Source organism: Labrys sp. KB_33_2 (assembly GCF_052114505.1).
Classification (GTDB): domain Bacteria; phylum Pseudomonadota; class Alphaproteobacteria; order Rhizobiales; family Labraceae; genus Labrys.
Genome location: NZ_JBFREW010000017.1, coordinates 1 through 114,698, shown reverse-complemented (window position 1 = coordinate 114,698; position 114,698 = coordinate 1). Strand labels below are relative to the sequence as shown.

The following is a 114,698-nucleotide window of genomic DNA, read 5'->3' as shown; positions in this document are numbered from 1 at the left end:
GACTTGTGCTGCAAAGGCAACTCGAATGACAAAGGCCACATTGCGGCGAATCGCAACTCTGGTCGGCTCAAGCCCCGTGGCACATAGGAGAACAATCCCGACCGGAACGTTGGGAGCTATCCCATGCCAATGCTCCACATCCCGATAGCTAGTAAGCATCAAGTCCGCATCGCCAACTGCGAGGCAATGCGCCAAACAATCGCGGAAAAGAGTATTCCCATCGATAATGGCAACACTGGTTTTAGGGTGGTTTTTCGACACAGAATCCAAGCTCTGATCCTGGGACGAGCCGGAAGCCGAATTGCCCTCGTCTCGGATTTCTGGCGAAGATACTGTTTTATTGAAATGTTTATCTATCATCGGCGACGTATTCATGGCCTCAGTCTCCGTCGGACTTCTCGTGAATGCCCAGCTCGAACGCTCACACGGGCTAGCAATCACAGCAGGCGACCTACCGGTCCTGCTATCCTATGCGTCAGCCTTTACGAGGCGGTAGGTTCGGAAACTACTCAAATCCGCGCCTCCAAGCCGGCCCTATGCTTTGACGAATTCAGGGCCGGGCGCCCCCTGGAAGGGCTTGCGAATACATGCCTTTTACCTTGCTTCCTGGACGCAATATCAACGCAGGTGCGTCATTTGAATGCGAAGGGAGCTTTCCCGGCGCGCGGGCCTTCTCAGCAGGATCCGCGATTGATCATATCTGGGATTTCTCCAAAGCTGGGCACTTCGTAGCCTTGCCTACTGTTTCTCCAGCCTGGCCTGCGACGCGCGATTATTCCGCCACGACGTGCCAAATGCCGCCCTTACCGTCCCCGGCTTTATCACCCGCTTTCTTGTCTTCCTTATAGAAATACAATGGCTTGCCGTCATACGACCATTGCATTTGGCCGTCCTTGCGCTTGGCCAAGGTCCAACCCTTCGTCATCTTCTCGCCCGTTTTACCCAAATAGGGCGGCCAGTTCTTGGCACAATCGTCATAACAGCTCGAGACTCCTGCCTTGTCTTTATCAAAGACATAGAGCGTCATGTCATTTTTGGCCTTGAGCATGCCCGCGTGAGCGGCAGGTACGAGTAGGCCCAGTGCAGCGCACAAGGCGGCAGCGCCCGTCAGATGGATCTTCATGACGATAATCCCATGCACCGCGTTGCCCGCGGTGTGAAGGCGTGCAGGTGCCCATTTCTTCTTCGACGGCACGAGCCTGCAATTATCCAGCGTATGTCGCCGGCAGGAGCAATTACAGGCTCGGAATCTACTCAGGCCGGCGTCCAAGCGGTCATTGCGACAACCGGCGTCGCCACCAGGATTTCGTGATAACATGACGCGCCACCGGATTTGTGGAGGACCTCGCGAAAGCAAAAGCGCCATGCCGACACATGACCTACCCCGGGACCAGCGGGCAGTTCGCCAATCCAGGCAGCGCTCGCTGCCAAAGCGAGGTCCTCCGAGCGGGAACGACGATTTTTTGGTTGTCGGGATCGGTGCCTCGGCCGGCGGGCTGGATGCTGCAGCCGGTCTCATGAAGGCCCTGCCTGCGAATAATGGCATGGCCTTCATCCTGATACAGCATCTCGATCCCACGCATCACAGCATGATGGCGGATCTGCTGGCGGGCCACACCTCCATGGTCGTCGGACAGGCTGAGGAGGGCATGCGGCTTCACCCCGATCACCTCTATGTCATTCCGCCCGGCACCTACCTCTCGGTCGCCAACGGCGCTCTTCGCCTTTCGGAACCCCAGGCCCGCCACGGCGCGCGCCTGCCCTTCGACTTTCTGCTGCATTCCCTGGCAGAGGGATATGGCGATCGCGCCGTCTGCGTGATCCTGTCGGGAACCGGAGCCGACGGCAGCGTCGGGCTGAAGGCCGTGAAGCACGAGGGCGGTCTCGTCATCGCCCAGGATCCGAATGAGGCCGGTTATGACGGTATGCCGCGCAATGCAATCCTGACAGATTCGGTGGACCTCGTGCTCCCTGTTGCCGAGATGCCCGACGCGCTGGCCCGATATGATCAGCGGATGGCCCTTCCAGGCACAAAAAGCAATTTGGGCCTGGAAGGCTCACCCAAAAAGGGGCTATCCCAAATCCTCGAACTTCTTCGCACCAGGACCGCCCACGATTTCAGGCTCTACAAATCGGGAACGCTGCAGCGCCGGATCGAACGGCGCATGGCAATGGCTGCGATCGAGCCCGAAGGCATGGAGCGCTATCTCGATCTGCTGAACAACGATGCGGGCGAACTGGATCTGCTTGCCAAGGATCTTCTCATCAACGTCACCAGCTTCTTTCGCGACCGACAAGTATTCGATTTTCTGGCTAAGAAGATCATTCCGAACCTCGTCCGCAACCATCCACCCGATCGGCCGCTACGCATCTGGATCGCCGGCTGCAGCAGCGGCGAGGAGACTTATTCCCTGGCGATGCTCTTTCGCGAAGAAATCGCGGCTGCAACGCCCAATCTTAAATTGCAGGTCTTCGCCTCCGACGTAGACCCGGACGCCGTCGCGAGCGCACGCGAAGGCCTTTACCCAACGACGATCGAGACGGATGTTTCACCGAAACGGCTGGCGCGCTTTTTTGTGAAGGAAGAGCAGGGCTACAGGGTTTTGCCCGAGTTGCGCGCAATGGTGGTCTTCACGGTGCAGGATGTTCTAGCCGATCCCCCCTTCTCCCGCCTCGACCTGGTCTCATGCCGCAATCTTCTGATCTATTTGCTTCCGGAAGCGCAGGAAAAAGTCATCGCGCTCTTCCATTTCGCGCTGCGGGAGGGCGGGTTTCTCCTTCTCGGCAATTCGGAGACCATGCTCAACGCCGCCGATCGTTTCGAGATGATCTCCAAGCCCGAGCGCATCTATCGCCGTATCGGTCGCACTCGGGCGGGAGGCCTCGACTTTGCGCTGAACGCCGGCGACGGCTTGCGGGTACCGGCCCGCACGGGGCAAAACAGCGCGCCCTCTAGACAAGCCGCCCTTGCCGAACTTTGCCGGCGGATGGTGCTGGAGACCTACGCGCCTGCGGCCATCCTGATCAACCGGGAGCATGAGTGCCTCTATTATCTGGGGCAGACCGATCGCTATCTTCATGTGCCGGCGGGGTCCCCCACACGCGACCTGCTGGCCATGGCCCGGCAGAACATACGCATCAAACTTCGATCGGCCATCCAGCGCGCCAGCCAGGAGAATGTACGGACTGTCGTCGCCGGTGTCCGTTCGAACCGCGACGACGGGGGATCGTTCCGTATCGTCGTGCAACCCGTTCAGAGCGGGGGCGAGGATCTCTTGCTGATCTGCTTTATCGACGAACCGGCTTCTGCCCGAAGGCAAAGGCGCGGGAATGCGTCCCATGACGCGCCTCGGATCGCCGAACTCGAAGAAGAACTGGAAGCGACCAGGACTGAGCTGAGCTCCGCCATCCGCAATCTGGAGACTTCGAGCGAGGAACAAAGGATCATCAACGAGGAAGCCCTCTCCGTTAACGAGGAATACCAGTCGACCAACGAGGAGCTGGTAACGTCTAAGGAAGAACTGCAGTCGCTCAACGAGGAACTGACCGCCCTCAACAGCCAGCTCCAGGAAACACTGGAACGTCAGCGCACGACCTACAACGATTTACAGAATGTCCTCTACAGCACCGATGTCGCGACGCTCTTTCTCGACACCAATCTCAACATCCGTTTCTTCACGCCGGCAACCAAAGCGCTCTTCAGTGTCATTCCGACCGATGTCGGTCGACCGCTCGCCGATTTGAGTTCGCTCGCCGCCGATGGTGCGCTTCTTGCGGATGCGCGAACGGTGCTGGACACTCTTCATCCCATCGAGCGGGAAATCAAAGCACGCAACGGTAGCTGGTACCTTCGGCGTATCTTGCCCTATCGCACCCAGGACAACGGTGTCGAGGGCGTCGTCATTACCTTTGCCGACATTACTGAACGCAGGCACGTGACGGACGCGCTGGAAACGGCCAGGCGGGAGGCACAGCGCGCCAATATCGCCAAATCGCGCTTTCTCGCTGCTGCAAGCCATGACCTCCGCCAACCTCTTCAGGCGCTCAGCCTGATGAGGAGCATTCTGGAAAAAAGCATCAGGGAGGACAGGAAGGAAGAAGCGTTGGTGCTGGCCGCGCGGCTCGATGATACGACCATTGCGATGTCGGGCATGCTGAATTCCCTACTCGACATCAATCAGCTCGAAGCAGGCACTGTTCATGCCGAGAAGGCGAGTTTTCGGGTCGCCGATCTGCTTGAGCGCTTGAAGGACGAATTCACCTATCATGCGCAGGCACAAAACCTCGTCCTACGTGTCATTCCCTGTGGCCTTGCCGTCTATAGTGACCCGCGTCTGCTCGAGCAGATGATCCGCAACCTGCTGTCAAACGCCTTGAAATATACCAGGCGTGGCAGAGTGCTGCTCGGCTGCCGCCGTCGCCAGGACAAGCTAAGCATCGAGATCTGGGATACCGGCGTCGGAATTCCCGACGAAGAACTGCAGGCAATATTCGACGAATACCATCAGCTCGACAATGCCGCACGCGAGCGCAGCCGCGGTCTGGGGCTCGGCCTGTCTGTCGTTCGACATCTGGGTGAGTTGCTCGATCACCGGGTGCATGTCCGCTCGCGTCCGGGCAAAGGCTCCGTCTTTGCCGTGGACGTCGTGCTCCAGGCAAGGCCGGTGGCGGTGCCGGTTCAAGACCGGCAGTCACCCCCGGCCGAAGGCAAGGTCGTGGCTTCCCCTTGCACGGGCACCATTCTGATCATCGAAGACGATCCAGAGCTACGCGATCTCCTGGGCCTTCTTCTCGCGGGTGAAGATCATCAAACGGCAATGGCGGCGGACGGGCTCGATGCCCTCGGATTGATCGCACGAGGAAGGGTTCGACCAGACCTCATCCTAGCGGATTACAACCTGCCAAATGATCTGGATGGGCTCGGGGTTACGGCGAAACTACGGGCCCAGCTTCATCGGAATATCCCGGCCATTATCCTGACCGGTGATATATCGACAGCAACACTGCGCGATATTGCCAGCCATGATTGCTTCCAGCTCAATAAACCAGTGCGGCCAAAGGAACTGGTACAAACCATCCAGCACCTTCTTCATGCATCGCAGGTGTCGATACCTAGACCTTCGCAGCCCCGCGACAACACTCAGGCTGGCAGAACTGCTGGTCCGGTCATCTTTGTCGTCGATGACGACAGCTATATCCGCGACGCAATCTGCAAGATGTTTGATGAAGATGGATATATCGTAGAGGCATTCGCGACGTGCGAGGCGTTTCTGGAGGTTTACCTTCCGGGCCGCGAAGCCTGCCTTCTGGTCGATGCATATCTACCCGGCATGAGCGGGCTCGAATTGTTACGACATCTGACTCACCAAATCCATCGGTTGCCGACCATCATGATCACCGGCAACAGCGATGTGCGCATGGCCGTTCAGGCCATGAAGGCAGGTGCCCTGGATTTCATTGAAAAGCCCTTCGGTCACGGCGAGTTGGTCGCCAGTGTCAAACGGGCCCTTGAGCGGTCGCGCGATGCCAGCACCTTGTCCGCATGGCGGGAAGCCGCTGCAGCTATTATCGCCACACTGACCAGACGGCAGCGACAGATCATGAACTTGGTTCTCTCCGGCCACCCCAGCAAGAATATTGCGGTAGACCTTGGAATCAGTCAGCGGACGGTCGAAAATCATCGTGCCTCGATCATGAGGAAGACGGGCTCGAAATCGCTTCCGGCGCTGGCCCGGTTGGCGCTAGCGGCGGCGTCCATCGACTCGTAACGAGCCTGTCCGTCGGCCTATTTGTGGTGTGGAGCCGACCTCTTTGAGCGTCCCCTTTTTCAGATTTGGGCTTTCCTGTGAAGGTACGTCCACGTTCCCCGCACTTTCACGTACGTGTTGCTGATCCGCGCTCCCCTTCGGCTCGTCCATGTGCCACTTGCCGGTCAAGCTCGTTTGCGCCGGTTGAAGCGTTTCAGAAGCAACGGCGAGGAGTGAACGACCCAGTGATGGATCGTCCGGTGATCGACGCCGATGCCGCGTTCCGCCACCATCTCTTACAAGTCGCACAGGCGCAGTCCGTAAGCCAGGTTGCAGCGCTCGCAAAGCAGGAGAAGCGAGCGGTCGAGATGGCGGCCTTTGAATACAAAACGCCCTCCATCGGACGCATAGCGCTCTCATGTTGCACATCGCCGACCGAGACGTTTGCAACACCACCCTTGAAGGGCGGTGGCGGCAGTCTTGCTCGCTACCTCCCACCGGTCGGCGCTCAGTTCAGATATTCGACCTTCAGATGCTGGATCGTGCCATTGAAGGCGAAGGGCTTGCGATCGAAATACGCAAGCGAGACCGGGGAATAGCTGTCTCGGCCGACGTCAAAGGCATCATTGGCAGTAAAGGTACCCGCTGCCGAGCGTGGGACATGGCCCTTGCTGACTTCTTTGCCGTCAACGCGGATGACGATGTCGAGAGGCTCGGGGCGAGCGCCACTGGCCTTGCGCGTTGTTTCGACCTCAATCTTAACCCTCCCGGTCGGCAGCGGGGCTGACGTCTCCAGCCGGGTCCGTTCGATCTCGAACAGATTGTACTCGTAGTAGAGCTTCCCGTCCTCGACCCACAGGGCGATACCGCCCGAGACGGCCCCAAGTGCGTAAAGCACGCCCTTCGAGTCGGGCTGCAAATCCGCATCGATGGTGACGAGGTTGCTGCGCGATCCGAGCTTCGGCGCGGTGAACTCGGGAACGCCAACGACTTCCTGCGTATAGTTGAACGTCTTGGCGGGATTGGATGGCTGGTCTTCCGGATGGAAGATCGCGGACCATAGCGCACCGCCCACCGGATAGACCTTATTATCTTTCGCGCTTACCTCGAAAGCCTTCTTCAGCTCGTCGAGTTTGCCGGGATTGGCGGCGGCGACGTCCTTGGCCTGCGAGAAGTCCTTCTTGAGATCATAGAGTTCCCAGACATCGTTCTTCGGCGACCATTTCATGATCGAGGGATCGACGCCCGCTTGCCAGGGCACCCTCGGCCCGAATGCCGACGCGATCCATCCGTCCTTGTAGTAGGCGCGACTGCCCATGACCTCGAAATACTGCTCCTTCTTGTGGTCCGATGCCGTCGGGGACATAAAGGAATAGACCATGCTGGTGCCGTCGAGCTGATCTTGGCTGACTCCATCGACGAGCTTCGGCGGTGTGATGTGCAAGATCTCGTAGATCGTCGGCACGATATCGTTGACGTGATGGAATTGCGGACGCGGCGTCTTGTCCGCCTTGATCCTGCTTGGCCACGACACCGCGAGCGGCGTACGCGTTCCACCAAAATGCGCGGCAATCAGCTTTGTCGACTGATATGGCGTGGAGCCAGCCCAAGCCCAGCCGGCATGGTACATGTTGTCCACCTTGGGTGACCCGAGCACGTCCAGCCCGCCGAGTTCGTTCATGGTGCGAATATGATCCTTGATCTCGGACGGAATGCCGTTCTGCGCCAGGAACTCGCTGATCGTGCCGTTCTGGCCTTCCGCACTCGAGCCGTTATCGCCCCAGATGTAGAAGACGAGCGTGTTGTCGCGGATGCCGAGCTCGTCCAGAGCATCGATCAACCGGCCGGCCTGCGCATCGGCATGTTCGGTGTATCCGGCGAACACTTCCATGAGCCGGCGCTGGAACGGCTTTTCGTCCTCGGGAATGTCGGCCCATGCGGCAAGCGTCTTCGGCCGCGGCGTCAGTTCGGTGTCTTTCGGGATCCAGCCGAGTTCTTTCTGTCGGGCGAAGACGCGCTCGCGCGTGACGTCCCAGCCTTCGTCGAACTTGCCCTTATATTTGTCCGCCCATTCCTTGAAGATGTGATGCGGACCATGGGAGGCGCCGGGGGCCCAATACATGAAGAAGGGCCGATCCGGCGTCAGCGCGTGGACCTGCTTCATCCAGGAGACGGCCTTGTCGGTCATGTCTTCGGTGAAGTGATATTCTGTCTTCGCTTCGGACGGATTCACCCGGACCGTGTTTTCGACGACCGCAGGCTCCCATTGCGAGGATTCTCCAGCAAGGAAACCGTAGAAGTAGTCGAAGCCGATCCCCTGGCCGGCGGGCCAATTCGTATAGGGGCCGACGGCCGTTGTCTCGTTGGCCGGCGTGTTGTGCCACTTTCCGAAGGCGCTCGTCGCGTAGCCGTAATAGCCGAGGACCTTCGCCGCAGTCGCGGATGTGCGCGGGATCCGGCCGGAATAGCCGTCCCAGTCGTTCGCCAGTTCGGTGATCTGGCCGGAGCCGACGCGATGGTGATTGCGCCCGGTCAGCAGGGCCGCGCGGGTGGGTGAGCACATCGCAGCATTATGGAAGCGGTTATAGGTGACCCCGTCCCCGGCGACGCGGCTCAATGTAGGCGTATTGATCACGCCGCCGAACGTGCTCGGCAATGCTGGACCGACGTCGTCGAGCATAATCACGACGATGTTGGGCGCATTGGCGGGAAGATGCGACTTCGCCGGCAGGGGGCTGTAGGTCGATTCCGCGATCGTTGGCCCGGCCTTGCTCCCCGAGGGCGTTGACGGAAACGGCAGCGATTCCTGGGCCATCACGGGCGATCCCAACATCAGGAGCGTCGTGCCTGCGCCCAACCAGCGCGCTCTGAATTTTTGACTAGGAGGCCGTTTCATTCAATTCTCCGTTCCGGACAACACATCTGAACCCGACATGGCTTGTCGATGTATCGATCGCCTCGGCATGTCGGGCTGCCGGTCGATAGCGGCGGCAGTAGTTCGGAGCGCACAGGTGCGATCCGCCCTTCAAAACCTTCCGCGGGATTTTTATGTGGGGGAGACACGGATCATAGCTGGCGGACTCGAGCCCTCCGCGAGGGTTTCTGGGTATGCAGCAAGCTTTCGTCGCGTCCGCCTCGTGCTTTGGGGCGAACCAATCGGACGTCCACTCCCAGACGTTTCCAATCATGTCGTAGAGACCGTACTCGTTGGGCGGAAAGGCCCTTATGGGCGACGTGCGGGAGTATCCGTCGAGATTGCGATTGACCGTCGGAAACGATCCTTGCCAGGTATTGGCCATATGCCGACCATCGGGTGTCAGTTGCGAGCCCCAGGCATATTCGGCCTGTTCGAGACCCCCTCTGGCGGCAAATTCCCACTCTGCTTCCGTGGGGAGATCCTTGCCCTTCCATCGGGCATAGGCCACTGCGTCGTGGTGGGTAACGTGGACAACGGGATGATCATCCAGCCCCGCAATGCTGCTGTGCGGTCCATAGGGTTGGCGCCAGTTGGCGCCCTTCAGGAAAGACCACCATTGCGACCAGTCACGGAGATCGACGCGCCCGGCCGGCTCCAGGAAGACGAGCGACCCCGCATACAGCAGCTCCGGCAAGATGCCGGGATAGTCCCGAGGGTCGGGCGCGAATTCGGCAAATGTGCGATGCCCAGTCGCGACTACGAACTCGGCAAACTGTGCGTTGGTGACAGGGGTCTCATCGATGAAGAAGTCCTCGACGCTGACACGATGAGCCGGCTTCTCTTCGGGGTAGTGATGATCCGAGCCCATCCAGAAGATTCCGGCTCTCACGAAGATCATGCCATCGTGCGCATGCTCCGATGACACGTCCCCGTGAACCGCCTCTGCCTGCATAGCCAGCCTTCCCGTCACTCTGCATCCCGATCGCTCTCATGAGGCGCCAGACGCCGAAGCGCGACGCCGGCGCGAGGACAGACACCGGCTGCTCGGCGGGCTCCCGCAGATCGGAGGCCGGACCGCCCCGCACACGCAAGCCGACATCAAGCCGACATCAAGCCGATGGCGAGATCGCACGCCGTTGCGAGCATTTCGTGCATAGGTAGGCCGCCCGTCTTGCCATATCGCGCCAATCGCGTCCCGCTATGCTCCGTCGACGAACGCGACCGGGTCGATCCTGCTCGGCCTTGTAGCGGCAATCGCCTGCGGTACTTTCGTAGGCTTCGTCAACGGTTTCGTCATTGCGAAATTCCACATCAATGCGCTCATCACGACACTGGCCACGATGCAGATCGTGCGTGGCCCTGCCCTGATTGCTTCCGACAGGCGCGCCGTCGGCATCAGCTGTCGGTGACTAATACAGGCAGGATCGACCTGCCGTTCGACATCGGCTTTCATCCCTTCTTTCCGCTGACACCGCAGACAACCCTTCTTGCACCGGCCACCGCATGGTGGACGGAACGAGATGCACATCTACCCGGCTCCAGAGGCGCCCTTGTCAGCGACGTCGATTTCTCTACCGCACGCCGACTGCCCGATCGCCGGCTGAACAATTGCTTCGAAGGTTGGAATGGCAGCGCACGCATCGTATGGCCCGAGCGTCAACTCGGCGTCGATATCGCCGCCGATAGCATGCTCGATCGCTACATGCTCTTTGCGCCCAACGGCAAGCGCGACTTCTTCTGCCTGGAGCCGATGAGCCACAGTCCCAATGCGCTGAAGCATTTCGAGACCGAGCCGATGGGATTGGCGTTGAGAACAGATCGGCCCGGTCAATGCACTGATCAACAATGCCGGGGTCAATGTATTCTCCACGCCGCTCGATGCGAGCGAGGAGCAATGGGCACTTAACTTTGACGTCAACGTCAAGGGAGCTTGGAACTGCAGCAAGGCGGTATTGCCGGGGATGATCGCAAGCGGCGGCGGGGCAATCCTTAACATCGCGTCGACCCATGGCTTCACCATCATTCCGCACACCTTCCCCTATCCTGTCGCCAAGCACGCTCTACTTGGACTGACAAAGTCGCTGGCGCTCGAATATGCGGCGCAGGGTGTTCGTGTGAATGCACGGCCCCAGGCTATGTCGAAACACAGAAGGCCATCGACTACTGGAATGGTTTTCCCGATCCCGCCTCAGCGCGTGCCAATACGATGGCGCTCCATCCCAGCGGCCGCATCGCCTCGGCACGCGAGATAGCACTTGCCGCAGTGTTCATGATTTCCGACGAGTGCCCGTTCATGAACGCGGCGTGCCTCGTCGTCGACGGCGGGCTCAGCCAATTGCAGCACCCGGCCTGAACTTCACAGAGGAACGCTCAAGACCAAGAGACGATTCGTTCACGCCATCCTGGGCGATTGACCGGAAGGCGTCGACCATGCTGCCGCGGTGGCGATCCGAGCCGATGGTCGACGGCATGGGACCAACGCCGCGCTGGCGACCAGAATTGAAATTCGCGTTGAAGGTCTCGCCGGCGTTCCAGACCGCGGCGAGGCTCCAGTCTCTCGGCACCGTATTTCACCAACTATCGCGACACACAATGAAAGCGTGAGACTTACTTCGCCGTGACGGCTGATGCGACGTGCGCAAACTCACGCGCAATGCCCCAAAAAGCTCGAATGGCCTTTGCCTCGCTTCGCTCGCTCAGGCAGACCAGCGCTTCTTCCATCAGCATCGGAGGGCCGGAGATCGGGATCCTCGTAAGCCGGCTATCATTGCCGAACTCGGCTTGAGAGACAAAGCCGAGGCCGGCGCCCGAGGCCACGATCTCGCGAACCGCTTCCCGCCCCTCTGCCTCGATTGCATATTTTAGCTTTATGCCGGCATCAGCCGCCCCATCCTCCAGGCGCTTGCGTGTCTTGGAGCCGCGCTCGCGGATGACAAGCGGCAACGCGGCCAGATCGGCAAGGGAAAGTCTCTTGCGCCCGCCAAGGTCGAAGTCGGTTGCAGCGAAAGCGACGATCGGCGTAGCGTGGAGCGTGATGATCTCGAAGTCGCGACCCGCCGGGGCCTCCCCCACAACACCGATATCCGCATCATAATTGAACAGGCTTTTGATAACCGTTTCCGTATTGCCGGCACGGACGGTGACATGAACCCCCTGATAGCGGCGGCGGAACTCGCCCATGATGTGCAGCACGTGGTGGGCAGCGTCGGCGACGATGCGCAGCGAACCGGTCCGGAGCGAACGGGACTCCGACAGGAGTTCGAGCGCCTGGTTCTCCATTTCGAACATGCGCCGGGTGATGGTTAGAAGTCGCTCTCCCGCCTCCGTCAGTACGACCTGCTTGCGCTGGCGATTGAACAGGAGCGTGTCGTATTCCTCCTCCAGCTTGCGAACCTGGTCGGAGATCGCCGGTTGGGTCAGCAGCAATTCGCTGGCCGCCCGGGAAAAACCGCCCGAAATCGCCACATAATGAAAGGCACGAAGCTGAACATAGCGCATTGACGATCATCCCCAGGGCACGCCGTGTTCGACATATAATCACAGCTTATACACGGATACAAAATAACGATTTTTAGAATAGATTATGCCGGTCCTATATGGTCGCCACCAAACGGCACCAGACGAGGATTGGCCCATGCACGATAGTGCGTCGACGCAAGCTTTTGCCCCTCCCCTGCTCGGAGAGCCCTATCTTCTGACACCGGGCCCGTTGACCACCGCCGCCGAGGTAAAGCAGGCGATGCTGCGCGACTGGGGCTCCTGGGATGCCGATTTTCGCGCCATGACCGTCGAGCTTCGGCAAGGCCTGCTTGCGCTGACCGGAGACAGCAAGTGCGATTATGATTGCGTGCCCATGCAGGGCTCGGGATCGTTCTGCGTCGAGGCGATGCTGGGATCCTTCGTCCCCAAGGACGGCAAGGTTCTCGTCCTCGCCAATGGCGCCTATGGTCTGCGGGCCGCCGAGACCATGCGCTATATCGGCCGCGCCTACACCCTCATCGACAAGGGCGACTACCTGCCCCCGCGTGGCGACGAGGTCGCGGCCGCGCTCGATGCGGATCCGGCAATCACTCATGTCCTCGCCATCCATTGCGAAACCAGCTCCGGCATCCTCAACCCGGTGGCCGAGATCGCCGCGGCCGTGGAGAACAAGGGACGCAAGCTCCTCATCGATTCCATGAGCGCCTTCGGCGCCATCCGGCTCGACGTCAACGAGATCGCCTTCGAGGCCATGGTGTCTTCCGCCAACAAATGCATCGAGGGCGTGCCGGGCTTCGGCTTCGTGATTGCCCGCAAGGACGCGCTGAAGGCAGCACAAGGCAACAGCCATTCGCTCAGCCTCGACGTCCATGCACAATGGGCCACGATGGAAAAGATCGGGCAGTGGCGCTACACCCCGCCCACGCATGTGGTGGCGGCCTTCCTCCAGGCCCTGCGCATGCATGCCGCCGAAGGCGGCGTGGCAGGGAGGGGCGCGCGCTATACCCGCAATCGCGATGTGATGGTGGCGGGAATGCGCGAGCTCGGCTTCGAGACGCTGCTGTCCGACACCTGGCTCTCGCCCATCATCGTGACCTTCTTCTGCCCGGCCGATCCGAGCTTCGTTTTCAGCCGCTTCTACGAACAGATGAAACAAAAGGGGTTCATCATCTATCCCGGCAAGCTGACGGTGGTCGACTCCTTCCGCGTCGGCTGCATCGGACGGATGGACGAGCATGTCATGCGCAACGTGGTCGAAGCCGCCCGCCAGTCTCTTGCCGAGATGAAGGTCGTTTCCGCCGCCCCGCCCGCCGACGCCATTGCCGAACGCGCAAAGCTCGCCGCCTGAGGCGGCCCGTATTGAAGGATCGATCCTCGATGAACCAATTGTCCCCCGTCTCGGTCTCCGCCAACGAGCGCAATTATGCCTGGCCGCGCGTGCCGGCGATCGCCATCTGTCTCGACGGCTGCGAGCCTGATTATCTCGACGAAGCCATCAAGGCCGGCCTGATGCCGGCCCTCGAACGCATCCTGCAGAAGGGAACGGCCAGCACCGCGCACAGCGTCATTCCCAGCTTCACCAACCCCAACAATCTGTCGATCGTCACCGGGCGCCCGCCCGCCGTACACGGTATCTGCGGCAACTACCTCTACAACCCCAAAACGGGCGAGGAGGTGATGATGAACGATCCCAAATTCCTGCGCGCGCCGACGGTGTTCAAGGCGTTCTACGATGCAGGAGCCAAGGTCGCCATCGTCACCGCCAAGGACAAGCTGCGCGCCCTCCTGGGCCATGGCCTGTCCTATGATGACGGGCGCGCCGTCTGCTTCTCGTCGGAAAAGGCCAACACCACCACCAAGGCCGCCAATGGCATCGATGACGCATCCAAATGGCTGGGGCGTCCGATGCCGGAGGTCTATTCGGCGGAACTGTCCGAATTCGTGTTCGCCGCCGGCGTCAAGCTGCTGCGCGAATTCCGACCCGACATCATGTATCTGACGACGACGGACTACATTCAGCACAAATATGCCCCCGGCGTGTCCCAGGCGAACGCCTTCTACGCCATGTTCGACAAATATCTCGCCGAGCTCGATGCTCTGGGCGCCGCCATCGTGATCACGGCCGATCACGGCATGAAGCCAAAGCATCATGCGGACGGTTCCCCCAACGTGGTCTATGTCCAGGACCTGCTGGATGAATGGCTCGGCAAGGATGCTGCCCGCGTCATCCTGCCGATCACCGACCCCTATGTCGTGCACCATGGCGCGCTGGGCTCGTTTGCCACGGCCTATCTGCCCAAGGGCGCCGACCGCCAGTCCATCATCGCGAGGCTGCGCGATATCGAGGACATGACGCTGGTTCTCGGACGCGAAGAGGGATGCCGGCGCTTCGAACTGCCTGAAGACCGCATCGGCGACATCGTCATGGTCTCGGGTGAGAACAAGACGATCGGCACGTCCGAGCATCGGCACGACCTTGCCGCACTCGACGAGCCGCTGCGCTCGCATGGCGGTCTTACCGAGCAGGCCGTGCCCTTCATCGTGAACCGCCCCCTGCCCGACTTGCCGCAAGCGCCGGCGTTGCGCAATTTCGACGCCTTCTACTACGCCACCCTGGCAGCGGCTCAGCCAAAATGAACACGCCCGAGAAAACCATCAAGGTCCGCCATGAACCGATGCGGATCGCCGGCAGACTGGTCGAGGCCGAGGCGACCGTCGAGGTCCGCTATCCCTATACCGATACGGTGATCGGCATCGTGCCGGCAGGGCGGGCCGAACATGCCCGACAGGCCTTCGAGATCGCCGCCGGCTATCAGTCCAAGCTCTCGCGCTACGACCGCCAGAAGATCCTGTTGAAGACGGCCGAGTTGCTCAACGCACGCAGGGACGAGATTTCCGATCTGGTCACCAGCGAACTCGGCATCTCCAAGCAGGACTCGCTCTATGAAGTCGGTCGTGCCTTCGACGTCTTCACGCTCGCCGGCCAGATGTGCATTCACGACGATGGCCAGATCTTCTCCTGCGATCTCACCCCTCACGGCAAGCAGAGGCGGATCTTCACCCAGCGCGAGCCCCTCACGGCGATTTCGGCGATCACGCCCTTCAACCATCCGCTCAACATGGTCGCACACAAGGTGGCGCCGGCGATCGCCACCAATAATTGCGTGGTCGTGAAGCCGACGGAACTCACGCCGATGACGGCGCTGATCCTGGCCGACATTCTCTACGAGGCCGGCCTGCCGCCACAGATGCTCTCGGTGGTGACCGGATGGCCTGCGGAGATCGGTGATGAAATGATCACCAATCCCCATATCGATCTGATCACCTTCACCGGCGGCGTGCCCGTCGGCAAGATGATCGCCTACAAGGCCGGCTACAAGCGCCAGGTCCTGGAGCTCGGCGGCAACGACCCTCTGATCATCCTCAACGATCTCGATGACGCCGACCTCGCCAGGGCGGCGGACCTCGCTGTCGCCGGCGCGACCAAGAATTCCGGCCAGCGCTGTACCGCCGTCAAGCGCATCCTCGTGCAGGAAAAGGTTGCCGACCGTTTCGTGCCCCTGGTGCTCGAACGGGCCAAGGCCATCCGCTTCGGTGACCCGTTCGACCCGGCGACCCAACTCGGTACGGTGGTGCATGAGAAGGCGGCTGCCCTGTTCGAAAGGCGCGTCCACATGGCGGCGGAAGCCGGCGCCCAGATCCTCTACGATCCCGGTCGCCAGGGCGCGCTGCTGCCGCCGATCGTCGTCGACAAGGTGCCGCATGAGAGCGAGCTCGTCATGGAGGAAACCTTCGGCCCGATCGTGCCGATCATCCGCGCCCCGGATGACGACGAAGCCCTGATCGCGCTTTCGAACTCGACGGCCTTCGGCCTTTCCTCGGGCGTATGCACCAACGACTTCAGGCGCATGCAGGCCTTCATCACCGGCCTCAGGGTCGGCACCGTCAATATCTGGGAAGTGCCGGGCTATCGCATCGAGATGAGCCCCTTCGGCGGCATCAAGGATTCGGGCAACGGCTACAAGGAAGGCGTCATCGAGGCGATGAAGTCCTTCACGAACGTCAAGACTTTCTCGTTGCCGTGGTAGCGCCTCATGCCTGAGACCTTTGATCTTGCCGTCGTCGGGGCCGGCATTGTCGGCCTTGGCCATGCGCTGGCTGCGGCCCGACGCGGGCTGCGGGTCGTGGTTGTCGATCGCGATAGCGCCGCCAATGGTGCCTCCATTCGCAATTTCGGCTTGGTCGTCGTCAGCGGCCAGACGCCGGGCCTTTCCTATCGGCGCGCGCAGCGCAGCCGCGAGGTCTGGCTTGCATCGGCAGCCGAGGCGAAGATCGACATTCTCCATCGCGGCATGGTGATCGCCGCCCAGCGTCCCGAGGCGCTCGGCGCCATAGAGGCATTCTGCGCCACTCCGGAAGGCGCATCATGCCAGGTCTTGACTGCAGCCGAACTTGCGGAGTGCGAGCCTTCCCTGGCCGGTTCCGCTGCAATCGGCGGCTTTTTCAGCCCGCATGAATTGCGGGTCGAATCCTTCCTCGCTCTGCCCCGCCTCGTCGAGTGGCTCCGGGCGCATCACGGCGTCACCTTCCGCTTCGGCACGGCGGTATGGGGCGTCGAGCCCGGGCGGCTTCTCACCAGCACCGGGGATGTCACGGCCTCACGCATTGCAGTCTGCCCGGGCGATGATCTCGCCACCCTCTTTGGCGAGACGATCGCAGAGCACAGGGTTCGGCGCTGCAAGCTGCAGATGTTGCGCCTCGCCGATCCCGGCTTCAGGCTCAACTCGGCGCTGATGTCCGATCTCAGCCTCCTGCGCTACGGCGCCTTTGCCGCACTGCCGGAAACGGCTGCACTACGCCGACGGCTCGAAAACGAGCGGACAGCCGCCCTGGAGAATGGCGTCCATCTCATTGTCACTCAGTCGGCCGATGGCTCTCTGGTCGTGGGCGATTCACACCATTATGGCGCGACGCCGGATCCCTTCGCCTCCACCGAGGTCGACGGCCTGATCCTGGCAGAATATGCGGCCCTGTTCCGTGCGTCCCCCCCTCGCGTCATCGCCCATTGGGTCGGCACATACGCATCCTCGTCGAAGGACGAGGCACTTCGGCTGGCGCTCGGCGAAGGCTTCAGGCTGGTGATCGTGACCAGCGGCACCGGCGCAAGCACGGGTTTTGCTCTCGGCGAGGAAACGATCGCCGAGCTTTTTGGTGGCTGAAGAGGGGAGCGGGCGCGGCCCGGCTGTGGAGCACCATGAACCTGATCCATACCGAGGGCGAATCCAATACCGCCCAGGCGCGGCGTGACTGGAACGCCAGGCAGCATCACGCCTCCTCGGCCGCACTGCTGCAGCGCGATGCCGATGTCTTCCTGCATCAGAGCCTTTCCAGCCCCTGCGTGTCGACCATCGCCAAGGCCGAAGGCATCTGGATCGAAGACCTCGCCGGCCGGCGTTACATGGATTTCCACGGCAACAGCGTCCACCACATCGGCTATGGGCATCCGCGCCTCAAGGAAGCCATCCGGGCGCAGATGGATACTCTGCCCTTCGCCCCGCGCCGCTTTACCTGCGAGACAGCTGTCGAACTGGCCGAGACGCTGGCAGCGCTCTCGCCGGGCGATCTTGGCAAGGTGCTGTTCACCACGGGTGGCTCGGACGCTATCGAGGTCGCCCTCAAACTGGCGCGCGCGGCGACGGGCCGGTTCAAGACACTGTCCTTCTGGGATGCGTTCCACGGCGCCGGCTTCGGCGCCTCAAGCGTCGGTGGCGAGGCGACGTTCCGCTCCGGCATTGCCGGCCCGCTCCTGCCGGGCAGCGAGCATGTGGCGCCCTGGGCTCCGCATCACTGCCCCTATGGCACGAATTCGCTGGAGGAGTCGGCCCGTGCCTGCGCCAGTATGATCTCCTATGTCCTGGCCCGCGAAGGCGATTTCGCTGCCTTCATCGCCGAACCCATGCGCGCGACCCCGCTGGTACCCGCGCCAGGGTTCTGGAAAAGCGTGCGCGAAGCCTGCGACAGGCACGGCACGCTGCTCATCTTCGATGAAATTCCAACCGGCCTCGGCAAAACAGGCAGGTTCTTCGCCTCCGAGCACGACGGCGTCACGCCCGACATCCTCGTGCTCGGCAAATCGCTGGGCGGCGGCATTCTGCCGATTGCCGCCGTCATTGCCCGCCGCGACCTCGATGTTGCCGGCGACTATGCCATCGGCCACTACACCCATGAAAAGAACCCGGTCACGACACGGGCCGCGCTGACCACGATCGCCATCATCCGCGAGGAGGGCCTGGCCGAGCGCGCCAGCGAGCTGGGCGATCATGCCATGGGCCGCATGAACGAATTGATGGCCCGTTCCGCCCATGTCGGCGACGTGCGGGGCAGAGGACTGATCTTCGGTGTCGAGCTCGTTGAGGACAGGCAAGGGCTTCAGCCTAATCATGCTCTGGCCGAGCGGGTTTATTATCGCTGCCTGGAAAGTGGCCTGTCCTTCAAGATCAGCCAGGGCAATGTACTGACGCTGTCGCCGCCACTGACCATTGCCAAGGACGACCTCGATCGCGCCCTCGCCATCGTCGAGGGCGCGGTCCTGGCGGGTTGAAGGCGCCATGGTGAAAGCTGTCAGGACGGACCGGGAGCTCGAATGCCCCGGCATCGATGCAGGGCTCAGGGCGCATGGCGCCGAGCTCGTCACCCTGCCGGAAGGCATTTCGGAAGGCGATCTATGCGCGGCCGTGGCCGACGCCGACCTGCTGCTGATGTGCTACACGCCGATCACCGCCCGGGTGATCGAGGCAGCGCTCCGACTGAAGGGCATCGTCAAATATGGCGTCGGCATCGATGCGATCGACATCTCGGCGGCCATGGCGCGCGGCATACCCGTCGTCAACATACCCGATTATGCCGAGGAAACGGTCGCCGAAGGCGCCTTCGCCCTGATGATCGCACTCGCCAGGCGCCTGCCGGCCATCAGCCATGCGGTTGCCGAACAAGGTTGGATCTGGCCCGAGCCACGCTGGCTCGGGCGTGACATCGCCGGAGCGACGCTGGGCCTTGTCGGGTGCGGCAAGATCGGTCGTAGCCTCGCCCGCATGGCCGGCGCCGGCTTTCGCGCAAGAGTCCTGGGCTATGATCCCTATCTCGACGCCACGGCCATGCGCGAAGCCGGCATCGAGAAGGTCGAGGCGCTTCACGACCTGTTGGCCGCGAGCGATTTCGTCTCGATTCATAGCGTCCTCACCCAGAGCACGCGGGGCATGATCGGCTCGGCGGAGCTCGCCTGCATGAGGCCGAACGCCGTCCTGATCAATGTGTCGCGCGGCGCGCTGATCGACGAAGCCGCCCTGGTCGATGCCGTCGTCGGAGGGCGCCTGGGCGGTGTTGGCCTGGACACCTATTCGCTCGAACCTCTGCGCAAGGCCGGCCATCCGATGAGCCCGCTCTACAGTCATGACAACGTCATCCTCCTTCCGCATCTTGCTTTTTTCACGGTCGAAGCCATGCAGCGCCTGGAGGCGGACACCTTGGCCCGCTGCAAGGAAATCTTTCAGGGCCGGCCGGTGACGGTTCGTTCCAACGACCCCCGCCTGCGAGCACAGCGCGTCGGCATTCGTTTTGCCTGAAGCGTTTTGCGATCTGGCGGCAATCACAAGGACATGTCGAAACAAGGAGTTGGGGCAGAGAACGCTCCTGATTGAGCATGCTTTGGTCCTTGAACTGCGCAACGCCGACGCCCTAGTTACCCTATAAGCAAAATCGTTCATTTCATAAGATAAATAGATTTTACTTATCGGACGCTTGAAAACACATTTCAGCAAGGCGTTCGGCTCAGGCCACGGCAAAACACAGGCAAAAACAAGAAAGCCGCCAAACGCTCACATCCGTCCCGAGAGGAGAACGTCATGAAATCCAGGTTCGCCCTGATTGCAGCCCTGATGTTAGCCGGCATGGCCGTACCGGCCCATGCCGATGGCGTGGTCACCATCTATAGCGCCGATGGGTTGCACGACGGCACGCCGAGTTGGTTCGGCGATCAGTTCGAGGCCTTCACCAAGGCGACCGGCATCGAGGTCCAGTATGTCGAGGCCGGTTCAAGCGGCGTGGTCGATCGCCTGGCGAAGGAGAAGTCCAACACCCAGGCCGATGTCCTGGTGACACTGCCTCCCTTCATGCAGAAAGCTGCGGCCGACAGTCTCGTCGAAGCCTACAACCCGGCCGGAGCCGACAAGATCGAGGCCCGCGACAAGGATGCCGAGGGACGTTTCTATGCCCTGGTGAACAACTACCCCAACTTCATCTACAACGCCGAGGTCCTCAAGCAGCCCCCGGCGAAATACGAGGATCTCCTCGATCCCAAATTCAAGCAGAAGCTGCAATATTCAACGCCTGGACAGGCCGGTGACGGCACGGCTTTCATGCTGCAGACCTTCCACGCCTTTGGCAGCAAGGAGAAGGGGCTCGACTTTCTCAAAAAGCTCCAGGCCAACAATCTCGGGCCTTCCGCCTCGACCGGCAAGTTAACCGCGCTGGTCAACAAGGGCGAGCTCTATGTCGCCAATGGCGACATGCAGATGAACCTGTCCCAGCAGGCCGACAACCCCAACATCCAGATCTTCGTGCCGGCAGGGCCAGACGGCAAGAAGACGCTATTCGCCCTGCCCTACTACATTGCCCTGGTCAAGGGCGCCCCCAACTCCGAAAATGGCAAGAAACTCATCGACTTCCTGCTTTCCGCCGATGCTCAGAAGCAGGTCAGCGTCGTCGCCAGGGGTCTGCCGGTGCGCAACGACGTCAAACCGGATGACGAGAACTACAAGAAGCTCCACGCCATGCTGCAGGGCGTCGAGATCTGGAGCCCGGATTGGGCGAGCGTGCTTTCCGGGTTGAAGGACAACGTTGCAGCCTACAATTCGGCCATTTCAAGCAATTGAGGGCCTACAGAACCATGGAAAGAGCGCAGCTGAAAAACGGTCCAGGCACCGAAGCCAAGGCTGCCGCTCCTGGCGGCAGCCGCATCGGATTCGAGAACGTCTCGGTTACTTATGGTAACTTGACTGTTCTACATTCCCTCACACTGACGGTGAACCCGGGAGAGATCGTCGCCCTGATCGGCCCCTCGGGCTCGGGCAAGACGACGGCGTTACGCAGTGTTGCCGGATTCGTCCGGCCCTCTTCGGGCCGGATCATGATCGGCGAGCGCAATGTCACGCATCTCGCCCCCTATGACCGCAAGATCGGCATGGTGGTGCAGAATTATGCCTTGTTCCCGCATATGCGCGTCGACGAGAACGTCGCCTTTGGCCTGCGCGCCCATGGCGCCCGCGAAGACGCCATCCGCCAGCGCGTGCCCGAATGCCTGGGGATGGTTGGCATGTCAGCTTATTCGCGGCGCTACCCGCGCGAGCTTTCGGGCGGGCAGCAGCAACGCGTCGCCATTGCTCGCGCCCTGGCTCCCCGACCGCAGGTCCTGTTGCTCGACGAGCCACTTTCGGCCCTCGACGCCCAGATCCGGCGGGCCATGATCGACGAGCTCGCCAAGCTCCATACCAGCCTACCGAACCTGACGGTGCTCTACGTCACGCATGATCAATCCGAAGCCCTCACGCTGGCCAACCACATCGGCATCATGCGGGATGGCAAGTTGCGTGCCTTCGGCACGTCCCAATCCTTGTTCCGCAATCCCCCGAACCGCTTTGCGGCAGAGTTTCTGGGCCGTGCGAACCTGCTTTCGGTCAAGGATCTGCAGCCGACCGAGAACGGGCATGCCCAGGTCCGCTTCGGCAATACCTTTCTTTTCGCTCGCAACCATCACCGTCTTGCCAGCGGCGATGATTGCCTCCTGTGCGTCCGGCCGCATGACTTCCGCTTCACCCGCACGACCTCCGAGCCCAATGCCCTCGAGGCCATCGTACTCAGCGTGCAATGGCAAGGCGATGTCCAGAACATCACCTTCGAAACGGGCGGACATACCGTCCGCATGACGACGACGCCCATGGCCGATCCACCGCAGGCCGGCGAAAGCGTGCGCATCCATTTCGAGCCGGGTGATGTCACTTTGGTTCCGGAGGACCCCGCCCATGGCTGACATTGCGCTCGGCGCGGCCCCAGCGCGGCGCAATTTCGACGGGCTCTGGATCCTGCCGCCACTTATCGTATTGGCCCTGCTCTTCTTCTATCCCCTCGCCCTCATCATTCGCGCCTCGCTCGGGGACGGTCCACCCTCGCTCGCGACGTTCGAGCAGGTCCTCGGCTCCCGCCAGTTCGTCGACGGGCTCTACCACACCATCGTCATCGCCATCTGCTCCACCATAGGCTGCCTGCTGCTTGGGTTTGTCCTGTCGGTGGTGTTCGCCTTCGTGCCCTTTCCCGGCGCCAGACTTGCGGGTCGGCTGATTGATACGGTGATCGCACTGCCGACCTTCCTCGTCACCCTTGCTTTCACCTTCATCTATGGCTCGGCCGGCATTCTCAACGAAACGCTGATGCATGCCTTCGCCTTGCAGCTGCCGCCCATCGACTTTCTCTATTCGCAATGGGGCGTCGTGCTGGCGGAGGTGACTGTTTACACCCCCTTCGTCATGCGCCCGCTTCTCGCCACCTTCTCCCAGATCGACCATGCCCAGATCGAGGTGGCAAGCAGCCTTGGCGCCCGCCCCCTGCGCATCGTACGAAAGGTCATCTTCCCGGCCGCTCTGCCGGCCCTGGTCGCCGGGGGGAGTCTGTGCCTGCTGCTCACCGTCAATGAATTCGGCATCGTGCTGTTCATCGGCGCCAAGGACGTCATCACCCTGCCGCTGCTGATCTACAGCAAGGCGATCCAGGAGTTCGACTATGCGACCGCTTGCGTCATCGCTGTCGTGAACATCGCGCTCTCGCTCGGCCTCTACACGCTCTATCGCATCATCGTCGCTCATTTCGGAGGCAGCAATGCTGGTGTGGTCTAAAGCCGAGCGCGGCGTCCTATGGGCGGCCGTCGTGCCGCTCTTCCTTCTCGTCTACGGCCTGCCGATCGGGGTCATCGTCCTCGCCAGTTTCAGCGGGCAGTGGAACGACATCCTGCCCTCGCACCTGACTACCCAACATTATGCCGATGCCTTTCGCACGGCTTCCTTCGCATCGCTCAAGGCCAGTATCCTCACAGGCATCATCGCCAGCCTGGCGGCTCTCGCCTGCGGCACCTGGGCAGCTCTGGCCCTGCGCCGTTTCAAACCCTTGCCCAAGCGCGTGCTCGACCTTTTTTTCTTCGTGCCGAGCGCGGTTCCCTCTGTCTCCATCGGCCTTGGACTGCTGGTTGCCTTCAGCCAGCCGCCCTTCCCGCTCAACGGCACGAGGCTGATCGTGCTCATCGCGCATTTCATGCTGATTTCGGCCTTCACCTACGGCACCGTCACCGCTGGGCTCGCCCGTCTTCCGATCGACTGCGAGCAAGTTGCCGAGAGCCTGGGCGCCCGCCCCTTCTACCGGCTGCGACGCGTGACACTGCCATTGCTCACCCCCTATCTGATCGCCGCCTTCAGCCTCTCCTTCGCCTTGTCGATGGGGGAACTCGGGGCGACCGTCATGATCTATCCGCCGGGCTGGGTCACCCTGCCCGTCCGCATCTTCTCGCTGTCGGACCGCGGTGCGATCTTTGATGCCGCCACGCTGACGACGATATTGGGTGCCGCGACCCTGATCGTGCTGATCTCCCTGACGCGCATCTCGAGCAAGGTGCTGTCGAGATGACGCCGGACCTTGCCAAGCCATCCCCATCACTGCGCCAGATTGCGGCGTTGCCCCTCCGCATGAAGGACGGGCGCATCGAAACCTGCCTGGTGACGACCCGCAGCACAAAACGGTGGACCCTGCCGAAGGGCTGGCCGATGAAGGGACGCAAGGATGCCCACGCGGCAAGGATCGAAGCAAAGCAGGAAGCCGGCCTGCTCGGCAAGGCCGACAAGAAACCGATCGGCATCTATCCCTACTGGAAACGCCTCGATACGCATTTCGCTCTGGTCGAAACTACCGTCTACCGCCTCGAGGTCAAGGCGACCTTGAAGAAATGGAAGGAGCAGGGCCAGCGCGAGGTGCAATGGATGTCGTTGGAAGAAGCCGCGCTCCTCGTCACCGAACCAGGTCTTGCCGACTTGCTACGAGAACTTACGCATCGAGCCTGTTCATTCGGAACAACACCTTGAAGTCGCCAAGACTGTGATCTGAACGCTTCGAACTAGGGCAATTTTTTGGCTCAGGTCACCGCGGTCCCCATGATGTCGGTGCAATAGGCTCGGACTTATGTAAATGCTAACAATAATGGCAGTTATATTATAAAAAATTTTAATTCCTCAGGTAGCCTGTCCCGCAAAAGCGAGACAAGCCATCAGACCTTTATACAATATTCTATCTTGAATTCTGATAGTAATCGATTTTACCGTCGGGGCCCTTCCTCCAGGTATAAATTGCGTATCCAATCGTGGTAAGATCACCCTTCTTGTTGTAGGCTAGATCTCCACGAACCGTGTGAAAAGTCATGCCCGAATGCATGACTTCCGCCATCTTCTGAGGATCCGTGGATTTAGCCGCTTCGGCTGCCTGCGCGAAGATCTGCACCGCGGCATATGAGAAAAGAGTATAACCTTCAGGCGTGAACCCCATTGCTTTGAATTGACCGACAAGGTCGGCGTTCTGCGGTTCGTTTTCGAATTTTGGCGGGAAGGTCATCTGGGTTCCGATGACCGCATCACCACCAACCGTGGCAAAATCGGAAGACGTGATACCATCGCCTGACAACATGATCGTTTTCATGCCCTGGTCGCGAAGTTGCCTGAGGATAAGCGCTGCCTCGGTGTACAATCCGCCCCAAATCAACAAATCGATCGATTTATTCTTCATTTTGGTGACGATCGACGAATAATCCTTCTCTCCGGCATTCACACCTTCCATCAAGTCGGGCGTAATGCCGCGCTTGGCCAACTGTGCGACGGTATTCTTGGCAATATCCTGGCCATAGGTGGTCTTGTCGTCGACGACAGCTATTTTCTTGCCCTTGAAATGACTGGCGGCAAAATCTGCCCAGACTTGTGCTTGTTGGTCATCTCGGCCGCAGGTTCGAAAGACGTTCCAAAGCTTGCGGTCGGTGACCTTCTCATTGGTCGCCGAGGGCGTGATCAAAATCACCCCATTGTCCGCATATACTTCCGAGGCCGGGATGGTAACCCCGGTGTTGAAATGGCCGACGATCCAAGTGACGCCGTCGCCTACGAATTTATTGGCGACGGAGACGCCTTGCTTGGGATCTGCCTGATCGTCCCCGACCTCCACCTCAATTTTCTGGCCAAGAACTCCACCTTTTGCATTGATGTTCTGGACGGCGAGCTTGACGCCGTTCTTCAATTGGGCGCCGAACGCGGCCTGCGGTCCCGTCATCGGGCCGGCCACCCCGATCTTGATTTGAGCCTGCGCCGATCCTCCCAGAACGAAAGAGGCCGACAACATTACACCCACGAACCATTTCAGCTTCATATATATTCCTCCCCTGCGGTGGTTGTTCTCTTTGTTTTCAAGTTTCAACGACCTATAACAACGACCTTCCTTGGAAGATCGCCGAGAATATTCTCAAGTCTTCATGCGCGCCTCCCCGGCTCATCGTGGATTTCCCAAGCATCAAGACGCTCCACCGTCCGAAGACGCATCGGCCTGTCTTTTGACTTTCGAAAATTATTGACTGTCCGATCAATAATTGAACCGTGCTTTACCGAGACAGACACGGGCGCCAGAAATCATGGGGCCGCTCCAGCGCAATCTTCGAACTGCTAACGCTCCCCTCGATCAAACGTAGCGTCGCCGATGCCACGTTGCCTTAGGACGTTTCTGGCTATTTTTTCCGTTGGCGTTCGTGGAAGCGGTGTATCGGCGATCTCGATATAGCGTGGGACCATATGGCGAGGCGCCAGCGCCCTGAAATGGTCGAGCAGATCGGGCGGCTGCACCATGGATCCGGGCCTACGCAGGGCCACGATCATGATGTCTTCCTCGGTGAGCGCTGACGGAATGCCGAACGCAGCGCTCTCGACGATGTCGGGATGTTTGTCGGCAATGGTCTCGACTTCATAGACCGAGATGTTCTCACCCCGGCGTCGGACCGCCTCGTTGAGGCGGTGCTTGAAATAGAGCCAGCCATCCTCGTCCATGAAGCCGGCATCGCCGGAATGGTACCAGAGGTTGCGAAGCGTCTGCACCGTCTTGGCATCCGCCCGGTAATAGCCGGAAAACATGCTCCAGCTCTTGTTCGGGCGCGATACGATCTCGCCGATCGAACCGGCCGGGAGAGGCTGGTCCTTCTCGTCGACGATTGCCACGTCCCAATCGGGATGGGGACGTCCGCAGGAACCCGCCCTCGTTTCGCCCGCCGTGTCCAGGGTCACGAAACTGGTTTCGGTCTGGCCGTAACCCGTGACGAGGTGCACATCGAAGCGAGCTTCGAATGCTTGCTTGTCCGGGACCATGGGAATGCACTGGCATATTCTCACAGGATTGCTGGCGTCCTGCTCGGACGGTGGGGCACGCTGGAGTATGACAGCCATGGCGCCCAGCAGATTTGTCGCCGTGGCGCCGCTCTTGCGCAGTTGGTCCCAAAATCGTGAGGCGCTGAAGGCTTCGACCAAGGTCGCGCGCGTGCCGTAGATCAGCGGCAGGTAAACGCCGAACATCTGCGCATCGGTGTGAAACAGCGGCAGGGCCGAGAAATAACTGTCGCGGCCCGTATAGCCGAGATTGTGCGCCATGGCGGTGGCCCAGGAATAACAATGATGATGCGACATCAAGGCCCCCTTGGCCGGACCAGTGGTGCCGGATGTGTAGAGGATGGCCATCGGGTCGGAATAGTGGATGTCGGCCACGTTGAAATCCGGCAAAGGCGCGAGGCATTCCTCATAGCCGACGATGCGGTCGATCCGGATACCGGCGGCCCGTGCCTCACTCGCCTCGGCCCCGAGGAGGATCAGCGTGCGAAGATCAGGAAGGCTGTCCTGGATCCTGGCGAGTTCGGCCAGGGCATTGGCGTCCGCAACCAGAACCTCCGCTCCGCAATTATTGAGATTATGGCGGAGCAGATCTCCTTTCAGGCCCGGATTATTCGGCACCTCGATGGCGCCGAGGATCGAAGTCGCGAACCAGATCGCGACGAGTTCGAAGCAATTGGGCAGCAGCATCGCCACGCGATCGGATTTGCCGACACCCAAGCCGCGCAGGCCCCGGGCCAGCCGGCTGGAAATCTGCAGCATGTCCTCGAAGCTGGCGGACCGCCCGCATATCTCGATGAATTGCCGGCTGCCCAGGCGTTCGGCCTGCTTCAACAGGATTCTTGGCAGCACCCGATTGTCGACATCGTCCTCATGCCGGCCTGGAATGGTGAAGGGAGATGAGACCTCAAGCATTGTCATCAATACCGTCAGAACTGTTTTGCGCGTGCCTGCGCTTCTGCCGAGAGGAAGCCGCGCACCGTGGCCCTAGTCTCGAGCGCCATGGCGTCCGCGAGAGAGGAGTGAAAGCCTTCATTGATGGCGTGCTTGATGTCGGACACGGCGCTGGCGGGGCGCTCTGCGATGACCAAGGCCAGTTTCCTTGCTTCGTCGAGCAAGGCGGCCTCCGGAAAAAGCTTCCAGGCGATGCCGACCTCGACAGCCTTCGCGGCGTCATGGCGTTCACCCAGGATCATCAGTTCCTTGGCAATCTGCGGCCCGACCTGCTTTGTCAGGAGCGCCGTCACGCCACCGGTGACGAACAGCCCGTAGCTGACCTCAGGAAAAAACCAACGCGCATTCTCGGCAAACAACCTGAAATCGCAGTTAACCGCCCATTCGAGAGCTCCGCCCACGCACCAGCCATGCACCGCGGCGATGACGATCTTGCTCGATTGCATGATGCGCAGGGTGATGTCCTGGATGGCATCCACCCAGGCCTGCGTGGCCCCGTCGGAGGCGGTTTGCGCATCGAGATCCTTGAGATCGTCGCCGGAGCAGAAAGCTCGCCCTTCGCCGTGCAGAATGATGACGCGGGTGGCTTCATTGGCCTCGGCTCGCGCGAGAGCCTCGGCAAGCTCGTCCACCAGTTGCCGATTCATAGCGTTGAGCCGTTCCGGCCGGTTCAGCCTGATCCAGGTCAAAGGCCCGTCGTCACTGGAAATGACTGTGGTTGTCATGACGTGCTCCTCATACGATCATCGGTTCGGCGTAGGAGCCCCAGACGCCCCGCAAGGCGCCGCAGATCTCGCCGAGCGTCGCTCTCGCCTTCACCAACTCGATGGTCTTGGGCAGAAGATTGATGTCGTCGGACGTTGCCTGCTCGGCGAGTTCCCGCAGCAGATTCTGGACGCGGCTGTTGTCACGGTTTTTCCGCACGGCGTTCAGGCGGTCGATCTGGAGCTGGGTGCAGTGCTCGTCATAGGGGTGGATATCGACCTCGGCCGAGCGGCTTGCCTCGTCGACATGGCGGTTGACGCCGACCGAAATCTTCTCGCCTCTGTCGATCTTCTTGAAGGTGGCATAGGCCGAGTCGGCCAGCTTTTGCTGGAACCACCCCTCTTCGACCAGCTTGATGGCGCCGCCGCGCTCGTCCACTTCGCCCAGCATCTTCCAGATCTCGTTTTCCATGTCCCGCGTCAGACGCTCGACGAAGTAGGAGCCTCCGAGAGGATCGATCACCGATGTCACGTTGATCTCGTCGCGGATGATCTGCTGGGTGCGGATGGCGAGCTTCATCGCCTCTTCGGTCGGGATGGCAAAGGCCTCGTCGAGGCCGTTGGTATGCATGCTCTGGCAACCGCCCAGCACGGCACCGAGTGCCTGGATGGCCGTCCGCATCAGATTATTGTGATGCTCGACCTTGGTAAGGCTCATCGCCGCGGTCTGGACATGCACGCGAAGCCGCATGGATTCGGGCTTCCTGGCCTTGAATCGCTCCGACATGATCTTTGCGTAAACCCGCCGCGCCGCCCGGAACTTGCAGATCTGCTCGAAGAAGTCCTGGTGGCTGATGAAGAAGAAGGACAGCCTGGGCGCGAAATCGTCGATATCCATGCCTGCGCCGGTAACCTCCTCGCAATAGGCGATGGTAAAGGCCATGATGAACGCGATCTCCTGGATCGCATTTCCGCCGACATCGGACAGATGGTAACCGCTGAGGCTGATCGGGTTGAGTTTGGGCGTCGTCCTGGCGCTATGCATGATCAGATCACGCAACAGGCGAACGGCGGGGCGCACCGGATAGATCCATTCCTTCTGGGCGACATATTCCTTCAAGGGATCGGCCTGCAGCGTGCCTGTCAGTTTGCCGAGATCGCAGCCGCGCTGTTCGGCAACGGCAACGAACATCGCATAGATCACCCAGGCCGACGGGTTGATGGTCAGTGAAACCGAGATCTTTTCGAGGTCGATCCCGTCGAAGAGGCGATCGACATCATCGAGCGTATCGATGGCGACGCCTACCCGCCCGACTTCGCCGAACGCCATCGGGTCGTCGGAATCCATGCCAAGCAGGGTCGGCAGGTCGAAATCGGTCGACAGGCCTGTCTGGCCTGTTTGAATCATGTATTTGTAGCGCTGGTTGGTGGCCTCCGGGTTGCCGAAGCCCGCGACCTGCCGGATAGTCCATGGCCGCCCGCGATACATGGTGGCATAGACGCCCCGCGTGAACGGATAGGCTCCCGGGAACCCCAGCTCGCTCGCGGGAATGTCCGCGACGTCGGCGGCTGTATAGACACGCTTCAGCGCAATACCGCATTCGGTTTCATAGGCCGGTTTTTCCTCGGGCCTCATCGTCAAGGCTGCCGCGAGCTGGTTTTCCTCCCATTCGGCTTGCTTTTCCCGAATGGCACCGATCGCCTGTTCCGAGAATAGTTTCATATCGCCCCTACCTCGTTGTCCCAGCCCAGGAGCCGATAGGCGGCCACTGAGGGGTCGGTGTCCCTGTCCACCACGGCCCGCACATGCTTTTCGAGCTCTTCGGCTCCCTGGTTGAATTTGCTTTGGAAAAGATGCCTGGCGGTGGCCAGTATCCGCGCTCTCGACATGACGCGCTGACGCCCGGCCAACTCGCCGCTGTCCCTGAGATGCCGCCAATGCCGGTCGATCACATCCTTCAGATCCTGGACGCGCTCACCCGAAAGCGAGGAGACCGCGAGCACCGGAGGAGGCCAGTGCGCGCTCGTTCCCGTCGGCCCCAAGGCCATCATGCCCTTGAGCGCCGACACCATAGCTGCCGCTTCAGGCTTGTCGGACTTGCTCACCGCATGGATATCGGCGATCTCCAGGATGCCGGCCTTGATCGCCTGAATGTCGTCTCCAAGCCCGGGCGCCGACAGTACCACGATGGTATGGGCGGCCGTCACCACCTCCACCTCGTCCTGCCCCACGCCCACGGTCTCCACGATGATGGGCGAATAGCCGGCGGCATCGAGAATATCGACGGCCTGCAGGGTCGAACGCGCCAGGCCGCCCAGATGGCCGCGTGTTGCCATGCTGCGCACGAAACATTGGAAGGCGCAGGCCGCATCGCTCATCCGCACGCGATCGCCGAGAATGGCGCCGCCCGAAAAGGGGCTGCTCGGATCGACCGCAATCACCCCGACCTTGTGTCCGGCCAAAGCGAAGGCCCGGATAAGGGAAGAGACCAGGGTGGATTTGCCGGCGCCCGGCACGCCGGTAATGCCGACGATATGCGCCCTGCCCGTGTGCCTGTATATTTCGGCCAGGGCGTTCGATGCCTCCGGATAGCCGCCCTCCGCCCGCGAGATCATGCGCGCTATGGCGGGAACGTCGCCGGCGAGGACGCAGGGCACGAGTTCGCTCGAGGCGGTATAGGCCGCACGCTTTGCTGGTCTCGGAGGGGTTGAAATGGTCATAGGCGGCCACGAGCGGCAACCAGGTTGCGGATCGTCGTCACAATCAGATCGGCCCGCGCCTCCTGTGGCACGATCGCGTCGACACCGCTGTCCCATAGGCTGGCATAGTCCTGCTCGGGGATCACCCCGCCGGCGACGACCATGATGTGCTCGGCCTTCTGCTCGCGAAGGCAGCGACCCAGTTCCCGGAACAACGGAACATGGGAACCCGACAGGAGGCTGACACCGATGACATCGACGTCTTCCTGTATCGCGGCGCCGACCACTTCGCCCGGCGATTTGTAGAGGCCGGTATAGACGACCTCCATGCCGGCATCCCGCAGGATGCGGGCGACGATCTTGGCGCCCCGGTCATGCCCGTCCAGCCCGATTTTGGCGACAAGCACCCGGATAGTGTCCGAAGGGCGCGCCACGCTACCGCTATCGGTGTTCGGACCCTGGTCCGTTGGGATTGCCTCGGTCATGGCTGCGTTTCCTTTACTCTGCAGCAATGCCGGGGCGATCCGAGGTCGTGGCGAACACGGCTTCGATGGCGTCTGCAATGATGCCCAGTCCAAGGTCGAGTTCTTCTTCCGAAATCGTCAGAGGTGGCGCGATGCGGAACACGCCGCCCATGCCCGGAAGCTTGACGATGTTCATGCTGAGGCCGCGCCGGAATGCTTCGGCAGCGATCCGCGCGCCAAGCTCATGGTCGGGATCCTTGTTCTGACCGGGCTTCACGATCTCGACCCCCAGCATGAGGCCACGGCCGCGCACGTCTCCGATACAGTCATAGCGCAGCTTGAGTTTCGTCAGGCCGTCGAACAGCCTCGCACCCAGATATCGGGCCCGTTCGACAAGGTTCTCCTCTTCAACCACGTCGAGCACCGCGAGACCGATAGCTGCCGGCAGCGGATCGGACACATGGGTGGTGTAGAAAAGGAAGCCCCTTTCATGTGCTGCCTCTTCGATCTCCGTCGTCGTCATGACGGCCGACAGAGGGAGGCCTGCTCCGATGGTCTTCGATAGGGTGAGGATGTCAGGCGTAACGCCGTCCCTTTGGAAGGCGAACATGTCGCCGGTGCGACCGATACCGGTCTGTGCCTCGTCAAGGATGAGCAACATTCCGCGTTCGCGGCATTTCTGCTTCAGGGCGCTGAGATAGCCCTGCGGCAGCTCCAGCATGCCGCCGCTGGACAGGATCGGTTCGGCGATAAAGGCCGCCAGGCTGCCGGTCGACTGGCTGTCCACCAGATTGAAGGCATCGTCGAGCTCGGTGTGCCAGTCCAGTGAGCCATCGGCGTGCTTGAAGCGTGGGCGGAAGCTGTTGGGCGCGGGTATTGCGAGGGATCCAACCGCCGCAGGTCCATAGCCTCTACGCCCGGCACTGTAGGTCGCCGAGGCGGCGACGCCGGTCATGCCATGCCAGCTCTTCGAGAAGGCGACGATTTCGTGCCTGCCCGTCACCAGCTTGGCCATACGGATGGCGGCCTCGTTCGACTCTGCCCCGGTCGACAGCAACAACACCCTGTCAAGGCCGGGCGCCAGGACGGCGAGGCGTTCGGCCAATTCGACCACTGGACGAGACAGCATGCCGCTGAAGAGGTGCGCGACCGTCTCAACCTGTCGGCTAACCGTCTGGACGATCCGGGGATGCGCGTGGCCGAGCAACGCGCTCATCTGCCCGGACGTGAAATCAAGGATCGGCCTGGCATCGGCGTCGTAGACAAAGGAGCCTTCGGCACGCTCGATGATCGCGGGCTCGAATGTGCCGCCATATCGTATCAGGTGCTTTCCTGCCGACGCCCAGAACGTCTTATCCAAGTTTTTTGACATCTTGCAGCCTCATCAAAGCGCTGGAGCCATGATTACCGGCTGGCGGGATTGCAGTAAATTTGATAGTTGTTGGATTCCGATATCAATGGAATTGATATGCAACCCTCTCTTGACCTTAGGTTGCTGGCGACCTTCATTCGCGCAGCTCATTCGGGAACGCTCAGCGCGACGGCCATCCAGGTTGGTCGCACCCAATCGGCTGTTACGATGCAGATTCAGCGGCTCGAGGAAGCCTTGGGCGGCCAAAGCCTGTTTCACCGGAGCGGCAGCGGCGTTCGTCTCACGGGAAGCGGAGAGCGCTTCCTGGGCTATGCCGAGCGCATTCTCAAACTTCATGACGAAGCCGTCTCGGTGTTCTCGGGTAAGGGCCTGCATGGCTCGATCATCTTCGGCAGCCCGGAAGATTATCTGATCGCCTTCTTTCCGACGCTGCTGAAAAGTTTCGGAGCGATTTATCCCGATGTGGAGATCAAGGTCGTTTCAGCGCCGACGGTCGAGCTGCATCCGCTTTTACGCGCGCGCCAGATCGACCTCGCGCTTGTGTCGATTCCGGATGCGAATGCATCGAAGGACGTGGTGCGTGCGGAACCGCTTGTGTGGGTAGGCAGCAAGCCGACGCTGGAGCTGCATGATTTTGGCGATACGGTGCCGATGGCCTTACCGGCTTCGAACGCCATGGATCATAGGGCCGCATGCGATGCCATGGCCCGCACCGGACTACGCTTTAAAATATCATACGCGAGCAACAGTATTGCAGGCCTGATAGGCGTTGCACGATCGGGGCTCGCAATAAGTGTCATGACTCAAGAAGCCGTGCCTGCAGACCTGTTCATTCTCAAGGCACCTCTTCCGTCCCTGCCCCAGCTAGGCATCTTGATTGCGTTTGCCGAAGAAGAACGGTCGCCCGCGATCGAGGCTTTTGCTGATCACATCCGGCGGGTCCTTCCGTCCCTATAGCTCACGTTTTGGATAACAGTTGAATGCAGTAAGGCGTCATCATTGACCCTCCCTGCGCGAGCCGGCCGTTCTCCGATCGTTCTAACGACCGATCCAGAACCTCGGCGGCGATCCGTGCTTCTTGCAGTCCCTCATGGCTCGAAGATCGCAATCGTCGAATAGGCTGCTCTCAAAGATCCCGTCCAAGCCTCGCCTGTGCCTCCAGACCGAGAATAAGGGTTTCGATCAGGAAGTCGTAGCCCTCTTGGAGCGGAGCGGCATCGCCGCTCTTCCAGCGCATCACGAAAGCTCGATTGTACATTTGCGGCAAATGCCTTGTGATCAGCGGAAAGCGCGTCGCGTCGAGCTCACCCAGGCCCGCGTCGAAGGCCTGGACCCATTGCGAGCCCTCGCTCGCGCCATCGGCAGCGAGTTCCATGGTGATATAGCCTTCCAATGCCCCCACAACGGCGTTGAAGGCGTCGATCAGGCGCTGGCCTTCAAATCCGGCCTGGGTCAAGGCTTTCAGGATGATCTCGACCCAGGGCGCGTTCGGGGCACCGTTCGAGCGGATATGCGGGCCGAGCAGAGGCGCGGCATGCGGATGCTGGTGGACGCGCGCGCGAAAACGCCGGAATAGCAGCCGGATCGTCTCGCGCCAGTCGTCGGGAAGATCTGCCGGCGACATCAGGCTGGCGATCAGCGAGCCGGAGATTTCGGCGAGCAGGTCGGTCTTGTCGCCGCCGACATGCCAATAGAGCGCGGCTGGATAGACATTGAGGCGGCGGGCGAGGGCGCGGACGGAAAATCCCCCCAGCCCGTCCTCGTCGATCAACGCGATGGCGGCCTCGACAATGCGCTCCCGGGTCAGGCCGATGGCGGCAGCCCGGCCCACATGCCGTTTCTTTGCCGGAGGATGTTCGCTCACCGCCACCGCCTCTTGCTGTCAGGCAAGGCCGAGGGCGTGCCCGAGTTCGCGTGCAAATCGTTCATTGTCCCCTGCCGTTCCGATACTCACTCTGAGGAAGTTGGTATAGCCGGCCTCCCGCCATGGTTTGACGATTATGCCCTTCCGAAGCAAGGCGTTAGCCACAGATGCGGCCTCCGTTGCGAGATCAAGGAACAGGAAGTTCGTCTGCGACGGGATGACGCCCACACCCATGACGCGCAGGCGATCGGCCAGGAGGGTGCGATCACGGCGGATCTGCGCGACGGCCCCACGCATCCAACCCTCATCACCGAGGGCGGCGATGGCAGCCACTTGGGCGGCCGCGTTGACGTTGAAGGGTGTTAGGGTTGTGCGCATGCTACGGGCGATGCCGTCATCCGAGGTGATACCGTAACCGACGCGCAGGCCGGCCAGGCCATAAGCCTTGGAAAAGGTACGCAATACGACCCAGGACAGGCCTGCCCGATCGGCCAGCACGCCGAGCCCATCGGGATAATCGGGGTCGATCAGCTCGAAATAGGCCTCATCCAGCACGAACAGGGTTTCAGGCTGCACCGCGTCCAGCAGGCGGTCGAGTTGGGGCCGCGACAGGGCCTTGCCGACCGGATTGGAAGGTGAGGAGATGAAGACGATCTTTGGCCCGCGCGCCAGTTCGCGCACGAGCGCATCGACGTCATAGTCGAAGGCTGCCGTCATCGGCACCTTGGTCACCTGCGCTCCCGCTGCCATCGCCTCGATTTCGTGCAGACCGAAACAGGGGGCGATAGTGAGCACGGCATCGCCCTTGCCGAGATAAGCGCGGCAGAGGGCAGCGATCAACTCTTCCGACCCGTTTCCGCAGACGATCCGGTCGGAGTCAGCGCCGAGTTTCGCCGAAAGCGCCCGCCGCAAGGCGGTGCATGCCGAATCGCTGTAGCGCGACGGCACCAGGGAGCCCAGTGCCGTCGGCACCGCCGGCGAAGTGCCATGGGGATTTTCGTTGCTCGCCAAGGCCGCAATGTCCTGCCGCCCGCTGGCCAGTCGCGCAGCCGCGATCGAGATGCCCGCATTATAGAGGGGAAGCGTTGCGACCTCCTGGCGCGGCCTGAGTGCCTTCTTCTGAACCGAGTGCATGTTCCAACCTCCTGGTGAGGCGCCTTTTGATGGCGCTTTTGCGATGCCTTGTGCACCCGCCGGACGCAGCTGGTGGATCCGCGGGCTCCGCCCCCTGCCTCGACCAGCTTTTGATCAGCGCACAAAAAACATCATTGACATCGCAAAAAGTCTATACATATATTTTATTGTCCACTGAACAAAAACGGCTTCGAGCCCGGGACAGATGGATCGCCGTTGCTGCGTCTGCAACGCCGCACGCAAATGCCAGAGCCTCAGCGCGGATGAACGGCCAAACCGGGCCGGCATGCGGGACTCCGGCAACCAGGGGAGGAGTTCACATGTTTGTGGAAAAGACCGTCTTTCGCCCACGCCGCTGGCTCGTAAATGCGGCCGTTTCAGCGCTGCTCATGACCATGGCGCCCGCCCTGGCGGCGACGCCTGCCAACACGCTGGTCGAGGGTTTCGCCATTGACGAGATGATCACCATGGATCCCGGCGAGGCGTATGAGCTCTCCACCGCCGAGATCAGCGCCAATATCTACGATCTCCTGGTGCGTTTCGACGTGGCCGATCCGTCCAAGGTCAAGGGCGACCTTGCGCAGAACTGGACCGTCTCCGACGACGGATTGACCTATACGTTCAAGCTCAAACCCAATTTGAATTTCGCCTCCGGCAATCCGCTGACAGCCGAGGACGTGGCCTGGTCGTTCGAGCGCATCATCAAGCTGGACAAGAGCCCGGGCTTCATTCTCGGCCAGCTCGGCCTCTCCAGCCAGAATGTTGTCGAGAAGGCGAAGGCCGCGGCGCCCGACATCTTCGTGCTGACGATCGACAAGCCCTATGCGCCGAGCTTCGTGCTGAACTGCCTGGCCTCAACCGTGGCGGCCGTCGTGGACAAGAAACTGGTGCTTGAGCATGTCGTCCCGGTAACGCCCAGCGCGGACTACAAATATGACAATGACTTCGGCAATGACTGGCTGAAGGCGCATACGGCCGGCTCCGGACCGTTCACGTTGCGTGAATGGCGCGCCAACGAAGCCGTCGTCATGGATCGCAACGACAAGTATTGGGGCGACAAGGCCAAGCTCGCCCGCGTCATCTATCGCCATATGAAGGAGAGCTCAGCCCAACGGCTGGCGCTGGAGGCCGGCGATATCGACGTCGCCCGCAATCTTGCGCCCAATGATCTCGATGCCGTGGCCAGGAACGACAAGATTGCTCTCACCAGCGCACCGAAGGCGACGCTCTATTACATCGGCCTCAATCAGAAAAACGAGAAGCTGGCCAAGCCGGAAATACGCCAGGCCTTCAAATATCTGATCGACTACGACGCGATCGGCTTGACCCTGATCAAGGGTATCGGCGGAACCCACCAGACCTTCCTGCCAAAGGGTGTGCTGGGCGAGCTCGACGACAACCCCTTCAGGCTCGACGTTGCCAAGGCAAAGGCGCTCTTGGAGAAGGCCGGCCTGAAGGACGGCTTCTCGGTGACCATGGACGTAACCAGTATCCAGCCGGTGACGGGGATCGCCGAATCCATCCAGCAGACGGCCGGCGAAGCGGGCATCAAGATCGAGATCATCCCCGGCGACGACAAGCAGACGCTCACAAAATACCGTGCCCGCAACCACGACATCTATATCGGCCAATGGGGCCAGGATTATTTCGACCCGAATTCCAACGCCCAGAATTTCGCCACCAACATCGACAATTCGGACGACAGCAAGGACACGACCCTGGCCTGGCGCAATGGCTGGGCCGTGCCGGAACTAGCCAAGGAAGCTGAGGCCGCTCTCCTGGAGAAAGACACCGCCAAACGGGTCGAAATATACCAGCGCCTTCAAAAGCAGGTGCTCGAAACCGGTCCCTTCGCCCTCATCTTCCAGCAGACCGAGGTTGCCGGCGTGCGCACCAACGTCAGGGGCCTCAAGCTCGGGCCGAGCTTCGACACCAATTTCGTCGCCGACATCACAAAGGAATAGAAGGTGGCATCGCCTCTTCTGGGTATCACGCAAACACAGGCGCTGCCGGCCAGCGGGGGTGGCCGCGCTCTCGCGCTCGCCAAATCCGTCGCACGCTTCCTCGTCATCGCCCTTACCACCTATCTCGGCCTGCTGGCGGTGACCTTCTTCATCGGCCGAGTAGTCCCCGTCGACCCCGTGCTGGCGGTGCTAGGCGACCGCGCGCCGGCCAGCGTAATAGAGCGCACGCGGCGCGAAATGGGCCTGGACCTGCCGCTGATCGAGCAGTTCTACATTTATCTCAAGGGCGTGCTTTCCGGCGATTTCGGCCGCTCGGTGCTGACCTCCAATCCTGTCATGGCCGATATCCGCCGCGTCTTCCCAGCGACCATCGAGCTCGCGACCCTCGGCACGCTGATCGGCTCGGTCGTCGGCATTCCACTCGGCGTGCTGGCGGCGGTCAGGCGAGGCAGCCTGACCGACCAGATCGTGCGCGTCGTCGGCCTGGTCGGCTATTCGGTGCCGATCTTCTGGCTGGGCCTGCTGGCGCTGGTGCTGTTCTACGCCAAGCTGCATTGGGTCGCCTTTCCCGGCCGCATTGACATCACCTTTGAATATTCGTTCACGCCCGTCACCGGCTTCTTCCTGCTGGATGCGCTCATGCAGGGTCAATGGGACGTCGTCCATGATGTCCTGCGGCACATCGTGCTGCCGGCTTCGCTGCTGGGCTATTTGTCGCTCGCCTATATCAGCCGCATGACGCGCTCCTTCATGCTAAACGAGCTTTCCCAGGAATATGTCGTGGCCGCGCGCGCCAAAGGCCTTTCGGAACCACGCATCATCTGGGGGCATGCGCTACGCAATGCGGCGGTGCCGCTGGTGACGGTGATCGCGCTCTCCTATGCCGGGTTGCTTGAAGGCTCGGTGCTGACGGAGACCGTGTTCTCCTGGCCGGGCATCGGCTTCTACATCACCAACTCGCTGCAGAACGTGGACATGAATGCGGTGCTGGGCGGTACCGTGGTGATCGGCTCGGTGTTCATCGCCATCAACCTGTTCGCGGACCTGCTCTACCGACTGCTCGATCCGAGGACGAAGACGCCATGAGCGCGGCAGAACGATTGACGATATCCCGTCGCGAATGGCTGCTTACGGAGCGGCCGAGTTCACGCTGGCAAGCCAGGCTTGGCCGTGCCTATGTGACGTGGCAGCGCTTCCGCGCCAACCGGCTGGCGGTGGCCGGGCTTGTCATCATCCTGGCCCTGCTGTTCGTGGCCATCTTCGCCGACCAACTCGCGCCCTATTCGCCGGTGATCGGCGACTTGAAGCATGCGCGCCTCCAGCCCCCCTCCCTCCAGCATTGGTTCGGCACCGACGATCTTGGCCGCGACATCTATTCGCGCCTCGTCTGCGGCTCGCGCCTGACGCTGTTCGTGGTGGTGCTGGTGGCCATCATCGCTGCACCGATCGGGCTCCTGATCGGTACGGTGGCCGGCTATGCCGGCGGCTGGACCGATGCGGTGCTGATGCGCATCACCGACATCTTCCTCGCCTTCCCCCACCTCATCCTGGCGCTAGCTTTCGTCGCCGCCCTCGGCCCCGGCATCGAAAATGCGGTGCTGGCCATCGCCATCACCTCCTGGCCCCCCTATGCCCGCATCGCCAGGGCCGAGACGCTGACGGTGCGCAATTCCGACTACATCAAGGCGGTGCAGCTGATGGGTGCCTCTCCCCTTCGCATCGTACTGCGTCATATCATGCCGCTGTGCACGTCCTCGCTCATCATCCGCGTGACGCTGGACATGGCCGGCATCATCCTCGTCGCCGCCGGCCTCGGTTTCGTCGGGTTGGGTGCGCAGCCGCCCCTGCCGGAATGGGGCGCGATGATCGCCTCCGGCCGTCGCTTCATCCTGGACCAGTGGTGGGTGGCCGCGGCACCGGGCCTTGCCATCCTCGCCGTCAGCCTCGGCTTCAACCTGCTCGGAGACGGGTTGCGCGATGCGCTCGATCCGCGCAGTGCCGACCAATGAACACGGATGCCAACAACATGACGAATACGACGATGACCGCAATGGCCGCGGCGGGCCGCCCTCTGCTCGAGGTTGAGGATCTTCGCATCACCTACCCCACCCGCTCGGGCACGGCCGAGGTGGTGCGCGGCACTTCCTTCTCACTCAGACGTGAGCGGCTTGGCATTGTCGGCGAGTCCGGCTCCGGCAAGTCGCAGACCGGCCGAGCCATCATGGGGCTGACGCCGCAGGCCTGCATCCGTGCGGCAAAGCTCACCTTCGACGGCATCGACCTTCTCGCCGCATCGCCTGCCGAGCGACGGGTCCTGCGCGGCAAGCGCATCGCCATGATCCTGCAGGATCCCAAATACTCGCTCGATCCCGTCATGAGCATCGGCCGGCAGATCGTCGAGACACTGCGGACGCATGAGGCGGTCTCCAGGGCCGAGGCCCGCGAGCGGGCGCTCGACATGCTGGCCGCCGTGCAGATCCGCGACCCCGGACGTGTCTTCGACCTGTATCCGCATGAAGTGTCGGGCGGCATGGGCCAGCGCGCCATGATCGCCATGATGCTGATCGCCAGCCCCGAACTGATGATCGCCGATGAGCCGACCTCGGCGCTCGACGTCACCGTGCAGCTCGACGTGCTCGCCATCCTCGACCGTCTGGTCGCCGAGCGCGGCATGGGCCTGATCTTCATCTCGCACGATCTGCGTCTGGTCTCGTCCTTCTGCGACCGTGTCGTTGTCATGTATGCCGGCAAGGTCGTGGAACAACTGGCGACCTCCGACCTCACCCGCGCCCAGCATCCCTATACGCGCGGCCTCATCGACTGCATGCCCAGGATCGGCGCTGACCGCCACCCCCTGCCTGTATTGGATCGCATGCCGGAGTGGGCCCTATGACGACAGCGCTTTGCGTCGCGGGATTGGAAGTCGTCTTCGACCGTTTCCGCGCCCTCAAGGGCGTGAGTGTGGACGTACAGCCCGGTCAATCCTTCGGCCTGGTCGGCGAATCCGGCTCGGGCAAATCGACCCTGCTGCGCGCCATTGCCGGGCTCGCGCCCGTCGCCGCCGGTACCATAACGGTTGGCGGCAGGCTGCTCGACCATCGCCGCAACAAGGCGTTCTACCGCCAGGTGCAGATGGTGTTCCAGGACCCCTATGGCTCGCTCAACCCGCGCCAGACCGTCGACCGTCTGCTGCAGGAGCCGCTCGCCATCCACGGCATCGGCGAGGGCGAAAGGCGCATCCAGCGTGCGCTGGACGAGGTCGGGCTCGGCAACGGCTTTCGCTTCCGCTATCCGCACCAGCTCTCCGGCGGCCAGCGCCAGCGCGTCGCGATCGCACGCGCCCTCATCCTCGAACCGTCGATCCTGCTGCTCGACGAGCCCACTTCCGCGCTCGATGCCTCCGTCCAGGCGGAAGTGCTGAACCTCCTGGAGAATGTGCGGCGCTGGCGCAAGCTCACCTTCCTGATGGTGAGTCACGATCTCGGCGTGATCCACCACATGTGCGAACGCCTGATGGTGATGCAAAACGGCGAGAGCGTGGAAGAACTCGCCGCTGGGGATCTCGTCGCCGGTCGCGTCAGCCAGCAATACACCGCCAACCTTCTACGCGCCAGCGAGGGCTTCGTGCGCCGACAATCCGATTCTGACTGAACAAGACTTTCGCAGACTAAAACAACGCCAATAAAGACATGGGTGGGAACATGCTTAGACCAGGCTTGGTTCTGGGGACGTTGAGTGCCGTCTTTTTGCAAGGGTCAGATGCGTACGCCGAAAGCCTCTCGGCATGCCGCGACTATGGCGAGGGCTTCTTCCTGCTTCCCGGCACCGATACCTGTCTGCAGATCGCAGGCGAGGTGCGGGCCGACTATCTCTTGCGTGGTGGCACCGCCTTTGCCAGGGACACCGACAGAACCGAGTTCAGGAGCCGGGCGGCCCTCGATTTCGACGCCAGGACGAAGACCGAATGGGGCACGCTGCGCTCCTTCATCACCATCTACGGCTATGGCGGCGCCCAACATGCCAAGGACGGCAGCAGCACCGTTCTCGACACCGCATTCATTCAATTCGCCGGCCTGACCGCGGGCTACGCCCACTCGGTGTTCGGCATGTATGATGACTTCTATTCCAGCACGATGTTCGCCGACTATTTCGGCGAACAGGACGTCGTCAATCTCCTGGCCTACAAGGCGACATTCGGTGACGGGGTGACGGGCACGATCGCGCTCGAACACGGCGAGAACCGGCAGGAAGCCATTCTGCGCTTCGAGGAGACCGATAAGGCCGAGGGCATTGGGCATCAACGCCTGCCCGATCTCGTCGCCAATCTGCGCCTCGACAAGGATTGGGGAGCAGCCATGCTCTCGGCCGCCCTGCATGAAAACCATGCCAGCCGCCAGAGGACGAAATCGACCCTGGGCTATGCCCTCGGTGCTTCGCTCAGCCTCAACGTTCCGGCCACGGCCGGCGGTTATGTCGTCACGGAGGTGACCTATGCCAAGGGCGCCTCGCGCTACACCACGGGCGGCATCGGCATGCTGCGCGACTCCATCGGCGCCGCGCCCGACGCCTATGTCGATGATGACGGGCGCCTGACGAATGTGGCATCCTGGGCGGTCAGCGGCGAGATCGGCATGAATCTGACGCCCAAGCTGACAGGCGCCGTGTTCGGCAGCTATCTCAATGTCGGCCGGACCGCTATCGACACCACCGGCTTTGGCGAATACCGGGCCGGCTGGCTCGGCACCAATCTCAAATATTCGCTGTCCAAAGATGTGCGGTTCAGCGGCGAATTTGCCTGGAGCCGGGAGACAATTCCGGCCTCCCTCGCGGATAACCGGGCCGGCCGCAGCCTCGACAGCTGGCTTGCCGGCATGCGCATCTCCCGCTTCTTCTGACCGGAAACAGCCATGGCCCGCGGCTACGGCGCCGCCGACGCAGCCGTCATCCCGCGAGCCTTGAAGCCTGAATCACTTCCTCAAGTTCCAGCACCCAGACCTAATCAGCGGCAAAGCCGCCAGACAGGAGTATCGACCATGATCTCGACGCGACGTTCATTGCTCAAGATGGGATTGGCCGGGCTTCTCATCCCCCAGGGATATCTTGCCCTGGCCGATGACAAGCCGAACAAGTCATTCGATGCCTGGCGCTTCGATTTCGAAGCAAGCATTCCCGCACGCATGAAGGCCGCCAATGTTTCGGGAGTGGCCGTGGCGATAACCGCCAGGGGTCATTCGACACGCTATAAGGCAGCCTTCGGCTTTGCTGATCTGAAGCAGGACCGCAAGCTTACCGTCGACACGCCCCTCCATCTCGCCTCGGTCAGCAAACTGGTCACCGCCTCGGCCCTGGTCCAGCTGTTCGAGCGCCGCGGCTACAATCTGGACCATGATGTCAACAAGTTCATCGATTTCCCGGTGAGGAACCCTAATCATCCCAATTTGCCGATCACACCGCGCCAACTTCTCACCCACACATCCAGCATCTCGGATGAGGGCTATGAGGATTTCTCCAGCGAGGGAGATCCGACGCAAAGCCTGTCGAGCTTCCTCAAGGATTATCTTGTGGAGGGCGGGCGGGCTTATTCGCCGGACAAGTCGTTCCTCAAAGCCAAGCCTGGCAGGAAATGGGACTATTCCAACATCGCCATCGCCTTGGCCGGCTATGTCGTCGAGCATGTCAGCAAGCGGAGCTTTTTTTCTTATACCGAGGCCAACATCTTCGAACCACTCGGCATTCGCAACGCTCATTGGTATCTGAAGGAATTCAAGCCGGACATGCTGGCCAAGCCTTACAAGTTCGAGAACAATGCCTTCGTCGAACTGCCGCAGGAAGGCTATCCAGACGTCCCCGCCGGCATGCTGCGCTGTTCGGTGGCTGATCTTGCCACCATCCTGCATGCCATGCTCGGTGGAAAAACCGATGGGCACCTGATCTTATCCCCGCGTGCCGTCTCAGCCATGTTGCGCCGCCAGGTCGATCCGAAGATCACACCCTATCAAGGGCTGGGCTGGGTCTCGGAGGAGATCGACGGGCACTCCTTCGTCGGCCATTCCGGCCGTGATACCGGCGCGACGAACATGGTGGCGCTGAGCAAGGATCGCAGCCATGCCGTCGCGGTGCTGATGAACATCGACAAGGCAGACGCGAACGACAAATTCAGGAGTTCCGTGACCGAAGATCTCCTCGCTGGCGCGAAGCTTTCGGGATGAGCTTTTCGCGGGATTCAGGACAGGAATGGATCGGAGGCCAGTTGCCGGGACAGCTTCGCCTTCGAAAGAACTGCGATTCATCGAAACGCCTTTTCTCCGTCGAAGACGCATCAATTTTCGAAGAAATGCATCACACGGATCGATCATGACCCAAAACAATCTCGTCACCGTCTTCGACGGTCATAACGACGCGCTGCTTAATCTCTATCACGCGCCGGAGCCCGATAAGATGCGGATCTTTTCACAAGGCGCACCGGCAGATTGGCATATCGACCTGCCACGCGCCCGCAAAGGCGGCCTTGCCGGTGGTATGTTCGCGATCTTCGCCCCGCCGCAGGAGGAAGGCGCGGCCAAGGCCGGAGCGGCCATCCCGATCCCCAGCAATGACGAGCCCCTACCACCACCCCTGCCGATGGAGGAGGCGCGCATCGCTACCCTCGGCATGGCCTCGATCCTGTTCAGGTTGGAGCGTGCCGGGCTCCTGAGCGTGTGTCGCAACGCAGCGGACATCCGCAACGCCATGTCGCAAGACACCCTCGCCGCCATCTTCCACATCGAGGGTGCTGAAGCGATCGATCCCGATCTTGCCATGCTGGACGTGTTGCACGCCACCGGCCTGCGCTCGCTTGGCCTGGTCTGGAGCCGGCCGAACATCTTCGGCCATGGCGTGCCATTCCGATATCCATCCTCGCCAGATAGCGGCCCGGGCCTTACCGACGCCGGCAAAGCCCTGGTCAAGGCCTGCAATCAGCTGAGGATTATGATCGACTTGTCGCATCTCAACGAAAAGGGCTTCCGCGATGTTGCCGCCCTTAGCGATGCCCCGCTGGTGGCAACCCACTCCAATGCGCATTCCATCTGCCCGCATGCGCGCAACCTCACCGACTGGCAACTCGGCGCCATCCGCGAGACGCATGGCATGGTGGGCCTGAACTACGCCACGAGCTTCCTCAATCCCGGGGGACCAACCGCCGAGGGTGCTGATCTCGAGATGATGCTGCGCCATATCGACACTTTGCTCGACAAGGTGGGCGAGGACGGCGTCGGCCTGGGCTCGGATTTCGACGGAGCGCCCATTCCACCCGAGATCGGCGACGCAGCGGGGCTTCCACGGCTGATCGAAGCCTTCCGCCAGCACGGCTACGGAGAGGAGCTGATCGCGAAGATCGCTTGGAAGAACTGGGTTGGCATATTGGAGCGGACGATTGGCTGAACGCTGAGGCTCAGCACCGGCACCGGTACGTTGCCTAAATTTGAGGGCAGCCAGACAAAACGGGAAGCCATTACGACCTCTGACAGCGAAGCCGTCTGCTGGATCGTTCCCACCGCCGGTTGAAACCAATCCGCATCCGCCAGAGCCAATATCCGAGCAACCCCATCCAGCAGGATCATCGGCGCGTCAAGCGCGGCCATGCTCGGGTTCAAGTCAACCATCTGCGCAGCGACAATCGTGCCCTGTATCGAGATGATTCACATGAAGCGCCAACGACAGGCCAGATATGCCTATAATCCAACACCCGCGCTTTGCGAGCAGTTCGAAATCCTCGCCGCCGCATCGACAGGGCAATCGACTTTTACGTCAATACTTTGAGTTTGCGACAGAACCCTTTTGCACGAGCGATGGTTTCATGAGCGTCCGCACTCAGCTTTAATAAGCCAATCCTGAACAAGCCATTGACCGACTAGATTAGCTCATCTAGCGTTTGAGATCGCCTACGACGATAGTGCTGCTTGAAAGGCAGGTTGCCCCATTTTCGTGCGATGGAGTCTTACACAATAATGACAAGGGATCGACCAGTTCATATTGGGGTATTATTCTCGAAAACGGGTTGGACCGCGGCAACTGAGCGCAGCATGCTGTCCGCCACCAAATTCGCCATTGATGAAATCAATGAAGCCGGGGGAATAAACGGGCGCCCGCTCGTTCCTATCTATGGCGACCCGGAGGGAAAGCCATCAGCATATCAGGATATGGCGCGCGAACTTCTGTCGGAAAGGAAGACAAGTATTATCCTCGGATGCTACACTTCCAGCCAGCGTAAAGCGGTCTTAAGTGTTTTAGACAAAGAACATGGATTGTTGTGCTATCCCGCACAATATGAAGGCTTTGAATATTCAAGAAATATCGTATATTTTGGCGCCGTCCCTAATCAAAATAGCTTTTTCCTGGGATCATATCTTTTAGAAAACTTCACGCCGAGACTATACATCGTCGGATCGGATTATGTGTGGCCTCGTGAGTCCGGGCGGATAATGGCCGATCTTATCAGTTCGTGTGACGGCGAGATCGTTGGCCAACGCTACCTTCGAGAAGAAGCGCCATTTGAAGAATTCGACGCCCTAATCAAGGATATGAAAAACCGCAAACCGGATATCGTATTCAACAATTTCGTCGGCCACTCGAACGTGAAATTCTACAAGGCCTATTCCGACAATGGCCTCGATGCGTATCAGATGCCCGTGGCGAGCTTGACGACCAGTGAAACCGACATCCGGGAGATCGGGGTAGGCGCGGCATCTGGCCATATTACGGCTGCCACATATTTCCAGTCACAAACCAATCTGGCAAATCGATCGTGTCTCGAGCGATATCAGGCCGCGCACGGCGAACCGCCAAATGCGAATATGGGCTGGGAGGCCGCATACACTCAAGCGCATGTGGTCGCGCAGGCAATGCGGCGATGCGATTCAGACAACGTCAATCTCGTGCGTGCGCAAATTCTTGGTACGACCTTCGATGCGCCGCAGGGCGTAATCACGATCGACCCGCTGAATTCTCACGCACATGTCTGGCCAAAGATCGGAGTCGTGCGAGACGATGGGCAGTTCGAGATCGTTGCCGAAACCAGCCACGCCGTCTCCCCGGACCCCTATCGGACCGCTTATTTTCTGGATGACGAGGACGGACCAGTGCAGACCACCGACCTACCGAAAACGCTTCGAGCTGACTCTTTCGGCACTCAGGAGTGATCCAGTGATGCCTGCGGGGCCTCAAGCGCTTGGACAGGCGGGCCGCTCTCGACAAACAGGTGCCGATGGGAGAGTCTGATCATGCGGGGTTCCCATTCTTCCAGTGGCAAGGAGAGGGATCAGATGCTTCTGGTCAAGGACTTGCGATCTTTGCGTGTCCTGCTCGTCCAGCCCAAGAATACCGAGGGCGCGGCTCTCCGGTCCCACCTGATGCGGATCGGCTGTCACGTCGAAGAAATCTGGCCCCCGCCGGGTGCCTTCAAGAACATCGATATCGTTTTCGCGATGTTCGATCAGATCATAGAACATAAACTGACGTTTGAATGGCAGGCTGACGACCCTCCCGCAGTCTTGATCGGGGTTATCGATTATGAAAACCCGCTTGCGATCGACAGATTGCTTCGAATGCAAGCGAATGCTGTCATCGGATTGCCGATCCGACCCTTCGGAATTCTCACCAATCTCCTGGTGACGGTCAATAACTTCCGGCGCGAAAAGCGGCTTTGCGCAAACCTGCAACGCATGCAGGCCAAGCTCGAAACCTGCCGTACCATTGAGCGTGCCAAGCTTGCGATGATGCTTACAAACAGTCGCTCGGAACATGAAGCCTATGGCAGGCTGCGGAACCTGGCGATGAGGCGGCGAACCACGGTGGAGGTCGTTTCCGGCGAGATTTTGAACGCACTCGACTGGTGCGACGAGGACGAACAGGCGAGCCTCAAAGAATGGTGCGATCGTGAATTTCCGTAAGGGATAGGTGGTCATGCAAGGCGAGCTGCACCGAAGGCGCAGCCCGCAATTGTAACTTACGTCACCGAGCTACGTTGAGGGTCGAGCATGACAGGCTCGCAGCGCCCGGCATATGTTCTTGCCTCTGCCCGAGCCGCCAGCAGGAATTCGCGGCGGTCAGATGCACATGCAAGGCAAATCGGCTCATGACGGAATGAGGGGTCGCGATCCATTTCGTGGGCGATATAGGCTTGCGCACAATGACTACAGCGGATCCTCGCGGTCCATGGATCGTCGACTTCGCTCCGCGGGTCGTGAGGCCGGCTCACGATATACCAGTTCGCGCGCGCTATCCCTAGTGACGCCGCATAGATGACGACGGCTATAGCCAGGGTGATCGGCGGTGCCCAGATGCCACCAAAGCTGCCGCCAAACACCAGCAGAAGACAGCCGACGGCCGATGCGACGACCCAGGCTCCAAGTCCGCCCGGATTAACCAGTGGAACTCGACCGGGACGAAACTCAAGCATGTCAGCCCTGATCCCGCGTCGATAGCACCAGCCGATATGGGTAATGGCGACACCGACCCAGGCGACGATGATCACGCCCTGGAACTGGAGCGTCTGCAGAAGGTAGCCGAAGACATTCGTGAGCATCACAAGGAAGATCACGACCGACATGATCGCCACCCACATGGTACGGGGCAATGAAATCTTGAACGCCCGCGCAAAGAAGTTCTGCATATTCGTGGACGAAAGATAGAAGTTGATCGTGTTGATCCTCGTCTGGCTGACCCAGACCAGAAGCACTCCGAATGGCCCCATCAGTGCCACGATGCCGATGATCGCTGAAGTCTCCGACAACGGCCCCACGATCGGAATGGTTTGAGCGATGAAGATCCCGACCGCGCCGTTGATCAGCAATGTGACGACATAGAAGGGAATGCCAAAGCTCGTGCTACCGTTGGCGGCGGCATCCTCCTTGCGGCCGAAGCGGGCCACATCCCATGTCATCATCACGACGACCCACACACCCATATAGACCGTGAAGGCGAACCACCAACCGGGGACACCCATGTCAGCGCTTCTTACCGGAAGATGGGTTAGCCAGTTATTTGAATAACCGTGCGTAACAATTGCCCAAATCACACAGGCGATAAGCCCAACGACATATAAAGGAAGTAGAACCCCGTTGATCCGATCGAGCCAGGTGCGTATGCCACGCATAACCAAGGGGGCGCTATAACAGCAGACGATGAAATACCACAGGCTCATCGGTCCGCCGAAATAGTCCTGGAGAGCGATCGCGACGATCGTGCCCTCGGCAATAGCGTAGTAGGTAATCGTCACGCCAAACAGCAGTGCAGCGAAAGTCGCGCCTACCTGTCCGAAAACCGCTCGGGAAAACAGCGCCACATTCGTTCCGCTTCGTGCCGCAAAGCGAGCGGCGACGTTGCACAGGACCCCATAAACCACAGTCGATAACGCGATACCGATCAGCGTATCGATCGTGCCGACGGACAGGGCAACGGTACTCCCGACGACGACCCAGAACATGGCGCTCATCAGGCCGAACCAAGCCATCGCGAGTGAAAAACGCGAGCTTCGCCAGGTCGGCGGCACGATATGCAAAGAGAAGTCTTCGGCAGCTGCCTGGCGCAAGACTCCAGGTTCGTCCTGATAGATGATATCCGGTTTTGGAATGCTACTGGCTGTATCCATGGTGTCCCCTCCTGTGGTCGCGGTCGTACCAATGTCAGCTGGGCAGCCAGGTTTCAGTGGCCCGTCCGCAGGATGTGAAATGCCAACCGTCTTTTGTCGCAGATGGCTATTTGCCTACACGTGAGAACCGCCTTGAACAGGTTCATGCGCGACTGTGCTCTCGCCCAGGAGGCGAACGGAGGAGAGCCAGCATTATCGAGAATATGCGCATTGCCCTGAACGTGATGGCATTGGCGTTCCTGGCCAATCCATCACCGTTTCCAGCCGCCTCGCCTAGCGGCGCTCGTGGGGAGGCGGTGCGTTCGTGCGCTCCGCCTCCCGTGCCCAGCCACCTTAGGCGGCCCGAGATCTTTGGGTTGCTTCCTTGCCTAGGACTGCCAGCGTCTTGCCCCAGTAGGGCACGGCCCTGCGCTTGAGCATCTGACGAAATTGATTGGTCGTATTGGGCAGGAGCGTGCCATCCCCCCAATCGAGGATAACGCCGTATTGCCGGATACAATCCATCTCGTTGAGCTTTCCGGCGCGATAATCTGCGGCGACCTTCTCTGCATCTTCATCGAGCCAGCCCAGGCGAGCCGCAGCGATGTGCTGGCGCTCCCTCTCTGTTGCCTCGACGTCGACCTCGTACTGAGCCAGATCGCGGTCGATCACCCTGATGACAACGCCGTAGTCAATTCTTGCACGCTCAATACTGACATATTCGTCAGCCACGTCCTCGCGGACAAGCCGCGGGTCGCGTAGCAGAGGATCGCCGACGCCTCCGCCGCCGGCGGATGGACGCGTGAACACGTCATCCAGCTCAATCGGCAGATTCGAGAAGATGGAGCCGAGATAGCGCTCCTTCTCCGTCCCCTTGTTAAGCCACACACCGTGTGGGATCGAGGGCAGACCGCCCCACATACCCCACGTGACAGAGCGCTCGCGATCGCAGCAATAGGACACCACGATGCGCTCACCTTCAAAGACGGAGCCGCCCTTCTCGGCACCGAGTCCCCCTCGGGACTCCCCAGGTCCGGCCGAGTCCTGAACGAAATCGTGGCATTTCGTCAGCACGGGGGCGAGGCGCTCCTGGCCTTCGAGTGGCTGAATGCCATATTGCGCGCCGAACACCGGGGCGGTGGCATTGAAGCCATCACGACCGTTGCGGCCGCCCCAACCGCCTGCCATCCAATCATACCACATGAAATAAGGACGCCCCTTGATCCTGGTGTCACGCCCTCCGACCAGCAGATATTCGAGATTGAAGGCGCAACCCATGGTCCGTTCGGGCAGGATTTCGGCCCAAAGGCCGAACACCGAATTCATGAGCTTTTCGAACGGACCCGAACAGAAGCCGGCGCAAGGGCTCGGCCAATCGGCGTTCACAACGGTTCCCGGCTCTCCCACATTTACGGTTACCGCCCGGTAGAGGCCGGAGTTCAGTGGTAGATCCGGGAACTGATACTTAGTTCCCGCTACGATTCCTGCGAACGAGCCTCCATAGGCCGCATTCAGGAATGTGGAAATCTGCGGATGCGATCCCGACAAATCGTAATGGGCGTGATTGCCATCGATCGTGAACTTGATCTTGATCGGGATCAGGCCCTCCTCGAGCTTGGGATCTTGGTCAATATAGTCTTCAGCGTACCAAGTGCCGTCCGGCAATTCGGCAAGACGCGCGCGCATGAGTACTTCAACATAGTCTTGCACTTCCTGAAACGCGGTCTTGATGGTCTCGGCGCCGTATTTGTCGCAAAGCCGGACGATCTCACGCTCGGCTACGGCGGTCGCCTCGGCCTGCGCCTGCATGTCACCGATGACATCGCCGGGATTGCGCGTATTGGCAGCGATCATGCGGGCCACGTCTTCGAGCCAGACCCCCTTGCTCCAAACCCGCACCGGCGTGATGCGTAGCCCTTCGCCCATGTGGTCGAGCGCATTGATGTTGAAGGACCCGGGTGCCGCCCCCCCCATATCAGCCCAGTGCCCGTTCGCCTGCGAGTATCCGATCAACTCGCCCTTGTAGAACATGGGGCGCAGGATCCGCGTGTCGTTGAAGTGACTGCCGCCCCGGAAGGGGTCGTTGATGATGAAGACGTCGCCCGGGTGGATATCGTCGCCGAACGCCTCGATCACCGCCTTGCACGTATAGTGGAGTGTTCCCACATGCGCGGCGATGTCGCCCGTTCCCTGCATCACCAGGTTACCCTGGGGATCGCTCAACCCCGACGAGAAATCGCGGCAGTAAATCACGAACGAATAGCAGGTTCTCAGCAGCTGCTCGGCCATCTGATCGACGATGTTGACGAAGGCGTTGCGTAGAACTTCGAACGTGATCGGGTCGAGTGTGGTCTTGAATACCGTCTTTCGGTCCGCGGGAAGTGGCGGATGCTGAATGCCTTTGTCGGACAGCCCCGCATATTTGCTCAAGTTGCTCATGCTGTTCTTCCTCTCCATGTTCCTATGCCAGGCGTCGCTTAGGCGGCGTCGAGCTTGATCTGGATATTGAGCCACTCGTCGATATGGGCGACGCAGTCGGGGGGGATGACGGTGGTCGAGTCGAGCTGATCGATGATGGCGGGTCCCTTGATGGTGACACCTGCCGCCAAATGATCACGATCATACAGGTTCGTGGTCATTGCCTGGGGCTGGCCGTGGAACCAGACCTCGCGCGTTCCCTTGGGTGTCGCCTTTGCGCCCTTGTCGATCTTGACTTTCGGGAAGGACGGTTTGGGCGTGACGCCGATCGCGCGAACGGTCAAACGATAGATCTCGACCGGAAAATCCTCACGGCGGAAGTTGTGGGCTTTCTCATATTCACTGTGGAAGATCGCGATCGCTTCTTTCATCGATTTGATCTGGCCGGGAACCGGCACCGCCAGCGAACGCCACTGGCCACGATAGCGCATGTCGACCAGACGCTGGAACGTCATGTCCTTTTCGTCGACACCATCGGTTTCCAGCCGCGCGCGCCCTTCGGCTTCGATCTCCTTGAACGCCGCCTCGATGTCGGCCGGATCGGCCTCGACGGCATCCTTGAAGAACATGCGGGTGACGTCGTGCTGGACATCGACAAGCATGCACCCGACCGCGGAGGTCACGCCAGGGTTTGGCGGAACCACCACCACTGGAATGTTGAGCTCGCGAGCAATATCCACGCCGTGCAAGGGGCCGGCGCCTCCAAAAGCCACCAGTGCGAAATCACGAGGATCGTGGCCCCGGGCAATGGAGATCAGGCGAACTGCATCTGCCATATTGGCATTTGCGACCCGGAGCGTCGCGAGCGAGGCCTCTATCACATTGAGCTCGAGCGGCTCGGCGATCTTTTTCATCACCTCGAGTGCGGCATCGCGATCGAGCTTCATGCTGCCGCCGGCCAACTCGGTGCCGACGCGCCCCAGAATGATATTCGCATCGGTGTTGGTCGGTTCGGTCCCCCCGGCCTTATAGCAGGCGGGACCAGGCACGGAGCCGGCCGATTGTGGGCCGTTGCGCAGCGACCCCGCCTTGTCAAGCCAGGAGAGCGAGCCGCCGCCCGCGCCAATGGTGAGAACCTCGACCGAGGGGAAACAGATCGGGTGGCCCCAATCGACCTCCCATTTGTCGGTCATTCGCAAATGTCCGTCTGCCGCGAGCGAAATATCGGCCGATGTTCCACCCATATCCAGGCCGATTGCATTCTTGTAACCGCACAGGCCGGCGAAATGCCTGCTTGCAATCGCACCCGCCGCGATGCCTGAAGCCGCAAGGCGCGCGGCGTATTTCTCCGCCGTCGCCGGCGTAATCACCCCACCACCCGAATGCAGGAGCAGCACGTCGGCTTCGTAACCGGCTTCGGTCGTTCTGCGATCTATGTCACGCGCATAGGGTCGGATGATCGGCGCCAATATTGTATTGGCGACTGTCGTCGAAAACCGGTCGTCCTCAAAGATCTCTGGGTGAGTTTCGTGCGAAGTCGTGATTGCGACGTCCGGCCCAAGCTCCTCAGCAAGTATTTCGGCCATTCGCAGTTCGTGAGCACCGTTGACATAGGCGTTGATGAAACATATCGCGACCGCGGTCACTTCCCGCTTGCGCAGGATGCGCGCTACTTCGCGAGCCTCGGCCTCGTTGAATGGCTCAATGACCTCGCCGCGATAGTTGATGCGCTCGGTAACGGCGAAACGGTCGCGCCGCCGAACATAGGGTGGGGTGCCTTCCTTATATGCATCCCAGGGGTCTTCTCTGGTACCGCGCCCGATTTCGAGAACGTCTCGAAAGCCCTTGGTCGTCACCATGGCTGCGGGCTTGAAATTGCGTGTTATCAGCGCGTTTGTCGCGATCGTCGTCCCGTGGGTAAACAGTTCCACGTCATGCCAATCAATCCGAGCCGCCGCTGCCCCGTTCATGACAGCATCAATTGGATTGGCCGTGCTCGGCACCTTTGCAACGGTTTGATTGCCGTTGGAGTCAAGAATGAAAACGTCGGTGAATGTTCCTCCGACGTCTATGGCAACTCGAACACGCGATCCCTTGGACGCATAGCCGCTCAGTCTTCCGTCTATATTCATAGGCGGATTCCTCCCGATTTATGTTGGACAGTGTGAGGCGGACAGCACAACTCGCGTCGTGCAGTACGATTGTCTTTTATGTTTGGGGGGATGGTCACGCACAGTACATGTTGCGCAGCGCGCAATGTGCCGTGACCGCGTTCTCTGTTGAACGTAACTGGTAGCATACGCATAAAATACTCAATTCGCCAAACATTTTTTTCATAGGCAATTGGCCAGCGCGTCAGGACTTCCCAACGCGGATATGCTTTCGGCCACGATGGGGAATTGCTTCTAAGAGGCGGTCAATCGGGCGGCAGGCGCGGTTCAGGCGGCTTGTCGCCAGCCGAATGGCAATCTATGTCCGGCAATGAAGCCCTCCGATTTTCGAGGGGCTTGCGATGTTCAGAGGGCGCCATTTCGACCGCTCGGTAATCCTGCTTTGCGAGTGCTGGTACCTGGCTTACGGCCTGAGCCTGCGCGACTTGAAAGAGATGGTGGCGGAACGCGGCATCACCGTCGATCACTCGACGATCCATCGCTGGGCCCTTCACCTCTCGCCGTTGCTTCCGAAACGCTTCAACCGGCGCAAACGAGCCGTGACCGGCAAGTGGCACATGGACGAGCCGAAGGCCAGCGCGGGCCGTTACACCATCGACCACAAGACGATGCCAGCACGCATCGCCTCGCGCGCCTCAAACATCACGCGAGTGGAGTTGTTCCTAAATTATGGCCGCGGGCAGATCTCGCGGTCCGGCATCCTCCGGGAACCGATTTACGCAGAAACTGTTCCTGTGCAGCCTCAAGAGTGGGCAAACAAAAACACCTTTCCAGTAAGGCGGGGAAATGACCGAACGAGACGATGACCACAAGACGAGGGCGGAACGCAGCCCGGCCGGAGAATCCAGCAAGCCTCGAATATTGAGCGTACTAGGACCAGGCTTGATCACAGGCGCCTCCGATGACGACCCAAGCGGTATTGCCACTTATTCGCAGGTAGGCGCGCAATTTGCCTATAGCGCGAGCTGGACACTGATATTTTCTTATCCGCTCATGAGCGCGATCCAAATGATCAGTGCCCGCCTCGGGAGAACCACAGGGCGAGGAATAGCTGGTAACTTGCGTAAGTATTATCCTAACTGGCTGGTCTATTCAGCTATCTTCCTACTGATTGTCGCGAATGTCATCAATATCGGGGCTGATATTGGCGCAATGGGAGACGCCATTAAACTCATCGTAGGCGGCCCCACCCTGATCTATATCATCATCCTCGGCATCGGATGCGCCGTCGCCCAAGTGTTTCTTCAATATAAGCAGTATGTTCGTCTCCTTAAGTGGCTCAGTTTGGCACTGTTGGCGTATGTCGCCACGCTTCTCATCGTGAAGATCGATTGGGCCACGTTAGCGTCCGGTCTTTTCATTCCACATATCGAATTTACCGCTGACTATCTCACCGCGGTCGTGGCGATTTTCGGGACAACCATCAGTCCATACCTTTTCTTCTGGCAAGCCTCACAGGAGGTTGAGGATTTGAAGGAAAAACCCGGGCGCGAGCCACTGAAGGACTGCCCGGAACAAGCAGAAGACGCCGAGCAGCGGATTGAACTGGACACCTTGGTTGGCATGGGCGTCTCAAATTTCATCGCACTGTCCATCATGGTCACGGCGGCAGCAACGCTGAACACTCACCATGTCACCAACATCGAAAGTTCGGCCCAGGCAGCTGAAGCATTGGAGCCTGTAGCGGGGAAGTTTGCCGAACTGTTATTCGTTGTCGGCATTGTCGGAACGGGCCTGCTGGCTGTTCCAGTGCTTGCCGGATCGGCCGCTTATGGCCTCGGCGAAGCCCTGCGTTGGCCCACCGGACTGGCTCGCAAGCCCAAGGACGCGAAAGCGTTCTATGGAACAATAGCTATCGCAACCATGCTTGGCGTAGCCTTGAACTTCACGCCGATTAATCCGATCCAAGCGCTGTTTTGGAGTGCTGTCGTGAATGGAGTCGTAGCGGTCCCCATTATGGTCATCATGATGCTGATGTCGACGAACAAGAAGATCATGGGCGATGAGACCATTGGCGGCTGGTTGATCGGCCTGGGTTGGCTCTCGACGGCAGTTATGGCTCTTTGCGCGATCGGAATGGGCGTATCGGTTTTCCTAGGATAATCATCTGGAACCATGGTCGATACGAGAAACCTGATCATCGCCTGGAACGGCGGCGGGCAACGGGCACATTTTTCGTGTTACCGCTGTTCAAGGCGATGGCATTGAGAAAAATTGAAAGCCTGCCGTAAAGACGCCATCAACGGTGGAAGGTGGCAGCATCTATCGGAACATCGTGGTGGGATTTTCACAAAAGTGCCCGACGCCAATTTTGACATCGGGCAGGTAGGAACGTTTGGAACCTGTCGGACAACGACCTGAGGCTCGGTTGCCAACTGTCTGGCTAAATGGTGCTTAGAGCTGGAAAAAGAAGCTGGACCAGCTCTCATTCATTCGCCTAGGTGGGGACTGGGGAAGCGTCAAATGGCAGGTAAATTGTCGCGAATTCGGCCGCCGACGGTTGCCATATAGGACGCCGACAGACCGCCTATCAGAAGCGCAACAAAAGCCCAAAGCGCGGTATAAACACCGGTCTTGCGCGCGACTTCCGCCGCAGCTTTTGCCTTCTCGGCTGTTTGTGTTGCAGCCTGCTTTGCCGCAGCCATAACACCATCAATCCTCTTTGTGGCATCGGATTGGCTGATGCCGGTCTGGCGCGCGATCAACTGGGCCGCGTAGTCTTTGTCGTCATTGCTCAACTGCCCGGCTGCCAGCGAGCGAGCTGCAATCCGACCGATCTCTGCCTTCGCCCCCGAATCGTTGCTCTGTGCTTGTTGCTGCGGCGATCGGAACAACACGTCCGTGAAGTATGCGTTCCATCCATTGCTCGGCGCTTCGTCAGCCGAGGAAGTCACGGCGCGGGTGGCCGCCGTTACAGCACTCGCTCCCACTTGCACGACACCCTGCCCTGCCCAGGAAAGAACCGTCCCTAACAACAATGCGGAAAACAACGTCCCGATAGCCCACACGAGCATGCCGTGGGCGGTGTCACGAAAAAAGACCTCGTCGGAATGGAGGCCGACCCATTGAGTCCGCAGCCGGCCCGCCAGATAGCCGCCCACCGCATACGAAAACAAAGGAACTGCTACCGACCAGGCGATAGCGAGCATGCCCACAGTCGTTGCTGAAGCACTGCTGTTCTGCCATGGCGAGATAAAGGCAAGGCCTATGCCCGTTCCGATGAGGATGAGTATCAACGAAAACACAGCGGCACTTGCCGCCCCAGCGAAAATCGCAGCCCAGGAAACCGCCGATGCGGACGCCTCGACCCCATCTTCGACGAGTACGCCGGTTTGAGCCATCACCAATCTCCCTAATGATAAAGCAGCGCGATCAAGATAATGATCGGGATCGGCACCCCGAGAAGCCAAAGTAAAATCCCACGGCCCATGACTTTTGCTCCCGTATGTTTGGCGCAAAGCTGCACCTGCGATTATCAAACTGAAGAAAAAGCTGGTTGTTCCGTTCAGGGCTCGGTGAGGGTGCATGCCATAGCACGGCCTCATATCGTTCCTGATCTCAGCGACACGCCGACACTGATGCAAGCGGCCATCAGGGAGAAGCTAATCTGGACAGAGGAGTCAACAGAAGCGTCTGGCTCTCGGCGTCTGGATCGCTATTCGGACCGCGGAAACACCGAATGGACCCGCTCAAGCATGATTGCGTTACAGAACAGCATGCACCTCCAAGACAGCCCGCCGGTGTAGGACACCGGCAACTCATTTTTGCAGCCACGGCGCAATTCGCCCCTGACTTGCTTGATCTCATGTAAAATAAACGCTTCAAGCGTATCGAGGCCGTAACCGAGTGCTCGAACTTGCGCTGATATGCTAGGACGGCGTTGCTTGCATGGCGAAGCTATCCCCCGCCCAGATCCGTGCGCTGGCTGCCCTGAAGGCGGGCATAGAAGTCAGGATGACTCCAGGAGGCGTGCCGATTGGTCCCATGCCCGAAGGAGTTCGATCGCAACGAACCTTTTGGCGCCTGCGCATTCTGGGATTCGTAGCTATCAAGCCCCGCCCGGCGGCCAATTATTGGGAGATCACGGAAGCCGGCGAAGCCGCGATACAGGAGATCGAGAAACTACAAAATTGATGTTGGCAGGTGCGATGGTAAGCCGAGCCGGTAATCCCGCCAATAATCATGTTTAGATCAACGCAAGGTACTCTCGCATTCTGTCTAGCTACTAGGGATGCGACGCCGCGTCCGCTCTAGTGATTAAGCTGGGTTGCCATCTTTCCCATTTCGAAGTCGGACATAAAAGTCCCTTTCGGCAAGCAAGCAATCCCGGTCACGGCCGACACTTGCTACTGCGACATCAATCCCATCCTTCCAGTACCGCAATAGAGCATTGCGTTTTTGGAGATCTCCCTCGATCGTTACCGCGTCCCATTCCCTGGCGTGGCCGATATAACGGAACGAGAGATCAAAAAATTTGCTCCAGAAGAAAGGCACCAATCTCAATGGCTGCTGGCTCCCCAACATATTGACCGCAGCCGTCTGTCCCTGTCTTTGGGCGACGACCCAATGTTCCGTTCGGATCCTCTCTTCCTTGATCCGGTATGGCCAACTGACGATATCGCCAGCAGCATAGATATTCTGAGCGGACGTGCGCAAATACTCGTCGACCACCACACCTTGGTCGATCGTTATGCCAGCGGAGCGCGCGAGCCCGATTCTCGGAGTGACACCGATACCCACGAGCATGAAGTCGGCTTCCAGGCTATCCCCCTTGTCGAGCGTTATCCAATTCCCCTCGATCCTGGCTGGCTTGCATCCGAAATGGAACTCGACGCCCTTCGCCGAGAGTGTTTGGATTATAAGATCCGACAACGCACGGCCCAGCAGCTTTTCCATTGGATGGAATTGAGGCACCACGACCGCCACGGAAATTCCTCGGCTCGTCAGGGAAGCGGCCGCTTCAAGCCCAATGAAGCTGCCACCGATGATGACCGCGCGTCGGGCATGAGACACGGCAGCGAGAATGCGGCGACAATCGGCGAGAGTTCGAAGCGTAAAGACGTTTGAGCCGGCTCCACCCGGTATGTCGAGGCGCTTGGGTCGAGAGCCGGTCGCCAATAGCAGCTTGTCATAGATCTGTGTTCGTCCCTGGCTGAAGCGAAGCAAATTATCGGCAGGCTCAATCGCCTCGACTTCGACGTCGAGTTCAAGATCGACACCGAGCTTCTCAAATGCGTTCTTGGCGATCTCGAGACGATCATCGCCGAAATGCCCGTCGAGATAATCCTTGGTCAGCAGCGTGCGGTCATAAGGTGCTCGGCTATCGGCCGAGTACATGAGGATCCGGCCAGGCCAGCCGTCTGCACGCAATGCATGCGCCGCGGCAAAACCCGCGGCCCCGCCGCCAATAATAGCAAAGGCGCCCTGATCGGGATTCCGAGACTGCGATGCGACACCCCGAGGTTCGGCTGCCGGCATTTGCTTGGTGACCCTCACCGTGCCGTCTCGCACGTCCACGTCATAGCGCTCCAGGGGATTGAAGGCAGGTGCCGCAAGGGCTCTTCCGCTCTTGAGTTCGAAACACGCGTGATGCCAGGGACAGCGCACATGGGCCCCGTCAACCAAACCGTCCTGCAAGGGACCACCGAGGTGGCTGCACAGGGAGCTGAAGGCGTCGACAGAGGATTTCCGCTTGAGCACATAGACAGGAGCATCGCCGACCCTACCGAAGAAGGGTTGCCCTTCTTCGAGAGACGACAAAGGCAATCCGTTTGACAGATCAACCAACGCCCGGTTGTGCGGCATGTGCTTCGTCCGTTGTTATTCCATCGCAATTCCCGAGCCCATGACGGCTCAAACCATAGCCGGTAACCTTTGTTCCGGTACCCGCCCGGTAGAAGGCGAGTTTGAAGGGTGATGCTTCAGCCACGCCCGGCTTTCGGCTGGAACGATTTCGTGCCGCCACGTGTTGGACTCCGAGAACAGCGGCGAGGAACAATAAAAATGCGGGCGAGTGCGGCCACGAAACTGCCTAGTGAAACTGGTCGCAGCGAGGGGCATGGTTCATGGGCTGATCGTCTTGCCGGCTTCACCAGGCTTTGTGAAGAACGAGCCGCGGAAGCGGATGAAACCTGCCATCTCGATCCGGCAGTAACGAGAGCCTTGCATGAAATGGGCATCTTGGCGGAGCCGCTTCCAGAAAACCGGGACGGAGGCGGGCTTCTCGGGGCGCCGCACTGGCCCCGGCTGCATGAGGCCCTTCGCTCGCTGGGAGCGGCCGATCTTTCAATTGGACGGCTGTTTGAAGGCCATTGCAACGCGATCGATCTCCTTCAGCGTTACGGCACCTCCGCGCAAATGGATAGTCTGGCCTCATCGGTAAGGCGCGGTGCCATGACAGGCGTGTGGGGCGCGGATGGAAAAGATCCCCTCTGCATCGAGCGCAGCAAGGGGGGCTGGATATTGCGGGGTGGAAAGATCCTCGCTTCCGGGGCCGATTTTCTTTCGAGGCCTTTGGTCACGGCGAACAGCGAAGCGGGTCAACGCATCGTTCTTCTGGAACTCCAGGGCGAAGAGGCTCGCGTAGACCTGTCAAGATGGACCCCGCAAGGGATGCGCTCCAGCGCGACCGGATCGATCGACCTGTCTGGGATCACCATCCCCGACGAAAATCTGATCGGCGAGCCAGGCGATTTCATGCGCCAACCGTATTTTTCAGGGGGCTCCTGGCGCTTTTGCGCCGTCCATCTCGGCGCCATCGAAGGGCTTGTCGATCTCTATCTTTCGCAATTGCGGGCACGCCAGCGCGGTGAGGATCCCTATCAGCTTCAGCGCGTTGCCATATGCCTCGCCGCGGCTCGAACCGCGGCCTCGTGGACGAGAGCAGCGGCTCGGCATCTGGCGCTAAGAGCAGACGACGCTCAAGGTTGCGTGGCCCTTTCAAATCTGACGAGAGGCGTGACGGAGCGAGCCGCGCTCGACGTCATGGATACCATACAGCGAGGTATTGGCCTGGCCTCCTTCATGCGCCCTGACCCCATCGAGCGTATATCACGCGATCTTAGAACCTATTTGAGGCAACCGGTTCCCGATCTTGCAATGGCCGATGCGGCACGGTTCGCGTTGACCGCTTCCGTCCCGGTTCATGAACTGTGGAACGCCGATGAGAATTAGCGCCTATCTCGCAAAGGTCGCCAACCTGCCCTATGCTGGCCTCGACAAGCTTGGTGGCGGTGCCGTAACCATTCTGGCCCCTCACCCGGACGACGAGGCTTTGGGCACCGGTGGCCTGATCGCTGCATGCCTTCAAGCGGGCATCGATGTGAATGTTGCCGTCTTGACGGACGGTGCTGGTTCTCATCCAAATTCGCAGCGCTTTCCAAAGGCGCGCTTGATCGAGCTACGACGCCAGGAATGTCGCACGGGTTTGGAAGCCTTAGGTCTTTTGCCGGCAAACATAACTCATTTCGACGTGCCGGACACGTTCGCCCCGACGTCCGGGGCATTGTTCGATCAAGCCGTGCAGCGTCTATCCCAACTGGTCGTCAGGAGTGCTTCGACCAGTCTCTTCGTCAGCTGGGACAAGGACCCCCACTGCGACCATTTGGCAGCAGCAAGGATCGCGGAGGCCGTCGGGCAGGAGCTCCCTCATCTCCTCTTGTGGCATTACCCGATATGGGGCTGGTATCTTCCCAGCTCGATGTCCATGGAACGACCTCCTCCGGAAGGTTTCCGTCTCGATATCTCACCCTGGATCGGCCAAAAGCACCGAGCTATTGCTGCGCACGCGTCACAGATGACGAAGCTGATCGATGATGATCCGGAGGGCTTTACGTTCAGCGCAGAAAAGCTCCGCCGTTTTCTCGAACCGACGGAATATTTTATCCGGAGCCAAACATGAAACATCAGCACACAATCGGCCGCGAGTATTTCGAGGCGCTCTATAGATCGGATTCCGACCCGTGGAACTTTGCGACGAGCGAGTACGAGGATCGGAAATATCAGGCAACCTTGCGGGCGCTCGCCCGAGCCTCCTACCCAAAAGCATTGGAGATCGGCTGTTCAATCGGCGTGTTGACCGCACGCCTGGCTGCTCACTGTGATGCGCTCGATGCTGTCGACATCTCGCCCACTGCCATCGCAAAGGCCAGGATCGCCTGCGCTACCTTGGACAATGTGAACTTTCATATCGCCGCGGCGCCGGACGGGCTGCCTGCAGGTCCCTTCGATCTCATCGTGCTGTCCGAGGTCCTGTATTATCTGGACGTCACGGATCTGTTGTCACTCGCCGCCTGGTGCCGGGCCAACGCAAGCTCCGCAGCCGAGATCGTTCTCTGTCACTGGCTTGGTCCGACGAACTATCCCCTGGGCGGTACGGAAGCGGCCGCGTTATTCCTGGACGCGCTGCAACCTCGCCTCGAATGCCACACGGTCCTCCATCAGGAGATCTATCGCCTCGAGTGGATTAGGCTGGGACCGAAGGAAAGTCAGTAGGATTTCGGCGCGCCTGATCTCCGCTGCCAGCATGGAAGGTCTCAAGGGTTCGCCATAGCGCAGAAAGGTGCTGGCAGCGCTTAACTCCTGCCAGAAGACTTCAAAGCACGATCGACGAAGGGTTGTGAGAAGCCTCCCAATCTCTTCCGACCCCAGTCCCAATGCTGCGAGGACTGCAGACTCTTCCATGAAGCCGATGTTGCTTGACCGGCGCAAATGCCCCTTCAGCCACGCCTTCTTGGTCACCGCGAAAACGGATTCCAGCTCCTGATCACAAGGTGCGTCGGGCTCTGCATGGCGTTGCTTCATGGCGTCAGCCGCCCCACCCACAGCCCGACCGTCTAGCCGGCAGGATGTCGTCACGCAAACATCCATGGAATGACGGACTTTTCCACCCAGGCACTCTACGGCCAGCGCGAGCGCGGCATCTTCGCCGGTCGCCTTAGCTGGCAAACCGCCGATTGCGCGGTACATCTTCAACGTAACGGCCAGACTGGCACCTGAGCTGACCTGGTGATTGGGCCATGGATCATGAGGCCGTGGATCCAACAACGCGAAAATCTCGGCAACGAGCGCGTGATAGTGCTCCTCGAAGAAACCGCGATACTGGAAACTGCGACCGAGCTCTATGAACTCGTGCGGATCCGCGTCGATATAGCCGGCAATGCAATCGGCGCCTTGCGAAAACTCCTGCCAGCTGCTCGCAAGCCACGACGGCGAAACGATGCTGTCTGCATCCGTCGTCAAGATGACGCCGTTATGCAAATCCGCCGTTTCGAGTTGCTCAGCCGCAATGTCCATGGCAGCTTTGCGCGCAAGACCAGCCGAGGACAGTTCCTCGGAACAGGTAACACTGACAACATCGATCCGCACGCCCGTGCCATTGCGTATGTCGGCCGCCCTTGCCGCGGTCGCATCGGTGCAATTATTGGCATAGACAAGCACCTGATAGGCTTCGAAGGGAATGCGCTGGCCCCTCTTGTCTCTTTGGACGGCGAGAGCCGCGAGACAGCGCGAGATCCGTTCCTCCTCGTTGCAAGCGGGGATGGCAATGACCGCAGGACGCATTTCTTCGTGCTGCTGCGGATGACCGGGCAAAGAAGAAAGAAGGGAAACGAGCGCGCTATCCATTGAAATCCAAGGATTAAACAGATAGAAATTATCTGCTATTTCTTGATATTAACTTTCAACAGCCGCAAATGTTCCAAATTATTATCAATATAAATTGAATATTCGATATTAAATATATACCCGGAAACATGAAGAGCAGATGTTAGATCCACCCGCTCTTCCACGTTAACTGTGCTCATTGCAAGAAACGGAACGCTTTAGGCGACCTATCCGCCACGCCGTTTTTTCCCGGGACCAGACTTCAGTCCTGGTGTTCGGGCATTGCCTTGAGCTGGTCTTTCGTCCACGAGGTCACCGCGTGTACCTCGCCATTCTCGTCCCGCATGAAATCGAGGTCAGCGACCCTCACGGCCACGGGCTTGGCACCTATTCCCAGGAAACCGCCGACATCGATCACGACAATGGTGTCCGTGCCTATGCCGTGGACATGGGAGACACTGCCGATATTCTCATCCTCCGGGCCGTAAATCGTCGCGCCTTCCAAATATTCGGGTGTGAGTTCGCTGTCGGCAAGCCTGGTGTGTGTGCTGTGGTCCATACTCGGCCTCCTGTAAGTTTCCACCGCATATAACCGCCGCCTTCGTCGCCTGTTCCCTAATTATTTTCCCGGCCTGGAAGTAACATCTCGGCAACATCGCTCGCGACCGTTCCGAAATTCCCAGCACCGTCTCCCGCTTCACTGGGATCAATCATATGAACGATCGGGAGGTTATTTCTTTAGAGGTCTGCTCATATCCGGAACGTCCTCTCCCAACGCGGTGGCAAGATCAATCTGATGGTCTTGTTCGTCTACGAGGATCTGACGAATCTGTTCGGCAAGGGCAAACTCACCCAAGGCTTCGCACTGGCGAACCCGCTCCCTGTAATTGCGAACTGTCTCATTCTCGTTGTTCAGATCAAATCGCAACAACTCACGGGCGACCTTCGATGTCTGAACCGGCTTCGGCACGACGGTCGGCATCTTGCCGAGATAATCGATTTGTCGGGACAAGATGAGGGCATGCTTTAGCTCATCATGCGCATGGGTCTCCAATTGTTCCGCGATACTCATATACTCGGGACCCTTGATTACCTGCGAGTACACAACGTAGGCAATGATCGCCTGATATTCACGGGAAAGGTCCTCGTTCAGCAATTCGGCAAGACGATCGCGAGAAATCGCCTGCCCGTTGTCTTCCTTCGTAGAACCTGCCATTTTGCTCATCCTATCTGCCTATCTGCGAATCCCGGTGCCAAACTCAAGCCTGGGAATTTTGTTCCTCGATGGATCGCTTCGGAACATCTGGACCAGATCGCTGCCCGGCGCTGGATTGTGAGCGTGTCAGGGCTTTTGTGTGGGCATGATGATTGCACCTTCGATGTACAGGCGGCTTCCTTCCATCGAGGAGCACTGGTGCCGGCTCTCGTCCTTCCGCTGGACGGGTCGGTCTCACCCGATCGACAGGCTCTTGCTCGGTATCTCGATGACGACAGATGCGCCGGCGCCCTTGCCGATCCGCATCTTGCCGCCGGTCACCCCAACGATGGATTTGAGCATGAACGCGCCAAATCCCCGGGCGGGCATGCCATCGAGCCCGTGCGGCATACCAACGCCGTCATCTTCAACCATGAGCCGGCATTGATCAGCCGCTAAGGTCAACCACACGCGTACGTCGCCCACCCGTTCACCCGGATAGGCGTATTTGAAAGCGTTGGTAACGAGTTCGCAGACCAGTAAGCCCAGATGCTTGGCCAACTGGGTTGGCACGGAAACATGGGCGGCAGTGACGATGACCTGCCTGACATTGTCCGGCCTGTTGCCCGCCAGCAATTCGCCGAGCCGGGTCAGAAGCTCACCAAGGTCGACACAATCTTCGGTGGCGCAGCCATGGAGCTGCTCGTGCACCATGGCAATGGTGTAGATTCGGTCCTTGGCGGTGTGGAGCGCGTCGGCGGCCTTCTCATCGATGGTATTGCGAGCCTGGAGCGAGAGCATGCTCGCCACCAATTGCAGGGAGTTACGGATGCGGTGATCGGCCTCTCCGAGCTGGGCTTCACACTGCTCGAGGCGCTGCAAGGCTTGCGCCAGTTTGTGCTCGAGCTGGCGATAGTCGGCCTCACTACGCACGGCCGGGCATGTCCCGCCAAGCTCGATCGGTGCTGGTTTCAACGACATCGCGAGGAGGTCGCCGGAAGCGGAAATGAGATGATGCTCCGCACGCAGCGTTCTGACATTCGCATTCATTTGGCACTCCCGCTTATCGTTATGGAGGGAGGCTCAGCGACCTTCCCCGGCATAAGAGCTTAGGTCGGACAGTGCGTGCGAACCAGATTTCCACGGATCAGATTTGCTGATGCAAATGCATCATCTCGTTGAGCTTCTTCCCTGGCGGTGGCTGGGAAGCCGCCCAAGATCGGGAACCATCGCGTCTGCGCCGGGTTGGGTTCCTAGGAGGTAAACCATGGCCCACACTGCCTTTTCCCGCCCGCTCGTGATCGAGGAGATCGTTATCGCTGACGTCAACCAGGCTGCGGAATATCTGGTGGAAGACTGGCCGATCGAGCACGGCGATCACTACGAGTTAGCCAGGCGGTTCTGCCTCGAAGTGATCGAAGGCAAGCGTGACCCGGAGGATGCGAGGCAAGCTTTCGTACTCGCGGCCGGGGAGGCCGGCATCACCATCGCAACCTGAGTTCGCGAGCCCGAGCATCGCAACAGTGCAATTTGAACGCTGCCGGGTTCCCCATTCGTCCCCATGTGTCCTTAGATATGGGGCTTCGCCTGCAGGTCGGGGAGAGAGTTTCAGGGGCAGCGGTGCGCATCCCCCTTTCAGCATGCAGCCGCGAACAATATCTCTACAATCAAAGCCGAGCAGGCGAGATGGCAACCGGCCGTCGCGCGGACAGCTATCTCGAGGTGCTCTTCAAAGTTTGACGCTTGCTTCACGTGACCACAGGCGCAATTTACGGCAGACCTTCACGAAACCAGCGATTGCCCCCTCATCGCCGAGATATATGAGCCCTTCGTCAGCATCGGCGGCGACGCCCGATCTCAACAAGAGGGTCTCGGCCCCATGGCTGAAGCCGATGAACTTGCAATGCGTAAACGCATCCGCCACAAAATCTCGCGCCGCCGCCTCGCCCGTCAATGCTTCTGCCCCCCCCTCCGACAGCAACAGCACCACAGCGTCGAAAAGGACTGAAGGGCCGCCGTCGATCATATGATGTGCCGGAATGAGCGACCCGTCTTTTGCCTTCACCCCACCCACCTTCGGCGCGATCACCTCCAGAATTGCACCTTCCTTTTCAAGGGCGGCCTGCAGCGTCTTGAGCATCGAAGCGTCCGAGCCATTGCCGACCAGGACGCCAACCTTGCGGCCAGCAAAGCTTGCGGGGCCATTCTGGATGATGCTGAGAGCGGGCGATGATGGAAGATCCCTTCGAGGCGCGACGGCGGCATTCGCAGGTGCGGGTAATTTGCCGATCCCAAGCTTGTCACAGACCGCTACACCAAGCTCTTCATCGATGTTCAATAGATGTGAGACCATACGCTCGCGGATGAGGGGATTTTGGCACTTGCTCAGTTCGAAGGTCAGCGCCATCCCGATGTGCTTTTGCTCGGGAGCGGTTTGACTGATGTAGAACTGCCGCGCCTGGCTGTAATGGTCGGAAAAGCTCTCGGCACGCAGGCGGACCTTCGGCGCATCGATGTCCTCCCGGAAGGAGCGAAAGCCGCGAACGGGATCTTCTCTCGGCCCTTGTCCCCATGAATTCGGCTGATAGTTGGCGCGGCCGACGGGATTGCGCATTGCCATATGCCCATCCTGCTGGAAATGCGCGAAAGGACATTTCGGTGCGTTGATGGGGATGTGGGTAAAGTTCGGGCTTCCAAGCCTCTTCAGCTGCGTATCGAGATAGGAAAAGTTGCGGCCCTGCAGCAGGGGATCATTGGAAAAATCGATCCCAGGCGGCACGTTCTGCGTCATGAATGCAACCTGCTCGGTCTCGGCGAAGAAGTTATCCGGCATCCGATCCAATACCAGACGTCCCACCGGAACGGGTTTGATGACTTCCTCCGGTATGAGCTTGGTCGGATCAAGCACATCGAAGTCGAAACTGTCGGCGAACGCTTGATCGAAAAGCTGCACGCACAGTTCCCATTCAGGGAAATTGCCGGACTGAATTGCATCCCACAGATCGCGACGATGAAAGTCGGGATCGGCGCCATTGATCTTGACCGCCTCGTTCCAGACGACGGACTGCAGGCCGAGTTTTGGCTTCCAGATGAATTTGACGAAAGTGGAACTGTCCTGGACATTGAGGAAGCGGAACGTGTGGACGCCGAACCCTTCCATGAAGCGGAAAGAACGCGGGATCGCCCGATCCGACATGACCCACATGATCATGTGCATGGATTCCGGCGTCAGCGAAATGAAATCCCAGAAATTATCATGCGCCGACTGGGCCTGGGGAAAAGCACGGTCGGGCTCTGGCTTCACCGAATGAATGATATCGGGGAACTTGATGGCGTCCTGGATGAAGAAAACCGGGATGTTGTTGCCGACCAGATCCCAGTTGCCCTCTTTTGTATAGATCTTGACCGCGAAACCGCGCACGTCACGCGCCAGATCGGACGAACCCTTGGAGCCGGCGACCGTCGAGAAGCGCACAAAGGCCGGCGTCTTCTCGCCAGCACGCTGAAACAAATCGGCACGCGTATATTCCGCCAGGGACTTGTAGGTCTCGAAATAGCCATGCGCTCCATAACCTCGAGCATGAACGACACGCTCGGGAATGCGCTCATGATCGAAATGGAAGATCTTCTCCCGGAAATGGAAGTCCTCGAGGAGGGTTGGACCACGCGGTCCGGCTCTGAGGCTGTTCTGGTCATCGGCAACCGGATTGCCCTGCGCCGTCGTAAGCACGGGCGTATCGCCCTCGGCGATCTGATGCAGTTCGCCGCCATTGCCACGCATCAGGGTTTGCTCGTGGATTCTCGCGGTCTTTTCTCGGGTTTTCTTTGCCATCGGGATATCTCCTCCCAGGGTTCGCCCCGACCATTCACGCTGTTTACGCTGCAAGGCCTGCTTGTCGCGCCTGCGCGCCAACATGGCGATCGGGCCGTCGATGTGTTCAAGCGCCAGCATCGCCTCAGGCATCGGTAGGAAAGCCTGGGCGCTATTCCCGCAGCGTTAAACCGTCATGTCAGTAATAGTTTCCGATCGATCAACCGTCTCATGGGATTCTTCCCCCGCGATCGCCGCCCGGCAAGCCCAGCCTCGTCACGATCGAACGGAGAAGCCGGAACCTGGATTCCGGCCCCTCTCGATCAACGATACTATGGACGCTGATCCAACCTCGGATCGAGAGGGTTACCGCTCCACAGCGCGCCGTAATATGCATCAACGGCACGGGGGCGATCGGGGTTGTCCCAGTCCCACTCATCGTCGGATGAATATTTCGGACCACCTTGCAATTGGCTGTCCGTCAAAGCGGTCTGATAGCCGCCGAGCTCGGTGTTGTAGGTCAGTGAGTTCCAAGACAGCGGATAATGCTCGGTACCAATGCCGAGAAAGCCACCGAAGCCCAGCACCGCGTAAGATACCTGAGCAGATTTCTTGTCGATCATGACGCGCTCGATCGAGCCGATTTTCTCCCCGTCCGCGCCATAAACGGCCGTGCCCTCAACCTTGTCGCTGCCAATTAGATTGCCATATTCCGTGCTCTCGATAGCCATGTAGAAATCCTCCTTGTGTGCGCCTTTGACGAAAGGTCGCAATGAAGTTGCGGGGGTCCACCTTCTCCACCTCGTTGTTGCAAGCGAGCAAGCAACGGGGCCGATCTGATCGGACTGCTCTTGGAGACCCACCGAACGATTGGCGATATCATTCGTTCCCGCCACCACTCTTCCGTGGGCACAGTGCCTTCTCGAAACTCCCCGTCAATGGAACCCGGGCCCTGGGCGAGGTTCGAAAGCACCCTTCCCATTTGCGCTGGAGACCCGTATGTCCAGGAGTCAGCCCCCCAAGTCACCGACAACAAACCCTGTCGAGAAGTATCCAAAACCGCCCTTCAAGCGCCAGGTTCAACCCTGGCCGGGGTTGGCTTCGAAAATGAACCCAAGACCGGATCACTGCGAGCAATCTTATCGCGGTTCCGGACGGTTGGCTGGCAGATAAGCCCTTATTACCGGCGGCGACTCCGGAATGGGCCGTGCCACAGCCATCGCCTATGCCATGGAGGGAGGCGGCGTCGCCATCAACTACCATCCCAAAGAAGAAGAAGATGCCAAAGAGGTTATCAAGCTGATCGAGGCCGTAGGCCGCAAAGGGCTCGCCCCGCCCGGCGATCTCATGGACCAAGACTTCTGCCGAAAACTCGTCGAGGACGTCGTGAAGGGGCTCGGTGGCCTCGTGCGGTTTGGCGCAAAGCTGCACCTGCGACTGCCAAACTGAAGAAAAAGCGTGTTATTCCCATCATTGAGCGGCTGTCGGAGGGCGCTTCTCACACTACGACACGACGTTCCAATATTTTCGGCTTAGCAAACACCTATTGCCAATCTGCAGATAATAAACGGGATTGTACAAGTCCCCGGCGTTCATGCAGTTGGTCGCCGGGCATGGCGGACTTCAGAAGTGCCGCCTGGATGGAACGAGCTGCCTGATGAGGGGCAGCCGTGCAGCCGGCTCAAGCGCGACGACCGTCTTTCAGACCAGGCGTCATTTCAAAGCTCTTTAGCAATTGACTCATCTGAAAGCCATACCACGTCCAATATAGAAACGGCTCCTCATTTGAATTTAAAGGTCTGCGTGGCGCTTCATTTCCAGTTGAAAAAATTTTCCTTCCTAATAAATATGCAATTCTCTTTTCAGAAAAGGCCTCTTTAATTTTCATATTATCTACCTTTTGTTTATTATTATTGGCAGACCATATCACAATTAAATAGCGATGTAGCGATTAAATACCATGCAAGAGATGCCGCCCAGAGGGAGTGGCTCCTCCGTCAGAATTCTTGTCGCGAGGTCCTGGGCGGAATGACTTGAGAGAACACGCAGCAATGTCCGCACAACGGGCAGTGCCTGAGATCGGCTGCTGTCGCGAACCTGGGCTGTCGCTGCGTCGCAGTGGGCTGGTCGTCGCTGCCCAATCGCTCACCGTGCATTTCATGCCCTGCCGGTCCTTCCCGACTGTCAAATGATTTCTTCCGCCTGCATAACCCGTGCCCGGCCCCGGCCCCGGCCCCCAATGCTGGCGAACCGAACATCCCATGTCTTTCAAGGAAAACCTCGCCCTCCGAAAGGGCGAGGTCGGTGCCGTCCTGGCTGTTATTTCGCCCAACGGCCCTCATATTTGAACTCCGGGGCGGCCTTGAGTTGGTCCTTGGTCGCGTCCATGGTTGCCGACCACTTCTTGTCGGCCTCGGAATAGTTCACCGATACGCTTTTCGGAGAGACGACGACGTAGTGTGTGCCGATGCCGAGGAAGCCCCCGACAGAAACGACATATCCCGATAGTGCTCCCTCGGAAATCACAAGATCCTTGATCTCGCCGATATTGTCCTTGGCACTATTGGAAATGTTTAAGCCGATGAGGTTGCTGCTCAGGACATCGGTCGGCTTTGCCAGAACAAATGTCTCTGTTGTCGTAGCGGTGGCGGTTTGGGCAAGCGCAGGAATTGCAAACAATGGAAGCATGGCGGCGGCAATAAACATCTTACGCATATATAACTCCTAGTTTTATGCATCTAATGAGAATACATAAACCATTGCATAAGGTAGAAAGTTCCAAATTATTTTCAATTTTATTTGGAGAGGACTCAAATCGGCCGGAAGCCAGCTGGCGCCGCATCGCGTGCCTTCGGCTCGGCGTCAGCCAGGGATCGTTAGGCGCGTTTCGAACGCTTGCCCCTCTGCTCCATCATGAATTCGGCCATCCAGGCTCATGTTTGAATTTCAATGCAACCGCCCCGACGAGAATCCCCGTTGTTACTCACGTCAAAAGCGTGGGCCTGAAATAGGAGAACATTCATCGTTTGGAGAGGGCGAGACCCTTCTCGAGCAGCAACCCGCCCTAATCTGAAAATGTCACGCCAGCTGCAGATCCTGTCTCGGCTTCGAAGCGCACATGTCCATTCTTGGTCTATTTGAGGTTTGGATGTCAGAAGTGGCCTTCCATCACCCGATTTCGTTCAAGCTTGGACACCGTTGGGCTGTCGTCATCTGGTCGGTCTAACAGGCTTTGGATTTCCTTGACAATCGCTGGCCCGAAGGGGGTGAAGATCTCTGCGTAGTGACGCGCTCAGCCTGCTCGAGGGCTTGAACGGCGGGCGAAAAACCAAGGAAGCTCGCTATGCATTCATCGATCATCGATGCGCTGGGTGAGGCAGGGCTGGAGCCAGCGTTCGAATTCGGGTTCATGTCGGCGATGACCGGCAACTCGCGCCAGGGAATATCTACCTAAAAAGCAAAAAACGGGGAGGCACGGTTTGACCTCCTCGCATTCGGATGCTCTCACGGCATTACACGCATATCCGCTTCTTTGCACGCCTCGACGAAAGCCCCGCGAGCTTGGTCTGGCTGGGCAGCGCCTGCCATGACATCGAGGCACGCTCGCTGAGCGTCGATGCAAGCGAGCTTGGCCAGTTCGTAACACTTACTTTCGACAACGGGCCAATACTCGAAAAGATAGGTCGCGGCCTGATCAGCGCCTGCGATCGCAAGAGCTTTCACCTCGACAGGTTGAGAGAAGCTGGCATGTTCCATATCGCACCTCCTGGTAGCCAACACCGGGGAGAGGCGATCGTTCCTGGGAGCGGCTGGGGCTAGAGCATGCCAGCTTCGCGCCTGCGTTCAAAATCCGCTGCATTGAGCATGGCGAGAAGATCACCGGCTTCCTCCACCTCGAAACCTGTGGCTTCGAAGCCGTCGACCATTGCTGGCAAGCCTGTAAACACGTCGAAAAACAGTCCACGTGTCGTCTTCTTCGGCCCGAAGATCGTAGCGTCGTTCCATAATCGGCAACATGGCACGAATGGCGGGAAGGTCTAGTGCCCTAAATCGTATTTCTTTTGTGACCCGCTTGAAACCTAAGGCAGAAGGTGCATGGCTGCCGCAATAATTGCTGCAGCAATGCATAGGGCGAGAAGCATCAAAGCAAAAGACACCTGACGAGCCGCTTCCTTTCTCGAAACACTTATGAATGACACGGTCTTCGCCAGCTTTCGCGCGGGCGGCAAATCAACAGGCATAAGGCCTCGCTAGTGACGGGCTACAAGATTGCAATCCCAGCCGGCCATACCCTAATAAGGACCTTGCTCGCCTTATAGCCTAGGCATTTACCTAGATGTCGCTGAGGCTTCGATATCCACCCGGCGTTGGCTTACCGATACTGGCAGACGCGTTTCCCAAGCAAGTTGCTATAATGGCACCTGCTGCCGCGATGTCGTGGCCTGGTTACGTCCGCGACGACAGCGCCAGCCGCAGCGCCGATAGCTCCGCCAACAATCGCACCGCCGGCAGAACGAGTAGCGACACCACCGATGAGCGCGCCACCCGCGCCGCCGAGAAGCGCGCCCTTGGACATACGCGTATCTCTGGCATTGGCACACGCAGCGACAGACAGCGCTACAACGCACAGTATGATGATATTTTTCATGTCGGTCTTCCGGTCAAGGCATCGAAATGCACATGCGCGGATCATCAATCCGATCCGCTCTGAGACGACTTTATCCCCGAACCGATGCCCGGGAAGAGGATCGGAAACTACTCAGAGCAACCCCGATCCGCGTCGACCAAGGATCCGAGTTCATCTCCCGCCACCTCGATCTCTGGGCCTACCAGAAGGACATCGTGCTCGACTTCTCGCGGCCGGGCAAACCGACCAAAAACTCGTTTATCGAGTCATTCAATGGCAAGTTTCGTGCAGAGTACCTGAACGCCCATTGGTTCCGGACGCTTGACGACGCCCGCCAGAAGATGGAGCAATGGCGTAGGAACTACAGCGAAGTTCGTCCTTATAGCGCCATCGGCACCAAGGTGCCGATGGCGCTGACAAATGGCTCTGGCGCATCCCATCCGCCATGAGCCTCAGCCCGGAAAATCTTCCAGCTGGGCGGTTCAAATTCTGGGAGCACCTCACCTACTCATACGGATCGTCTGTCACATTCTTTCAGAAGATGTTCGGACTCCTCCAGCGAAATACGCAGGCATCAAGGGCAACTGTGGCGGGCCCCATCATATCCCAAATAGGTGCCAGTGGCCCTGTTATACGATCTGAAGCGGGCAGCACAGGAATTTCCGGGCGCTCCATGGTGGTCCATCGCTCTACCCATCAGGGCACCTGCAGCCAACCCCAGAATGCCGGCCCCAACGATGGCGCCGGTATTATCATCTTCGCCGTCGTAATACCCCCCGCCATAGTAGCCCCCTCCTCTCCTGCCATAATAGCCTCGTCCCCCTCGATAATGATGCCCGCCCTGAAGGAACCTCTGACCTCCGCTGTGAAATCCATGACCTCCACCGTGGAACCCATGACCACCGGGCGCATGCCTCAATATGCCGGGATTGCGAGCCTCTGCCGGAGCCGGGCTCATCAAACCGGCGATACCGATGGTCGCGGCGAAAACGCTCGTGAGTATTTTACGCATCACTCAGATCCTTTCATATAAGATAATTATAAAGCCATATTATTACTTATTGATACAGGAATTATTTCTAAGATATACTATACATCACCCTTTATTTCCAAATATCATTAAAAATATTAAATATAATATCCGTATGAATTTAAAATAATATCACAAAAGTACTAAAAATTGAGCTCAATAATACGTTACTTTCTGTATATTTTTCGCCTAAATTTCTGCGAATATTAAGTTATGTTTACTTGGATATCGTCCTGACGGCCCCCTCTCGGATAAGCAGTTGGTCGACACGCCGGGAAGACCCAGGCGCTTGAGCAGTAATGGGAGCCTGGCGAGCCTATTTGGGAACGCGTTGGCTAGCCGCACCTATATCGAGAAATGACATCGGGAATACTACCCAGACGGTCATCGCCTCGCCTATCTGATCCACTCACCCGCCACAGCTTCGGCGGTGTCCTCGATGAGGCATGTACCGCAATGCCCGCGGCGTGGAGGCATGCAGATCCCGGCTTGTCCCTCGACGCTTCGAGACCGCGACTGTCGAGTGTATGTCGTTGGCAAAAACGATTGCAGGATCGGAAATTACCCAGATACGCCTGCCAGCGTGCTTGATCGCAGTTACCTCTGCATTGATGCGGCAGGCCTTCGATCCAAGCGAGAGATTGACGAGGAACCGGCGTTTTCATGAGATCTTCGAGAGCGTGCCGGAATGAATAATTTGCGATTCTACCCGTTGGCTCTTGGTGCTCGGAGGAGGACCGACTCCTCATCGCGGAACCTGAGAGCCCTCGCGCGCTTTAGGTAGATTCCGATTCTGTGATATTCGAGAGTTTACGAGTATACTTACTTTTTTGGAGGTCACCGCTCCATCGCCGATCAAAATACAAATACTTGCTAATTCCTCTCTTGCTTGAAATGCATCTGTATACATTCTTCACGAATATTTTCTCGCCGTCACGGTACGGGATAGCTTCAGCCGATAGTCCCGGTTCCAGGACCCGGCGGGGACGCAAGCCCTCTCCCCATCGTCGCTAGGCTTAATCTATCAGGGCTGGCCTCGATCCGGTTCGTAACCTCGACGAAAGCACAGGTAGATGCTCTCTGCCTCGGATATTTGGTGCCCCTAGTCGCCTTTTTCCAGCCACCCAGCGGTGCTCGCCTTCCCGCTGCCACGTCACGGAGCATCGGCGCGGCGTCCGAAATCCGCAACGGTTTGGAGGAGGAGTGAAATGGATCTCCGCCTTTGCTTGCCGGTTGCGGCCGTCATCGCCACAGTTTCGACGTTCGGATATACGGCTCATATACTTCGAGTATCGGCCACAGACCGAGTCAATCTCAAGGCCGAGAGAACGCATAGTGTCGTCGTAGAAAAGACCGCACAGTCGCGTGAGGTCGCTGCCAAAGTCTTGATGATTGCGACAAGGCCAGCGTCATGCGTGACCTTCAGAAGCGCGGCATTTTCCAATTCGATAATGCGACACACGGCCTGCTCAAGAAAAGAATGCACAGAGACCATCAGGGGAGCGAGCGGAGTTTCACATGGCCAGGACAACCCTTGGATCAAGCCGTTCCGATATTCCCAACGGTAGAGATATGACAGTCACATGCAGCCCCTACTATAGGATGAGAGCTGATGTACAGAGATCTATGAAGAATCTACCTCCCGTTATTTCTATAAATAAAAATACAAGCCGCATCAGTACTGCTCTGGTCTGGCGTGAGATGAATAACTTGACTGTCGAGGATCTCGCTCGCAACGCGGATATCTCAATTGAAGAGGTCGCGAGCATCGAAGGTGGAAGTACTGACGCCCCACTCACCACCTACATCAAGATCGCCAAGGCTCTCAGGATCAACGTGGCTAAACTTCTTGACTTGGACAGGAATTCAAATTCCTGACGCACGCCGATCTTCTTGCTTTTTGAGCTTTTCCCGGCCCTTAGCAAGTGTCCGGCGCAGTCATGTTGACATTCCGATCGGAATTTCCAGCCAGATCAGCAGGTTCTAAGATTCGGGCCCCCCCTGACCCGCAGCACTCCTTCAGCCAGACCATGATCCGTCACTTCGGCATGGCAAGGCGCTGCTCTTCCACGTTAAAAGCCGCATCGACAGGGATGGGGTGCCAGGAAAGAGTTATCTTAAATGAAGACGCTGATCGTAATACGCCTCATGCTAAAGATCATGGTGCAGGACTGAGTGCGATTGTGGGAATAAGCGAACCTACAGAGGTGGCTCTCGAATTTTCTGCTTGCCTGCCGTGTTCTTGGTAATTCGCCAACTTGAAGGGATACGTCCCGTTGAACGCAGGCTATCGCAGTACGGTCCTGAAGCGGTCTGCCGTCTGGGCAGTCGTGGTTGCACTGCCACTCTCGGCTTGCGCCGATCACGCAAACCTGTCGGTGGCCGCCGGCTCAGGCCCCTCCCCACAATTGCCGCCGCAGAAAACCACACTCCTGCCGACACTCAAGATTGCCCCTGCCAGAGGTTGGGCTTCCGGCGCGGCTCCAATCGCTGGCAAGGGAGTGAGCATAACCGCGATTGCCCGGGGGCTGGAGCATCCTCGCTGGCTCTACGTCCTGCCGAATGACGACATCCTCGTCGCCGAGACCAATGCGCCACCAAAACCGGAGGATTCCAAAGGATTGAAGGGATGGGTCACAAAGCTGGTGATGAAGAGGGCCGGTGCCGTCACGCAGAGCGCCAACCGTATCTCGTTGCTGCGCCGGCATCCCGGACGCGAGACCTATGACCGCTTCATTCTCATGGACGGCCTCAACTCGCCTTTTGGCATGGCGCTGCTCGGCGATGGACTCTATGTCGCGGATAGCGATGCGCTGTTGCGGTTTCCGTTTCGGCTCGGACAGACACGCGTCAACGACGCCGGAGTGAAGGTCACGGATTTGCCGGCCGGGTCCATCAACCACCATTGGACCAAGAACGTCGTTTCCAGCGCGGACGGTAGGACACTCTTTGTGGCCGTCGGCTCCAACAGCAATGCCGGCGAGAATGGCATGGCTGCCGAAAGCGGCCGCGCGGCGATCTGGGCCGTCGATCCGAGGACCGGGAGCCATACGATTTTTGCCTCAGGCCTGCGTAATCCGGTCGGGATGGGCATCGAACCCAGGACAGGAGCCCTATGGGCTGCCGTTAACGAGCGCGATGAACTCGGCAGCGACCTGGTGCCCGACTATATGACCCGGGTGCGCCGAGGCGCCTTCTATGGCTGGCCGTATTCCTACTATGGGCATCATGTCGACCCGAGGCCGCAGCCGCCGCGGCCAGACCTGGTTGCCAAGGCCATCCCTCCGGATTACGCGCTGGGACCGCATACAGCGTCACTCGGCCTAGCATTTGGCGAGCATGGCGCCTTCATTGGCCAGCACGGTTCCTGGAACCGCAATCCGCCCAGCGGCTACAAGGTGATCTTCGTTCCCTTCCACAAAGGCAGGCCCTCCGGTCCGTCCAGAGACGTATTGACGGGATTTCGGGATGAACACGGGAACGCCTATGGAAGACCTGTGGGCGTGGCGATCGATGGCAAAGGCGCTCTGCTGGTGGCGGATGATGTCGGAAACACGGTATGGCGTGTATCGCCTGCGTTGCCCACCAATTGATATCCAGGTTGGTTGAGCTGGAGGAAGAGGCTTTGCCGGTGGCGGCGCCTTAACCGGTTAGAGCGGGCAGAGTGGAACGATATTTGAGAGACATGACCGACGGCTCGCGCCGGTTAAGGCGACGCCCCCCATCAGCGCTGCGCGAGTTCAGTGACTAGTTTCGACGGCCAAGCCTTGCAGCTTTCCAGTACGCGAACCCATCCGGGAAATAGCATGGTTGGGTACCCTTTGCCTGCGGAACGGTAACCGCATCCGGTGCCGATATGCATCGTGGGCCTCGGCAATGGGCAATAACCTCGTTGTCGCGCAACAACTCAAAACAAACGCTCTTCCAGCTCTTCGTAAGGCATATTGATGGCGGGGACATTGATATTGGCAGCGGGAATGGATGGAAACAGGGAGGCATCGCAAACACGCAGTCCGTCGAGCCCCTTCACCCGGCCCTGGGCGTCCGTAATGGCCAGGGGGTCCCCGTTCGCGCCCATCCGGCAAGTTCCGCAAGCATGCTTCACACCAGTGACAGCCTCGTCGAGGAAACCATTCAGGGCGACTTCATCGCCGACCATGCGCTCCAGCAGGGTGTCCGTGAGCGGACCGCCCAGATCGAGCAGCATGCCGGCCAGGCCGGTGAGAGCCGTGTTGCGCAGGCTCGGAAAGCCGAAGCGCCGCGCGCGATCGGAAAGGCGCGCCGCCGGGACCCTTGTGCGCGTCCCTTGCTTCTCCAGCGCGCGCAGGACGCCCGCGCCCAGGCGGAAGGCATCGGAAAGTCGCACCCGGTCACGCTCATCGCTCATCATTCGAAAGTCGACATGCATGCCGGGCATGCCCTCGGCCTGTCTCACGAGACCGACCGTACCGCTCGAATAGAATTTGTCGACCCAGAAGAACAGCAACCGGCACGAGGCAGGCGCGAGCGCGCCGGCAGGTGACAGATCAGGCCTGATGAGGAGTGTTCGAGCAGGCTCTTTCCCACCCCCGGCTCGTCGAGAATGGGAGCAAGCCCGAACTCCTTAAGTTGTTCGGCCGATCCCACGCCGCTCTGCTGGCGAACTTCCGCCTCACGAACCGGGCAAGCGAGTCACATGGGAATGCCATCATGAAGCACCGGGCCGTCTTCAAGGCCATCCGATTGCGCGAGCCCGAGGCTGCCCGGCAGGCGATGATATAGCCCGCGATGAGATCACCGAAGCGTTGCGCAAGGCCAAGACCTAGACCCTATAGCATTGGTCAACCGAAGACGTGGGCCGATCCTGCATCGAACCGCAGCCACGCGGCGTCTCCACGCCCCAGGCTGGCAATGGCCTCGTGGCCGAACGGCAACCGCACGGACAATTCGTCACCCCTGCCCGTCCTGGTCACGACGTGAATGTTGTTGCCCAGGAAGGTGATGTCGCTGACCGTGACGGGCAGTCCCCGTTCCTGCTGGGTCTTCGACAGGAACAAGCGCTCCGGACGCAACATGACGGAGGCTTTGCTGCCCGTGGAGGCCAAACCGTGTACCGGCACATCGGACACCGTCATCGAATCGCAGATCGAAATATCGGCGCGGCCTGTGGTGGTCGAAAGCACGTCGCAGGGCAGGAAATTACTGTCGCCTATGAATTCGGCCACGAAGCGCGTCGCCGGATTGGCGTAAAGTTCCGGCCCGGTTCCGATCTGGTCGATCACGCCCTTGGAAAAGACGGCAATGCGATCGGACAGGCGCAGTGCCTCCTCCTGATCGTGTGTCACATAGAGGATCGTTACGCCGGTCTGCTGATGGATGCGCCGGATCTCGTACTGGATTTCCTCGCGAAGCTTCTTGTCGAGCGCAGACAGGGGTTCGTCCATCAGAAGGACCGGCGGATCGTAGGCTAATGCCCTGGCGAGCGCCACGCGCTGCTGCTGGCCGCCCGACATGTTCGCCGGCTTGCGATCCTCATAGCCCTCCAGCCGGACCAGCCGCAGCATCTCCTTGACCTTGGCATCGACCTCGGCCTTGGGCTTGCGCCGGACCTTGAGTGGAAAGGCGATGTTTTCGCCGACGGACAGATGCGGAAACAGGGTGTAGCGCTGAAACACCATGCCGATATTGCGCCGATGAGAAGGGGTGGACAGCAGGGTCGTCCCGTTCAGCCTGATATCGCCAGCCGTCGGGTTGTCGAAGCCGGCAAGAATGTAGAGCGTCGTGCTCTTGCCCGAGCCGGAGGGACCGAGAAAGGTGAGGAATTCGCCCTTCTCGACCTCGAGATTGACGTTCTGAACCGCGACGACCGCTCCGTATTCCTTGCGGATGCCTTGGATTTGCAGGAAGGGCTGCGTCATGATTTCAATCCTTTGCGCACAAGTGCGACAAGCGCCATGAGGACCAGGGTCAACAGGATCAGCAGTGTCGAAGCCGCCGCGACGACCGGTGTCAGATCCTGGCGCAAGGTCGCCCAGACCTTGACCGGCAAGGTCTGCAGAGTGGGGCTCGCCATGAAGATCGCCACCACCACCTCGTCCCACGAGGTCAGGAAGGAGAAGATGGCGGCCGAAAACAGGCCGTGGCTGATCGAAGGCAATGTGATCCTGATCTTCGCCTCGAGCGGCGACGCTCCGCACAGGATGGCCGCGTCCTCAATCGACTTGTCGAAACCCTCGAGCGCACTGCTGATCGAGAGGATGGAGAAGGGCAGCGCGAGCACCAGATGGGAAATCACGAAACCCGTCATGGTGCCGTTCAGCCCGATCTTCAGGAAAAAGGCATAGAGGCCGACGGCCAGCACCACCACCGGCAGGATCATCGGCGTCAGGAACAGGGCCTTCAGCCCTTCGCGGAACCAGAAGCGGCCGCGCACCAGGCCGAAGGAGGTGACGAGTCCCAGCAGAACAGAAAGCACCGTCACGATGGCCGCGATCTTGAAACTGGTCCAGGCCGACTGCAGCCAGCGGGGATCGGCGAACAGATCCGAATACCATTTCAGCGTCCAGCCCGGCGGCGGAAAGATCAGCCATTGCGACGAGCCGAACGACAGGGCCGCGATGAACAGGATCGGCAGGAGCAGGAAAGCAGCCGTCAGGGCGGTGATGGCGAGCAGGACAAATTTCCACCAGCCCAGGCGTTCGAAATTCAGCAGCATGCTAGCGCCCTCCCGGATTCTGGCCGCCGAAGAACCGCAGTTGCACAGCATAAAGCGCGAGCGTGACGACGAGGAGTACCAGCGCCGCTGCCCCGCCCATGCCCCAATTGACCAGCGATTGCACGAACTGGGCGATGAGTTCCGCCAGCATCATGTTGGCCGTACCGCCAAGCAGCGCGGGGGTGACGAAATAGCCGAGCGACATCACGAAGACCATGAGCGCGCCCGCAACCATGCCCGGTAGCGCCAGCGGCAGGAGAACGCGCGTCAGCGATTGCCAGCGCGTGGCGCCGCATAGGGCCGCAGCCTGAAGAATTGCCGGATCGATCTTCCGGATCACGCCGTAGAGCGGCAGTACGATGAAAGGCAGCATGATGTAGACCATGCCGATCGTCACGCCGACGAGATTGTTGACCAGGGCGAGCGGCTTGTCGATAAGGCCAAGGCTCATCAGCAGCTTGTTGATCACGCCGGTGCGCTGCAACAGCACCATCCAGGCATAGGTGCGGGCGAGCAGGTTCGTCCACATCGACAGCAACAGGATCGCAAAGACGAGGGCGGCGAGCTTCTTGGGCATGATTGCCAAGGCCCACGCCACGGGAAAGCCGATGGTGAGCGACACGATCGTCACCACCGCCGACACCAGGAACGTGTTGAGGAAAATCCGCAGATAGGTGGAGGAACCCAGCAGTTCGGCGTAGTTGCCGAAACCGGCTACGGGCTCGAGGACACTGCGCAGCAGCAATAGGGCTACGGGCACGACGAAGAAAAGGGCGACGAAGACAAGGGCCGGCATGATCCAGGCCAAGCCTCGCGGCCGCGCCGGAAGCGAAACGGCCAGCGCCGCGGCGCTGGCTTGTATCTGCTGGGACATGGCCGTCCTTTCCGCATGGAGCTACGTCGGAATATGGGTGCCGTGGAGCAAAACCCGTCCTGTCAATGTTCGAGGTTTCCACCGAACCTCGAACGCCCTGGACAGGAGACAGGTGGGAGGGATCGCCCCTCCCCTCCGGGGCCGATGCGATCTACTTTGCCTGCCAGGCGTACCAGCGCTCGCCGATCGCATCGCGGTTGGTAGCCCAATAGGCCATGTCGGCGTTGATCTGGCTCGCCTTCTGCTGATCCGGAAGTGTCTTGACCGTCTCCGCATCCATGATCTTGGCGGAATCGAGATTGATCGGGGCATACCCCGTCGCAGCAGCCATATCCGCCTGGGCCTGGGCCGAGGTAGCGAAGGCGATGAACTGCATGGCAGCATCCTTGTTCTTCGTGCCCTTGGGCACGACGAGCGAATCCGCTGCCGTGATGTTCTGCTCCCAGGAAGTCTCGACCTTGACGCCGGTCTTCGCCAGAGCCGTCATGCGCCCGTTCCAGACGCTGCCGAACGGCGCTTCCGCGGATGCGATGAGCTGCTGCGATTGCGCACCGCCCGACCACCAGATGATGTCAGCCTTGATGGTATCGAGCTTCTTAAACGCGCGATCGAGGTCCAGCGGGTAGAGCTTGTCCGCGGGCACGCCGTCAGCCAGCAGGGCGGCTTCGATGACGCCCGGCGCCGACCATTTGTAGAAGGTACGCTTGCCGGGAAACTTCGTCGTATCGAACAGATCCGCCCAGGTCTTCGGGCAGGTCGCAACCGCATCGGCATTGCAGCCGATCACGAAGGAATAATAGAAGCTGCCAACCGAATAGTCGGTCACGAAGCGCGGGTCGAGCTTGGACTTGTCGATGACGCCGAAGTCGAGCTTTTCGAGCAAGCCTTTCGGACCGGCCTGCGCAGCGTAGTCACCTTCGACGTCGACCACGTCCCAGGTGACGCTGTTGGCCTCGACCATGGCCTTGATCTTGCCGTAGTCGGTCGGGCCGTCCTGCACGACATTGACCCCGGCCTTGGCCGTGAACTTGTCCGCCCATGCCGCCTTCTGGGCATCCTGGGTGGTTCCACCCCAGCTCGAGAAGACCAGGTCCGCTGCGGCTGCAGGCGAAGCCATGATCAGCAATACCGCACAGGCGGCGACTATCGACGTCGATTTCATGTTCCCACGCTCCGGTTGTCAGGGCTCTTGTCTGGATGCGCCATGGTGACCGGCCACCTTCGAAGGGGAGAAGGCAGCCGGTTTCATGATCTTGTTTTCGGCGATTTCAATGAGGTCGCGGATTTTTGGCAGGAAGGCCTGCCAGCGCGGATCGGCGGCGAGCGAGGCCCGGCGCCGTTCCCGGTCATCGAGGCTCGTATAGGCCCAGATATGCATGATTTCGTTGATCGGCCCGATCTCGGAGAAGAAATAGCCGACCAGATGCCCCAGATGCTCCTTCTGGATCGCGATGCCTTCCTCCTCGACGACCTTGAGGTAAACGGGCACGGCACCGTTCCTGAGCCTGTATGTGCGCACCTCGTAGTACATGGTGTCACCGCATCACGAAGGGATCGGGGATGGGATCGTCGGAGGTTCGGAGCCAGACCGTCTTTGTCCGGGTATAGTCCAGCGCCGCGGCCATGCCGCCTTCGCGGCCATGCCCGGAAAGCCCGAAGCCACCGAAAGGCGCGATCGGCGAAACGGCGCGGTAGGTGTTGACCCAGACGACGCCGGCCCGAATGCCCTTCATCAGGCGATGGGCACGCGTCAGGTTCTGGGTGAACACGCCCGACGCCAGCCCATAGACGGTGTCATTGGCGAGACGCAGGGCTTCCTCTTCGGTCTCGAAGGAGACGATGGAAAGAACCGGCCCGAAGAATTCTTCCGCCAGCGACGGCGAATCCACGCCGTCACAATCAAGAATGGTGGGAGGATAATAGAAGCCCTCCCCTTCGGGCACCCGGCCGCCGGTAACGATCCTGGCACCCATCGCGGACGAGCGCTCGACCAGCGCGTCGATATGCTGGCGCTGGCGCGCCGTGGCGAGGGGCCCGACCTCGGTTGCCATGTCGAGCGGGCTGCCGATGCGCACGGCTTCGGCCTTGCGCTTGAGAAGGGCGACGAAGCGGTCCTTGACGCTTCTCTCGACGATCAGGCGCGAGCCGGCCACGCAGGACTGGCCGGTTGCCGCGAAGATCCCCGCGACCTGGGCATTGGCCGCGCTTTCAAGATCGGCATCGGCAAACACGATGAGGGGCGACTTGCCGCCCAGTTCCAGCGAGGTGGAGGCCAGATTCTCGGCGGAGTTGCGCACGACATGGCGCGCAGTTTCCGGCCCTCCGGTAAAGGCCACATGGGCGATCTTGGGGTGCCGCCCGAGCGTCGCGCCGCAGGAAGGGCCAAAACCGGTGATGATGTTGACGACCCCCGGTGGGAATCCGGCGTCATGCACCAGCCGGGCGAATTCCAGGAGCGGCGCCGGCCCGTCCTCGGAGGCCTTCAGCACCAGGGTGCAGCCGGCGGCGAGCGCCGGGCCGACCTTGACGGCAGATAGGAAGAGCTGGCTGTTCCAGGGCACGACCATGGCGACCACGCCGATCGGTTCACGACGCAGCCAGACCTCCATGTCCGGCTTGTCGATCGGCAGATAGGCCCCCTCTATCTTGTCGGCGATGCCGGCATAATAGCGGTAATACTCCGCGACATAGGCGATCTGGGCGGAGGTCTCGCGGATGATCTTGCCGGTGTCGCGGGTCTCGAGTTCGGCCAGCCTGGGCGCGTTGGCGGCGACGAGATCGGCCAGCTTGTAAAGCAGCTTTCCACGCTGGGTAGCCGTCATCGCCGGCCAGGGGCCTTCGTAAAGCGCCCTGTGTGCGCTCTCGACCGCCCGGTCGACGTCGGCCTCGCGCGCTTCGGGCATATACGCCCACGCGGTGCCCGTTGCCGGGTCGATACTTTCGAAGGAAGCCTCGCCATCGCAAAAGGCCCCGTCGATGTAGAGCTGGAAACGCTGCATCGCCTCAATCCTTGAAGGCAGGCATGACGTCGGCGATGAAACGTTCGAGCGAAGCCTTCTTGCGCTCGAAACTCACGCCGGTATCGATCCAGAACGAATATTCGTCATAGCCCAGCGCCTCGTAGTGCTTGAGGCGGGCGATGATTTCGTCGACCGTGCCGAGCGCCAGATTGGCGCGCATGACTTCGGGCGAGAGCGTGGCGTTCGCCGCGATCTCCTCCTCGCTCAGCCGCTGGATCAGCCCCTGATGGATCGGCCGCTCATTCTTGAACCAGGCGAAGAAGTAGTTGTAGTAGACGCTCAGTTCCCGGGTCGCCTGCGCCACATCGGCCGCGTCCGCGCCGACATAGGTGTGCAGTAGGAGCATGATCTTCGGCCTGGGGACCTCGGGCGCCTTGGCACGGGCCGCCTCGAAGCGTTCCATCAGGCTTTCGATCTCCCGATCGCCGTTCCAGAGCGGGGTGACCTGCACATTGCAACCATTGACGACTGCAAACTCATGGCTGTTGGGGTCACGGGCGGCGACCCAGACCGGTACCGGATCCTGCAATGGTTTGGGCGCGGAGGTGGTGGCCGGGAATTTCCAGAACTCGCCCTCATGGGCATAATCCCCAGCCCAGATACCTCTGACGGCGGGAATGAGTTCGCGCATGCGCTGGCCGGCCTGCCAGGCATCGAGACCGGGCAGCAGGCGTTCATATTCAAAGGAGTAGGCGCCGCGTGCGATGCCGAGGTCCAGACGCCCATCGCTGATCAGGTCCGCCATCGCGGCCTCGCCGGCCAGCTTGATCGGATGCCAGAACGGCGCGATCACCGTGCCGGTGCCGAGGCGGACATGGCTGGTGCGCCGTGCCAGATCGGCAATGGTGACGAAGGGGTTGGGCGCAATGGTGAAATCCATGCCGTGATGCTCGCCGGTCCAGATGGCGTGCATGCCTCCCTTGTCGGCGATTTCACACAGCGCCACGAACTCGTCATAGAGCTGCTTGTGGGTCTGGCCGGCATCCAGACGCTCCATATGGACGAACAGCGAGAACTTCATGGGCGGGCCCCCTTCATGGGAATGGAATGCACCTTGCCGGCCGTCTCGTTCCCGAAATAAACGCCGAAATTGCCGATGGAGCTTTCCAGGGCAAAGCGCGAGAGGATGTCAAAAGTGGCCTGGTCCTTGACCTCGCCTGCCCCGATCGCGTCCGGGCGGACGAACCGTCCTGTCCGTGGCTCGCCCTCGCCGGCAAAGGCACGGTAGACGATGTGCTGGCAGCCCGACGTCTTGTCCTCATAGACCGAATAGAGGAAGCCGATCGTAACGGGCAGCCCTGTCAGGTTCCCGAGATGGTTCGCCAAGACCTCGGTGGGATTGCCATCGCCGCCCAGGCAGGCCGGCAAGATCATCGGCCGGTCGCCGAGCAGCAGCACCTCACCCTCGCGCTCGAGAACGGCGGCGAATTCGATCTTGCCCTCGGCCGCAGCCGATACCGCCCTGGCGGACAGGTTGGGCGTGAAGTAGCCGCCGCGCGCATAGCCCAGGCCGTTCAGGCCGGAATTATCGAAAGCAAGGATTCGCCCGACGAGGATGACATGGTCTCCGGCCTCGACCACCTCGTGCATCGCGCACTCGAACCAGGCCGATACCCCGGACAGGATAGGACAACCATTTTCGCCAACCCGCCAGTCCACTGTCGCAAAGCGATCATCGACCGGCCGTGCGAAGGTGTTGGACACATCCTTTTGCACCTCGGACAGAATATTGATGGCAAAGGAGGCCGCCCGCGTCATCGCCTCGTAATTGCGCGAGCTCCTGGCGAGGCAGACGAGCAAAAGGGGCGGATCGAGCGAGACGGACGTGAAGGAATTGGCCGTGAAGCCAATGGGTTTTGCGCCAGCGTCGTGCGTCGTCACCACGGTCACGCCGGTGGCGAAGGCACCGAAGGCATCCCGCAGTGCCTTGGGGTCGAAGTTTTGCGCGTTCATGCGGGCCTCTCCTCTGCCACCAGCCATTCCGCCAGGAAGGCATTGACCGCATCGGGCGCCGTCAGATTAACCATGTGGCGATGCCCCTCGATGATACGGGCCCATCCCTTCGGGGCGGCGGCAGCCATCGCCCTTGCCATCTCCGGCGTGGAATTGGGATCGCCCGAGGCGGTGAGGAAAAGCGCGGGGCAGGCCACCGAGGGCCAGCAATCGGCATATGCTTCATCTCCGCCGGCAAAGGCGGTGTAGGCGGCCGCATATCCTTCCGGATCGACCTGTTCGAGCCAGGTCCGGGTCAGGTCGCGTGCTTGGCGATTGTTAGGTTCGTCATCGAACCAGCGCGCCAGCGGGCCTTCCTTGTCGATGCCTGCCGCACGGATGGCCTCGGCCCGGGCCAGCACGGCCGCCTTCGCCTGACGATCACGCCGATAGACACCGTTCAGGCAAGCGACACGGGCGATAAGCCTGGGAACGCTGGCAACGGCGCCCCCCGAAATCATCGCACCCATGGAATGGCCGGCGAGGCTGACGCGATTGAGGTTCAGATCGCCGAGAAATCGGCCAAGCCAGGCGACAAAATCCGGGATGGCGCTCCCCGCTGGCAGCCTTTCGCTCTCGCCATGCCCGGGCATGTCCACGGCGATGACACGGTGCGTTTTCGAGAATTGCTCGATCTGGGGGGCCCAGGCTTCAAGACGCATGCCGACGCCATGGATGAGGACCAGCACGTCGCCCTTGCCCGCTTCGAAATAGGCGGCGCCCCTCGAACTCTTCTTGCGCGGGAGTGTCTCGCCCTGCGCCCGACCGATATCGGCGGATGTCGTCGCGGACTCAGTCTGCATGACGGCCCCGCTCGTTCAGACGCCGGCCGGATTGGTGACATCCTGTCCAAGATCCTTCAGATCCTGGTAGCGATCACCGATACGGTGATGGGGGCGCCCGCCAACGGAGGCGCCCAATGCCACGACGATCTCGTCAGCGGCAGGAGCATCCGCGATAGCGGTTTGAATGGTCAGGTAGTGGGAACGTCGCCCCTCATCATTCTTGTCCATCAGCGGGATCATGATGGGAGCATTGGCCGGGCCGCGTGTGTTGCAGAAGGCGAGATAGGATTTGGCACCAACTGCCTGACGATAATGATTGCCGAAGCGCAGCGTATGGATCAGGGCGGAGGCATGCTCAATCTCGCCGTCCAGTCCGACCACGGCGGACTTGCCGTAGCCTTCCACCGCCTCGCCAGAGCCGACCGCGTCAAGGATCATCTTGGTCAGCAATTCACCCAGGACGGGTGCGGCGGCATGGATCTCGGGCTTCAAATCATCGACGAAGCCTCTGCCCGCCCAGGGGTTCTTCACCACGGCCATGGCCGCGAAAAGCTTCAAGGGCGTGGAGGCAGCCCTGCCCCCCTCGATCAGCGTTGTTTCGACATGGAGCAATGTCTTGCGGACCTGAGCAGTCATGGCACGTCCTCACATAATCATGCTATCTTATGGTATACCATATTATCACGTGTCAATGCCTTGCCGGGATGATTTTTTGCGGCTACACCAAGACATGAGCAAGAACGCTGACAATCTCGCCGCCCTCAGAATCGAGAATCCGCCTGCGACATTGCGAGAGATCGCCCTCGACAGGATGCGGCGGGCGATCATCAATGGCCTCTTCGAGCCTGAGGAGCGGCTCGTCGAACGCACGCTGTGCGACCAGCTCGGCGTTTCCCGATCCGTCATTCGCGAGGTCATTCGCCATCTGGAAGCAGAGGGGCTGGTGACGATGCTCCTCAACAAGGGGCCGATCGTGGCACGGCTCGATTGGGACGATGCTCGCCAGATCTATGCCATTCGCGCTGCAGTTGAATCGACGGCCGTTGCCGACTGCGCCCGCCTCGCCGATGCGAACGTGAAGAGGCGGCTAAGGAAGGCACTGGACAATCTCGATCGCACGTCGCGGCAGCGTTCCCCGGCCGCCATCATCGACGCGACGACCGAGTTCTACAAGATCATCTTCGAAGCCGGTGGCCACAAGATCGCCTGGGATATCGTCAGCCGTCTGAACAGCCGCATCTCTAGGTTGCGCGTGATGACGCTTTCGACCGCCAATCGCATGGTCACCGGCCCGGCGCAGATACGCGAGATCTTCGACGCCATCGAGAAGAACGATCCGGACGCCGGAGCCGCGGCCTGTCGACGGCACATTTCGGCCGCTGCGACGATTGCCGAGGTGGTTTTGGGAGATATGCGGCCGAAAGCCTAGTGCTCTGAAGCGGACTACGAAGATGCGCTCGCCGAAGTCGAACGGCTTAGGGGAGCCGAAACCGGCACGCCCGAGGGTGGTCGCCTCGATGTCCTCGCGACTTTGATCGATGTCCAAGAGGCCAAGTATCATCCGATAGACCCGCCGGATGCGATGGAGGCAATCCGTTTCAACATGGAGCAAAGGGTCTCACCCGGAAGGGTCTTGAGCCAATGATCGGGCCGCGCAACCAGGTTGCGGATATCCTGAGCCGCCAGCGCAGCCTTGCGATCGAGATGATCCGGCCGGGCCGGTTCGACAAAGCCGCGTAAGAGGAACTGGCTCTGTTGCAAACTGGAAGCAGAGACGTGGGATTCCAGTTCGTTAACCCCGTATCACGCAGCGAGGATCTCGAATTGATCGGCGAGTGATGGAGCTGCATTATAGGCGTATCTTGCCTGTCGTTTTCGCATCATGTGGATCATCTCAATCCATCCAGGATGTCCGAGGCGTAAGTCGTTGATTTGAAGTCAAGCATGGAATGTACATGGCGTTTGATAGCGCAGGCTGGCTTGGGGGCAGACGAGGCTCACATGGATTACGGCGGGCTATGGCTGGATTGCCTTGGTCGTACCGATCGGCGTGGCGGCACCGGCCTATTTTTCCGGAACTCTCTCGTTCGGCGGCCTGATGGTTACAGTCGGTGCATTCAATCAGGTCCAATCCTCGCTACGCTGGTTTGTTGATAATTTCAGTGTGATCGCAGATTGGCGAGCCACGTTGCTACGGGTTTCGAGTTTTCGACGGGCAGCGGCAGAAGATGACGAGGCAGGCGACGAGAGCGATCGAATCGTCTTGGCGGAAGGAGATTCCGGACACTACCGCCTGGATCGTCTCGCCGTGTTCTTTCCAGGTGGAAGCACGCGACTGCGGGAGGAAAGCGCCAACCTCGAGGCCTGCGAGAGGGTGGCAATTGTCGGAGAGCGACGCAGTGGCAAGACATCGCTTTTTCGGGCCTTGGCCGGACTTTGGCGGTGGGGATCGGGTACGGTAACCCGCCCGCGTGGAGAGGCGATCATGTATATGCCGCGCACCCCTTATCTGCCGCCGGGCAGTTTACGCGAGGTCCTCGCCTACCCCGATCCCATACACCTCTTTGAGACCGACGCTTACGAGACAGCTCTCAAGGAAGTTGGCTTGGCGTCTCTCTTGCCCGCCCTCGACACATCAAAACGTTGGGATCGCGATCTGAATGAAGACGAGCAGCAAGCGGTTGCGTTCGCCCGCCTTGTGCTGCACAGGCCAGCCTGGATCATCATGGACGAAGTGCTGGATTCGGTAACGGGAGAGGCGCATCGACGCTTCCTCCAGATCCTCAACGAGGATCTAAGACATAGTGGTGTCCTCCACATCGGCCGCAGTGAAGGGCACGATCATGTCTTCGGGAAGATCCTCCACCTCATTCTTGCAAGGACACCCGTTGAACCGACGGAGAAGGTGCACACCGCACCAGCATGATTGGCCGAGCACGAACACGTATAGCTCCCGCGAGCATGCCCCTATTTTTCTCCCGTGAACCTTGAAACATCTGCAGTACCGCACTTGAACCCCGTTCCTTTGCGATAGATCAACGTCATCATCCCTGCTCCAATCAAAATAAGAAGACCATCGTGTCCGGGCCGGGCCGCTATAGCGGGCATCAAGAGTATTTTAGTCGGCTGAACAGGATGTCCATAGTCACTCAGGCTGTCGTCCATGACGTTGCCATCCTCAAGACAGGCAGAACCCCAGCAAAGGAGAGGCCATTATGATCGAAGTCATCGTGGACCAATTTACGGCCGACCTGAGGACGTTGGCCTGGTTGATAACGCTTCTCGTCGCAACCAGCCTGACTACCCTTGTCGTCTACAGGATCCTGCGCCGGCGCTGAGCCCTTTTCTCCCGCAACGGAAACCGGTCATGCCATATCCCACGACTGAAGATCTACCGCTCCTGTTGCGTGCGAGGTTGCCCTATCATGCGCAGGAAATCTACCGGGCAGCGTTCAATCACGCATGGGAAAACTATAGCCGGTGCACGCGAGACCGGCGCGAAGGGATGGCCCAACGGGTCGCCTGGGCCGCCGTCAAAACCAGATATTACAAGGATGGCGATCACTGGGTCGAGCACGCATGACCGTCCTCTTCTTTCGAGCGCCTATTTCATGATTGCTCGTACCAAGGCATAGGACAGCATCATGGAAATCGAGACCTGAAAATCTCCCTCCGATTGCCTTCCAAATCAGTTGCCAGTTCTGGTACCGAAACGATCATGCAGCAGCATCCCCAACGTCATTGCTGCCACAAATGGGAAGACTAGCGCTCGCCCCGTCGACAGTGCGGCTACCGCAGGTCCAGGACAAAATCCAGCAACGCCCCATCCCACGCCGAAGATCGTCGCCCCGAGAAGCAGCGGCCTATCGATCTTCGTATTTGTAGAAAGATGGAAGCGATCATCCAGACATGGGCGGGATAAATGGCGCTGAAGGAAGACACCAGGAATCGCAACCATGGCCGCACCGGCGAGGACGAAAACCAGGCTCGGATCCCAATGACCGCTGGCAATATTCAAAAACCCAAGCACGCGGGCAGGATCGATCATTCCCGATATCGAAAGGCCCAAACCAAAAAGGGTGCCGGCCAGAAGCGAGATCGCCAGTCTAGGAATAGCCTGCGCGTTCATTGCACCAGCTCCATCAGGGACGCTGTCAATATACCGGCAGCCAGGAACATGACCGTCGCGGCAAGCGATCGGCGTGAAAAGCGAGCAAGGCCGATAATGCCATGACCGGAAGTACACCCCGATCCCATGCGCGTACCAAAACCGACCAGAAGGCCTGCAAGCATGACCCACGGCCATGATGCAGAAATCGTCATGGCCGGAAGGGAACCGTTCAAGCCTGCGAAGACGAGCGGGCCGAGAACCAGCCCCAGGACAAAGGCGCCGTTGTCAAGAACCCGCTGTCCAGCCAGAAGGCGGCCAACAATCCCACTGATGCCGGCGACCCTCCCATTGGCAATGAGCAGGAGCACGGCTGAAACACCGATCAACAGCCCACCAAACAACGCGTTCCAATAGGCAGTCATGACGTCCTTCCCGGTTGGTCCGGCCGTAAAGCGCCCCGCGAATGCAGGTTCATTCCATTCTCTTTCAAAGCTTCCATGCCGATATGGAGCGAGCGAGCGCAGATGTGCAATGTGGCTGGCGCAAATGCAAGGCGAGGCGGGGAGACTTGGTCAATGAGCCATGAGGACGGGCAAGTCTGCCTTGTCGAGAACATGCTGGGTCAACCCGCCGAGGAAAGCCTGCCGCAAGCGGCTGTGAGTATAGGCGCCCATCACCAGAAGCGTCGCCGCGGCGTGATGGCAGGCTGCCAGGATCCTCTCGCCATCGCTTCCGGTAAAATCAGGCACCAGCGCCGCATTCTCCACGACCACGCCATGCCAGTGCAAATAATCCCCGAGATCCGCGATCCCGGCCTGCCGATCCTGTTCGGAGGGGATGGTAATGATCGAGATTTGCTCCGCCTCATGCAGCAACGAAATGGACTGGCCGACAACACGAGCGCCTTCCAGACTGCCATTCCAGGCGATGACGACATGCCGGAGAAGGTTGTCCGGCAATCGTTCCCCCAGCATCAGCGCCGGCCGCCCCGATGAGAACACCGCCGCATCAAAAGCCGCGGCTTCGAAGGGACCTGCCTTGGCGGGATTGTCGACGATGATGAGATCACTGACTCGGCCGTTTAGCGCCACCAGCGTTTCAACATTGCCCCCTTTCTCATTCCAGGAGGCGAAGGTGGCATCCAGCCTTTGATTGGGCTGCATCGCAACCCGAGCACCGGCGCACCAGCGCTCGAAAGCCTGTTGTCCCGCTGCAGCGAGGGCCTTGGCTTCACAGGAGTCGTTGCATTGCGGCAGGATGCCGGCCGCACCGACCTGAAGGATCGAGGGCACCGCGATCTGCAGGTCGGGCCTGACATAGAGTGCATTGATATGGGCATGGGTGCGCTTGGCCAGCCCCAATGCAGCCTCGAGGCGGCGCTCGGGCCTCACGCCTGGGCCGGTTGGAACCAAAATGCAGCGAAGAGGCACGGCAAATCTCCTTGGGTGATCATCTCCTTCTAAGATCCGGATGGGATGCAGCATTGAGCTGAATCAAATTCTGCCACGCCCGCGGCTAAAACAGTGCGCGTTGCGGTGCGGATGCTCACCCTTGATCCGCATCAAGGTCGACCATCACCTCGTTGGCATAAGGTTCGGGCCTCTACTCGCCGATGCACCGGAACCTATGCGCAGCAGACATGGACGAACTGACTTTCCCCCACACGCTTGTCAATCGCCCCTTCGACGAGTTGGCGATCGGAGATGCCGCAAGCCTGATACGGACACTCCGCGATGACGACATCAGGCTCTTCGCCGCGGCATCTGGCGACCTCGACCCAATGCATCCCCAGCCTACATATGCGGCCCGCTGCGTCTTCGGCCATGTCGGCACGCATGGCATGTGGACGACGGGATTGATCTCCACGCTCCTGGGCACGCAATTGCCAGGCCCGGGAACGATCTATCTCAGCCAGCAAACCGAGTTCCGTCACCCCGTCTCGGTTGGTGACACGGTAACGGCGACCGTGACGGTCTGTGACAAGAACCCCGAAAACTGCGCCGTCAGGCTGGCGACACGCTGCGTCGATCAAGTCGGGCGAGAGGTGCTCACCGGCTTGGCAACCGTCATCGCGCCGAGGGAAAAGGTCACGCTTGCCCCGATGGTGCTGCCGTCCGTACCGATCCAGCGTCAGCATCGCTTCGACCCCTTTCTGCGTGAAGCGCGCGCCCTGCCACCTCTCGTCACGGCCGTGGTCCATCCGTGCCAACCAGAAGCCATCCAGGCCGCGCTTGAGGCGCGCAATGAAGGATTGATCGATCCCATCCTGGTTGGACCCGAATCCAAGATCAGGGCTCTTGCCGACCTGGCTGGTTTGAGTTTGGACGGTGTGCGGATCGAGGCGACCGAACACAGCCATGCTGCCGCCGAACGGGCCATCGCTCTGGCGGCCAGCGGCGAGGCGGCCGCCCTGATGAAGGGCAGCCTCCATACAGACGAACTCCTCGGCGCAGTGGTTTCCCAACGCTCCGGCCTGCGCACACAAAGGCGAATCAGCCACGCCTATGTCCTGGACGTGCCAGCCTATCCGAAGCCAATCGTCGTCACCGACGCGGCGATCAACATCGCTCCTAGCCTCGAGCACAAGCGTGACATCTGCCAGAATGCCATCGACCTGCTGCACACGCTCGGCATTGCCGAACCCAAGGTCGCGATTCTCGCCGCCGTCGAGACGGTGAATTCCGCCATGCCCGCGACGCTGGATGCGGCAGCACTGAGTGTCATGGCCAGTCGAGGCCAGATCACCGGGGCCAAACTCGATGGCCCGCTTGCCTTTGACAATGCCGTCGATCTGGTTGCTGCCCACATGAAGGGCATCGTCTCGCCGGTCGCCGGCCAGGCGGATATTTTGGTTGCTCCGGATCTCGAGGCCGGGAACATGCTGGCCAAGCAACTCATTTACCTGGGAGGAGCGGACGCAGCGGGCCTCGTTCTCGGTGCACGGGTTCCCATCATCCTCACCAGCAGATCGGACTCGGTAGGGGTCCGCCTTGCTTCGATCGCATTCGCCAAGCTTGTGGCCAAAGGAAGGTCTTCTCGATGACCGGCATTATCCTCACTTGCAATCCTGGTTCGTCCACGATCAAGCTCGGCCTGTTCATGCGTAAGGGCAACGCGGCCGAACGGCTCGGCATGGGCGTCATCGATCTTCGACGCAAGCCTCTCGGTCTCCATATCGTGGAAGGCCCCCAGGCCGTGGACATCCCCCTCAAAGCTAGGGACAGTGATGATTTTCACGACGTCATCGATGAGACATTCGATGTCCTGGCCAAGCATTTTTCCCTTTCGGACCTGACAGCCGTCGGTCATCGGGTCGTCCATGGCGGCGATACCTTCGCTGGGCCGACATTTGTCGACGATGTCGCCTTGAACGCCGTCGAGGGATTGGTGCCCCTGGCGCCTCTACATCAGCCCCAAAGTGTACGGCTGATCCGGGCCATCCGGCATCTGCGCCCCAATCTGCCGCAGATGGCTTCCTTCGATACGGCTTTCCATCACACGCAGGCCGACATCGTTCGACGTTTCGCGTTGCCGCGTGGTCTCTTCGACCAGGGGATCAAGCGCTATGGTTTCCACGGGCTGTCTTACAAGTTTATAGCCGGCAAATTGAAAGAGATTGCTCCGCGCCTGGCCGCGGGCCGTGTGGTGGTCGCTCATCTGGGAAGTGGTGCAAGCCTGTGTGCGCTCGCCAATGGCATCAGCCGCGACACTTCGATGGGTTTCTCTACCTTGGATGGCATTCCCATGGCCACCCGATGCGGAGCCCTGGATGTTGGCGTTCCCCTGCACCTGCTGAAGCAAGGTGGTTACTCGCTGGAGGCCCTGGAGGACTTGCTCTACCACCGTTCCGGCCTGCTTGGGCTTTCGGGCTTGAGCGCTGACACGCGTGACCTCCTCGCCAGCGACGCGGTCGAGGCAGCCGAGGCCATCGATCATTTCTGCTTACGCATCGCCCGGGAGATCTGTGCGCTGGCGACCACTGTCAGCGGGCTGGACGCCCTGGTCTTTACGGCCGGTATCGGCGAGAACCAGCCTCTGATCCGCGAGAAGGTGTGTGCCCACCTGGCCTGGCTTGGCCTCGATCTCGACCGGCAGGCCAACGACCGGAACGCAAGGCGGATCAGCGCCGACACCAGCGAAATATGCGCCCTGGTCGTCGCGACCAGTGAGGAACAGGTCATCGCCGACGAGGTGCTGAGCCTTCTTGTCCAAGCAGAGCGGGCAGATGCTCCCGATCTTACGGCGGGAGAAACCGCAACCGCGCTCGCCAATGGGCGCACCTATCCCTGATGGAGCGGCACCATGGCATCGACGGCATCACCCGAGCCGACGCGCGTTGACGCGACAGACGATGCCGCGTTCTGGACGCGACCATTCATGATCTCGGTGCCATGACCGTGCTGTGCACCGACAAGACCGGCACCCTCGCCAGCAGTATCGACGTCCACGGCCTGCAGACGGGGCGGCCAGCCACTCTGGCGGCGGTCACGGCAGATCTAGGTGGTGACCGAGGCTGTCCTGGATTTGTGCTCGCATAAGAAGGACGGGGCTCCAGATCATACCCCTGGCGCCTGAGGAGCGAACGAGGGCACTGGAGATCCTGCACAGTATGGCCCCAAGAGGGCTTGCGCAGCATCGCTGTGGCGACGCGCCCATGGTCCGTACCAAGGCAGGAGGTCACAGAGGAGGACGAAAAGGGCCTGACCCTGGAAGGATTTTGTGCTTTCGCAGATTCTCCCAAGCCGACAGCCGGCCCTGCCATCGCCCATCTGGCGAAGATCGGCGTGCAACTGAAGATACTGTCGGGAGACTATCCCCTCGTCGTGCTCAGATTGGCCGCTCTGGTCGGCCTCAAGGGAGAGGCAGTCCTGTCGGGGACCGATATCGCCAAACTTGACGATCAGGCTCTCGCTGTACAGGTCCGCTCTGTCGATGCATTTGCGAGGCTAACACCTGATCAAGAATCCCGCATCATCAAGGCGTTGCAAAATTCGCGCGCGATCGTCGGCTATCTCGGCGACGGCATAGACGATGCCCCTGCCTTGAAGGTGATGCACTTGCCTTTCTAGGCCTGGAACACGAACTCGGCTTTGATCCAGCGCAAGCCCGGCAGGTTCCCAGGTGAGAGCTGCCGAGAGCGCGATATTTGCCCGCCGCATGCTTCCCTTGAGCCAGATCAACGCCATGGAAGCCCGAAAAAGCAAGGCTGCCAGCATTCCGATCAAGACACGCCGAGGGCGTGGTCTCCCGCAATCAGGAGGGCTCGATGAAAGCCGACATTTCCTCGACCCAGCCACTGGATGTTACGGCTTCGGTTCACCCGGACAGTTACAAGAACATCACCGTTCACCTCGATGGCAGTACCCAAGACGAGGCTCGGATTTCCCACGGCGAGATGCTGGCGGCCAGTTTTGGGAGCCATCTCACCGGCCTTTTTACCTGCCTCCTCCCCGATATTTCGATTTACACCGGTGACATGGGCACCGCGGCCAGCATGGATATGGTGGATCAAATCCAGCAACGTGCCACTGCTGCGATCGAACGATTGCAACTGCGTTTCCAGCGCCTGTCCATCACCAACGAAATTCGACGCATCGAGGATGCCGCAGGGTGGTTATCCTCCCTTGTGGCAACACAGGTCAGAACCTCCGATCTGTTCATCGGCAGTTGCCCTCGCAAAGATGAAGCGGGAGCCGATTGGAGACGGCTGATCGAGGCCACGCTGTTCGAAAGCGGCCGGAGCGTCTATCTGGTGCCTCCTGAACAACAGCCCAGGCAGCCGATCCAGACCGTGCTCATTGGCTGGACCGACACCAAGGAGGCCGGGAGAGCCGTGGCGGAGGCGCTGCCGCTCCTCCAGCTGGCGACCCTTGCCAAGGTTGTGACGGTCAAGGAGGACGAGCAGGCAGGGAACCTCAACGAGGACGTGGATCTGGCGGATATTGCGACTTACCTGGCTCGGCACGGCGTGGAAACGGTCGTTGAAGCCCTTCCTCTCGCCCAGGACGTAACGACCACGCTCCTGCAGGAGGCGCATCGCATCTCCGCAGATCTGATCGTTGCAGGCGCCTACGGGCATTCGCGCGTGAGGGAATGGATCATGGGCGGTACGACGGTTGAGCTCATCGAGAAGACCGATGTTCCGCTCCTGATGGCCCATTGATCGAGGCTGTCGAAAACCGAAACCTCCGCGCACCACGGCGCGGTCGGGAACATATGAGCGTCTGCCTTGGGCCAAATTGATGGTGCCGTACCGAACCTCGATCCTTGTTCATCTGAAGGCGATCTCATGGCTCGCGAACTCTCCGTAAAAGACCGACACGACGCGATTGCGAAGAATGTGTCTCACCAACCAACATCGCCCGGTCCGTCTCGGATGGCTTCGGCAGCGCTCACCACGATTCCCGCTATTGCGCTGCTGGCAGGATTGCTCGCTATCGCACTGGGGCAATCGCAGATTGCTCGGCTTCTATGGCTTGGGGGTACGGCGCCGGTCCTCGTCGTCCTCATAGTCACGATCTTGCGTGGACTGGCGCAGGGCAAGATCGGCCTGGACATCATTGCGGCTTTGGCAATGGCGGGAGCCATCGCGGGCGATGAAGCCCTCGCCGGCGTCGTCATCGCCCTGATGTTTGCCGGAGGCCAGGCCTTGGAGCAATTCGCGCAGGGCCGAGCCAGTTCCGCGATGACGGCCCTGCTCAGTCGCGTCGCTCGTAGCGCTCAACGCTATCAAAGTGGCAAGCTCCTGACGGTGCCGATCGAGTCACTATCGCCTGGCGATCGCATCTTGGTGCGCCCCGGCGATGTCCTGCCCGCCGATGGCCTACTGATCGGGCCAGATGCAACCTTGGACGAATCGGCCCTGACCGGGGAACCCATGCCTGTGCGAAGACCTGCAGGCGATGCACTTGCGAGCGGCGTGGTAAACGCAGGGTCCGCCTTCGATATGCGGGTTTCCAGGCCGGCACGAGAAAGCACATACGCCGCGATCCTTCGCCTGGTGGAAGGCGCTCGTCAATCCAAGGCCCCAATGGCGCGCATGGCCGATCGCTACGCCATCGGCTTCCTGATGCTGACCCTGGGGATGGCCGGGATGGCCTGGTGGATCTGGGCCTCCCCGCATCGCGCGCTCGCGGTCCTTGTGGTTGCCACCCCCTGTCCCCTCATCCTCGCCGTACCTGTCGCCCTCGTCGCTGGCATGTCGCGCTGCGCCGGGCGCGGTGTGATGGTCAAGACTGCCGGCACGCTCGAGGCGTTGGCCAGGATCCGCACGGTATTGCTCGACAAGACGGGGACGTTGACTCGCGGCTATCCGTCGATCGCCGTGATCGAGCCCGAGCCATCTGTGAGCGCCGAGCAACTCCTGCGCCTTGCCGGTTCGGTCGGTCAGGCGTCCCATCACGTCATGTCGCAGGCCCTGGTCGAGGAAGCGCGCCGGCGCAATATCAACCTCATTCCGCCGGGTGAGGCCCATGAAAGCGCGGGAGACGGCGTGGAAGGACTTGTCGAGGGGGCGCGCATCAGGATCGGGCGTCAGGACTTCGTCTTGCCTGGCGCTGGCGCGGAAAAGGCCTCCTCGATACCACTAGGCCACGCTGCCCTCTACATCTCCTCGGATGGACGTTATGTCGGCCGTGTTCTGTTCAAAGACGAGCTACGCCCGGATGCGCATTCAACCCTCGGTGCATTCCGTACCAATGGGATCGAGCGCATCGTCCTGCTGACCGGTGACCGCATCGACATTGCTCGGCCCATAGCGCGATCGCTTGGCCTGGACCATGTCATTGCGGATGCAACGCCCGAAGACAAGGTGGCCGCCGTGAAAGCGGAAAAGTGCCTTGCGCCCACCATGATGATCGGAGATGGCATCAATGACGCACCCGCCCTCGCATTCGCTGACGTTGGCGCCGCGCTCGGGGCACGAGGTGCAGTGGCCGCCTCCCAAGCGGCCGACGTCGTGGTGCTGGTCGATAAGCTCGAACGTGTCGCAGAAGCTGTTGCCATCGCCCGCCGAACCCGCCGGATTGCCCTGCAGAGCGTACTCATCGGCATGGGCCTCTCGCTGGTCGGCATGCTGAGCGCCGCCTTGGGTTATCTGGAGCCTGTGGCTGGAGCATTGCTCCAGGAGGCGATCGACCTTGCCGTCGTGCTCAACGCCTTGCGGGCTTTGGGACCGGCATTGCGATCCGCTAGCGCGCCCGTGGCCGACTTGTCTGTGGCATGAGGCGAGCCGACGATGCTTCGTCCGAGATATCGACCTGAAGGCAAGATCAGGCCGGCGTAAAACGGAGGTCAGGCTCAAGATGCTCAGCCAGTCGCTCGAGGAAGGAGCGCTGAGCAGGCAGTATCTTGCGATGGGCTTGCGCCATCACGAACCATTGTGCCTTATCCACCTCGGGAAACTGCACGATGCGCCGGCTACGAGGCGGCCACTCCATCTCGAACATATTGCTGCGCAGTTGGCCGGGGTCAAAATCGCCTGCCACCGCCCAGGCAGATACCTGTTTGCCGCCAGGTTGAAGGATTTCGCCCAGATCAATCGTCCCGATATCGGGACACGGCGTCCCGAGTTCTTCCTCAAACTCGCGCAAGGCGGCGCCATAAGCATCCTCGTCAGCACCATACTCTCCCTTGGGGATCGACCAGGCCTGCTCGTCTCGTTTCGCCCAGAATGGCCCTCCGGGGTGAACGAGGAGAACCTCGACGTCGAGGTTCTTCAGCCGATAAAGCAAGATCCCTGCACTCATCTTCGCCATCGGTCACAATTCCTTTGCGCAAGATCAAGGACGTCTTCCCGGGATCCGCTACTCCTTCAGAGACGATGATTTTTTCATCCCGCAGGCGGAGCGAAAACATGACGTATACCAGCATGCTGGTCCATGTGCAGGACAACAAGGAAAGCGACGAAAGGATCAAGCTCGCGGGATTGGTGGCCTCACGCTTCAACGCCAAGCTCATCGGTATCGGCTGTGTGCCCGCGATCGATACCGCGGCAAGGGAGCGTGTGAAGCCGGTTTTTCTCGGCCACGATGCAGCCCATAGCCGCCCGGTCCTGCCCTGGTATGGCGACGAGGACCTGGAGTCTCGGTTCCGCAGTGCGGCGGTCTCCAATCGTGGTGACCTGGAATGGAAAACCAGCATGCAGTTTCCGGCCGATGCGCTGTACCATGAAAGCGCCAGGGCCGATCTCCTCATCGTTGGACAGCGCGGCCGCAGCCCTGTCAACCAGCCGCACTTGGCACTGGACCCGGCAGAAGTTGTGCTGCGTTGCGGCAGGCCGGTTCTGATCGTGCCACCCAGCCTGTCACAACTCACAGCGGACCATGTCCTCGTGGCCTGGAGTAACACCCGCGAAGCCCGCAGGGCCGTGATTGACGCACTTCCGTTTCTGAAGGAAGCGTCGCGCGTCAGCATCGTCGAGATCGTCGAAGAAGGCGGCAGGGACAACGCCGCGAGGCGTGTCGATGCCGTTGCGGAGTTTCTCCGGCTGCACGACGTCGAAACCCATGCCGAGGTCCTTGAAACGATCGACGGCACGGTTTGCGAGACCCTTCTGGTCCATGCCGAGCAGCAGCATGCCGACTTGATCGTTTCCGGAGGCTACGGCCACGCACGGGCCAGGGAATGGATGTTTGGTGGCGTCACCCGCGATCTCCTGCATTATTCATCCAAATGCTGCCTGCTGAGCCATTAGCGGGCGGATCCGGCTTGCACCACTTTCGGGAAGCCAGGCCGGAGGGACGCAGCACTATCGCATGCCCATCAGGTAAATTGCGGCTCCGCCCGCTGCCATAGCAAGAAGACTGATCAATCCAAAAGGTAGAGCGGCAGCGCCACCCACCGGCATAGGCAGCCATGGCCACCTTCGCCACCCCATTCACGCCAACAGCCAGGCCGATGGTCAGGGCCGCAGAATTGGGCGCCATATCCGCAGGGCTCATCCGAGCAATCGAAATAGTGATCGCATCGACATCCACTATCCCAGATATAGCGGCGAGCACCATCACCCCCGCCCCGCCATAGGCCTGCTGCAACAGCTTACCGGCCACCAGGACGACAGCCATAAAGGCTGCCAGCTTGAGCGCCGAGCCAATCTCGAGCGGATTGGAAAGCTCGAGTTTCGGCGCCTCATGGTCAACCCTCCTGATCGCCAAGGCACAGGCACCGATCGCCTGGACCGCCGCGGCAGCCAGAACGGGAGGGGCAAGGCTCGTCAGCAGGGCGGGATTGAGCAGGGAAGCGACAAAACCGACACGAAACGCCATGATGGCGCCGGCCGACAGCATACCCGCAACCAGAATCGGCGAGGATTGCGGGTGGGTTCCGGCCATGCGGGCGAGCGCCACCGTGGTCGCCGTGGAGGATGACAGGCCCCCTGCAAGGGATGCCAATATGACTCCGAGCCTGTCGCCAAACAGGCGGATAGCGACATATCCGCCGAAAGAAATCCCCGCGATGAGGATCACAAATAGCCAAAGCTGCCATGGATTGAGTGCCTGCCATGGGTCCACAGGGCGATCGGGAAGGATGGGGAGCAGCACGCAGGACATGGCAAGAAGCACGAGTACGGCCTGGATCTCCGGCCAGGACAGCCCCCGCACCCACCCATGCAGTTGCTCCCGCAAGGCCAGCAGAATGGTCGTCGCCACGCCGGCGGCGGCAGCGATCTGCACCTCACCCACGACCGCATAGGTACCGAGGATGAAGGTGAGCAGGCCCGCCACCAGTGAGGTGGCCGAGAAATTGCCTTCTGCCTTTGCCTCAAGCCAATGGAATGTCGTGAGTGCCCCGGCAAATCCTAAGAATACAAAGCCGAGAATCAGCGGCCCGGCGGGAAGAGACAGGGCGCCGGCGACACCCCCGGTGAGCCCGGTAAGCGCAAATGTGCGAAGCCCGGCGGCTCTCTGGTGGTCTTCCTCCTCGCGTGTTCGCCAGCCCCTTTCCAGGCCGACGAGCAGGCCGATGCCAAGCGCGACCGCAAGGCGGGCAAGAATCTCGGTCTGGTTCATGCCAATTCCGCCACGCCATGCGAGGCGCCACACTCATCGATCGTGGTAAGACAGCTTACCGTCCACGCATCGGAGCGCCAGACATGAAAGGGCTTCATCTTCGATGTCCTTACGCGATAAGGCTGCGTTGAGACGATGCCATGAAACGCGCCCGAGATCATAGCTGGCCTGCTTTCGTACGACCTGGACGTCGGCATCGGAGGCATCGTTCCTGCGGGCAGACACGCGATGCTCCATGACTGGTAGCGGGGCTTCGAGCCAGAAGCCGGTGAAGCTGACGCCGGCACGCAGTGCAATTCCCTCCGCGACATGCCGCTGCGGCGCACGGGCATAGACGGCGTCCAAAATGACGCTGTACCCCGCGGCCAAGACAAGATCGGCCTTGCGGCTGAGCGAGTCATAAACTGCGCCAGCCGCAGACGGCCCATAACCGGAGGTCGGCAGCGATTGCGTTTCGGCGATGCCGGCGATGCGCTTGCGCTCGATATCGCTGCGCAGGACGATGGCACCGGGTGCTCTACCCAGGGCTGGTGCCAGCGCCATGGCCAAGGTGGTCTTGCCCGTCCCGGAAAGCCCCCCGACGGCCGCCAGTCGCGGCGGCAGCTTCACCAGGAAACGATGAGCAAGTTCGAAATACCGCCGAGCCTCCGCCCGACTGGATTCAGCCTCCTCGGGCGCCTGGACCAGGGCAGTCGCCGCCGCGATCTTGGCTCGCAAGGCCGCCCTGATGGAAAGGAAAAGGGGTAATGCGGCGAGGCCGACCAGATGGCCCTCGGCTGCACCCCACAAGTATCGATTGAGGACCACATTGGCATGATGGCACAGGCCGCGGTCCCAAAGGTCCATCAACAGAAAAGCCAGATCGTACAATACGTCGCAGGTTGCGATCGCCTCGTCGAATTCGATGGCATCGAACAAGGTGGGCTGCTCGTCGATCACGGCAATGTTGCGCAAATGCAGATCCCCGTGGCAGCGCCTGACGAAACCAGCCTCGCCACGCTCGATCAAGAGATCGAAACAATCGCGATACGCACGGCGGGCCGCCTCGGATAAGGCTTCGACCTCCTGGACCGGAAACAAGGCTGGGTTTTCGCCAAACGCCTCCTCGTTTTGCCCGATATATCGCTCCAGGCTCAAAGTAGCCTGCAGCCCATCCCGGATCGGTGCTTTCTCATGCGATACCAGGATTGCCGCAACGATATCGACCAGAAGGCTCTCGCTGATGGCGTTGCGATCGGCGAGCCGATCGAGCGTCTTCGTCTCGTCGAAACGCTTCATCTCCACGACCCAGTCGACGACCTCCCCTTCCCCCCGCAATTGCAGACCGTCATGGGACCGCGTGACAGGTATGGCGTCGAGGTAGATTTGTGGCGCATAGGCGCGATTGATCTCGACTTCCTGCTCACATGCGCGCTTCCGATACTCCACCGTCGACAAGTCCATGAACGGAAAGCGCACGGCCCGCTTAAGCTTGTAGACGCGATCTCCAGCCAGGAAGACGACTGCACCATGGGTATCGATGCGCTGCACGCGTTCGATCCTGCCATGGCTGGCCGGCGAAAGCAGAAACTCGATCACATCCTCCTGGCTGGCAACGACATGGGAGGGGCCAGGAAGAGGCATTTTCAATGTTGTGGAAGCAACCATGGTTCATCCTCATCGGCTTTGCCGGGCAGGCACCTGGCAGCATTGGAGGGGATTGGGCCGCGCAGGTATTGATCCAACGCAACATTGTCGAATTTGGCACGTGAACACGCAGCACAAAGGCACAAGTGGCCCTTCCTGTCATCCTGACGATCCCCAGGCTTTCTGGCAGCAAAAGTGAGGGCCAAGTGCCGATGCGGAAGAGGCACGAGACAACGCCACGTCCAATCTGAATAACCGATCTATATTCAATAACTTCGGATTATTATTTAATTCTGCTGCCGCATGCACAAAATACATGGGAGCAAATTCAGGATATATTTTTGTAATATAAATACAACGCACGACCACCTAAGAATTTTCGCCTCAAACCAGTCATCTTGATCGAAATCAACTTCTCCCCCCCTGGAGTGTGATGGACTGAGGTGGCTGGCAATGTGGCCAGGATCAATGGAGGCCGAATATGAATGACAAAGCCATGCGTCAATCGATCATTGACGCCCTCGACTTCGATCCAAGCATTGAGCCGCTCGTATCGGTGTCGCAGTCGAAAACGGCGTCGTCACGCTGAGTGGTCATGTCGGCAGTTACGCCGAAAAGATCGCTGCCGAAATGCTGGTGCGTCGCATCAAAGGCGTTCGTGCGATTGCCGAGGAAATCGAGGTTCGCTACCCCGACAACAAGAAGACGGCCGACGACCAGATCGCGTCGCGAGCCATTTCGGTCATCTCGTGGGACGCCATGGTCCCCGAAGGCGTCGTCAAGGTGAAGGCCGAAAAAGGCTGGGTCACCCTCGCAGGTACCGTCGACTGGCCGTTTCAGCGCGAGGCCGCCTACCGGGCCGTTCGCAAACTCACCGGTGTCATCGGCGTCACCAACGGCATTGAGGTCAAGGCCCGCGTGCAGGTCCCGGACGTCAAGGCCAAGATCCTGGCCGCGCTGAAACGGGATGCCGAGTTCGAGGCCGACGGGATCAAGGTGAATGTGGTCGGCGACAAGGTCATACTCGACGGCAAGATCAAGGCCTGGCACGAGCGGCAGGTGGCCGAGCGAGCTGCCTGGTCCGCCGCCGGTGTATGCAGTGTCGAAGACAATCTGCACGTCGCCTGAAACAGGGAAGCGTACCTCCCTGTTTTGAACGATTCTTCTTGATAGATCACGTCCGCTTTCCTCTATAGGGAATGTCCTTTGAGGAGGCCGGACGTGGTCATGCCACAGCAGCATACGTCTATTCAGGATCGGGTGCTCCGAACCGGCCTCGAATGCACGGGTATCGGCACCTGGGCCTTTGATATCGCCTCTCAGACATTGACCGTGTCGGCCACGACGCGTGTCCTCTTCGGCCATGGCATCGATCAGCCCTTCGATTTTCACACGTTCCTCTCACTGCTGGACCCCACGGACCGAGAAGCGACGACAACGGCCTTGGACACCTCGATCGGGTCGGGTGCCGCCTTTGACATCGCCTGCCGCATAACGGCGCCTGGCAAAACAAGTCATTGGCTGCGTCTGCGGGGAGGCGTCCTGAAGGATGACGACGGCAGGCCCCTGCATCTGGGCGGCATCGTGATCGATATCGACGAGGAAAAGCGCCTCGAGGAAGCCCTGCGCACACGCGAAGAGCACCTTCGCTCCATCCTGGAAACCGTTCCTGACGCCATGATCGTCATCGACGAGGCCGGGACCATGCAGTATTTCAGCCGGGCAGCCGAGAGGCTTTTTGGCTATTCCAGATCCATTGCCATCGGTCGGAACGTCAATAGCTTGATGCCGGAACCGGACCGTACGCGCCATGATGGCTACCTTCATCGCTATCAAACCACAGGGTATCGCCACATCATCGGCATCGGACGCATCGTCACCGGCAAGCGTGAGGACGGCACGACCTTTCCGATGCATCTGTCGGTGGGCGAGATGCAATCGGGGGGGCGTCGCTACTTCACCGGCTTCGTGCGAGACCTGACAGAACATCAACAGACGCAAGCCCGACTTTCCGAATTACAGTCAGAACTTGTCCATATGTCCCGGCTGAGCGCCATGGGCGAAATGGCATCCGCCCTTGCCCACGAACTCAATCAGCCCTTGACCGCAATCAGCAATTATCTGAAGGGTTCGCGACGCTTGTTGAGCGCCTCAGGCCTCACTGAGCTCGACAAGGTCGAAATCGCCCTTGATCAGGCGGCCGAGCAAGCCCTGCGCGCGGGACAGATCATTCGGCGTTTGCGCAGTTTCGTCACCCGAAGCGAAACTGAAAAGAGGATCGAAAGCGTCGCCAAACTCGTCGAGGAGGCGGGCGCGCTCGGCCTCGTCGGCGCTCGCGAACAAGGGGTCTTTCTGCGTTTCGATCTCGATCCCTCCTGCGACCTCGTTCTGGCCGACCGCGTTCAAATCCAACAGGTTCTGGTCAACCTTTTCCGCAATGCGCTTGAGGCAATGCAAGGATCCGTGCGGCAAGAGCTGACGGTTTCCAATACCCCGCTCAGCGACGACATGGTACTCATCCGCGTCGAGGACACCGGCCACGGTATCGCCGGCGACATCAGATCGAGCCTGTTTCAGCCCTTCTTCACCACCAAGCAGACTGGCATGGGCGTCGGCCTTTCCATCAGTCGCACGATCATCGAAGCCCATGGCGGACAGCTTTGGGCCGAGACGAACGAAGCGGGCGGTGCCACATTCCATTTTTCGTTGCCATCCGGTATCTCTGCCGACTTTAAGAATTTGCCCGAGACTTCTTCTGATGCCGAATAATGCCAGGGTCTTTATCATCGACGACGACGCGGCCGTGCGGGACTCGCTCGCCTTCCTCCTGTCGGCCTCCGGCTTTTCCGTTACCGTTTTTGAAACCGCCGGGCGTTTTCTCGGCGCCTTGCCCCAGCTCGGTTTCGGCTGCGTGATCACGGACATTCGCATGCCCGAGATCGATGGCATCGAATTGCTCAGGCGTTTGAACTCCGCGGCCGTTCATTTGCCGGTCGTCGTCATGACCGGCCATGGCGATGTGCCCCTTGCCGTGGAAGCCATGAAGCTGGGCGCAATGGACTTCCTGGAAAAGCCGTTCGAGGACGAACGCCTTGTCAATGTCCTGCATACAGCATTCGAACAAAGCACCAGGGCGACGAAAGTCGCCACCGACACGCGCGAACTGGCCGCTCGTCTCGCCTCCCTCAGCCCGCGCGAACGCCAGGTCATGAACGGCTTGGTTGCCGGCCTGTCGAACAAGATGATCGCCAAGGACTACGACATCAGCCCGCGCACCGTCGAAGTCTATCGTGCCAATGTCATGACGAAGATGCAGGCCGGCAGCATCTCCGAGCTGGTCAAGCTGGCGATCCGGAGCGGTGCCCTGAACGATTGACGCCTTTTGGCGGCGTTGCCGGCACCGCACGATCGCGTCTTGCGATCGATCACGCCACGACCAGATCGTTGGAGACGTCTGTCACGCCAGGCGCCCGCCAGGCGGTTGCCGCCGCGATCTGCCGCTCATGCTGCGACTTGACCGTGCCCGTCAATTTGACCTGCCCACCTTCGGCGCTCACCTGGATGGTTTGAGGATCGAAGAACCATGACCTGTCCAAGGCATGAGTAATGTCGTCACTGATATTGGACACGTTTACCTGCGGCTTGATGGTAATAAAATTGGTAACGCCCAGCACGCCAGGCAGTCGCCACACGCATTGTTCCGCCGCTTCTTTCTGGTAGTTCCATTTCACTTCACCGTTGAGAGTAATCCAGCCATCCTCGACCACGGCCTGAACGCTGGCGGAAGGAACATAGACGTCTTCATTCAGGCGAAAGGCCGCCGAGGCTGCGATCTTATCGTCACTGATGCGAACATCGCCAGGAAGCTTGATCTCGATGTGCTCGATCACGGCCTTGACCCCTTTGACCCGACGAGCCGCCATTTCCGCGCTGCCTTTCTCGGCAAGACTCGCGACATGGCCCGTAAGCGTCACGACACCATCCTCGGCCGTCGCACCAACATGACCGGCCGCCACGCTCGGCTCCCAGGCCAGTTCGTCGAGAACGGCTTGCTGCAGCTTGCTATCGTTCGACATTGCTCTCTCCGTCTTTCATCGTCATCTCGGGCGACCACCACCCCAGAGACAGGACGAAACTCCCATTGAAGGGCGCGGCATGCCTTGACACCGATCAAGTCGTGCCGGGCCTGGCACCTTGAGCTGTATCAATTCGCGCCGGGGAACACGGGATATGCTCACTGATTGCGCCGACCCGCTTCAGTCAATCCGGTGCCGGAAACAACGATGTCAACTTCGCCCCCCCTCTCCGTCATTGCTGTTATCGACGATGATCGCGATGTCCTTGGGTCGCTCCGCTTTCTGCTGGAAGCGGAGGGTTTCAAGGTGAGGACATATATGAGTGGCGCCGATTGCCTTTCGCAATTGACCTCATGTTCACCCGATTGCTTCGTTATCGATTACAAGATGGCCGAGATGGACGGCCTCCAGCTCGCACTCCATCTACGCGAACGCGGACAGCGCGGCCCCGTCATCCTGATCACCGGCTATCCCGACGAGACGATCGAGCACAAGGCCCGCCGTATCGGCATCCAGCGTGTCGTCATCAAGCCGCATATTGCGGAAAGCCTGGTCGTGAATGTCCGAGCCGCCATTGCCGACACAAGCTTCCGCAGCGATATCCGCAAAAGTCCTTAGGGGGTTCTCCCTAGGGATTCGACCGAAATTTTCGAACGCTTCATTCAAGCCTACGACTTGGTCATCCACCGCATCCAGGAGATGGCCACGATGTTCTCGCGCAACGAATTGCTCGCCCCTTCGAATGCCGATCTACCGTCTCTGTCTTCATCGCGAACGGTTGGTAGCGCTCATTTCGGCTCCTCCCTCTTCAATCTCCATCCGGCATTGCTTGGAACCATTCACACCTATGACAAGGGAGAGGAGATCTATGGTGACGACGAACCAGCGAACTATGTCTACGAAGTCGTCAGTGGCGCCGTTCGCACCTGCAAACTCCTGGACGATGGCCGCAGACAGATAGGCGCCTTCCATTTGCCCGGCGATATTTTCGGTTTGGAATTGGACTCGACCCATCGCATGACCGCCGACGCCGTCGTCGACACCACGGTGCGTCTTGTCCGCCGCAGAAGCTTGGAAGCGGCTGCGCTCAGCGATATCGGTGTCGCCAACGCTTTGCGCACTTTGACCTCGCGCGATCTCAGGCATGCCGAAGACCACATGATCCTGCTGGGACGCAAGACAGCACTCGAGCGCGTCGTCACCTTTCTGCTCGAAATGGATCGCCGACTTGCGGTGGCCGGCATGCTCGAGCTCCCGATGTGCCGGCGCGACATCGGCGACTATCTCGGTCTGACGCTCGAAACCGTTTCACGCGTGATCTCCTTGCTCCACGCCAAGGGAGTGCTTGGTCTGTCGAGCGCTCGCCAGATCGTTTTGCGCAATCGGCAACTTCTCAGCGGCATGTCCGTTTAATTGGAAGCCTGCCCGACGACGCTCCCGTTTTGCTTTTCCGGAACCCAAAGGCCTTGTCATGACCACAGCCACAGCTCTCACGCGGGAGGAACTTGCACTCATCGACCGCTATTGGCGTGCCGCCAACTACCTCTCGGTCGGACAGATCTACTTGTTGGACAATCCGCTCCTGCGCGACGCCCTTACGCTCGATCATGTCAAGCCACGTCTGCTCGGCCATTGGGGTACCACGCCGGGGCTAAACTTCCTCTATGCGCATCTCAATCGCGTCATCAAACGCGATGATCTCGATGTCATCTTCATATGCGGCCCGGGCCATGGTGGGCCTGCCATGGTGGCCAACACCTATCTTGAAGGCACCTACAGCGAAATCTATCCGGAGATCACCGAGGACGAGAACGGGCTGCGGCGTCTGTTCCGCCAATTCTCCTTTCCAGGCGGCATCCCCAGTCACGCATCGCCTGATACACCCGGCTCGATCCACGAAGGCGGGGAATTGGGTTATGCGCTCGTCCACGCCTATGGCGCGGCGTTCGACAATCCGGATCTGATCGTCGCCTGCGTGGTGGGGGATGGTGAAGCCGAAACCGGCCCCCTCGCTGCCTCCTGGCACTCCAACAAATTCATCAATCCCGCTCATGACGGTGCGGTACTGCCGATCCTCCATCTCAATGGCTACAAGATCGCCGGCCCTACCATTCTAGGGCGTCTCGGCGATGATGAAATCCGCAAGCTTTTCGAGGGCCTCGGCCATGAGGTTTTCTTCGTCGAAGGCTCCGAGCCCGCCTTGATGCACCAGGCGATGGCCAACACCCTCGATCAGGCCCTCGTCCGCATTCGCACGATCCAGCAAGCGGCGCGGACCAATGGCAGCGGCGGGCTCCCGCGCTGGCCGATGATCGTGCTGCGCAGTCCCAAGGGCTGGACCGGCCCCAGGGAAGTCGATGGCCTGAAGACCGAAGGCTTCTGGCGCTCGCACCAGGTGCCGCTCAGCTCTCTTGCAGAAAAGCCCGGTCATCTCGCTCTGCTCGAGTCCTGGATGAAGAGCTACCACCCCGACCAGCTCTTCGATGCACAGGGCCGCCTCATGCCGGAGCTGCGTGCCCTTGCTCCTGCAGGGGCACGGCGCATGGGGGCCAGCCCTCATACCAATGGCAGCGCGAGAAGCCACCTCCAATGCGCCGATGCACGCGACTTCGCCGTGGAGGTGAAGGCACCCGGCAAGGTGAATGCCGAAGCAACACGAATTCTCGGGCATTATCTGCGCGAGATCATGCGGCTGAACGCAGCGGCGCGTAACTTTCGCATCATGGGGCCTGACGAGACTGCCTCCAACCGGCTGGATGCCGTCTTCGACGTGACCGACCGCACCTGGATGGAAGCCCGCATTCCCGAAGACGTCCATCTGTCCCCCGATGGACGGGTGATGGAGGTGCTCAGCGAGCATCTGTGCCAGGGATGGCTGGAAGGCTATCTGCTGACAGGCCGCCACGGGCTGTTCAATTGCTACGAGGCCTTCATCCACATCGTCGATTCCATGTTCAACCAGCATGCCAAATGGTTGAAGGTGTCGCGCGAGCTCGCCTGGCGCCAACCGATCGCCTCGTTCAATTATCTGCTCAGCTCCCATGTCTGGCGGCAGGACCACAATGGCTTCAGCCATCAGGATCCTGGCTTCATCGACTTGGTCGCCAACAAGAAGGCCGACATCGTCAGGGTCTATTTGCCACCCGATGCCAACACGCTCCTCTATGTCGCGGACCATTGCCTGCGCACCTATGACCGCATCAACGTCATCGTCGCGGGCAAACAGCCAGGTCCTCAATGGCTCAACATGGAAACGGCCATTCGCCATTGCCGCGCCGGCATCGGCATGTGGGATTTCGCCTGCAATGATCAGGGTGACGAACCTGACGTCGTGATGGCCTGCGCCGGCGATGTGCCGACGCTGGAAACACTCGCCGCAGTCGATCTCCTGCGTCAGCATTGCCCTTCGCTGAAGATCCGTGTCGTCAATGTCGTCGATCTCATGGCCTTGCAGGATCCCGGCCAGCATCCGCACGGGCTCGACGCTCGCGATTTCGACGGCCTTTTCACCACCGACAAACCGGTGATCTTCGCCTATCACGGCTATCCCTATCTCATCCACCGCCTGACCTATCGGCGAACCAATCACCACAACTTCCATGTTCATGGCTTTCAGGAAGAGGGGACGACCACCACGCCCTTCGACATGACGGTATTGAACAGGCTAGACCGCTTCCATCTCGCCATCGCGGCGATCGATCGTATTCCAGGCCTTCTACCGGGCGCCGCTCACATAAAGCAGGCCCTGCGCAACAAGCTGATTGAGCACGAGGACTATGTACGCCGCCATGGCGACGACATGCCCGAGATCAAGAACTGGGTCTGGCCGCATGGCACAAATTGACATTTGCCTGATCCATCCCGGCGGCCAGTGCTTGAGTGAGATCAATGCGGCTGTGTCTCTCACCGATAATACTAGTCACCATGCGGTCACACCCGGTGTCCCGGCTGGCCGCCGATCAAGAAGGAGGCCATCATGCGGGTCGCGGATGTAATGACACGAAACGTTGTCAGCGTGACGCCCCAAGCCACCCTGTCGCAGGCGATCGATGCCATGGTCCGGGCACATATAAGCGGCCTGCCTGTCATCGCCGAAGACGGCCGGCTAGCCGGCATTCTTAGCGAAGGGGATCTGCTCCGCCGGCCCGAACTGGGCACGGAAAAGCCCCGGGCGAGCTGGTTCAGCGCCTTGTTCAAGGCCGGGCATCTGGCACAGGCTTACGCACAGACCCATGGGCGCCGGGTCGATGACATTATGACTCGCGACGTCGTTGTCGTCGATCAGAATGAACGCATCGAGGAAGCCGTGCTCCTCATGGAGCAGCACGGCATCAAGCGCCTGCCGGTCGTCGAGGATGGCCGGGTCATCGGCTTGTTGTCCCGCGCCGATCTTGTGCGCGTATTGGCCGAGTTCCTGCGCCAGCCCTATGAAGAACAACCGGTCGGCGACAAGGCCATCCTTGCGGCTATTCAGGCTGAACTGGAGGCGCAGCCATGGGCACCGGCTGGTTCCATCAGGATGGAGGTCCATAACGGGGTCGTGGAGCTGAGCGGTGCGATCACGGATGAAAACCAGCGCAATGCCGTTCGGATCATCGCCGAAAATACGCCCGGCGTGCAATCGGTGCGCGACAATCTCCTCTGGATCGAACCAATGACCGGAATTGTACTGACTTCATCCGAAACTTCGGATGGGACCAAGCCGACCTGATCCCATTTACGCTCAGAAGGAGCCGTCACATCAACTGGCGGAAAACAGCGATCGAGACTCGCTCGATCGCTGCCCGCTAAGTTTTCCGGAAGAAAACCTCAATTGCTCAGCAACAGGCAGGTGGAGCACTTCCTGAGCATGTCATGTGTCTCCCCGCCAATCGTCCAATCATGCAGGCGGGCGTGGACCCGAGCTCCCATAACGATGAGGCCGGTCCGGTTCGCCTTGGCAAAATCGTTGATTTGCCGTGCCATCGAGCGCCCGTCATCCCCCAAGAGGACAGATTCTGATTTGACGCCGTGATGGGCCAAAAAACTCACCACGTCGTTTATTTGTTGTCGGGCGGTCTGCTGTTGTTCGTCCCCGGCAATGTCGATGACGCTGACCTTGCTCGATTTGCGCAGCAAGGGCAGTGCGTCGAGTACAGCGCGCCGAGCCTCACGACAATCCTTCCAGGCAATCACGGCACGCGAGCCCAGAGGACTGATTTTGACCGATGTCGGTACCACCAACACCGGACGACCTGCGCGAAAGATCAGGTTGGCAGGATCGATAGCGTGATAGGAAGAAACGGGTTCTGTCGCAAACGGAACGGCAATCTATGTCCGGCAATGAAGCTCTCCGACTTTGGGGGAGCCCGTGATGTTCAAAGGTCGCCACTTCGACCAATCAGTGATCCTTCTGTGCGTTCGTTGGTATCTGGCGTACAACCTTAGCTTGCGCGATCTGGAAGAAATGATGAGCGAGCGTGGGGTCCACGTTGATCACTCCACCATCCATCGCTGGGTTGTTCGGTTCTCGCCGCTGTTGCTTGAGCGGTTCAACCAGCGCAAACGGACGGTCACGAGACGATGGTACATTGACGAGACTTATATTCGGGTCCGCGGTCACTGGATGTATCTGTATCGAGCCATTGACAGCGTTGGCGACACGGTTGAGTTTTTCTTTAGCGAGCACCGGGATCTGGCGGCTGCGAGGCGGTTTTTCCGCAGGGCGCTCCAGCGCCACGGCCGGCCCGAGCGCATTGTCATCGACGGCAGCCAGACAAACCGCGAGGCCATTACGGCCTGTGACAGCGAAAGCCGGTTGCGAGATCGATCCAGTCACCGGTTGAAACCAATCCGCATCCGCCGGAGCCAATATCTGAACAACCGCATCGAGCAGGATCACCGGCGCATCAAGCGCCGGGTTCGACCGATGCTCGGGTTCAAGTCAATCGTCTGCGCAACGACAATCCTGTCCGGTATCGAGATGGTTCACATGATGCGCAAACGACAGGCAAGATACGCCTACAATCCCGCCCCTTCGCTTTCCGAGCAGTTCGAAATACTCGCCTCGTGACCGAACAGCGATAGTGATTTTCGCGTCGATACTCTGAGTTTGCGACAGAACCTTCAGGACTCCAACCTGATCGCGAAGCGTGTCGGGCCGATCCATGGAAAGCTTGTCGCAAGCCCGGATTATATCGAGGTGCACGGGTCACCCGGGACTCCGGGCGAACTCGCCGCCCATCAGGCCCTCATGCAGGGAACGGAAGCC

At 59.9% G+C, this 114,698-nt stretch carries 99 protein-coding genes and 12 pseudogenes (1 of these 111 running past the window's edge); 59 read left to right on the top strand and 52 right to left on the bottom strand.

Annotated features, from left to right (window positions below; translation table 11 throughout):
• Positions 1–375, bottom strand: the beginning of a protein-coding gene (locus AB4037_RS27095; protein ID WP_441773573.1) for a LuxR C-terminal-related transcriptional regulator. Its footprint begins 423 nt before the window's first position; only the first 375 of its 798 coding nucleotides appear in the window; the start codon lies at positions 373–375; its stop codon lies off the left edge, out of view.
• 397 nt (positions 376–772) lie between these two features.
• Positions 773–1,123 carry a COG4315 family predicted lipoprotein gene (locus AB4037_RS27090; RefSeq protein ID WP_434960394.1) on the bottom strand — a complete coding sequence of 117 codons (351 nt, stop codon included), beginning with the start codon at positions 1,121–1,123 and terminating at the stop codon, positions 773–775.
• 241 nt (positions 1,124–1,364) lie between these two features.
• Here AB4037_RS27090 and AB4037_RS27085 point away from each other — a divergent pair, with 241 nt between their 5' ends.
• The gene (locus AB4037_RS27085) at positions 1,365–5,768 is read left to right on the top strand and encodes a chemotaxis protein CheB (RefSeq protein ID WP_441773572.1); all 4,404 of its coding nucleotides are present in this window, start codon (positions 1,365–1,367) and stop codon (positions 5,766–5,768) included.
• A 74-nt stretch (positions 5,769–5,842) separates the two neighbouring features.
• Here AB4037_RS27085 and AB4037_RS27080 read toward each other — a convergent pair.
• The 3 genes and pseudogenes from AB4037_RS27080 to AB4037_RS27070 form a co-directional block, all read right to left on the bottom strand.
• Positions 5,843–6,097 (bottom strand): annotated as a pseudogene (locus tag AB4037_RS27080) (IS6 family transposase); the annotation flags it as partial.
• Positions 6,098–6,255: 158 nt separating this feature from the next.
• Complete coding sequence (locus AB4037_RS27075) at positions 6,256–8,643, bottom strand: arylsulfatase (RefSeq protein WP_441773571.1); 2,388 nt, start codon at positions 8,641–8,643, stop codon at positions 6,256–6,258.
• Positions 8,627–9,616, bottom strand: a complete 990-nt coding sequence (locus tag AB4037_RS27070) for a formylglycine-generating enzyme family protein (protein WP_441773570.1) — start codon at positions 9,614–9,616, stop codon at positions 8,627–8,629. The genes AB4037_RS27075 and AB4037_RS27070 overlap by 17 nt, the downstream gene beginning before the upstream one ends.
• Positions 9,617–9,872: 256 nt before the next feature.
• On the opposite strand from AB4037_RS27070, the pseudogene AB4037_RS27065 reads away from it, so the two are divergent.
• From AB4037_RS27065 to AB4037_RS27055, 3 genes and pseudogenes are all read left to right on the top strand, one after another.
• Positions 9,873–10,064, top strand: a pseudogene (locus AB4037_RS27065) (ABC transporter permease subunit); the annotation flags it as partial.
• Positions 10,065–10,069: 5 nt separating this feature from the next.
• Positions 10,070–10,570: an aldose epimerase family protein gene (locus AB4037_RS27060; protein ID WP_441773569.1), complete on the top strand. Its 501-nt coding sequence runs from the start codon at positions 10,070–10,072 to the stop codon at positions 10,568–10,570.
• A pseudogene (locus AB4037_RS27055) lies at positions 10,479–11,017 on the top strand (SDR family oxidoreductase); the annotation flags it as partial. The gene AB4037_RS27060 and the pseudogene AB4037_RS27055, both read left to right, overlap by 92 nt.
• Before the next feature lie 254 nt (positions 11,018–11,271).
• Here the strand turns inward: AB4037_RS27055 and AB4037_RS27050 are convergent.
• Positions 11,272–12,162 (bottom strand): LysR substrate-binding domain-containing protein, encoded by an 891-nt coding sequence (locus AB4037_RS27050; protein WP_441773568.1) that lies wholly within the window; start codon positions 12,160–12,162, stop codon positions 11,272–11,274.
• 136 nt (positions 12,163–12,298) lie between these two features.
• Here AB4037_RS27050 and AB4037_RS27045 point away from each other — a divergent pair, with 136 nt between their 5' ends.
• The 11 genes from AB4037_RS27045 to AB4037_RS26995 all read left to right on the top strand — a co-directional run bounded on the left by AB4037_RS27045 (position 12,299) and on the right by AB4037_RS26995 (position 24,320).
• Positions 12,299–13,492: a 2-aminoethylphosphonate--pyruvate transaminase gene (locus AB4037_RS27045; RefSeq protein WP_441773567.1), complete on the top strand. Its 1,194-nt coding sequence runs from the start codon at positions 12,299–12,301 to the stop codon at positions 13,490–13,492.
• 29 nt (positions 13,493–13,521) lie between these two features.
• Positions 13,522–14,781, top strand: coding sequence for a phosphonoacetate hydrolase (gene phnA, locus AB4037_RS27040; protein ID WP_441773566.1), 1,260 nt, complete (start codon positions 13,522–13,524; stop codon positions 14,779–14,781).
• Entirely contained in the window at positions 14,778–16,232 is a 1,455-nt protein-coding gene (phnY, locus tag AB4037_RS27035; RefSeq protein ID WP_441773565.1) for a phosphonoacetaldehyde dehydrogenase, read from the top strand. The genes phnA and phnY overlap by 4 nt, the downstream gene beginning before the upstream one ends.
• A 6-nt stretch (positions 16,233–16,238) precedes the next feature.
• Positions 16,239–17,363 (top strand): TIGR03364 family FAD-dependent oxidoreductase, encoded by a 1,125-nt coding sequence (locus AB4037_RS27030; protein ID WP_441773564.1) that lies wholly within the window; start codon positions 16,239–16,241, stop codon positions 17,361–17,363.
• A gap of 35 nt (positions 17,364–17,398) precedes the next feature.
• Positions 17,399–18,745 carry a (R)-1-hydroxy-2-aminoethylphosphonate ammonia-lyase gene (gene pbfA, locus AB4037_RS27025; protein WP_441773563.1) on the top strand — a complete coding sequence of 449 codons (1,347 nt, stop codon included), beginning with the start codon at positions 17,399–17,401 and terminating at the stop codon, positions 18,743–18,745.
• A gap of 7 nt (positions 18,746–18,752) precedes the next feature.
• Positions 18,753–19,766 (top strand): NAD(P)-dependent oxidoreductase, encoded by a 1,014-nt coding sequence (locus tag AB4037_RS27020; protein WP_441773562.1) that lies wholly within the window; start codon positions 18,753–18,755, stop codon positions 19,764–19,766.
• A 279-nt stretch (positions 19,767–20,045) separates the two neighbouring features.
• Positions 20,046–21,074, top strand: a complete 1,029-nt coding sequence (locus tag AB4037_RS27015) for a 2-aminoethylphosphonate ABC transporter substrate-binding protein (protein ID WP_441773561.1) — start codon at positions 20,046–20,048, stop codon at positions 21,072–21,074.
• A 119-nt stretch (positions 21,075–21,193) separates the two neighbouring features.
• Positions 21,194–22,228, top strand: coding sequence for an ABC transporter ATP-binding protein (locus tag AB4037_RS27010; RefSeq protein ID WP_441773560.1), 1,035 nt, complete (start codon positions 21,194–21,196; stop codon positions 22,226–22,228).
• The gene (locus tag AB4037_RS27005; protein ID WP_434960382.1) at positions 22,221–23,087 is read left to right on the top strand and encodes a 2-aminoethylphosphonate ABC transporter permease subunit; all 867 of its coding nucleotides are present in this window, start codon (positions 22,221–22,223) and stop codon (positions 23,085–23,087) included. Before AB4037_RS27010 ends, AB4037_RS27005 begins: the two co-directional genes overlap by 8 nt.
• On the top strand, positions 23,071–23,868 hold the full coding sequence (locus tag AB4037_RS27000) for an ABC transporter permease subunit (protein WP_441773559.1): 798 nt from the start codon (positions 23,071–23,073) through the stop codon (positions 23,866–23,868). The genes AB4037_RS27005 and AB4037_RS27000 overlap by 17 nt, the downstream gene beginning before the upstream one ends.
• On the top strand, positions 23,865–24,320 hold the full coding sequence (locus AB4037_RS26995; RefSeq protein WP_434960380.1) for an NUDIX hydrolase: 456 nt from the start codon (positions 23,865–23,867) through the stop codon (positions 24,318–24,320). Before AB4037_RS27000 ends, AB4037_RS26995 begins: the two co-directional genes overlap by 4 nt.
• A gap of 202 nt (positions 24,321–24,522) precedes the next feature.
• On the opposite strand, the gene AB4037_RS26990 is transcribed toward AB4037_RS26995, so the two are convergent.
• From AB4037_RS26990 to AB4037_RS26960, 7 genes are all read right to left on the bottom strand, one after another.
• Positions 24,523–25,644, bottom strand: a complete 1,122-nt coding sequence (locus tag AB4037_RS26990; RefSeq protein ID WP_441773558.1) for a branched-chain amino acid ABC transporter substrate-binding protein — start codon at positions 25,642–25,644, stop codon at positions 24,523–24,525.
• Positions 25,645–25,934: 290 nt separating this feature from the next.
• On the bottom strand, positions 25,935–27,563 hold the full coding sequence (locus AB4037_RS26985) for an AMP-binding protein (protein ID WP_441773557.1): 1,629 nt from the start codon (positions 27,561–27,563) through the stop codon (positions 25,935–25,937).
• An 8-nt stretch (positions 27,564–27,571) separates the two neighbouring features.
• Positions 27,572–28,321 (bottom strand): enoyl-CoA hydratase/isomerase family protein, encoded by a 750-nt coding sequence (locus tag AB4037_RS26980; protein WP_441773556.1) that lies wholly within the window; start codon positions 28,319–28,321, stop codon positions 27,572–27,574.
• Positions 28,322–28,331: 10 nt separating this feature from the next.
• Positions 28,332–30,023 (bottom strand): methylmalonyl-CoA mutase family protein, encoded by a 1,692-nt coding sequence (locus tag AB4037_RS26975; RefSeq protein WP_441773555.1) that lies wholly within the window; start codon positions 30,021–30,023, stop codon positions 28,332–28,334.
• Positions 30,020–31,021 (bottom strand): methylmalonyl Co-A mutase-associated GTPase MeaB, encoded by a 1,002-nt coding sequence (meaB, locus tag AB4037_RS26970; protein ID WP_441773554.1) that lies wholly within the window; start codon positions 31,019–31,021, stop codon positions 30,020–30,022. Before meaB ends, AB4037_RS26975 begins: the two co-directional genes overlap by 4 nt.
• Entirely contained in the window at positions 31,018–31,485 is a 468-nt protein-coding gene (locus AB4037_RS26965; RefSeq protein WP_441773553.1) for a cobalamin B12-binding domain-containing protein, read from the bottom strand. Before AB4037_RS26965 ends, meaB begins: the two co-directional genes overlap by 4 nt.
• Before the next feature lie 13 nt (positions 31,486–31,498).
• A complete protein-coding gene (locus tag AB4037_RS26960) occupies positions 31,499–32,836 on the bottom strand; it encodes an aspartate aminotransferase family protein (protein ID WP_441773552.1) in 1,338 nt (445 codons plus the stop codon).
• 96 nt (positions 32,837–32,932) lie between these two features.
• Between AB4037_RS26960 and AB4037_RS26955 the strand changes: the two genes are divergently transcribed.
• Entirely contained in the window at positions 32,933–33,793 is an 861-nt protein-coding gene (locus tag AB4037_RS26955) for a LysR family transcriptional regulator (protein ID WP_441773614.1), read from the top strand.
• A 169-nt stretch (positions 33,794–33,962) separates the two neighbouring features.
• Here the strand turns inward: AB4037_RS26955 and AB4037_RS26950 are convergent, their stop codons facing one another.
• Both AB4037_RS26950 and hisC read right to left on the bottom strand, forming a co-directional pair.
• Positions 33,963–34,700 carry a TetR/AcrR family transcriptional regulator gene (locus tag AB4037_RS26950; RefSeq protein WP_441773551.1) on the bottom strand — a complete coding sequence of 246 codons (738 nt, stop codon included), beginning with the start codon at positions 34,698–34,700 and terminating at the stop codon, positions 33,963–33,965.
• An 18-nt stretch (positions 34,701–34,718) separates the two neighbouring features.
• Positions 34,719–35,834, bottom strand: a complete 1,116-nt coding sequence (gene hisC / locus AB4037_RS26945; protein ID WP_441773550.1) for a histidinol-phosphate transaminase — start codon at positions 35,832–35,834, stop codon at positions 34,719–34,721.
• A gap of 320 nt (positions 35,835–36,154) precedes the next feature.
• Between hisC and AB4037_RS26940 the strand changes: the two genes are divergently transcribed.
• From AB4037_RS26940 to AB4037_RS26890, 11 genes and pseudogenes are all read left to right on the top strand, one after another.
• Positions 36,155–37,798 carry an ABC transporter substrate-binding protein gene (locus AB4037_RS26940; protein WP_441773549.1) on the top strand — a complete coding sequence of 548 codons (1,644 nt, stop codon included), beginning with the start codon at positions 36,155–36,157 and terminating at the stop codon, positions 37,796–37,798.
• A 3-nt stretch (positions 37,799–37,801) separates the two neighbouring features.
• Entirely contained in the window at positions 37,802–38,884 is a 1,083-nt protein-coding gene (locus tag AB4037_RS26935) for an ABC transporter permease (RefSeq protein ID WP_434960369.1), read from the top strand.
• Positions 38,881–39,807, top strand: coding sequence for a nickel transporter permease (gene nikC, locus AB4037_RS26930; RefSeq protein WP_441773548.1), 927 nt, complete (start codon positions 38,881–38,883; stop codon positions 39,805–39,807). Before AB4037_RS26935 ends, nikC begins: the two co-directional genes overlap by 4 nt.
• Before the next feature lie 17 nt (positions 39,808–39,824).
• Complete coding sequence (locus AB4037_RS26925; protein ID WP_434960367.1) at positions 39,825–40,691, top strand: ABC transporter ATP-binding protein; 867 nt, start codon at positions 39,825–39,827, stop codon at positions 40,689–40,691.
• Positions 40,688–41,449: an ABC transporter ATP-binding protein gene (locus AB4037_RS26920; protein ID WP_441773547.1), complete on the top strand. Its 762-nt coding sequence runs from the start codon at positions 40,688–40,690 to the stop codon at positions 41,447–41,449. The genes AB4037_RS26925 and AB4037_RS26920 overlap by 4 nt, the downstream gene beginning before the upstream one ends.
• Before the next feature lie 95 nt (positions 41,450–41,544).
• Positions 41,545–42,693 carry a porin gene (locus AB4037_RS26915; RefSeq protein WP_441773546.1) on the top strand — a complete coding sequence of 383 codons (1,149 nt, stop codon included), beginning with the start codon at positions 41,545–41,547 and terminating at the stop codon, positions 42,691–42,693.
• 138 nt (positions 42,694–42,831) lie between these two features.
• The gene (locus AB4037_RS26910; protein WP_441773545.1) at positions 42,832–44,007 is read left to right on the top strand and encodes a serine hydrolase domain-containing protein; all 1,176 of its coding nucleotides are present in this window, start codon (positions 42,832–42,834) and stop codon (positions 44,005–44,007) included.
• 145 nt (positions 44,008–44,152) lie between these two features.
• Positions 44,153–45,220, top strand: a complete 1,068-nt coding sequence (locus tag AB4037_RS26905; protein WP_441773544.1) for a dipeptidase — start codon at positions 44,153–44,155, stop codon at positions 45,218–45,220.
• Positions 45,221–45,262: 42 nt separating this feature from the next.
• A pseudogene (locus tag AB4037_RS26900) lies at positions 45,263–45,598 on the top strand (IS6 family transposase); the annotation flags it as partial.
• Positions 45,599–45,768: 170 nt separating this feature from the next.
• Complete coding sequence (locus tag AB4037_RS26895; protein ID WP_441773613.1) at positions 45,769–46,977, top strand: transporter substrate-binding domain-containing protein; 1,209 nt, start codon at positions 45,769–45,771, stop codon at positions 46,975–46,977.
• 123 nt (positions 46,978–47,100) lie between these two features.
• On the top strand, positions 47,101–47,727 hold the full coding sequence (locus AB4037_RS26890) for an ANTAR domain-containing response regulator (protein ID WP_434960362.1): 627 nt from the start codon (positions 47,101–47,103) through the stop codon (positions 47,725–47,727).
• A gap of 56 nt (positions 47,728–47,783) precedes the next feature.
• On the opposite strand, the gene AB4037_RS26885 is transcribed toward AB4037_RS26890, so the two are convergent.
• From AB4037_RS26885 to AB4037_RS26875, 3 genes are all read right to left on the bottom strand, one after another.
• The gene (locus AB4037_RS26885; protein ID WP_434960361.1) at positions 47,784–49,427 is read right to left on the bottom strand and encodes a purine-cytosine permease family protein; all 1,644 of its coding nucleotides are present in this window, start codon (positions 49,425–49,427) and stop codon (positions 47,784–47,786) included.
• 333 nt (positions 49,428–49,760) lie between these two features.
• A complete protein-coding gene (locus AB4037_RS26880; protein WP_441773543.1) occupies positions 49,761–51,845 on the bottom strand; it encodes a hydantoinase B/oxoprolinase family protein in 2,085 nt (694 codons plus the stop codon).
• A gap of 38 nt (positions 51,846–51,883) precedes the next feature.
• Positions 51,884–53,956 (bottom strand): hydantoinase/oxoprolinase family protein, encoded by a 2,073-nt coding sequence (locus AB4037_RS26875; RefSeq protein WP_434960359.1) that lies wholly within the window; start codon positions 53,954–53,956, stop codon positions 51,884–51,886.
• Positions 53,957–54,336: 380 nt separating this feature from the next.
• On the opposite strand from AB4037_RS26875, the pseudogene AB4037_RS26870 reads away from it, so the two are divergent.
• Both AB4037_RS26870 and AB4037_RS26865 read left to right on the top strand, forming a co-directional pair.
• Positions 54,337–54,561 (top strand): annotated as a pseudogene (locus tag AB4037_RS26870) (IS6 family transposase); the annotation flags it as partial.
• A gap of 220 nt (positions 54,562–54,781) precedes the next feature.
• On the top strand, positions 54,782–56,098 hold the full coding sequence (locus tag AB4037_RS26865) for an NRAMP family divalent metal transporter (protein ID WP_434960358.1): 1,317 nt from the start codon (positions 54,782–54,784) through the stop codon (positions 56,096–56,098).
• 356 nt (positions 56,099–56,454) lie between these two features.
• Here the strand turns inward: AB4037_RS26865 and AB4037_RS26860 are convergent, their stop codons facing one another.
• Positions 56,455–57,336, bottom strand: a complete 882-nt coding sequence (locus AB4037_RS26860; protein WP_434960357.1) for a hypothetical protein — start codon at positions 57,334–57,336, stop codon at positions 56,455–56,457.
• Positions 57,337–57,883: 547 nt separating this feature from the next.
• Here AB4037_RS26860 and AB4037_RS26855 point away from each other — a divergent pair.
• Positions 57,884–58,129, top strand: a complete 246-nt coding sequence (locus AB4037_RS26855) for a hypothetical protein (RefSeq protein ID WP_434960356.1) — start codon at positions 57,884–57,886, stop codon at positions 58,127–58,129.
• 123 nt (positions 58,130–58,252) lie between these two features.
• On the opposite strand, the gene AB4037_RS26850 is transcribed toward AB4037_RS26855, so the two are convergent.
• Positions 58,253–59,800 carry an FAD-dependent oxidoreductase gene (locus tag AB4037_RS26850; RefSeq protein WP_441773542.1) on the bottom strand — a complete coding sequence of 516 codons (1,548 nt, stop codon included), beginning with the start codon at positions 59,798–59,800 and terminating at the stop codon, positions 58,253–58,255.
• A gap of 111 nt (positions 59,801–59,911) precedes the next feature.
• On the opposite strand from AB4037_RS26850, the gene AB4037_RS26845 reads away from it, so the two are divergent.
• The 3 genes from AB4037_RS26845 to AB4037_RS26835 are packed head-to-tail and all read left to right on the top strand — an operon-like array spanning position 59,912 to position 62,488.
• Positions 59,912–61,168, top strand: a complete 1,257-nt coding sequence (locus AB4037_RS26845; RefSeq protein ID WP_441773541.1) for an acyl-CoA dehydrogenase family protein — start codon at positions 59,912–59,914, stop codon at positions 61,166–61,168.
• Positions 61,158–61,895 carry a PIG-L deacetylase family protein gene (locus AB4037_RS26840; protein WP_441773540.1) on the top strand — a complete coding sequence of 246 codons (738 nt, stop codon included), beginning with the start codon at positions 61,158–61,160 and terminating at the stop codon, positions 61,893–61,895. The genes AB4037_RS26845 and AB4037_RS26840 overlap by 11 nt, the downstream gene beginning before the upstream one ends.
• A complete protein-coding gene (locus tag AB4037_RS26835; protein ID WP_441773539.1) occupies positions 61,892–62,488 on the top strand; it encodes an SAM-dependent methyltransferase in 597 nt (198 codons plus the stop codon). Before AB4037_RS26840 ends, AB4037_RS26835 begins: the two co-directional genes overlap by 4 nt.
• On the opposite strand, the gene AB4037_RS26830 is transcribed toward AB4037_RS26835, so the two are convergent.
• The 4 genes from AB4037_RS26830 to AB4037_RS26815 all read right to left on the bottom strand — a co-directional run bounded on the left by AB4037_RS26830 (position 62,384) and on the right by AB4037_RS26815 (position 65,843).
• Positions 62,384–63,619, bottom strand: coding sequence for a glycosyltransferase (locus tag AB4037_RS26830; RefSeq protein ID WP_441773538.1), 1,236 nt, complete (start codon positions 63,617–63,619; stop codon positions 62,384–62,386). The genes AB4037_RS26835 and AB4037_RS26830 overlap by 105 nt on opposite strands.
• A 241-nt stretch (positions 63,620–63,860) precedes the next feature.
• Positions 63,861–64,157, bottom strand: a complete 297-nt coding sequence (locus tag AB4037_RS26825; RefSeq protein ID WP_434960350.1) for a PRC-barrel domain containing protein — start codon at positions 64,155–64,157, stop codon at positions 63,861–63,863.
• A gap of 171 nt (positions 64,158–64,328) precedes the next feature.
• On the bottom strand, positions 64,329–64,814 hold the full coding sequence (locus AB4037_RS26820) for a ferritin-like domain-containing protein (RefSeq protein ID WP_434960349.1): 486 nt from the start codon (positions 64,812–64,814) through the stop codon (positions 64,329–64,331).
• A 234-nt stretch (positions 64,815–65,048) separates the two neighbouring features.
• A complete protein-coding gene (locus AB4037_RS26815; RefSeq protein ID WP_441773537.1) occupies positions 65,049–65,843 on the bottom strand; it encodes a sensor histidine kinase in 795 nt (264 codons plus the stop codon).
• 217 nt (positions 65,844–66,060) lie between these two features.
• Between AB4037_RS26815 and AB4037_RS26810 the strand changes: the two genes are divergently transcribed.
• On the top strand, positions 66,061–66,291 hold the full coding sequence (locus AB4037_RS26810) for a DUF982 domain-containing protein (protein ID WP_434960347.1): 231 nt from the start codon (positions 66,061–66,063) through the stop codon (positions 66,289–66,291).
• Between the two features lie 231 nt (positions 66,292–66,522).
• On the opposite strand, the gene AB4037_RS26805 is transcribed toward AB4037_RS26810, so the two are convergent.
• The gene (locus AB4037_RS26805; protein WP_441773612.1) at positions 66,523–68,625 is read right to left on the bottom strand and encodes a catalase; all 2,103 of its coding nucleotides are present in this window, start codon (positions 68,623–68,625) and stop codon (positions 66,523–66,525) included.
• A gap of 311 nt (positions 68,626–68,936) precedes the next feature.
• A complete protein-coding gene (locus tag AB4037_RS26800; protein WP_441773536.1) occupies positions 68,937–69,335 on the bottom strand; it encodes a PRC-barrel domain-containing protein in 399 nt (132 codons plus the stop codon).
• 268 nt (positions 69,336–69,603) lie between these two features.
• Between AB4037_RS26800 and AB4037_RS26795 the strand changes: the two are divergent.
• Positions 69,604–70,011: pseudogene (locus AB4037_RS26795) on the top strand (SDR family NAD(P)-dependent oxidoreductase); the annotation flags it as partial.
• A 274-nt stretch (positions 70,012–70,285) separates the two neighbouring features.
• Here AB4037_RS26795 and AB4037_RS26790 read toward each other — a convergent pair.
• The 3 genes from AB4037_RS26790 to AB4037_RS26780 form a co-directional block, all read right to left on the bottom strand.
• Positions 70,286–70,492 (bottom strand): hypothetical protein, encoded by a 207-nt coding sequence (locus AB4037_RS26790; protein ID WP_441773535.1) that lies wholly within the window; start codon positions 70,490–70,492, stop codon positions 70,286–70,288.
• 431 nt (positions 70,493–70,923) lie between these two features.
• Complete coding sequence (locus tag AB4037_RS26785; RefSeq protein WP_434960344.1) at positions 70,924–71,319, bottom strand: PRC-barrel domain-containing protein; 396 nt, start codon at positions 71,317–71,319, stop codon at positions 70,924–70,926.
• A 789-nt stretch (positions 71,320–72,108) separates the two neighbouring features.
• Entirely contained in the window at positions 72,109–72,360 is a 252-nt protein-coding gene (locus AB4037_RS26780; protein ID WP_441773534.1) for a DUF982 domain-containing protein, read from the bottom strand.
• Between the two features lie 658 nt (positions 72,361–73,018).
• Here AB4037_RS26780 and AB4037_RS26775 point away from each other — a divergent pair.
• Entirely contained in the window at positions 73,019–73,315 is a 297-nt protein-coding gene (locus AB4037_RS26775; RefSeq protein ID WP_434960341.1) for a hypothetical protein, read from the top strand.
• Positions 73,316–73,377: 62 nt separating this feature from the next.
• Positions 73,378–73,680: pseudogene (locus tag AB4037_RS26770) on the top strand (integrase core domain-containing protein); the annotation flags it as partial.
• Positions 73,681–73,805: 125 nt separating this feature from the next.
• Here the strand turns inward: AB4037_RS26770 and AB4037_RS26765 are convergent.
• Positions 73,806–73,916 (bottom strand): BA14K family protein, encoded by a 111-nt coding sequence (locus AB4037_RS26765; protein ID WP_441773611.1) that lies wholly within the window; start codon positions 73,914–73,916, stop codon positions 73,806–73,808.
• Between the two features lie 1,863 nt (positions 73,917–75,779).
• Here AB4037_RS26765 and AB4037_RS26760 point away from each other — a divergent pair.
• Positions 75,780–76,139, top strand: coding sequence for a helix-turn-helix domain-containing protein (locus AB4037_RS26760; protein ID WP_441773533.1), 360 nt, complete (start codon positions 75,780–75,782; stop codon positions 76,137–76,139).
• A gap of 398 nt (positions 76,140–76,537) precedes the next feature.
• Positions 76,538–77,854, top strand: coding sequence for a PQQ-dependent sugar dehydrogenase (locus AB4037_RS26755; protein WP_441773532.1), 1,317 nt, complete (start codon positions 76,538–76,540; stop codon positions 77,852–77,854).
• A 314-nt stretch (positions 77,855–78,168) separates the two neighbouring features.
• Here the strand turns inward: AB4037_RS26755 and AB4037_RS26750 are convergent, their stop codons facing one another.
• Positions 78,169–78,747 carry a GMC family oxidoreductase gene (locus AB4037_RS26750; RefSeq protein WP_441773531.1) on the bottom strand — a complete coding sequence of 193 codons (579 nt, stop codon included), beginning with the start codon at positions 78,745–78,747 and terminating at the stop codon, positions 78,169–78,171.
• A gap of 56 nt (positions 78,748–78,803) precedes the next feature.
• Here AB4037_RS26750 and AB4037_RS26745 point away from each other — a divergent pair, with 56 nt between their 5' ends.
• On the top strand, positions 78,804–79,022 hold the full coding sequence (locus tag AB4037_RS26745) for an FCD domain-containing protein (RefSeq protein ID WP_441773530.1): 219 nt from the start codon (positions 78,804–78,806) through the stop codon (positions 79,020–79,022).
• A 59-nt stretch (positions 79,023–79,081) separates the two neighbouring features.
• Here AB4037_RS26745 and AB4037_RS26740 read toward each other — a convergent pair whose 3' ends face one another.
• The 10 genes and pseudogenes from AB4037_RS26740 to AB4037_RS26695 all read right to left on the bottom strand — a co-directional run bounded on the left by AB4037_RS26740 (position 79,082) and on the right by AB4037_RS26695 (position 88,262).
• Positions 79,082–80,158: an ABC transporter ATP-binding protein gene (locus tag AB4037_RS26740; protein WP_441773529.1), complete on the bottom strand. Its 1,077-nt coding sequence runs from the start codon at positions 80,156–80,158 to the stop codon at positions 79,082–79,084.
• Positions 80,155–80,955: an ABC transporter permease gene (locus AB4037_RS26735; RefSeq protein WP_434960336.1), complete on the bottom strand. Its 801-nt coding sequence runs from the start codon at positions 80,953–80,955 to the stop codon at positions 80,155–80,157. The genes AB4037_RS26740 and AB4037_RS26735 overlap by 4 nt, the downstream gene beginning before the upstream one ends.
• A gap of 1 nt (position 80,956) precedes the next feature.
• A pseudogene (locus AB4037_RS26730) lies at positions 80,957–81,748 on the bottom strand (ABC transporter permease); the annotation flags it as partial.
• A gap of 232 nt (positions 81,749–81,980) precedes the next feature.
• Positions 81,981–82,991 carry a polyamine ABC transporter substrate-binding protein gene (locus AB4037_RS26725; RefSeq protein WP_441773528.1) on the bottom strand — a complete coding sequence of 337 codons (1,011 nt, stop codon included), beginning with the start codon at positions 82,989–82,991 and terminating at the stop codon, positions 81,981–81,983.
• 18 nt (positions 82,992–83,009) lie between these two features.
• Complete coding sequence (locus AB4037_RS26720) at positions 83,010–83,360, bottom strand: NIPSNAP family protein (RefSeq protein ID WP_434960334.1); 351 nt, start codon at positions 83,358–83,360, stop codon at positions 83,010–83,012.
• Positions 83,361–83,364: 4 nt separating this feature from the next.
• Positions 83,365–84,828: an aldehyde dehydrogenase gene (locus AB4037_RS26715; protein WP_441773527.1), complete on the bottom strand. Its 1,464-nt coding sequence runs from the start codon at positions 84,826–84,828 to the stop codon at positions 83,365–83,367.
• Positions 84,829–84,832: 4 nt separating this feature from the next.
• Positions 84,833–85,870: an LLM class flavin-dependent oxidoreductase gene (locus AB4037_RS26710; protein ID WP_434960332.1), complete on the bottom strand. Its 1,038-nt coding sequence runs from the start codon at positions 85,868–85,870 to the stop codon at positions 84,833–84,835.
• Positions 85,867–86,802 (bottom strand): flavin reductase family protein, encoded by a 936-nt coding sequence (locus AB4037_RS26705; RefSeq protein WP_434960331.1) that lies wholly within the window; start codon positions 86,800–86,802, stop codon positions 85,867–85,869. Before AB4037_RS26705 ends, AB4037_RS26710 begins: the two co-directional genes overlap by 4 nt.
• On the bottom strand, positions 86,799–87,644 hold the full coding sequence (locus tag AB4037_RS26700; protein WP_441773526.1) for an alpha/beta fold hydrolase: 846 nt from the start codon (positions 87,642–87,644) through the stop codon (positions 86,799–86,801). The genes AB4037_RS26705 and AB4037_RS26700 overlap by 4 nt, the downstream gene beginning before the upstream one ends.
• 15 nt (positions 87,645–87,659) lie before the next feature.
• A complete protein-coding gene (locus AB4037_RS26695) occupies positions 87,660–88,262 on the bottom strand; it encodes an amino acid synthesis family protein (RefSeq protein WP_434960329.1) in 603 nt (200 codons plus the stop codon).
• Positions 88,263–88,356: 94 nt separating this feature from the next.
• On the opposite strand from AB4037_RS26695, the gene AB4037_RS26690 reads away from it, so the two are divergent.
• Positions 88,357–89,055, top strand: coding sequence for a GntR family transcriptional regulator (locus AB4037_RS26690; protein WP_434960328.1), 699 nt, complete (start codon positions 88,357–88,359; stop codon positions 89,053–89,055).
• Positions 89,056–89,429: 374 nt separating this feature from the next.
• Here the strand turns inward: AB4037_RS26690 and AB4037_RS26685 are convergent.
• Positions 89,430–89,593 (bottom strand): annotated as a pseudogene (locus AB4037_RS26685) (IS6 family transposase); the annotation flags it as partial.
• Between the two features lie 65 nt (positions 89,594–89,658).
• Between AB4037_RS26685 and AB4037_RS26680 the strand changes: the two are divergent.
• The gene (locus AB4037_RS26680) at positions 89,659–90,552 is read left to right on the top strand and encodes an ATP-binding cassette domain-containing protein (RefSeq protein WP_441773525.1); all 894 of its coding nucleotides are present in this window, start codon (positions 89,659–89,661) and stop codon (positions 90,550–90,552) included.
• A gap of 41 nt (positions 90,553–90,593) precedes the next feature.
• Here the strand turns inward: AB4037_RS26680 and AB4037_RS26675 are convergent, their stop codons facing one another.
• Positions 90,594–90,791 carry a hypothetical protein gene (locus tag AB4037_RS26675; protein ID WP_441773524.1) on the bottom strand — a complete coding sequence of 66 codons (198 nt, stop codon included), beginning with the start codon at positions 90,789–90,791 and terminating at the stop codon, positions 90,594–90,596.
• Positions 90,792–90,841: 50 nt separating this feature from the next.
• Between AB4037_RS26675 and AB4037_RS26670 the strand changes: the two genes are divergently transcribed.
• Together AB4037_RS26670 and AB4037_RS26665 are read left to right on the top strand one after the other, a co-directional pair.
• Positions 90,842–90,964, top strand: coding sequence for a hypothetical protein (locus AB4037_RS26670; protein WP_434960325.1), 123 nt, complete (start codon positions 90,842–90,844; stop codon positions 90,962–90,964).
• A 29-nt stretch (positions 90,965–90,993) separates the two neighbouring features.
• The gene (locus AB4037_RS26665; protein ID WP_441773523.1) at positions 90,994–91,209 is read left to right on the top strand and encodes a ChaB family protein; all 216 of its coding nucleotides are present in this window, start codon (positions 90,994–90,996) and stop codon (positions 91,207–91,209) included.
• Positions 91,210–91,314: 105 nt separating this feature from the next.
• Here the strand turns inward: AB4037_RS26665 and AB4037_RS26660 are convergent, their stop codons facing one another.
• The 3 genes from AB4037_RS26660 to AB4037_RS26650 all read right to left on the bottom strand — a co-directional run bounded on the left by AB4037_RS26660 (position 91,315) and on the right by AB4037_RS26650 (position 93,167).
• Complete coding sequence (locus tag AB4037_RS26660; protein WP_441773522.1) at positions 91,315–91,755, bottom strand: DUF6691 family protein; 441 nt, start codon at positions 91,753–91,755, stop codon at positions 91,315–91,317.
• On the bottom strand, positions 91,752–92,159 hold the full coding sequence (locus AB4037_RS26655; RefSeq protein ID WP_441773521.1) for a YeeE/YedE family protein: 408 nt from the start codon (positions 92,157–92,159) through the stop codon (positions 91,752–91,754). The genes AB4037_RS26660 and AB4037_RS26655 overlap by 4 nt, the downstream gene beginning before the upstream one ends.
• Positions 92,160–92,309: 150 nt before the next feature.
• Positions 92,310–93,167, bottom strand: coding sequence for a universal stress protein (locus AB4037_RS26650; protein ID WP_441773520.1), 858 nt, complete (start codon positions 93,165–93,167; stop codon positions 92,310–92,312).
• Positions 93,168–93,376: 209 nt separating this feature from the next.
• Here AB4037_RS26650 and AB4037_RS26645 point away from each other — a divergent pair, with 209 nt between their 5' ends.
• Complete coding sequence (locus AB4037_RS26645; RefSeq protein WP_441773519.1) at positions 93,377–94,780, top strand: bifunctional enoyl-CoA hydratase/phosphate acetyltransferase; 1,404 nt, start codon at positions 93,377–93,379, stop codon at positions 94,778–94,780.
• On the top strand, positions 94,777–96,027 hold the full coding sequence (locus AB4037_RS26640; protein WP_441773518.1) for an acetate/propionate family kinase: 1,251 nt from the start codon (positions 94,777–94,779) through the stop codon (positions 96,025–96,027). The genes AB4037_RS26645 and AB4037_RS26640 overlap by 4 nt, the downstream gene beginning before the upstream one ends.
• On the opposite strand, the gene AB4037_RS26635 is transcribed toward AB4037_RS26640, so the two are convergent.
• Entirely contained in the window at positions 96,018–96,185 is a 168-nt protein-coding gene (locus tag AB4037_RS26635) for a hypothetical protein (protein ID WP_441773617.1), read from the bottom strand. The two genes, AB4037_RS26640 and AB4037_RS26635, sit on opposite strands and share 10 nt — an antisense overlap.
• On the opposite strand from AB4037_RS26635, the pseudogene AB4037_RS26630 reads away from it, so the two are divergent.
• The 3 genes and pseudogenes from AB4037_RS26630 to AB4037_RS26620 form a co-directional block, all read left to right on the top strand.
• Positions 96,105–96,785, top strand: a pseudogene (locus AB4037_RS26630) (HAD family hydrolase); the annotation flags it as partial. The gene AB4037_RS26635 and the pseudogene AB4037_RS26630 sit on opposite strands and share 81 nt — an antisense overlap.
• A gap of 218 nt (positions 96,786–97,003) precedes the next feature.
• Positions 97,004–97,900 carry a universal stress protein gene (locus AB4037_RS26625; RefSeq protein WP_441773517.1) on the top strand — a complete coding sequence of 299 codons (897 nt, stop codon included), beginning with the start codon at positions 97,004–97,006 and terminating at the stop codon, positions 97,898–97,900.
• 213 nt (positions 97,901–98,113) lie between these two features.
• Positions 98,114–99,961, top strand: coding sequence for a heavy metal translocating P-type ATPase (locus AB4037_RS26620; protein WP_441773516.1), 1,848 nt, complete (start codon positions 98,114–98,116; stop codon positions 99,959–99,961).
• A gap of 46 nt (positions 99,962–100,007) precedes the next feature.
• On the opposite strand, the gene AB4037_RS26615 is transcribed toward AB4037_RS26620, so the two are convergent.
• The gene (locus AB4037_RS26615; RefSeq protein WP_441773515.1) at positions 100,008–100,493 is read right to left on the bottom strand and encodes an NUDIX domain-containing protein; all 486 of its coding nucleotides are present in this window, start codon (positions 100,491–100,493) and stop codon (positions 100,008–100,010) included.
• Between the two features lie 14 nt (positions 100,494–100,507).
• On the opposite strand from AB4037_RS26615, the gene AB4037_RS26610 reads away from it, so the two are divergent.
• Positions 100,508–101,431, top strand: a complete 924-nt coding sequence (locus AB4037_RS26610) for a universal stress protein (protein WP_441773514.1) — start codon at positions 100,508–100,510, stop codon at positions 101,429–101,431.
• On the opposite strand, the gene AB4037_RS26605 is transcribed toward AB4037_RS26610, so the two are convergent.
• Together AB4037_RS26605 and AB4037_RS26600 are read right to left on the bottom strand one after the other, a co-directional pair.
• Positions 101,379–102,746, bottom strand: a complete 1,368-nt coding sequence (locus AB4037_RS26605) for an MgtC/SapB family protein (RefSeq protein WP_441773513.1) — start codon at positions 102,744–102,746, stop codon at positions 101,379–101,381. The two genes, AB4037_RS26610 and AB4037_RS26605, sit on opposite strands and share 53 nt — an antisense overlap.
• Before the next feature lie 33 nt (positions 102,747–102,779).
• The gene (locus AB4037_RS26600; protein WP_441773512.1) at positions 102,780–104,393 is read right to left on the bottom strand and encodes an AAA family ATPase; all 1,614 of its coding nucleotides are present in this window, start codon (positions 104,391–104,393) and stop codon (positions 102,780–102,782) included.
• 460 nt (positions 104,394–104,853) lie between these two features.
• Between AB4037_RS26600 and AB4037_RS26595 the strand changes: the two are divergent.
• From AB4037_RS26595 to fixJ, 3 genes and pseudogenes are all read left to right on the top strand, one after another.
• A pseudogene (locus AB4037_RS26595) lies at positions 104,854–105,500 on the top strand (BON domain-containing protein).
• Between the two features lie 99 nt (positions 105,501–105,599).
• A complete protein-coding gene (gene fixL, locus AB4037_RS26590; RefSeq protein ID WP_441773610.1) occupies positions 105,600–107,141 on the top strand; it encodes a sensor protein FixL in 1,542 nt (513 codons plus the stop codon).
• On the top strand, positions 107,131–107,748 hold the full coding sequence (fixJ, locus tag AB4037_RS26585) for a response regulator FixJ (protein WP_434960312.1): 618 nt from the start codon (positions 107,131–107,133) through the stop codon (positions 107,746–107,748). The genes fixL and fixJ overlap by 11 nt, the downstream gene beginning before the upstream one ends.
• Positions 107,749–107,797: 49 nt before the next feature.
• Here the strand turns inward: fixJ and AB4037_RS26580 are convergent, their stop codons facing one another.
• A complete protein-coding gene (locus tag AB4037_RS26580; protein ID WP_441773511.1) occupies positions 107,798–108,448 on the bottom strand; it encodes a BON domain-containing protein in 651 nt (216 codons plus the stop codon).
• Positions 108,449–108,655: 207 nt separating this feature from the next.
• Here AB4037_RS26580 and AB4037_RS26575 point away from each other — a divergent pair, with 207 nt between their 5' ends.
• The 4 genes from AB4037_RS26575 (at position 108,656) to AB4037_RS26560 (ending at position 113,159) form a co-directional block, all read left to right on the top strand.
• Complete coding sequence (locus AB4037_RS26575) at positions 108,656–109,066, top strand: response regulator (RefSeq protein ID WP_434960310.1); 411 nt, start codon at positions 108,656–108,658, stop codon at positions 109,064–109,066.
• A gap of 90 nt (positions 109,067–109,156) precedes the next feature.
• A complete protein-coding gene (locus AB4037_RS26570) occupies positions 109,157–109,861 on the top strand; it encodes a cyclic nucleotide-binding domain-containing protein (RefSeq protein WP_434960309.1) in 705 nt (234 codons plus the stop codon).
• Between the two features lie 58 nt (positions 109,862–109,919).
• On the top strand, positions 109,920–112,292 hold the full coding sequence (locus tag AB4037_RS26565; protein ID WP_441773510.1) for a phosphoketolase family protein: 2,373 nt from the start codon (positions 109,920–109,922) through the stop codon (positions 112,290–112,292).
• A 132-nt stretch (positions 112,293–112,424) separates the two neighbouring features.
• Positions 112,425–113,159: a CBS domain-containing protein gene (locus AB4037_RS26560; protein WP_441773509.1), complete on the top strand. Its 735-nt coding sequence runs from the start codon at positions 112,425–112,427 to the stop codon at positions 113,157–113,159.
• A 98-nt stretch (positions 113,160–113,257) separates the two neighbouring features.
• Here AB4037_RS26560 and AB4037_RS26555 read toward each other — a convergent pair whose 3' ends face one another.
• Positions 113,258–113,674 (bottom strand): universal stress protein, encoded by a 417-nt coding sequence (locus AB4037_RS26555; protein WP_441773508.1) that lies wholly within the window; start codon positions 113,672–113,674, stop codon positions 113,258–113,260.
• A gap of 127 nt (positions 113,675–113,801) precedes the next feature.
• Here AB4037_RS26555 and AB4037_RS26550 point away from each other — a divergent pair, with 127 nt between their 5' ends.
• Both AB4037_RS26550 and AB4037_RS26545 read left to right on the top strand, forming a co-directional pair.
• Positions 113,802–114,500: an IS6 family transposase gene (locus AB4037_RS26550; protein WP_441773507.1), complete on the top strand. Its 699-nt coding sequence runs from the start codon at positions 113,802–113,804 to the stop codon at positions 114,498–114,500.
• A 51-nt stretch (positions 114,501–114,551) separates the two neighbouring features.
• Positions 114,552–114,698: pseudogene (locus tag AB4037_RS26545) on the top strand (LysR family transcriptional regulator); the annotation flags it as partial.

Bases quoted from the DNA above. Each gene is read 5' to 3' on its own strand.
- AB4037_RS26760 (WP_441773533.1), top strand. From the start codon at position 75,780: ATGGCCAGGACAACCCTTGGATCAAGCCGTTCCGATATTCCCAACGGT.
- AB4037_RS26710 (WP_434960332.1), bottom strand. From the start codon at position 85,870: ATGAAGTTCTCGCTGTTCGTCCATATGGAGCGTCTGGATGCCGGCCAG.
- AB4037_RS26965 (WP_441773553.1), bottom strand. From the start codon at position 31,485: ATGACCGAGGCAATCCCAACGGACCAGGGTCCGAACACCGATAGCGGT.
- AB4037_RS26940 (WP_441773549.1), top strand. From the start codon at position 36,155: ATGTTTGTGGAAAAGACCGTCTTTCGCCCACGCCGCTGGCTCGTAAAT.
- AB4037_RS26810 (WP_434960347.1), top strand. From the start codon at position 66,061: ATGGCCCACACTGCCTTTTCCCGCCCGCTCGTGATCGAGGAGATCGTT.
- AB4037_RS26765 (WP_441773611.1), bottom strand. From the start codon at position 73,916: ATGGACCACCATGGAGCGCCCGGAAATTCCTGTGCTGCCCGCTTCAGA.
- AB4037_RS26790 (WP_441773535.1), bottom strand. From the start codon at position 70,492: ATGAAAATTAAAGAGGCCTTTTCTGAAAAGAGAATTGCATATTTATTA.
- AB4037_RS26975 (WP_441773555.1), bottom strand. From the start codon at position 30,023: ATGAAACTATTCTCGGAACAGGCGATCGGTGCCATTCGGGAAAAGCAA.
- AB4037_RS26960 (WP_441773552.1), bottom strand. From the start codon at position 32,836: ATGTCAAAAAACTTGGATAAGACGTTCTGGGCGTCGGCAGGAAAGCAC.
- AB4037_RS26625 (WP_441773517.1), top strand. From the start codon at position 97,004: ATGAAAGCCGACATTTCCTCGACCCAGCCACTGGATGTTACGGCTTCG.
- fixJ (WP_434960312.1), top strand. From the start codon at position 107,131: ATGCCGAATAATGCCAGGGTCTTTATCATCGACGACGACGCGGCCGTG.
- AB4037_RS26805 (WP_441773612.1), bottom strand. From the start codon at position 68,625: ATGGCAAAGAAAACCCGAGAAAAGACCGCGAGAATCCACGAGCAAACC.
- AB4037_RS26850 (WP_441773542.1), bottom strand. From the start codon at position 59,800: ATGCCGCACAACCGGGCGTTGGTTGATCTGTCAAACGGATTGCCTTTG.
- AB4037_RS26880 (WP_441773543.1), bottom strand. From the start codon at position 51,845: ATGAGCAACTTGAGCAAATATGCGGGGCTGTCCGACAAAGGCATTCAG.
- AB4037_RS27050 (WP_441773568.1), bottom strand. From the start codon at position 12,162: ATGCGCTATGTTCAGCTTCGTGCCTTTCATTATGTGGCGATTTCGGGC.
- AB4037_RS27015 (WP_441773561.1), top strand. From the start codon at position 20,046: ATGAAATCCAGGTTCGCCCTGATTGCAGCCCTGATGTTAGCCGGCATG.
- AB4037_RS26575 (WP_434960310.1), top strand. From the start codon at position 108,656: ATGTCAACTTCGCCCCCCCTCTCCGTCATTGCTGTTATCGACGATGAT.
- AB4037_RS26620 (WP_441773516.1), top strand. From the start codon at position 98,114: ATGGCTTCGGCAGCGCTCACCACGATTCCCGCTATTGCGCTGCTGGCA.
- AB4037_RS26645 (WP_441773519.1), top strand. From the start codon at position 93,377: ATGGACGAACTGACTTTCCCCCACACGCTTGTCAATCGCCCCTTCGAC.
- AB4037_RS27075 (WP_441773571.1), bottom strand. From the start codon at position 8,643: ATGAAACGGCCTCCTAGTCAAAAATTCAGAGCGCGCTGGTTGGGCGCA.
- AB4037_RS26565 (WP_441773510.1), top strand. From the start codon at position 109,920: ATGACCACAGCCACAGCTCTCACGCGGGAGGAACTTGCACTCATCGAC.
- AB4037_RS26615 (WP_441773515.1), bottom strand. From the start codon at position 100,493: ATGGCGAAGATGAGTGCAGGGATCTTGCTTTATCGGCTGAAGAACCTC.
- AB4037_RS26980 (WP_441773556.1), bottom strand. From the start codon at position 28,321: ATGACAACCACAGTCATTTCCAGTGACGACGGGCCTTTGACCTGGATC.
- AB4037_RS26875 (WP_434960359.1), bottom strand. From the start codon at position 53,956: ATGAATATAGACGGAAGACTGAGCGGCTATGCGTCCAAGGGATCGCGT.
- fixL (WP_441773610.1), top strand. From the start codon at position 105,600: ATGCCACAGCAGCATACGTCTATTCAGGATCGGGTGCTCCGAACCGGC.
- AB4037_RS26990 (WP_441773558.1), bottom strand. From the start codon at position 25,644: ATGAAGCTGAAATGGTTCGTGGGTGTAATGTTGTCGGCCTCTTTCGTT.
- AB4037_RS26695 (WP_434960329.1), bottom strand. From the start codon at position 88,262: ATGACTGCTCAGGTCCGCAAGACATTGCTCCATGTCGAAACAACGCTG.
- AB4037_RS26670 (WP_434960325.1), top strand. From the start codon at position 90,842: ATGATCGAAGTCATCGTGGACCAATTTACGGCCGACCTGAGGACGTTG.
- AB4037_RS26675 (WP_441773524.1), bottom strand. From the start codon at position 90,791: ATGGACGACAGCCTGAGTGACTATGGACATCCTGTTCAGCCGACTAAA.
- nikC (WP_441773548.1), top strand. From the start codon at position 38,881: ATGAGCGCGGCAGAACGATTGACGATATCCCGTCGCGAATGGCTGCTT.
- AB4037_RS26830 (WP_441773538.1), bottom strand. From the start codon at position 63,619: ATGGATAGCGCGCTCGTTTCCCTTCTTTCTTCTTTGCCCGGTCATCCG.
- pbfA (WP_441773563.1), top strand. From the start codon at position 17,399: ATGAACCTGATCCATACCGAGGGCGAATCCAATACCGCCCAGGCGCGG.
- AB4037_RS26780 (WP_441773534.1), bottom strand. From the start codon at position 72,360: ATGGAACATGCCAGCTTCTCTCAACCTGTCGAGGTGAAAGCTCTTGCG.
- AB4037_RS27085 (WP_441773572.1), top strand. From the start codon at position 1,365: ATGCCGACACATGACCTACCCCGGGACCAGCGGGCAGTTCGCCAATCC.
- AB4037_RS26920 (WP_441773547.1), top strand. From the start codon at position 40,688: ATGACGACAGCGCTTTGCGTCGCGGGATTGGAAGTCGTCTTCGACCGT.
- AB4037_RS26895 (WP_441773613.1), top strand. From the start codon at position 45,769: ATGGAGTCTTACACAATAATGACAAGGGATCGACCAGTTCATATTGGG.
- AB4037_RS26905 (WP_441773544.1), top strand. From the start codon at position 44,153: ATGACCCAAAACAATCTCGTCACCGTCTTCGACGGTCATAACGACGCG.
- AB4037_RS26985 (WP_441773557.1), bottom strand. From the start codon at position 27,563: ATGACAATGCTTGAGGTCTCATCTCCCTTCACCATTCCAGGCCGGCAT.
- AB4037_RS27000 (WP_441773559.1), top strand. From the start codon at position 23,071: ATGCTGGTGTGGTCTAAAGCCGAGCGCGGCGTCCTATGGGCGGCCGTC.
- AB4037_RS26550 (WP_441773507.1), top strand. From the start codon at position 113,802: ATGTTCAAAGGTCGCCACTTCGACCAATCAGTGATCCTTCTGTGCGTT.
- AB4037_RS26910 (WP_441773545.1), top strand. From the start codon at position 42,832: ATGATCTCGACGCGACGTTCATTGCTCAAGATGGGATTGGCCGGGCTT.
- AB4037_RS26815 (WP_441773537.1), bottom strand. From the start codon at position 65,843: ATGAATGCGAATGTCAGAACGCTGCGTGCGGAGCATCATCTCATTTCC.
- AB4037_RS26860 (WP_434960357.1), bottom strand. From the start codon at position 57,336: ATGGCTCAAACCGGCGTACTCGTCGAAGATGGGGTCGAGGCGTCCGCA.
- AB4037_RS26665 (WP_441773523.1), top strand. From the start codon at position 90,994: ATGCCATATCCCACGACTGAAGATCTACCGCTCCTGTTGCGTGCGAGG.
- AB4037_RS26735 (WP_434960336.1), bottom strand. From the start codon at position 80,955: ATGCTGCTGAATTTCGAACGCCTGGGCTGGTGGAAATTTGTCCTGCTC.
- AB4037_RS26800 (WP_441773536.1), bottom strand. From the start codon at position 69,335: ATGGCTATCGAGAGCACGGAATATGGCAATCTAATTGGCAGCGACAAG.
- AB4037_RS26890 (WP_434960362.1), top strand. From the start codon at position 47,101: ATGCTTCTGGTCAAGGACTTGCGATCTTTGCGTGTCCTGCTCGTCCAG.
- AB4037_RS26845 (WP_441773541.1), top strand. From the start codon at position 59,912: ATGCTTCAGCCACGCCCGGCTTTCGGCTGGAACGATTTCGTGCCGCCA.
- AB4037_RS26825 (WP_434960350.1), bottom strand. From the start codon at position 64,157: ATGGACCACAGCACACACACCAGGCTTGCCGACAGCGAACTCACACCC.
- AB4037_RS27070 (WP_441773570.1), bottom strand. From the start codon at position 9,616: ATGCAGGCAGAGGCGGTTCACGGGGACGTGTCATCGGAGCATGCGCAC.
- AB4037_RS26820 (WP_434960349.1), bottom strand. From the start codon at position 64,814: ATGGCAGGTTCTACGAAGGAAGACAACGGGCAGGCGATTTCTCGCGAT.
- AB4037_RS26640 (WP_441773518.1), top strand. From the start codon at position 94,777: ATGACCGGCATTATCCTCACTTGCAATCCTGGTTCGTCCACGATCAAG.
- AB4037_RS26700 (WP_441773526.1), bottom strand. From the start codon at position 87,644: ATGCAGACTGAGTCCGCGACGACATCCGCCGATATCGGTCGGGCGCAG.
- AB4037_RS27020 (WP_441773562.1), top strand. From the start codon at position 18,753: ATGGTGAAAGCTGTCAGGACGGACCGGGAGCTCGAATGCCCCGGCATC.
- meaB (WP_441773554.1), bottom strand. From the start codon at position 31,021: ATGACCATTTCAACCCCTCCGAGACCAGCAAAGCGTGCGGCCTATACC.
- AB4037_RS26840 (WP_441773540.1), top strand. From the start codon at position 61,158: ATGAGAATTAGCGCCTATCTCGCAAAGGTCGCCAACCTGCCCTATGCT.
- hisC (WP_441773550.1), bottom strand. From the start codon at position 35,834: ATGCACTCGGTTCAGAAGAAGGCACTCAGGCCGCGCCAGGAGGTCGCA.
- AB4037_RS26885 (WP_434960361.1), bottom strand. From the start codon at position 49,427: ATGGATACAGCCAGTAGCATTCCAAAACCGGATATCATCTATCAGGAC.
- phnY (WP_441773565.1), top strand. From the start codon at position 14,778: ATGAACACGCCCGAGAAAACCATCAAGGTCCGCCATGAACCGATGCGG.
- AB4037_RS27090 (WP_434960394.1), bottom strand. From the start codon at position 1,123: ATGAAGATCCATCTGACGGGCGCTGCCGCCTTGTGCGCTGCACTGGGC.
- AB4037_RS26560 (WP_441773509.1), top strand. From the start codon at position 112,425: ATGCGGGTCGCGGATGTAATGACACGAAACGTTGTCAGCGTGACGCCC.
- AB4037_RS26660 (WP_441773522.1), bottom strand. From the start codon at position 91,755: ATGAACGCGCAGGCTATTCCTAGACTGGCGATCTCGCTTCTGGCCGGC.
- AB4037_RS26690 (WP_434960328.1), top strand. From the start codon at position 88,357: ATGAGCAAGAACGCTGACAATCTCGCCGCCCTCAGAATCGAGAATCCG.
- AB4037_RS26925 (WP_434960367.1), top strand. From the start codon at position 39,825: ATGACGAATACGACGATGACCGCAATGGCCGCGGCGGGCCGCCCTCTG.
- AB4037_RS26865 (WP_434960358.1), top strand. From the start codon at position 54,782: ATGACCGAACGAGACGATGACCACAAGACGAGGGCGGAACGCAGCCCG.
- AB4037_RS27030 (WP_441773564.1), top strand. From the start codon at position 16,239: ATGCCTGAGACCTTTGATCTTGCCGTCGTCGGGGCCGGCATTGTCGGC.
- AB4037_RS26855 (WP_434960356.1), top strand. From the start codon at position 57,884: ATGGCGAAGCTATCCCCCGCCCAGATCCGTGCGCTGGCTGCCCTGAAG.
- AB4037_RS26740 (WP_441773529.1), bottom strand. From the start codon at position 80,158: ATGACGCAGCCCTTCCTGCAAATCCAAGGCATCCGCAAGGAATACGGA.
- AB4037_RS26775 (WP_434960341.1), top strand. From the start codon at position 73,019: ATGGCACCTGCTGCCGCGATGTCGTGGCCTGGTTACGTCCGCGACGAC.
- AB4037_RS27005 (WP_434960382.1), top strand. From the start codon at position 22,221: ATGGCTGACATTGCGCTCGGCGCGGCCCCAGCGCGGCGCAATTTCGAC.
- AB4037_RS26785 (WP_434960344.1), bottom strand. From the start codon at position 71,319: ATGCGTAAGATGTTTATTGCCGCCGCCATGCTTCCATTGTTTGCAATT.
- AB4037_RS26720 (WP_434960334.1), bottom strand. From the start codon at position 83,360: ATGTACTACGAGGTGCGCACATACAGGCTCAGGAACGGTGCCGTGCCC.
- AB4037_RS26705 (WP_434960331.1), bottom strand. From the start codon at position 86,802: ATGAACGCGCAAAACTTCGACCCCAAGGCACTGCGGGATGCCTTCGGT.
- AB4037_RS26955 (WP_441773614.1), top strand. From the start codon at position 32,933: ATGCAACCCTCTCTTGACCTTAGGTTGCTGGCGACCTTCATTCGCGCA.
- AB4037_RS26655 (WP_441773521.1), bottom strand. From the start codon at position 92,159: ATGACTGCCTATTGGAACGCGTTGTTTGGTGGGCTGTTGATCGGTGTT.
- phnA (WP_441773566.1), top strand. From the start codon at position 13,522: ATGAACCAATTGTCCCCCGTCTCGGTCTCCGCCAACGAGCGCAATTAT.
- AB4037_RS26570 (WP_434960309.1), top strand. From the start codon at position 109,157: ATGTTCTCGCGCAACGAATTGCTCGCCCCTTCGAATGCCGATCTACCG.
- AB4037_RS26835 (WP_441773539.1), top strand. From the start codon at position 61,892: ATGAAACATCAGCACACAATCGGCCGCGAGTATTTCGAGGCGCTCTAT.
- AB4037_RS26995 (WP_434960380.1), top strand. From the start codon at position 23,865: ATGACGCCGGACCTTGCCAAGCCATCCCCATCACTGCGCCAGATTGCG.
- AB4037_RS26605 (WP_441773513.1), bottom strand. From the start codon at position 102,746: ATGAACCAGACCGAGATTCTTGCCCGCCTTGCGGTCGCGCTTGGCATC.
- AB4037_RS27045 (WP_441773567.1), top strand. From the start codon at position 12,299: ATGCACGATAGTGCGTCGACGCAAGCTTTTGCCCCTCCCCTGCTCGGA.
- AB4037_RS26580 (WP_441773511.1), bottom strand. From the start codon at position 108,448: ATGTCGAACGATAGCAAGCTGCAGCAAGCCGTTCTCGACGAACTGGCC.
- AB4037_RS26600 (WP_441773512.1), bottom strand. From the start codon at position 104,393: ATGGTTGCTTCCACAACATTGAAAATGCCTCTTCCTGGCCCCTCCCAT.
- AB4037_RS26725 (WP_441773528.1), bottom strand. From the start codon at position 82,991: ATGAAATCGACGTCGATAGTCGCCGCCTGTGCGGTATTGCTGATCATG.
- AB4037_RS26715 (WP_441773527.1), bottom strand. From the start codon at position 84,828: ATGCAGCGTTTCCAGCTCTACATCGACGGGGCCTTTTGCGATGGCGAG.